The organism is Thioclava dalianensis (genome assembly GCF_000715505.1).
In the GTDB taxonomy this organism is placed as follows: Bacteria; Pseudomonadota; Alphaproteobacteria; order Rhodobacterales; family Rhodobacteraceae; genus Thioclava; species Thioclava dalianensis.
On record NZ_JHEH01000005.1, the window covers coordinates 57672 to 170245 of the forward strand.

Genomic DNA, 112574 nt, shown 5'->3' on the forward strand with positions numbered 1-112574 from the left:
ATTGCACAATGAACTGCCCATCACTCAACAAACCGATACCGATCCCGCGCCTGATCCAGCTTGTTCGCAGCGCGTGCAGGATCGGCTTTAATGACCTCGCGCAGGCGTCCGCCCATTCCGGCCATGTGATCGGCCAGCTTGGCCTCTGAGGTGCCTTCCAGCGCCGCGAGCGTGATCGCGTTGCCTGCGAGTTGGGCCATGATCAGGCGAATATGTTCGGTGCGGTGGACGTGCTTGATTTGGCTTGGCGGCAGGTAGCTGCGCATCTCGGTTAGATCGCCTTCGGCCTCCGTGCCGATCAGATCCCAAAGCGGATGATTGGACCAACGGGCGCGGTTGGTGTCTTGCGGGTCGGGGGTGCAGTAGCGGATTTTCTGCAAGGCTTCCGCCACCACGTCGCCGAACTGCGCGTCAAATTCAGCCCAACGGCGGATCTGCCAGCGGTCCTTTAGCAAGTCTTTGCCCGCGCGGATCTCGATGCGCCAGACGCGGCTTGTGTCGCGGTCTGTGGAGTCGAGCGGGGCAAGATCCTCCCGCCCTAGGTTCGCGTTCCAGATATCCCACCAGATCGGCTTGTGGCGGTCGATCACCTCGCGGCGTTTATCATAGATGATCACCTGTCGCCCCGGCATCTTGCCGACTGTAACAGAGGTGAACTGCCCCGACTTGCCATTGCTGCGCGTGTCATGCTCCTCGACCGTCAGGTGATCCGCCCTGTTGGTGTGGCTGTGTATGACAAAATTTTCGGGCATCAGCTCGAACTCAGGGGCGAGCACGTCCACGCAAAAGTCCGCCCGTGCAATGCTCACCTGATCGGCGGTGTAGCGAATGCCCAGCCGTGTCAGCGTTTTGTCTAGATAGGCGCGGGCATAACCCAAGCCTTGCGTTGCCAGAAGGGTTGAGCCGACCGAGACGCGCACGCCCCACGGGTCGCGCGCATTGGGCTTCTTGAAGAACCAAGTGACCTCAAGCGGCCCCCCTTGCAGGATAAAGCGATAGCCGTTGCCGCCGTAAGGTTTCAGGTCGAACTCGGCCCCGCCATAGCTCACGGGGACCGGGGCGCGGGCCTCCTCGGCTTTCTCGCGTTCGACGTCGAGATATTCGAAAAGTTCGGGCGGGATGTTGGCTTGGATGGATAGAACGAGCGTGTCAAAGCCACGATGAACGATGTGCATTGGATGTTTGCCTTCCTTGGCTGGCGGTATTTCTAGAGGGGGGTGCTACAATCACCCCCCTCAAACGGCGGGGCCGCGCTGATTTCCTGAGGTGAGAAGAAGGGGCGGGCGCTGGCGCGCCCTTAAAGGTGCCTCCGGCGGGGCAGCTTTTGTTTTGGGGCCGGGCAGTGCTGCCCGGCGCTCCGATCAGACCGGCATCGCGGTCTTGCGCGATATCCAGTTCTCCGCCCGCTCCGAGCATTTCGCGACGTTGAGCAGGTCGTTGTGACCAAACGAGTTGGTGGATTTCCAATCGCCCTCGTTGGTCTTGTAGGAGCGCGACATTTCCACCGAATAGAAATTGTCGTTCTCCCAGATCGTGGCGGTGATCAGGCCGATCCTGAACTTGTAAGCGGGTTGGTTGGACATGGGGTTTCCTTTCGTTGCCCTGAGCGGCAGACATAGAGAGGGCGCGAGACGGAAAGCCCCGCGCCCCTTTAGAGCCATCCGGCCCCAAAATCCCGCGCGGTGCTGCCAACCCCGGCGCGGGCAAAACTGGTGATTAGGCGGCGTCCTGACTGGTGCTGGAGCGACGGCGCGCCTCTGCCCAGTCGCGCAGATCGCGACGACGGTAGCGGACCGAACGGCCCGGTTTATAAAAGGATGGGCCGAAGCCGTTCACGCGCCACTTCTGAAGCGTGCGCACGCTTTGGCATAGGTAATCGGCGGCTTCGATTTCAGCGATGAAACCATCCCAATAGTCATGGGCCTCATCGGGAAATGCGGGGGCTTGTTGTCTGATCGACATATCTGGCTGTCTCCTACGTTGCTGTTCGCTGGAGACAGACTTGCTCAAAACGTCGCTTTACTGCGAGCCAATACGCTGGAAGATTTGTGCGCCGTTTTGAGTCACAAATCTTCCAGCGGTTTTTGTTGCGTAGCTTTAATTCGCGTTTTCATCGCGTTGAGCACGCGCGAGCTAGGCAGCGCCGCATCAATGGGCTTGAATGCTTCAACGCAGAACCGCGCCGCTTCGGAGATCGGGTCGCCCGCGTCCGTTACATCTCGTGAGAAGGGACGACCAAGAATGTCGATCCAGATCGTTTCAATATTGGTGATCCACAGACGCAGTGCGTCATCGCTCTTTTTGCCTGCCCGGCCTGTTTTCTGATCGTCTATGGCGGCCTCCGCAACGTCTCGAATGCCTGATATGATCTTTGACAAATCTTTGGCCTGAAGTGCGATTGCTACGGGACTAGGGTCGCCTTCAGTGATCGCGACAAACGGATATTGCAGATCGCCTTGTTCGAGATCCTTTGGCGCAGCCGCCTGCCCGATGCGCTCATGTGATTGCATCAGCGCGTGGTTTGCATCCAGTGAGAGGGCTTTTAAGCGGTCGTAAAGCTTTCCGGCTTGCTTTGAGACCTGCTGAAGCTCTTTCTTGATTTCGCCGGGGCGCAATGAGTCTGTCGTGCCACCGCCAAGCCGTTTCCAAACATCGCCAGCCCCTTCAAGGCGTGTCCGCACCTCAGCGTGAAATTCAGGATCAATTTTGAACTCTTGCGCGAGGTGTTCAAAAATCGCATCGCTGTAGATTGTCGGCGGCTGGCTGAACTCTCGCATTGGGCAGACCTTATTTGCAAAGAAAAGCTTCTTGGAAGGATTACGGTAGCCACGCATGAACTCAGTGATGTGACCGTCGAACCTCCTGCGCATTACTAGAAATATTTCCAAGGAAATACCCGTAACATTTCCAAGAGAATTCCCGCTCCGTCTCCGCGCTGAACCTTGCGAATTGCATGTAATTTTCGGATATGCCGCCATGAAACTTGGCGGCAATAGCATGCCAGAAGTTCAACGCACGACCCGCAATGTAGCGACACGCGGCGAGGTTTGTGTGCCAATGGCGGCACTGAGCCGCGCGGCATTCTCTTCGGCGGCGCGATTTACCGGATCGTCCGCAAGATGCGCATATCTCATTGTGGTTTGAAGCTGCGTGTGACCAAGCAACCTACCAACCATTTGGATCGGCATCCCCGAAGACACCGCGTTTGAGGCATAAGTATGCCGCAGATCGTGAATGCGAACTCCGGCCAAGCCAGCCCGTTCGCGAATGCGTCGCCACGGGTGCTGAAAGTCTGTGGCGTGTTGGTCTGCGATCTTGCCCGCAATCACATAAGGGTTGCTTGAGACACGCGGCAGCGCGGCTAGAACATCGCGGGCAGCTTCCGGCAGCGGAATACGCCTTGCTCCCGTCTTAGTGTCGGGCAGCTCCATGCCGCGCGGCGTGATGTATTCCCATTTCAGCGTCTGGATTTCACCAAGGCGGCAGCCCGTCAGTATCAACAGGCGAAAGGCCGCGACAATGTACGGGGTTTCCGATCCCTCGGCTTCCACCGCGCAAAGCGTTGTGCCGAGGCGCTGTAGTTCGGCGGTCGTCAGATAGCGCTCGCGCTTTTGTTCTCTGAACTTCGGCACATGGCGGCAAGGGTTTGAGCCGTCAGGGCGAAGCCCCCATATCTCCGCCAGATTGAACATCTTCGAGAGCACCCCAAGGGTTCGATTTGCTTGGTAAGGGATATGCCGAAACTTGTGATGCAGCTCCGCAATGTCTTTGCGTTCCACATCCACAACCTTGAAAGCCCCAAGCGCGGGCTTGATGAACTGCTCCAATGCGCGTCTGTATTCTTTCTGTGTGCGTGGTTTGCAGCGTTCGAGCACATGGTTCTCATAGAACCGGTCACACAAAGCACCCAAGGTCGGCGCGCGGCGATGCTGTGATATCTCTTCGGCGGGGTTGTCGCCCTTAGCAACCAGCCCCATCACTTCCCGAGCCTTTAGGCGCGCTTGGTCTGCGGTGATGTTTCCATGCCGTCCGAGCGACACTCGCCGCGTGCGCCCACCCTTCCGGTATTGAGCTTGATAGGTCTTCGCACCCGAACACATTACGCGCAGACCGAAGCCTATGATCTCGCTGTCCCAAACAAAGTAATCTTTCTCTTTCGGCTGGAGTGCATCAACGGCACGCTTGGTCAGTTTCGGCATGGTCATCCCCTAAATTTCGCCGTTTCCGTGGAAGCATAGTGGAAGCACTTGGACGCAAACCACGGAGTAAGGGGTAGAAGGCCAGCGCGCCGCAAATCAAGGAAAAACAAGTAGAGTCAATAAGATAGAGAAAACCAGAGCAACCGAGAGAAACCCGTGCGAAAGCGGCGCGACCAACTCATAACCTGAAGGTCGTAGGTTCAAATCCTACCCCCGCAACCAATAAAACCTCATCAAAATCGATAGTCTACATCGGGAATACGCGCCCGTGGTTTCCTCTGTGCGATCTCTTGCTCGCGGTTGATCCACGGCCCGCGCGGTCAGTCAGTCGACACCCCACACTCCCAATGAAAAAGGCCGCGCGGTCAGGGTGACTGCGCGGCCCGTCTTGGGTCTGGAGAGACGCCTTAGCCGATGATGGCGTTAAGCGTCTGCGAGGGGCGCATCACCGAAGCGGTCTTCGCGGCATCGGTGTGGTAATAGCCGCCAAGATCGGCAGGCTTGCCCTGAGCGGCGGCCAGCTCGGAGAGGATTTGCGCCTCACCATCGGCCAGCGCCTGAGCGATGGGCGCGAAATGCGCGGCCAGCTCGGGGCTGTCGCTTTGTGCGGCCAGCGCCTCGGCCCAGTAGCGGGCGAACCAGTAGTGGCTGTCGCGGTTGTCGGGCTCGCCGACCTTGCGCGAAGGCGACCGACCGTGGTCCAAGATGCCTTGGGTTGCGGCATCGACCGCCTGCCCCAGAATCCGCGCCTTCTCATTGCCCTTGCTGTCGGCGAGGAACTTGAGGCTCTCGCCAAGCGCGCAGAACTCACCAAGGCTGTCCCAGCGCAGGTGGTTTTGCTCGACGAGCTGCTGGACATGTTTGGGGGCCGAGCCGCCAGCGCCGGTCTCAAACAGGCCGCCGCCGTTCATCAGCTTCACGATCGAAAGCATCTTCGCCGAAGTGGCAAGCTCAAGGATCGGGAAAAGGTCGGTCAGGTAGTCGCGCAGCACGTTGCCGGTGATCGCGATCATCGTCTCGCCCTTGGTGATCGTCTCGAGCGAGGCACGGGTGGCCTCACGCGGAGCCATGATCTCGAACTTGTCGGCCACGCCGCGTGCCTCGAGGATCGGCTTCACATATTTGATCAGCTCGGCGTCATGAGCGCGCTCGGCATCCAGCCAGAAGATCGCGCGGCAGCCCTCGGCTTTCTGACGATCAATCGCAAGACCGACCCAATCCTCGATCGGTGCCTTGCGCGCAGAGGCCGACCGCCAGATATCCCCGGCCGCGACCTTATGCTCATGCAAGACAGTGCCATCGTCGAGGATCATCTTGACGGTGCCCGCTTGCGCGATCTCGAAGGTGGTCGGATGCGAGCCGTATTCCTCGGCCTTCTGGGCCATCAGACCGACGTTTTGCACCGTACCGGCGGTGGCCGGGTTCAACTTGCCGTTCTCTTTGAAGAACTTGATCGTCTCGTCATAGACCGGCGCGTAGGAGTTGTCGGGGATCACGCAATTGGTGTCGTGCTCTTTGCCATCGGGGCCCCAGCCCTTGCCGCCTGCGCGGATCAGTGCGGGCATCGAGGCGTCGATGATCACGTCCGACGAGACATGCAGGTTGGTGATGCCCTTGTCGCTATCGACCATATACATCGGCGGGCGCGCATCCATGCAGGCCTTGATATCGGCCTCGATCTCGGACTGCCCCTCAACGCGCGACAGCAGATCCTTCAGGCCCGCATTGGGGTTCACGCCCAGATCGGCCAGTGCTTTGCCGTGCTTTTCAAAGACCGGAGCGAGGAAGGCTTTGACCGCATGACCGAAGATGATCGGGTCCGAAACCTTCATCATCGTGGCTTTCATATGCAGCGAGAACAGCGTGCCCTCGGCCTTGGTTTTCTCGATCTCGTCGGCGAGGAAGCTCTCAAGGGCGGCGGCACTCATGAAGGTCGCATCGACCACGGTCCCGGCCGGGTAGGTAACCTTCTCCTTGAGAACCGTTTCCTCGCCTGCCTCGTTGACCAGAACGATCTTGGCGGTGGCTTCGTGCTCGAGCGTGCTCGAGACCTCGTTGGAGAAGAAATCGCCGCCCGACATCGCGGAGACATGCGTCTTGCTGTCGGCGGTCCAATCGCCCATCCGATGCGGGTTGCTTTGTGCAAAGCTCTTCACGGCATTGGCGGCGCGGCGGTCGGAATTGCCCTCGCGCAGAACCGGGTTCACGGCCGAACCCTTGATCCCGTCATATTTGGCCCGAACTGCCTTTTCAGCGTCGGTTTCGGGCGTTTCCGGATAGTCGGGCAGCGCGAAGCCCTGCGACTGCAACTCGCGGATCGCGGCCACAAGCTGGGGCACCGAGGCCGAGATGTTCGGCAGCTTGATGACGTTTGCCTCGGCGGTTTTCACCAGTTTGCCCAGAGCGGCCAGATCGTCGCTTTGCTGCTGCTCGGCGCTCAGATGCTCGGGGAAGGTGGCAAGGATCCGCCCTGCGAGGCTGATATCTTTGGTCCCCACGGACACGCCCGCGGCGGCCGCGAATTTCTGGATGATCGGGAGGAAGGACGCAGATGCCAGTTCGGGCGCTTCGTCCACCTTGGTGTAAATGATATCAGCCATCGAGAACTCCTTAAAACGGGATTTTGCCTTGTCATACCCGACCGCTGTGCAAAGGTCGACAGTGCACTATCGCATACCGTACGCGGAATGCCGCACCCGGGCCGCCCCATGATGGCACGCGCCATAGGCGGAAGGCGTCCAAGGCCCGGCGGAAGAATGCCGCCGGGCCTTGTGATCAGATCAGCGATTCCGGATGGATCGGGAACCGCGCCGGGCGGATGCCAGTCGCGTGCCAGACCGCATTGGCGATGGCTCCCACCGTGCCTGTCACCCCGATCTCGCCCACTCCCTTGATGCCAAGCGCATTCACGAAGGGATCGTCCTCATGCACCGTCATCGCCTCGATCATCGGCACATCGGCATTGACCGGCACGTGATAGCCCGCAAAATCGTTATTCACGAACCGGCCCGTGCGCGCATCGTGCAGCGCCTCTTCGTGCAAGGCGAACCCGATGCCCCAGATCATCCCGCCCAGAAGCTGGCTGCGGGCCAGACGTGGGTTGATGATCCGACCGGCGGCAAAGGCCCCGATCAGGCGGCTGACGCGGATCTGCCCCAGATCGGGATCGACCAGCACCTCGGCGAAGACGCCGCCATGCGAGAACATCGCGCGCTCAGGCGTGCCCTCACGCGAGGCTTTTCCCTCGCCGCGCAGCAGCTCAAGCCCGGCCCGCGCCAGAATGTCCTCGTAGGATTCCGAGCGGTCATCATCGTTGCGATGCAACCGTCCGCCCCGCGCCGTGACGCCCAAATTGCCCGCGCCAAAGAGCGGCGAGGCCGGATCATTGGTGGCCAGATCCACCATCTGGCGCACCGCATCCGCCCCGGCATTGAAGAGCGCATTGCCCGCCGTAGCAGTATGCCCCGATCCCCCGGCCACGCCCGCATCTGGCAGGTCCGAGCGCCCCGAGCGGAACTCGACCTTATCGACATCGATGCCCAAGCCATCGGCCGCGATCTGGGCCAGCGCGGTCCACGCCCCCTGCCCCATATCCGCCGCAGAGGTCTCGATCACAGCGCTGCCATCGGCGCGCAGCGTTGCATGGGCTGCGGCCTGAAACATCGGGCAGGGGAACTGCGCCGTGCCCATGCCCCAGCCTTTCAACAAACGGCCCTCGCGCATCTGCCGCGGCGCGAGCGGGCGGCCCTCCCAGCCGAAGGCCTCAGCCGCCTTGGCGTAGCATTCCTCCAAGGCCTTCGAGGAAAACGCCAGCCCGGTCGACGGATCGATCTTGGCGTAATTGAGCCGCCGGAACGCCAGCGGATCCATCCCGCGCGCCTCAGCCGCGACATCCATCGCGATCTCCAGCGCCGCAGAGCCCGACGCCTCACCCGGCGCGCGCATCGGCCCCGGCGTGCCGATATCGGCGCGGCGGGCATGGTGCTCGGTACGCAGGGCCGAGGTCGCATAGACGCTATGCGAGGCGTTCGATGCGCTCTCCAGGAACTGATCGAAGGTCGAGGTGGTCGTGATCGTGTCATGCTCGAGCGCGAGGATATGCCCCTCCGCGTCAAGATCCAGCTGCAGGGTCTGGCGGGTCGGCGCGCGGTGACCGACCGGGCCATACATCTGATCGCGCCGCAGCACCATCTTGACCGGCTGGCCCAGATCGCGCGCCGCAAGGATCGTCAGAAACTGAGCGCCAAACACGATCGCCTTGGCACCGAACCCACCGCCCAGGAATGGGCTGCGCAGCAAGATCTGCGATGGGTCGATCCCGAGAAAGGCCGCGATGGTCTGCTTGGCCAGCCCGATTGCCTGGTTCGGCGTGTCGATCTCAAGCTGATCACCATGCCATTGCGCGGTGATCGCATGTGGCTCAAGCGGGTTGTGATATTGCGACGGCGTCTCGACCGTCGTGGTGAGATGACTATCCGCCGCCGCACGCGCCGCCTCGATATCGCCCGAGCTGTGCCCCGAGGGACGGCCAAAGGCGGTGGTGTCGGTCTCATAGGGCTCGGCATCGTCCAGCGTGACCCGCGCGGGCTGGGCGTCATATTGCGGGGCCAGAAGCCGCGCGCCTTCGGTCGCCGCCTCAAGGCTATGGGCCACCACCAGCGCAATCGGCTGGCCCGCATAGCGCACCTCGTCGCTTTGCAGCGCATCCATCCGCCAGACGAAGGGGTGGATCTTGTTATCCGGGCTCAGCGCAAGCGGCAGCGCATTGGCATGGGTGTAGACCTTCACCACGCCGGGATGGGCCTCGGCGGCGGCCACATCGAGATGGGTGACCCGTCCGCGCGCGATCCCGGCCGAGGCCGTCACCGCATGCAACAGCCCCTCGGGGCGGCAATCGGCAGCATAGCCCGCGCCCCCTGTCACCTTGAGCACACCGTCGCGGCGCGTCAGCCCCTGACCGGCGTTCGATCCAAGGCGCACATGGCCCCCAGCTGTCATCATGTCAGCCATTGTCGTCTCCTGCGAAAAGGGATGCGGGAAGGGCGGGAAGCCGCTCGGGCGTCCCTGCAGCAGCGCGCTCAAGCGCGCGGATCGCGATTTTGCGTGCCAGTCGGATCTTGGCCTCGTTGGCGCCTGAGGGGCTTGCGCCCTCCAGCGCCAGTTCGGCGGCTCTGGTGAAAGTCTCGATGGTGGCGGGCTGGCCAAGCAAAGCCGCCTCGGCGGTACGGCACCGCCATGGCCGCGCAGCGACGCCGCCCAAAGCCAGACGGGCCTGCGTGATCCGCCCGTCTTCGACCGCAAGCGCGGCTGCCGCAGACACGATTGCAAAGGCAAAGGACGTCCGCTCGCGCAGCTTGACGTAGCGCGCATGGCGGGCCATCGCGCCGGGATCGGGCAGCCGGATATGGGTGATGATCTCGCCTGCAGCCAACGGAGCGTCCCCCGCCCCTTGAGCATCAGGCAACGGATGGAACTCTGCCATCGCGACGCTTCGTGCGCCCTCAGGACCAGAGATTTCGACCACCGCGTCATAGGCTGCGAGCGCCACGCACATATCGGAGGGATGCGTCGCGATGCAGCCCTCGGTCCAGCCCAGCACCGCGTGATTGCGGGTCTCGCCCCCCAGCGCGCCGCAGCCGCTGCCCGGATTGCGCCGGTTGCAGGGTGAGAGCGGGTCCTGATAATAGCTGCACCGCGTCGCCTGCATCACATTGCCGCCGGTGCTTGCAGCATTGCGCAATTGCGCCGACGCCCCCGACAGCAGCGCCTCGGCCAGCGCCGGATATTTCGCGAGCACCTGCGGATCGCGCGCCAAAGTGGAATTGCGCACCATCGCCCCGATCCGCAACCCGCCCTCGACCGGCTCGATCTCGGTGAGCGGCAGGCGCGAGATATCCACGAGCCGCGCGGGCGCTTGCACACCGATCTTCATCAGATCCAGCAGGTTCGTGCCCCCGGCCAGAAAAGCGCCCTCGGCCCCGATGGCCTCGGCCAGCGTCCCGGCGCGCTCATATTCGAAACGGTTCATGCCGATGTCCCTTCCTGCGCGCTCATCTCTCGGGTGGCTTCCAGCACGGCCTCGGTGATGCCCGCGTAAGCGGCACAGCGACACAGATTGCCGCTCATCCCCTCGCGCACGCGCTCGGGGTCCAGCCCCGCCTCGCCTTCGGCGATCAGCCCGACGGCGGACATGATCTGACCCGGTGTGCAATAGCCGCATTGGAACCCGTCATGCGCGACAAAGGCCGCCTGCACGGGATGCAGGGTCTCGCCCTTGGCCAGCCCTTCGATGGTGGTGATCTCGGCCCCGTCATAGGACAGCGCCAGCGCCAGACAGGCGTTCATCCGCTGGCCGTCGATCAGCACGGTACAGGCGCCGCATTGTCCGCGGTCGCAGCCCTTCTTAGTGCCGGTCAGCCCGACCCGTTCGCGCAGCACATCGAGCAGCGTCACCCGGGGATCGTCCAGCGCAATCTGTTGCGCTGTCCCGTTGATCGTGAGATTCAGGTTAAATGTCATCTTTCCCTCTTTGGCGATTAGCTGATGGGGATACCGGAGAGTCGGCATAAATACTAAAATACGGAGGTCGCCTCCGTTTTCAAGAAAAATGCCGCATGGAAGACGAAATGAGCGAACAAGCCCCCAAGTCAAGAAAGCCGCGCGCCGATCAGCTCCGCAATCGTGCACGCCTGCTTGAGGCGGCGCGTGAGGTGTTTCGCGGTGAGGGCGGCAATCTTGAAGCCGTGGCGCGCAAGGCCGGACTTGGCATCGGCACGCTCTATCGCAATTTCCCGACCCGCGAGGCGCTGTTTCAGGCGGTCTACGCCCATGAGGTCGAGACGCTTGAGCAACGTGCGCAGGTGGACGGGCTGGAAGACTGGATGCGCGAGGCCTTGCAGATGATGGCCACCAAGCGCGGCATGGTCGCAGCGCTCGCGCCCGTGATTGACCCGGAGTCGAGCTTCATCTCGGATCAGTCGCTGCGGATGCGCGGGGCGGTGGCGCAACTGCACGCCCGCGCCGTGGCCGATGGCACGGTGCGCCCCGATGTTACCCCTGATGATCTGATGCGCGTGCTGCTGGCGATCAATTACGGCCCCGGTGCCGATCCTGCGCGCTCCTCTGTCTTGCTTGATGTGTTCCTCGCGGGCCTGCGCTCCGCCTGACACGCCTCCGCCCATTGTGGTTTGATCGCCCGCGTGGGCAAACTAGCTCTGAAAAAAGGGGATCGCGCCCCCTCCCCCCGATCCGCCGCAGAGAGCCGCCTATACCATGCCAGACACGTCCCGCGCCATGCACGCCCCCTCTGCCGCACCGACCGGACAAACGCCGCCCACGAAAGTCTCGATCACGCTCGGCCTGTTGCTGGGTGCGATCATCTTGCTCAAACTGCTCAACGGGTTTGGCGTTTTGCCCCCTGTGACCTCGGGGTTGGCCGATGCAGCCTCAGTCCTCGTGCTCGCGCTGCTCGCGCCGCAGGTCCGGGGTTGGCGGCATCTGTTTCTGGCGATCTCAACGGTGATTGTGGTCTATTGCCTGATCGCGCGCGACGACCCGGCCCATATTCTCAAACCCGCATTCGATCAGGCGAGCTTCATCATCGCGTTTTTCTGCGCGTTGGCCAGCTTGCAGCATGTCGCGGCCCGCTCCAAGGCGATCAGCCGCGCCGCCGCCTTTCTGGCCAACCAGCCCTCAGGGCGGCGCTACCTTGCGCTGAGCTGTGGCGCGCAGGTCTTTGCATTGATGCTCAATTACGGAGCGCTCTCGCTGCTGGGCACGATGGCGCGGCGCTCGGCGGAGCGCGAAAGCGAACCGGCGGTGCGCGCCCTGCGGATCCGGCGGATGCTACAAGGCGCGCAATGCGGCTTTGCGGCCTCGCTGACATGGTCGCCACTGGCTTTTGCCACCGTAATCACCTCGACCCTGATCCCCGGCGTCACGGTTGGACAGGTGATCGCGCATGGTCTGGGGTCGGCGGCGATCCTCGTGCTGATCGGCTGGCTGGTGGACCGTCCGCTCAAGAACAGCCTGCCGCGCGGCACGGTCGTGGCCCCGCCCGATCCGGTGGCCGCCCATGACGTCCGCTCACTCTGGCCGCTGCTCTGGCTGTTGCTGGGCGTGGCGATCCCGGCGGCGCTGTTGGATTTCGGAGCCCATGTCGCGCCCTCGCGCGCGGTGCTGGGGCTGGTGCCGCTGGTGGCAGCGCTCTGGATCGCCATCGAAACCGATGTCGGGCGCAAGGCGCGCGAGCTGAGCGCCCGCAGCCGACATTTCTTCTTCGGCGATCTGCCCTCGTTCAAGAATGAACTGGTCTTGCTCAGCACCGCCGGATTCATCGGCAATGCGGCGGGCGCGCTTTTGGCAGGCTGGATCGCCGCCGCTGGCTTCGATCTGAGCGCTGTCCCCGCCCGGTTGCTGCTGGTGCTGCCGATTATACTGGTGCCGCTGGCCGGTCAGGTTGGGCTCAACCCGATTCTCTTCGTGTCGCTCTTTGCGCAGCTTTTGCCCGATCCGGTCTCGATTGGGGTCTCGCCAATCTCGATGGTGCTCGCGCTGACCTCGGGCTGGGCGCTGGCGGCCCCCACCTCGCCCTTCACCGCCTCCGTGATGATCATCTCGCGGATCGGCGAGGTCACCCCGCGCGACGTGGCCTTCAAATGGAACGGACTCTTTGTCCCCTGCGCCGCGGCTGCCCTTGCCCTTTGGGTACAGCTTCTGGCCTGAGCCGCGCCGCCCCCGCGAACCGCTACTCGATCGCGACCGTGGCCGTGCGCCCCAGCACCAAGCCCCGCGCCTGATCGCCATCCAGCTTGATGCGCACCGGCACCCGTTGCGCCAGCCGCACCCATGAGAAGGTGGCGGCGACATGGGCCAGCTCTCCCGCAGTGTCGGAGCGCTCACTATCGGCGATCCCCGCAGAGATGCTCTCGACATGCCCGCTCAACGCCCGGCGCGTCCCCATCAGCGTGACCTTCGCCTTTTCTCCCACTGAGATCCGGGGCAGCTTGGTCTCCTCGAAATAGCCCACGACATAGGTGGACGCTTCGTCGACCAGCGCCGCCACAGCCGCGCCCGCCGTGGCATAATCCCCCTGCTTGAGATGGAAATTCGTCACTCGCCCGTCCACCGTCGCACGTACCGCCGTGCGCTTGAGGTTGAGCTTGGCCAGATCCAGCGCGGCCTGCGCGGCGGATTCTGCCGCGATTGCAGATGTGAGGCTCGCCTCGTTCTCGTCCAAGACCTGCTGGGTCGCGAAATCCTGCCCCGCGAGGCGCTTCTTGCGATCAAGCGTCAATTGCGAGAGGCGGACCGACGCGCGCGCCTCATCAAGGGCCGCCTGCGCCTGTGACAGCGCCAGCTTGAAGCGCTCAGGATCGATGCGAAACAAGATGTCGCCCTTGTGGACCCGCTGCTCGTCATGGACCAGCACCGCCCCCACCGGACCCGACACATCCGGCGTCACCCGCACGACATCGGCGCGCACATGCCCATCGCGCGTCCAAGGCGCGGCCATGTAGTAATCCCACAGGCTATGCGCGAGCACGAGCGCACAGGCACAGATCGCCAGCGTAATCACGACACGCCCTGCCGATCCCATCGCGTTTTTCAGTAAAGCAGCCATTTCAACACATATCCGATCAGACCAAGGAGAACCCCGTAAAGGGCAACATCAAAGAGAGGGCGGTGCCAGATGAAGCGATAGGCTCCGATCCGGGCCAGCCCGTTGCGCAGCGCAAGAAACATCGCGTAAGCCATCAGCGCGGCAACCAGCAAAGTTGGCAGGAACACACCGTAGAGGTCGATTTGCTGCATCACGCATCCCCGTTTTGCAAAAGCGCGGGCTGCGCCAGATCCAGCGGGCGCGGCGGCTTCCCGGCAGGCGAGATCCCCAGCCGCATCCCCGTGAGCGCCGCATAGACCTGCGCACGCGGGCGGCCATGAAGCTGCGGATTGAGACGCTGCGCCACGGCATCCAACGCCTCAAGCAGCGCCTCGCCCCCGGCTGTGTCCTGACGCGCGCGCCCGGCGTAGTAGCGCGAGACCTGCGCCAGAAACTGCTCCAGCACCGCGCCCGCCTCAGAGCCAAGCTGGGGCGCGAAGTGTTTGAGACGGATCACGTTGAGACCGACGCGCAGGTCGCGCAGGATATCGACCGACAGCAGGTCATGGCCCGCGCTGAGCTGCGCCAGCCGCGGCCCCGCCTGCCCCAGCGCATCGACCAGCACCGGCCCCAGATCATCGGCAGACACCCGGCTTTCGGCGCGCGTGGCCTCGGCGATCCGGCGCCATGCCTCGCGCAGCACGCGATGGGCGGCCACATCCGCCCCGATCGCGCGCACATTCGAAACCACGACCATCGCGATAATCATTCCCATGACAGTGCCGATATTGCCGCTCAGAAAGAGGCTCAGGTTGGGGCTGTACTCGGCCTTGAGCAGCAGCATGTAGGGAAAGTTCACGCACAGCGTCAGCCCGATTACCGCCGTCGCCGGGCGCGCCATCAAAACCCCGAAAGGCAAAAGATAAAGGCCCAGCGCGGCCAGAAGTGGCACGATCCCGGTGATCTGCGGCAAGACCGCATATTCATAGACGAAGACCGCGACCATTGTGCAGAGCAGGTATTTCAGAAAGCCCCGCATCGCAGGCACCGGATTGTCGATGCCCGCAAGGATGCAACAAAAGACCGGGGCCAGCTCGGCCATCGCAAAGCCGCCATCGCGCCAGCCCAAGGCCCGCCAGAGCGAGGCGGCAATCAGCACGGCCAAAAATGCCGCAAGGCCCGCCATCGCGGCGCTGCGCCAGTCGCGCACAGGCCGCCCTGCAGGCAAGCTGCCCAACAGCGCACGCACGTCTGGCCCGGGCCTTGCATCGCTTGCGATTGCCGCGCGCAAAGCCGCACAGTCGCGCCACAGATGCAGCAGATCGCGCAGCCGCTCGGCCAGATTGACATGGACAAGATTGCTCCAGCCGCGCTGCTCGCGCGCCTCTTCGCTGATCCGGCGCGCCCGCTCGATCAAGGGCACGGCCGAGATGCCGCTTGTGGCCCCGTCCTCGATCCAGCGCGCGATATCCTCAAGCAGCGCACTGGTCTCGGGCGTCAGCGCATCAAGCGATTTGAGCACGCGGATCTGATCTTGCAGCGCCGAAAGCAGCGGCAGCAGGCGCGTCATCCGGGTTTGCAGCGCAAGGCTTATCTGCACGAGATCGCGGTGATGCGACGTGTCGTAAGAGATATGGGCCGTCAGCGCGCGCATATCCGTGGCATCGGCGGCCAGTTTGCGGATTTCGAGGCGCGCAGCCTCTCCGTCCAACGCGTCCCGCAAGGTCTGGCCCGCCAGCGCAGCCCCCGTATCCAACCAGCCCGAGGCGCGACCAAACACCACCGGCCCGATATGACGCGGAAAGATCAGCCGATTGACCAGCGCCGCGCAGATCACGCCGACGGCGATCTCTTCGACCCGTGCGACGACGGTCGGAAACACCGCCTGCGGGGTGTCGACCACGGTGAAGGCGACCAGCGCCACCGTGTAGCCGCCCAGCATAAAGACATAGCTGCGCGGCGTGCCGTCCAGCATCGACACGAACAGGCACCCGCCGATCCAGAGCCCGGTCACGAGAATGAACAGCGGCGGCGCGGCGACGAGATTGGGCAGAAAAGCGATTGTCATCACCCCGCCAAGGATCGTTCCCAACAGCCGGTAGACCGCCTTCGAGGTACTGGCCCCCGCCAACGGGTTCGACACGAGATAGACACAGCCCATCGCCCAATAGGGGTTTTCCAGATTGAACGCGCAGGCGATGAAAAACGCTACGCCCGCCGCGATGAAGGCCTTGATCGAGAACAGCGCATCGGCCACGAACAGCCCGGGGGGCGCCGAGGCTGGCGCGGGCCGTGATATGGCCCGTGCGGAGGCGGAAGCCTCACTCATTCCTTTTCGTCGAGATAAAGGGCGTTCGAGAGCCGCGCGAGCACACGCTCGGTCGCTGCCAGATCCTCGCGGCTGACATCCCCCAGCAAACGCATCCGCAGCGCGCGCAAAAGATCGGAGGCATTTTGCGCATGCGTACGGCCCATCTGCGTGAGATAGACCAGCTTCGCGCGGCGGTCGCTCGGATCGCCCTCCCGGCGCAGATAGCCATCGCGCTCCAGCACGTCGAGAATGCGCACAAGTGCTGTCCCCTCCACGCCGACCCTGCGGGCCAGTTCGGTCTGACGGATGCCATCGCCGTCGCGCAACAGATGCACCATCGGCAAGGCCATCGCATCCGACCAGCCTTCGCGGCTCAGCTCGCGCGCGATCTCACGCCGCCACGATTGCGCCACCGCAATCAACAGCGGCGCAAAGCTGGTATTGTCCTCAATGCGGTCGGTCATTTTCGGCCCTTCCCTCTCAGCGGCGGGCCGACAAATAGATGATATATCAACTATTGCAATATCATCTTAATGTGCATCTGCGCACGGAGCAGTCGCAGACGGAAAGAAGCCACAGGACCCAATCGGGAAAACGCGAAGGGGCTGGCCACATGGGCCAGCCCCGAACACATCGCTTCCGCGCAAGCTCACTCTGCCAATGAGCGCAGGAGATCTAGAGCGCGCACCAGATCCCGCCCGCATCCGACGAGCGCAGCGCGGCCTCGACAAAGCGCATCCCTTGCACGCCATCCGCCACGCCCGGCAATGAGCCCTCTGACGCAGGCGCACCGGAGGCATGCGCAAGGATCGCATCAGCGGCATCGGAATAGAGCGTCGCGAAGGCCTCCAGGAAGCCCTCGGGATGACCTGCCGGAACACGCCCGAGCGCCGCCACCTCCGGCGCAAGCCCCGGCCCACCCCGCGACAACAGGCGTGGCGGCTCGCCAAACGGAGTATGGCGCAACGTGTCGGGCGCGGTATGCGCCCATTCGAGCCCGCCCTGCGCGCCGTAGACACGCAGCTTCAGCGCGTTCTCATTGCCCGGCGCGACCTGACTGGCCCAGAGCATCCCCTTCGCGCCGCCATCATAGCGGATCATCATCTGCACATCGTCATCGACCTGCCGCCCCGGCACGAAACGGGTCAGCTCGGCGCAGATTTCGCGCGCCTCCAGCCCTGTCACAAAGCTTGCAAGGTTCATCGCATGCGTGCCGATATCGCCAAGCGCCCCGGCCGCACCCGCGCGTTCCGGGTCCACACGCCAGAGCGCCTGTTTCGTGCCATCCTCCGAGACCGGCTCGGTCAGCCAGTCCTGCGGATATTCGACCTGCACCACCCGGATCGGCCCCAGCGCACCGGCGGCCACCATCGCGCGGGCCTGCCGGATCATCGCGTATCCGGTATAGGTATGGGTGAGGACGAAAAGCGCACCGCTCTGCGCGACCTGCTCGGCCAAAGCCTCCGCCTCGGCCAGCGTGCGCGTGATCGGCTTGTCGCAGATCACATGGATGCCCGCTTGCAGAAAGGCCGTGGCGACCGGCGCGTGCAGGTGATTGGGCGTGACGATGGAAACCGCCTGAATGCCATCAGGTCGGGCGGCCTCGGCGCGCGCCATCTCCACGAAATCGCTGTAGCTGCGCGCCGGATCCAGCCCCAGCGCCGCGCCCGAGCGCCGCGCGCGCTCAGGGTCCGAGGACAAGGCCCCTGCGACCAGTTGATAGCGATCATCGAGCCGGGCGGCGATCCGATGCACCCCCCCGATAAACGCGCCTTCACCGCCGCCAACCATCCCAAGGCGAATACGCCGATCTGTTATCTGCTCGCTCATGTCTGGCCCCCTTATCCAATCCCGAGAATGCGTTTGTTGGCGGTCTCATCGGTGCCAGCGCCTGCGAAATCGTCAAAGGCGTGGTCGGTCACGCGGATGATGTGATCGGCAATGAATGCAGCCCCTTCGCGCGCGCCGTCCTCGGGATGTTTGAGCGCGCATTCCCATTCCAGCACCGCCCAGCCGTCGAAATCATGCGCGGCGAGCTGCGAGAAGATCCGTTTGAAATCGACCTGCCCATCGCCCAGAGACCGGAAGCGCCCGGCGCGATCCACCCAAGACTGATAGCCGCCATAAACCCCTTGCCGCCCCGAGGCGACGAACTCCGCATCTTTGACGTGAAAGGCCCGGATCCGTTCGTGATAGATCTCGAGGTGATCGAGATAATCGAGCTGCTGCAGCACGAAATGCGAGGGATCATACAGCAGGTTTGCGCGGGCATGGCCGCCGACCCGCTCGAGAAACATCTCATAGCTGATCCCGTCATGCAGATCCTCGCCGGGATGCAGCTCAAAGCACAGATCAACGCCGTTCTCTTCGCAGATATCCAGAAGCGGGTGCCAGCGGCGGGCCAGCTCGTCAAAAGCGGTCTCGATCAGCCCCGCAGGGCGCTGCGGGAACGGGTAGAGGAAGGGCCATGCCAGCGCGCCCGAGAAGCTGGGCAACGCGCTCAGCCCCATCCGGCGCGAGGCTTGCGCTGCAAAGCGGAGCTGCGCGCAAGCCCATTCTTGCCGCGCCTCCGGGCGGCCATGCAGCTCGGGCGGGGCGAAGCCGTCGAGCAAGGTGTCATAGACCGGATGGGCCGCGACAAGCTGGCCTTGCAAATGCGTCGCAAGCTCGGTCACCGCCAAGCCATGCGCGGCAACAGTGCCAAGGATTTCATCACAGTAATCCTGCGAGCCCGCCGCGCGCTCGATATCGATAAACCGACGATCCCACGCAGGGATTTGGACCCCCTTATAGCCGAGCCCGGCGGCCCAACCGCAGATCGCATCCAGCGAATTGAAAGGGGCGTCATCGCCCGCGAATTGCGCAAGGAAGAGGGCGGGCCCCTTGATCGTTTTCATGCGGTGTCTCCTATGGAAATGGCGCGGGGGAAGCCCTGAGGCGCGCCCCCGCCCGTGTGTCAGGCAACCCGGCGCAACAGCGCGCGAGCGGCATCGGGGTCCAGCGGTTCGGGCCGGGTGCAGGTGGTGCTCAGCTCAACGAACCCGCCCTCTTCGCCCGAGCGCAGGATCGCGCTCATGATGTCGATCCCATGCGGCGCCCGGTCGATCGAGCAGCGCGCCTCGCGCCCCTCAAGCAATGCCAGCGCCATATCGGCCAGACCGGCAGAGCGGTAATTGGCCAGCTTGCCTGCCTTATGCTCTTGGTTGGGCACGCCGAAGGGATGATCCCACGGCGCAACCGGTGCAATCGCCCCGTCGCGCCCCGCGATCTCGACCGGACCGCTGAAGAAGTTCGGATCGGGCAGAAAGAGCGAGCCCTCTGTGCCGTAAAGCTCCATATGGCCGTGGCGATGCGCCCAGACATCCCAGCTGGTCGAAAGAGTCACCGTAGCCCCTTGGGCAAACTCCAGCAGTGCGTGGATATTGGTTGGCGTGTTCACCTCGATCGTCTCGCCCGCGCGCGGCTCGGAGGTGATCGTGCGTGTGGGCGTCGCGCTGGAAGTCAGTGCGGCCACACGTTTGACCGGCCCGATCAGATTGATCAGATTGGCGAGGTAATAAGGCCCCAGATCCAGCATCGGACCGCCGCCCGGCTGGAAGAAGAAATCGGGATTGGGGTGCCAATGCTCCATCCCGTGGCTCATCACATACGCGGTGCCCGCGATGATCGTGCCAAGGTCTCCCGCATCCAGCACGGCGCGCGCCTGCTGATGCGCCCCGCCCAAATAGGTGTCGGGCGCGCTGCCCACCGAAAGCCCCTTGGACTGCGCCAGATCGCGCAGCTCCTTGCCCTCTTGCGTCGAGAGCACGAAGGGCTTTTCGCTATAGACATGCTTGCCCGCCTCCAGCGCCGCTTTCGCAACCGCGAAATGCGCGCCCGGAATGGTGAGGTTGATGATCAGATCGACTGACGGATTGTCCAGAAGCGCCGCGACGCTTTGCGCCTCCACGCCATATTGCGTCGCGCGCGCCTGAGCCGCCGCAAGATCGAGATCGGCGCAGGCGACGACTTTGATCCCGCGAAACAGTGGCGCAAAGTCGAAATAGGTGGTCGAGATATTGCCGCATCCGATGATGCCGATGCCAAGTTCAGTGCTCATGGAAAATCCTCACAGCTTGCGGGCGTTGTCGATGGAGACACGCGCAAAGCGCGCATCGTCGCTGGGATTGTCATGCTCCATCACGAAATGGGTCACATCGGCTTTGCGCAGAGCCGGGAGCAGCCGGTCCCATGGCAGGACGCCAAGACCCACATCGGACCAGCCATCCTCATCCGCCTTCTCGCCCTCGGGCGCGATATCTTTGACATGGGCGGCGTGCATCTGGGCGCCATAACGATCAATCCACTCGAAGGGATCAGCACCGCCGCGCGCGATCCACGCAATATCGGCCTCCCATGCAAGATCCGGCGCGGCCTCCAGGAGATGCGTCATCGGCACGCTGCCATCTGCCAGCGGCTTGAACTCGAAGTCGTGATTGTGCCAGCCAAACCCGAAACCGGCCTCGCGCAGCGGTGCCCCGGCACGGGCCAGACGGGCGCCAAACGCGGCCCAGCCCCCGGCATCGCTGGGGCGGTCATCGGGCATCAGGAAGGGCACGAAAAGCGAGGTCATACCAAGCGTCCGGGCGATCTCGATGGCGCGCTCGGGCGTGTCCTCGACAAGGGCGAGGCTGAAATGCCCGCTTGGCATGGTCAGACCCACCGCGTCGAGCTGCCTGCGAAAGGCGCTCAGCTCCGAGTCCGAAGAACTCTCGTAAAGCCCGCCAAAGCCCTCGACCCCGGTATATCCCGCGGCCGCCAGCATACCGAGCGTATCCTCGAGCGGTCCAAAATTGCGCGAACTGTAAAGCTGATAATTGAAATCGGTCATCTGGGGATCCTCCTGACGCATGTCTGTTTGGCCTCTGGCTCAGAGGCGGCGTTCTGTTTCGGCGTCGAAAATCGACGCGCGGGAAATATCGAAGGCAAGCGGCACCCGGTCGCCGGGCCGGTAGCGCCGCCCCGAGCCACAACGCACCGACAGGCGCGCCTCGCCAAGCGTGAGCCACACGAGACTGTCCGCGCCCATGGGCTCCTCCAGCTCGACCACCGCCTCGACCTGCCCGGGGCGGCCCACCGCGTCTTGATCGAACAGCAGATGCTCGGGCCGCATGCCGAAAATCACCTCGCGCCCGGGCAATAGCGCTGTATCGCCATCATAGCCCGCAAGCGGGGTCTCGATGCCTTGGCCGCGAAAGCGGACACCGTCTGCGCCCTCCTCCAGCCGCCCCCGGAAGAAATTCATCGCGGGCGAGCCGATAAAGCCCGCCACGAAAAGGTTGCAGGGCCGGTTGTAGATGGTGAGCGGATCGTCGAGCTGCTGAATTGCGCCGCCCTGCATCACCGCGATCCGGTCGGCCAGCGTCAAAGCCTCGATCTGATCGTGGGTGACATAGACCATGGTGGAGCGCAGCCGCTGGTGCAGACGCTTGATCTCGACCCGCAGATCGACGCGCAGCTTGGCATCAAGGTTCGAGAGCGGCTCGTCGAAGAGGAAAACATCGGCATCGCGCACCAGCGCCCGCCCAATCGCGACCCGCTGACGTTGCCCGCCCGACAGGTTCGAGGGGCGCCGCTTGAGCAAGGGCTCGATCTGCAAGATCTCGGCGGCCCGCGCGACCCGTTTATCGATATCCTCACGCGAATGCTTGGCCACGCGCAGACCGAAGCTGAGGTTCTTCTCAACCGTCATCTGCGGGTAGAGCGCATAGGACTGAAACACCATGCCGATCCCGCGATCCTTGGGCTCATCCCAGGTCACATTGCGCTCGTTGATCCAGACCTCGCCATCCGAGACATCAATCAAACCGGCGATTGCATTGAGCAGGGTCGACTTGCCACAGCCAGAGGGGCCAAGCAGCACGAGAAACTCCCCCGGCGCGATGTCGAGTTGCAGATCGCGGATGACATCCAAAGCCCCGTAGCTGATGCGCAGGTCGCGAACACTGACAGAAGAATCCATGGCTTATCCTTTCACGGCGCCTGCGGCGATGCCGCGGACGAACCAGCGTCCCGAGACGAAATAGACGATCAGCGGCACCATGGCCGTGAGGATCGTCGCGGCCATATTGACGTTATAGGCCTTCGTTCCGGTGGTGGTGTTGACGATGTTATTGAGCTCGACGGTCATCGGCAGATGATCGCGCCCGGCGAAGATCAGACCGAACAGGAAGTCGTTCCAGATCCCGGTGACCTGCAAGATCGCGGCCACCACAAGGATCGGCCCCGACATCGGCAGCATCACACGGGTGAAAATGGTCCAGAACCCACCGCCGTCGATCCGGGCCGCCTTGAACAGATCCACCGGCACCGCCGCGTAATAGTTGCGAAACAGCAAGGTCATCACCGGCATGCCAAAGATCACATGCACCACGATAATGCCCGGCAGGGTGTTATAGAGCGACACCATCGAGAGCATCCGCACCAGCGGGTAGAGATAGACCTGATAGGGAATGAACGCGCCCATCAGCAGGACCGCGAAGATCAGGTTGCCCCCGCGCGGACGCCAGAATGACAGCGCATAACCGTTGATCGCGCCCAGCAGGATCGACAGGAAGGTACTTGGGATCATGATCTTGAAGGAGTTGAGCACGCCGACCCGAATGCCCTCACAATTGACCCCGGTGCAGGCCTTGGCCCAAGCGGTGACCCAAGGGGCGAGCGTCAGCTTCGAGGGCAGCGAGAAGATATTGCCCTGCTGGATCTCGGGCATCGTTTTGAACGAGGTCACGACCATCACATAGAAGGGCAGCAGGAAGAAGGCCGCAGCAAAGACGAGAAAGGCATAAAGCCCGATCCGTCCGGGGGTCAAATGGCGCGGCTTGGCACCGCGCGGATGGATGGGATCGCTCATGCTGCCCTCCGTTCTTTGCGGAAATACTGGCGATAAAGCCACGGGCCCAACACCACGAGCACCGCCACGAACATCACCGAGGCTGCCGCCGTCGCAAGCGCGATATTCTGCCGGTTGAAGAGGTAATCGATGACGAATTTCGCGGGCACTTCGGTCGAGATCCCGGGGCCGCCGCCGGTCATCGCCACGACGATATCGTAGACTTTCACCACCGCAATCGCGAGCAGCACGATGGCGGTCACGAACATCCCCGACATCATCGGGATGACGATCGAGATATAGACCCGCCATGTCGGAATGCCGTCGACGCGCGCGGCCTTCCAGATATCCTCGTCGATGCCGCGCAGCCCGGCCAGCAGGATCGCCATCACGAGGCCCGCCGATTGCCAAATCCCGGCAAAGCCCACCATATAGATCGCCCGATCCCCCCGCGCGAGCCAGTCGAAGCTAAAGCTCGTCCAGCCCCAGTTGTGCATCGCGTGCTGGATACCCAGCGTCGGGTTGAGGATCCATGCCCAGACCAGACCGGTGACGATGAAGGACATGGCGTAGGGATAGAGAAAGATCGTGCGGAAGATCCCCTCGCCCTTGATCCGCTGATCGAGAAAGACCGCCATCAGAAAGCCAAGGACAAGGCATCCGACGATGAACATCACCCCAAAGATCGCGAGGTTCTGCACCGAGATAATCCAGCGCGCCGAGCGGAACAGTCGTTCATATTGCTCAAAGCCCACGAAGTCATATTTGGGCAGAATGCCCGAGCTGGTGAACGAGATACGGATCGTCCAGAGGATCGTTCCGAGATAGGCGAAGATCACGATCACCCAAGTCGGTATCAGGGCAGCCTGTGCACTCAGGCGGCGCAAGCGAAGCGGTTTCATGAAAGGGGTCTCCTGTCGGGGCGCGGGCATGACTGTCCAGTCCGATCAGAACCGGACAGCGCGGCTCGGGCGGCCCAAAGACCGCCCTCACCTTTTGGCGCTCAGCCGCCGATGATTGCGGCGAACTGATCCACGAATTGCTGCGGAGTTTGGCTCTTATCGGTGAAATAGGCCGAGACGAGATCCTGAATCGAGCCGCTCATATCGGGCGTGATCAGGATGTCCGAGCTGGGCACGTAATCGCCCGATTTCAGCAGGGCGAGCCCCTTCTGGGCGCATTGATCCATCCCTTCGGAAGAGACATCCTTGAGAACGGGCACCGCCCCTTTCTTCTCGTTGAACGCAAGCTGGACCTTGGGCTCAAGCAGCACCTTGGCCAGCAAAGCCTGCGAGGCTTGCTCGGCCTTGCTTTTCACCTTGGGGAAGACGAACACATCGCCGCCGACCCAATAGGTCTGATGTCCAAGACCCGGGATGCAGCCGACATCCTTGCCGGGCACTTTCTTGTTCACGTCGATCTCGCCCTTGGCCCAATCGCCCATGAAGTTGAAGCCGGCCTTGTTGTCGATCACAAGCGCGATCGCCTGATTCCACTGCCGCCCCTGCATGCCGGGATCGACATAGTCGCGCAGCTTGCCGAAGGTCTCGGCAACCTTCAGGAACTCCGGCGATTTGACCGCATCGACGTCATGATCCTTGATGATCTTCATATAAAGATCCTTGCCGCCCTGCGTGATCAGCACGTTGTAAAAGGTCAGAACCTGCGTCCAGGCATCGCCCGCTTGCGCCAGCGGGATCACCCCGTCCTTCTTGAGCGCTGCGAGATCGGTCAACAGGTCATCCCAAGTCTTCGGGGGCTCCAGCCCCGCCTTCTTGAGCACCTCGGGTGAGTACCAGAGCCACGTGTTGGAATGGATATCGACCGGCACTGCATACATGTGCCCATCCACCGAAACCGCGTTGAGCAGCACCGGGTTGATCTTGTCTTTCCAGCCATATTCCTTGGCCAGCGGATCGAGGTTGCGCAGCAACCCGTTCGAGACGAGCTCATCGAATTGCTTGCCGGTATTAAACTGCATCGCGGTGGGCGGATTGCCCCCGATGATCCGGTTGATGCCATCGGTCCGGGCCGCATCGCCACCGCCCCCCGCCACGGCCGCATCGACCCAGTCGCCGCCCTGCGCATCAAAGGCTTTCTCAAATTCCATCACCGCTGCATGCTCGCCACCCGAGGTCCACCAATGGATGACTTCTGCCTTGTCGGCGGCTTGCGCCTGCATACCCGCCAGACCGAACGCCGCGGATGCGACGACGGCGAGGGCACGGTTCTTCGTGACAGTATTCATTCTCTCCTCCCTGATTGCTCGCGACTCCTCAATCGCGCAATTGATTGCTCTCCACTGCAATCGATTACAGACACGGTAGATTCGAATGCAATCGATTGCAAGTTTCAAGTTTTAGGCTATGAATAATGTGACCAACGTCGTACCTGTTCTTTCCCTAGAGCGGGCAAAAGCGCCTGTCTGCACAGGCGACAATGAGGTTTCGGTGAACAAGACGACAGGCGAGATACCCCCTCGGCCAGAGCGGCGACGGACCACAGGTCAGCGACAGACGATGGCGGATGTCGCCCGGCGTGCGGGTGTGTCGACGGCAACTGTCTCGCGCGCGCTCACCCGCCCCGATCAGGTGAACGCAAAGACCCGCGACATGGTACGCAAGATCGCGCAAGAGCTTGGCTTTCGTCCCAATCTGATCGGGCGGCAGCTGCGCACACAGGCCGCCCACTCACTGCTGATCCTCGTGCAGGACCTTGAAAACCCGTTTTATTCCGAGCTGATCAAAGGGGCGGAATCGGTCTGTCGGGAGCGCCAGTTCTCGGTCATGGTCGGCGGCACCGATGGCTATGAGGATGTCGAGACGCTCTATGCCGAGCAATTTCTGGGAGGCCGCGTCGACGGGCTGATCCTGCTGACCGGACATCTGCCCGCGGGCCTCTCGGCCAGCCTTGCCACCCAAAGCCCCGTGGTTCTGGTCTCCGAGGACAATCCAGAGCTCGATCTCTGCGCGGTGTTGATTGACAATCCCGGCTGGGCCACGCGCGCCACCGCCCATCTTATCGCGCAGGGCCACCGTCGCATCGCGCATCTCTGTGGCCCGATGACCCGCATCATCAGCCCCGAGCGCCGCGAGGGGTATCGCCGGGCGCTGGCCACGGCCGGGATCGCGCATGATCCGCAGCTTGAGGTGCCCGGCGACTTCTCATTTGAGTCCGGACGAGAGGCGGTGCGCCAATTGCTCAGCCTGCCAGAGCCGCCAACCGCGATCTTCTGCGCCAATGACGAATCCGCCCTTGGCGCGATCCGCGCGGTTCAGCAAGCGGGGCTCTCGGTCCCCGGCGACATCTCGATCATCGGCTTTGACGACACCAAGCTCGCCCAGTTTTCCGACCCGCCGCTCACGACAGTGCGCCAGCCGCGCCAGCAAATGGGGGCCGCCGCCGCCGATCTGGTGATCGGCCTGATCGAGAACGGCCCCGCGCAACGAACGCGCCTGCTGCTGGACTGTCAGCTGATCGAGCGCGGAACCGTCGGCCCCTGCCCCGTCCCGCGTTAAAGCACGCGATCTCACAGATCCTTCATCAGCCGCAGCGCATCATAGATCGCCGCATGGGTGTTGCGCGCGCTCACCGCATCGCCGATTCTGAACAGCGCAAACTGCCCGTCGGGATTGCGCGCGCTCTCTTGCGGACGGCCTGAGATCAGCGCCTCATAATCCACCTCGCCCAGATTGGACGAGAGCGGCTTGAGCTCAAAATACAGCTCATCAAGCGGGCGCGTGCCGTGATTGATCACAACCTGATCGACCAGCCGCTCCTGCGTCGCTGCACCGTAATCGCTACCCAGCGTCGCGCGCAGCCGGTTTCCCTCGCGCGCCACCGAAAGCAGCCGCCATGTCACGGTAAACACCGTGTCGCGGGTTTGCAGGTTTCGCATATAGGGCACGAGGTTCATCGCCATCACCTCGGGCGCGAAGCTGCGATCGGGCGTCACGATCTCGACGCGCGCGCCCGTGGCCGAGATCTTATCCGCCGCCATCAGCCCCGGATTATCCCCCGCATCATCGAAGATCAGCACATCGCGCCCCGGCGCTGCATCACCCGACAGGATATCCCAAGCCGAGACCACAAGCGCATTTCCCTGCGCCAGCACCTCGGTATGCGGCAGCCCGCCCGTGGCCACGATCACCAGATCGGGCGCACTCTCAACCACGTCGGACGCTTCGGCATAGGTGTTGAAGCGGAACGTCACGCCGCGCTTGAGACATTGCTCATAGCGCCAGTCGGTGATCGAGATCATCTCGCGCCGCCGGGGATCCTGTGCGGTGAGCCGGATCTGGCCGCCTGGCTGATCGGCGGCCTCAAAGACTGTGACCGCATGGCCGCGCTCGGCGGCGACCCGCGCCGCCTCCAGCCCCGCAGGCCCCGCCCCGATCACGCTCACCCGCTTGGGCAGAGGCGCCGGGGCAATCGTGTGGCCCACTTCGCGCTCACGCCCCGTCGCCGGGTTGTGCAGACAGAGCGCCATACCGCCCTGATAGATCCGATCGAGGCAATAGTTCGCCCCGACGCAAGGCCGGATATCCGCCTCGCGCCCTTCGACGATTTTGCGCACGAGATGCGGATCGGCGATATGCGCCCGCGTCATCCCGACCATATCGAGCTTGCCGCTGGCGATGGCGTGACGCGCGGTCGCGACATCGGGGATCTTCGCGGCATGGAAGGTCGGGAACTGCGTCGCCGCCCGGATCTCTCCGGCGAAATCGAGGTGCGGTGCGTTGCGCATTCCCTGAATCGGGATCACATCGGTCAGCCCCGGATCGGAGTCGATATGCCCCTTCACGACATTAAGGAAATCGACCATCCCGCTGTCTTTCAGACGCTGCGATATCTCCAGCCCGTCGGCGCGCGTCAGCCCGCCCGGCAGATCCTCATCGCCGGTATAGCGCACGCCGACGATGAAGTCCGGCCCGACGCGCTCGCGAATGGCGCGCAGCGTGTCGAACGTAAAGCGCAGCCTGTTGTCGAGACTGCCGCCATAGGGTGCGTCGAGATCATTGGTCAGCGGCGACCAGAACTGATCCATCAGATGGCCATAGGCCTGCAATTCGATCCCGTCTAGCCCGGCGTCCTTCATCCGCTCAGCGGCATCGGCATAATCTTCAATGATGCGCGCGATATCCCAGTCTTCGAGCCGTTTGGGAAAGGCACGATGCGCAGGCTCTCGACTATGACTGGGTGACACAACAGGCAGCCAATCGGCCTTATCCCAACGCGTACGCCGTCCCAGATGCGTCAGCTGGATCATCACCGCCGCGCCATGATCGTGGCATTCGTCGGTGAGCGCGCGCATCCATCCGACGACCTCATCCTTCCAAGCCAGGATATTGTTGAACACCGGCGGGCTGTCGCGCGCAACGCTGGCAGAACCCGCCGTCATCGTCAGCGCCACCCCGGCCCGCGCGCGTTCGACGTGATAGGCGCGGTAGCGGTCTTTCGGCATCCCATCTTCGGGATAGGCCGGTTCATGACTGGTGATCATGATCCGGTTGCGCAGCGTGAGATGTTTGAGCTGATAGGGCTGAAGGAGTGGATCGTTGGACATGGGAGCCTCTGGGTTGCTCCGTTCAGCCTGCCACAATGTTCACATGTGTCAAGTTTAAGTTCACTAGTGAACATTTTCTTGTATGCCACCCGCGGGACCGCTAGCCTGCGCGCATGACACGACACGGCGACATGGACACAGGCTGGCGCGGCTCGCGGGAGGGCTGGCTTGATGCGGCGCGCGCGGCGCTGATCGAGGGCGGCGTGGATGCGGTCAAGATCCAGCCGCTCGCCAAACGGCTGAAACTGTCCCGCACGAGTTTCTACTGGTTCTTCAAGGATCGCGATGCGTTGCTCGCAGCGCTGTGCGAAGATTGGGAGGCGGGCACCACCGCGCCGCTTCTCGCCGCCACCCAAGCCTATGCCGCGACCGACACCGAGGCGATGCTCAATGTCATCGCCTGCTTCTTGTCAGGCGCCTTCGATGCGGGGCTGGAATATGCGCTTCGGGCTTGGGCGCTGAGCGACGATCAGATTGCCGAGACCCTGCGCGCAGCCGATGACCAGCGCCTCGCGGCGTTGCGCGAGATGCTCGCCGCGCATGGTCACGGCCCCGACGAGGCCGATGCGCGGGCGCGCGCGGTCTATCTTGTGCAGATCGGTTATATCTCGATGCGCACGGAAGAAACGCTGGAGATACGACTGTCGCGCATCGCGCATTACGTTGAGATTTTCACGGGCCGTAGCGCGACCGCAGAGGAGTTGGCCCGCTGCGAAGCCCAGCTCTATCAAGCGCAGGATGCGCACGCAGAGGGCGGCCCCTCTCGACCGCCCAATGACGGGGACGACACGGCCTGAGGGCCCGCACCCCCGCCGGGTGTCGACCACCTGTGGAAAATTCTGCGTCGCGGCGGGGCCTGTGTCGCTGTGATCCGCCCGCATGTCGCAATCTGGAGCGTCTCTCCTCTCGAATCGTTGCTCACTCACCGGAAAAGACGCGCTCCCCAATTCGACCCTTGCGTCTTGAAAATGATCCGCCCCCCTTCGCGCCACCGACCGGGGACACCCATCAGGAGAGACCCGATGCCACGCCCCAACGACGCCCTGTCCCTGATCATGCGCCGCAAGCCTGCCCATTCGCTCGATCAGGCGTTTTACTGCGATCCCGACATCTTCCAGACCGATCTGGAGATGATCTGGTACCGTTCGTGGCTGTTTGCGATTCCCTCATGCGAGATCCCAAAGGCCGGCGATTACGTGACCCATGAGCTCGGCACCTATGCGGTGGTGATCGTGCGCGGCAATGACGGGCAGATCCGCGCCTTTCACAACTCCTGCCGCCATCGTGGCTCGGTGCTGTGCCGGAGCCGCAAGGGCCGCAACCCCAAGCTGGTCTGCCCCTATCACCAATGGACCTACGAGCTTGACGGTCAGCTGCTCTGGGCGCGCGACATGGGCCCTGACTTCGACCCCAAGCAGCACGGGCTGAAACCGGTGCATTGCCGCAATGTCTCGGGCATGGTCTATATCTGCCTGGCCGACACCGCGCCCGATATCGAGCCCTTCGCCGCCGAGGCCGCGCGCTATCTCGCGCCGCATGATCTCGAAAATTCCAAAGTCGCCTATGAAAGCTCGATTATCGAGCAAGGCAACTGGAAGCTGGTCTGGGAGAACAACCGCGAATGCTATCACTGCGCGGGCAACCACCCCTCGCTCTGCCGCACCTTCCCCGAAGATCCCCGCGCAATCGGCAATGACGAAAGCGGCGAGATGTCCGGGCTGCTCGATCAGCATGTCGCGCGCTGCGAGGCTGTGGGCGCCCCCTCGGCCTACAAGATCGCCGAGCGCGGCGACTGGCGCTTCGTGCGCACCCCGCTTCTGGGCTCGGGCGAGAGCTACACGATGGATGGCAAGGTCGCGGTGAGCAAACCCAACTCTACCATCCCCTTCAAGGATGCAGGCAGCCTGCTCAAGTTCCACTACCCGTCGACGTGGAACCACTTCCTGTCCGATCATTCGCTGGTCTTCCGCGTCACGCCGATCAGCGCAACCGAGACCGAGGTCTGCACCAAGTGGCTCGTCCATAAGGATGCCGAGGAGGGCCGCGATTACGACCTCAAGCGGCTCACGCGGGTCTGGATCGAGACCAATGACGAAGACCGCGAGGTGGTCGAGAACAACCAGCGCGGAATCCGCTCGCCCGCCTACCGCCCCGGCCCCTATTCGCCCACCCATGAGGGCGGCAACATCCAGTTCGTGAACTGGTATGCCGACAGCCTCATCGACGCGATCACCGGCCCCGCCACGATGGCGGCGGAGTAAGGCGATGGGAGACTATGTCGATCTGAGCGCCTCAGAGGATGCCGGGATCTGGACCGATCGCGAGATGCTGGAATGCTGCTCGGTCGTGCCTGAGGCGCCCAACACCGTCACCTTCAGCTTCGTGGCCCCCTCCGGCGCGCTCTTTCGCTACGCGCCGGGCCAGTTCCTGACGCTTGAGCTGCCGGTGCCCGGCGGGCCGCTCTGGCGGACCTATACGATCTCGTCTTCGCCCTCGCGCCCGCTGGGCATCACGATCACCGTCAAGGCGCAGGACGGCAGTCTGGGAACCCGCTGGATGCTGGACACCTTGCGCCCGGGCATGAAGATCAAGGCCATCGGCCCGGCAGGCGTCTTCACGCTGCCGCCCAAAGAGCGCAAGAAATACCTCTTTATCTCGGCAGGTTCAGGGATCACGCCGTCGCTGTCGATGACCACTTATCTCTATGATCGCGGCACCGATATCGATGTGACGCTGATCGCCTGCGCACGCCGCCCCTCCGAGATCATCGGGCGCCACCGGCTGGAGCTGATGGCCGCACGGGTGCCCACGATCAAGCTGCATTTCATCGTCGCGCAAGATGACCCTTATCAAGTCTGGACCGGCTATCGCGGGCGGCTCAACCAGATCATGATCGGTCTGATCGCAGGCGACTACCTTGAGCGCGAAGTCTATTGCTGCGGCCCCGAACCGTTCATGGCCGCCGTGCGCGAGATGCTGATCGCGCTTGGATATGACATGGAGCGCTATCATCAGGAAAGCTTCACCGCCCCGGCAGAAGACGCAGCCGACGTGGATATTCCCGACGATCTGGTGCCTGATGAGACCAGCGCCGCCGAAGTCCGTTTTGCCGCCTCCGATGTGGCCGCGGAATGCAACGAGACCGACACGATCCTCGCCGTGGGCCGCGCCTCCGGCATCGTGATCCCCTCGGGCTGCACCTTTGGCGTCTGCGGCACCTGCAAGATCCGCAAGCTCTCGGGCAATGTGCACATGGTTCATAACGGCGGGATCTCGCAGGAGGATATCGACGCGGGCTATATCCTCGCCTGCTGCTCGAAACCCATCGGCACGGTCGAAATCGACGTCTAAAGCGCGACGCCCCCGACCGCCCGCAAGCTCTCGCGCAATTGGGACTGGCGAGGGCGGGCCTGACTCCTTATGTTTGGGCCAAATAACAAGGGCCCGCTTATACCGATGCTAAATCTTCGCCATTACGAGCTGCTCGTTGCCCTTGCCGAAGATCTGCATTTCGGGCGGGCGGCAGAGCGGCTCGGGATCTCGCAACCGCAGCTCACGGTCCTGCTCAAGCAGATGGAAGACCAGATCGGCACGCTGCTCTTTGAGCGCAACCGCCGCCGCGTCTCGCTTGCCCCGGCAGGAGAGCGCCTTTTGCCCGAGGCCCGCGCCGTTCTACGCCACGCCCGACGCGCCCAAGACGTGGCGCTGCGAGTCGGGCGGGGGATGATCGGCGAGCTGCGCTTGGGCTATATCGGGGCTGCGTCCTATAACGGCGTGCTCACGCGGCTTGTGCGCGCCTTTCGCCACAAGGCCCCCGACACACAGCTGCAATTGACGTTGATGGATCTCGACCGTCAGATCCCGGAAGTGTCCGCAGGCAATCTCGATGCCGGGATCATCCGCCTGCCCTATCCCGACATGCCCGACAATCTGGTGACCCGCACCCTATGCGACGAAGAGCTGTGGATCGCGCTGCCCTCGGACCACCGGTTGGCCGGCAGCGCCGGACCTATTGATCTGGCCGCGCTGCGCGACGAGCCGTTCATCGCCACGCATCTGCACTCCACCAGCGGGTTTTCCGCCGCGATGCATCTGGCCTGCGCACATGCGGGCATCACCCCGAACATCGTGCAGCGCTCGCCGCAATTCTCGTCCATAGCAAGCCTCGTGGCCGCACGACTGGGCGTGGCGATCGTGCCCGAGGCAATCCGCAATGTGCATATTCCCGACGTCTGTTACCTGCCTTTGGCCGATCAGCACGTCGCCGCAAATATCTCGCTGGTCCATCAGAGGGAGCGCGAAAACCCCGCGCTCGATCTGCTGCTGACCTGTCTGGATGAAATGAACTTCGAGGAGACATCATGAGAGTTGAGACCTTCACCGCGATTGACGGCATCCATCACGGCTACCGTGCCCCCGAGCCGGGCGCGCCCACGCTGGTCTTCGCCAATTCGCTGGGCACCGATCTGCGTGTCTGGGACCGGGTCGTGGCGCGGCTGCCCACCGAATGGGGTCTCTTGCGCCACGACAAGCGTGGCCATGGCCTAAGCCGGAGCGCGCAGACGCTAACAATCGAGACCATGGCGCAGGATGTCGAAGCGCTTCTCGATCACTATGAGATCACCGATTTCATCGGCGTCGGCCTCTCGGTCGGCGGGCTGATCATGCAATGCTTGGCGCTGCGCCAACCGCAGGCGATGCGCAAGCTGGTGCTCTCCGACACGGCAGCCAAGATCGGCTCGCCCGAGCTGTGGAACCCGCGCATGGAGGCCGTGCGGACCAATGGGATCGCCTCGATCTCCGAGGCGATCCTCGCGCGCTGGTTCGCCCCGAGCTATCTGGAGACCGAAGACTTCGCGATGTGGAAGGCGATGCTCGAACGCACCCCCGCCGAAGGCTATGCGCAGGTCTGTGGCGCGATCCGCGATGCCGATTTCACCGCCGATCTGCCCAACATCGCCCAGCCCACGCTGGCCATCGCCGGGGCGCAAGACGCCTCGACCCCGCCCGATCTGGTCCGCGCGACCGCCGAGAAAATCCCCGGCGCACGCTTCGAGACGATCGAAGTGGCAGGCCACCTGCCCTGCGTCGAGCAACCCGCGCGTTTCGTCGAGCTGCTGAGCGCCCACGTCACGGGCTAAGCGCCAACCAAAAGGGCCGCCCGTGATACGCGGGCGGCCCTTTTCTTTTCCACCGGATCGAGGCGCTCAGCCCACAGTGACACCGCCGCAGACAAACAGCGTCTGCCCGGTCACGAACCCCGCCTCAGGGGCGCAGAAAAACGACACCGCATTCGCGACATCCGCGCCTGTGCCCACGCGGCGCACCGGGATATTCCCGATGATCTCTTGCGTGGCGGGCGCCTCGGGCGGGTTGTTGCGCCAAAACGCCTCGGTGCCGATTGGACCGGGCGCCACGCAGTTGACCGTGATGCCCTCCGGCCCGAGTTCGAGCGCCCAAGTGCGCGCCATCGCCTGCGCCGCGCCCTTGGTGGCCGAATAGAGCGTGCGGCGCTCCTTGCCCCGGCTCACCCGGCTGGTATTCATCACGATCCGCCCGCCGCCTCGCGCCTTCATGCCGGGCAAGATCGCCTGCGCGCAGATCAGCGAGGCGCGCAGGTTGAGATGCATCATCGGATCGAAATCCTCCAATGCCACCTCTTCCAGCAAGGCCGGCGAGACGATCCCGACATTATTGACCAGACAGGTGATCTCTTCGTCGCGGGTCAGCTCTGCGCAGAGCGCCTTTGTCCGCGCGGCATCCGCCAGATCAATGACGCAGGAGCGATCTGCGATCTCTGGGTCGGCCGGATGCTGATCGAGCACGATGACGCGAAAGCCATCCGATTTCAGCCGCGCCGAAATCGCCGCGCCGATCCCGCCTGCTCCGCCGGTCACAAGTGCAGCGCGCCGACGGAACGGGCTCACTGATCGCCCTCACGCACGCTGGAAGGGTGACGGCAGAGCGGCATGATCTCCATCTCCATCCACGGATAAAGCGGCAGCCCCATCAGCACCTCGTGCAGATGCGCATGATCGCGGCAATCGAGGATCGAGATATTCTCGTAGAGCCCCGCAATCCGCCAGATATGCCGCCAGATCCCCTGTTTCTGAAGATCCTGCGAATAGGCCTTTTCGCGGGCCTTGATCTCGGCGGCGCGCTCGGGATCCATATCCGCGGGCAGGTTCACCTTCATTTTCACATGATATAGCATTCAGCCCTCCGTTAATGTGTTCTGGCCATTGAGATAGGCCTTGCGCCAGCGCGTAACGACAACGCGCTCAAACAGCGCACCCGTGTAGAACGGATCGGCCTCGATAAAGGCCTCCGCCTGCGCGCGGGTTTCGACATCGAGACAATAAAGCCCGCCGCTGGCCGCCGCGCCCGCATCGTCAAGCTTGGCCCCGCAGGCCAGCAGCCGGGCTTTGTGAGCCTCGAGATAGTCAAGATGCGCGGGCCGCAGACGCGCACGCAGCGCGCCGTGGCCCGGCTTGTCATAGGTCTCGATCATCCAGGGCATCAGGCCGCCACCATACCCCAGATCGCGACCGTCGCGAGAAACACGATGCCGAGATAGAGAGTGATCACAACCATATAGCCCATCAGATCCTTCAGCTTGAGGCCCGAAATCGCCATCGCGGGCAGCAACCAGAAGGGTTGCACCATATTGGTCCATTGATCCCCGATCTGCACCGCCAGCGCCGTCGCGGGCACCGAGGCGTGCAACTGGCGCGCGGCCTCCATCATCACCGGCCCTTGGATAACCCACTGCCCGCCGCCCGAGGGCACGAAGAGGTTGATCAGCCCCGCCGACAGGAACGAGAAGATCGGCAAGGTGCCTCCGCTCGAGATCGACACAAACCAATTGGCCAGCGTCACGATCAGCCCCGAGCCAGACAGGATCGCAAGGATACCCGCATAGAACGGATATTGGATGATGATCCCACTGACGACTTTGATGCCGTCTTGCAGCGCCGCCAGAAAGCGGTTCGGCGTGACAAACAGGGTGATGCCGAGAAACAGGAACAGCGTGTTGACGAAGTTCAGCGTCACGCTGCCGCCATTGACCAGATAAAGCACCACGTAAAGCAGCCCGAACAGCCCCATGCCGACGCCAAGGATGCGCGAATTGTTGAGCCGGTCTGCAAGCGTGGGCGCGGCGCTCTCGGTCGGGGTCAGCACCGTCTCCGGCTCCGGCTTGGCCTCGATCACATCTTCAGCCCGTTTCGGATGCAGCATCGCGTTGAAAAGCGGCAGCGTAACCAGCAAGATCAGGTTCATCGTGATCAGATAGGGCGAGAAGATCGTCTCGCTCAGCGGCACCAAACCGATCACGCTTTCCATGAAATGTCCGGGCGTGTTGATCAAGAGCGGCACCGATCCCGAAAGCCCCACGCCATAGACGGCAAAGCCCGAATAGGCCGCGGCGATGACCAGAGGGTAGTGCAGCCCCTTGACGCTCCGCCCGAGTTTCTGCGCGATCAAGGTGCCCAGAACCAGCCCGAAGCCCCAGTTCAGCCAACTCCCGACACCGCCGCATAGCGTGGCCACGATGATCGCGGCGCGCGGCGAATGGATGCCTCCAACCACCATATTCATCAGCCGGTCCACCAGCGGCGTGCGTGCCAGAATATAGCCCGCAAGCAAAATGATCGTCATCTGCATCGTGAAGGAGAGCAGGTTCCAGAACCCGTCTCCCCAATATTGCGTCACCTCCAGAAAGCCGCTGCCCTGGGCGAGCATCGCAAAGATCACCGTCAGCGCCGTGAGAAGAATCGCCACGACCAGCGGGTCGGGCATGTAGCGGCTCACGATCCGCGTAAAGAAATTGGCAAGCGCGTTCATTTGTCTCTCCCCTTTCGGACCCCTCCGCCCGATATTGATATGATTTACAAATCACCAGCATTAACTTATAACGTCAACATATATTTTTTGGAGGAGGCGTCGATGGAGACTGGGATCGTAATTGGCGCGGGCATCATGGGCACCGCACTGGCCCGGCATTTCCTGAAATGCGGCCATCGCATCGCGTTGATCGACCCGGACGAAGCGGCCCGTGCGGCAGCGGCGGCGCAGATCGGCCCCTCGGAGGAGTTCATCACCGCTCCGACGCCCGAGGCCCTGCCCGCCGCGTGGGGGCCGTGCCACTTCGTGATCGAGGCGGTTCCCGAGCGGCTCGAGCTCAAGCGGCAGGTTCTTGGGGCGCTGTCGCGGCAGTTCGGCCCGGATACGCTGATCGCATCGAACACATCAGGGCTGCGGGCCGCTGATCTCGCGCGGGATATGACCCATCCCGAGCGCTTTGCGATTGCGCATTTCTTCAACCCCGCCGATCTGATCCCGGCGGTCGAGCTGGTGCCCGCCCCGGCCACAAGCCCGCAGACCATGGATCTTTGGGAGGCGCTGCTCACCCGCTCGGGCAAGAAGGTCGCGCGGCTGCGCGCGGACCTGCCCGGATTCGTTGCAAACCGGCTGCAACATGCGATGGCGCGGGAGTGCTTTCACCTGCTCGAAGCCGGGGTGATCGATGCCGAAGGGCTCGACACGCTGACCCGCTATGCGCTTGGCGTGCGGCTGGCGCTGATCGGGCCGATCCTGCAGCGCGATCTCAACGGGATCGATACCCATCACGCCATCGCGCGCTATCTCTACCCCGACCTCGCGGCCAACACGACGCCCGCGCAGGTACTTGACGACAAATGTGCCGCGGGGATGCTGGGGCGCAAAACCGCACAGGGCTTCTACACATGGGACGCCAGACAGGAACGCCGCGCGCAACGGGTCGAAGCCCTGCTGCCTGCGGTGATCGCTCTGGCGCGCCAGATTGAGACAGAGGAGAATGACGATGCCGAGATGGGTGAACAGGCCAGAGGGCTCTAACTGGGGCGATTTTGGCGCCGACGATCAACTGGGCACGCTCAACCTGATCGGAGCCCCAGAGCGGCGCGCGGCGGCGCAGGAAATCCGCGACGGCGAGGCGTTTTGCCTCTCGCTGCCGCTTGATCTGCCCGGCGCCGTGACGCTCAATCCGCGCCGCAAGCCGCCGGTTCTTCAGCCAACCTTTCTGGAGGACACGCCCTATATCAATTACGCGCTTGCCAATGTGGACCCGATTCTGCGCGACGTGCTCAGCGACGATCAGGTGCTGCTCTCGACCCAATATTCGACCCAATGGGATTCGCTGGCCCATGTCGGCGCACTGTTCGATGCTGACGGCGATGGCACGCCCGAGCGCGTCTATTACAACGGTTATCGCGCCGGAGAGGATATTCTGGGCGCGGATGCCGAGGGCGATCACGGCTCTTACGCGCATCGCCTGTCGGTTTGCGAGATGGCCAAGACCCCGGTTCAGGGGCGCGGCGTGCTGATCGATTGCCTGCGCCATTTCGGGCCGGGCCGTACCCTTGTCGGGCATGAGGCGCTGCAAGACGTGATCGCCGCGCAAGGCATCACGCTGAAGCGCGGCGATATCGTGCTGCTGCGCACCGGCTATGCCGAGGCGCTCCGCGATATGCAGGACGCCCCCGATCCGGCGGCGCTTGATGCCACGGGCGCTGTGCTCGACGGAACGGATGAGGCGCTGAAAAACTGGCTGAGCACCAGCGGCATCGCGGCAATCGCATCGGACAATTACGCCGTGGAAAACCCGCATACCGACCCCTCTGCCTGCTGCCTCCGCCTGCCCCTGCATCACCACTGCTTGTTTAAGCTGGGCATGCCGCTGGCCGAGCTGTGGTATCTGCGCGAGCTGGCCGAAGCGCTCGAAGACCGCCAGCGCCACGCGGTCTTCCTGACCGCGCCGCCGCTCTATCTTCCCGGCGCAATCGGCTCGCCCGTGACCCCGGTCGCGACGATCTGAGCCCCGCGCAGGGCGCGGCAAGTGCAAAAAAGCACGTGTGGCGCAAGCGGAAGTTTCGCTTGCGCCACGCGCTCAATTGGGCAACACGTGGGGTGTCGCGCGCGACCGTTGTGTCCGGTCCGGCACAGCCGCAACCTAGGTGCGCCACGCCCTTCCCCAGCCTCTCCCAAAATTTCTGCCCGCGGCGGACAATCTACATATTGACAGCCGGGGGGCTAAAACATCAATATGCAGTTGCTTTGGGTCCTGCACCAACATGTGCAGGCTAGAGGGAAACCGGTGAAAAACCGGTACTGCCCCCGCAACTGTAAGCGGCAAGCCAAGCTCCGTTGCCACTGACGCATCCGCGTCGGGAAGGGGATCTTGGCGCTTGAGCCGCGAAGTCAGGAGACCTGCCTGAAGCGTGAGAAACGACGACCGCGGCGGAGGGCCCGGGCGCGTGGCAGAGCCGCCAAGGGTGCGCTCTTGCCCGCCCCTGTCCCCGCGCCAATGGCCATAGAAAAGGGACAGGACAGATGACCATCACCGTGTATTCCAAACCCGCCTGCGTGCAATGCACCGCCACCACCCGCGCGCTGGACGCCAAGGGGATCCATTACAACGTGATCGACCTGACCGAGGATGCGGGCGCGATGGAAATGGTTCAGGGACTTGGCTATCGTCAGGCACCCGTCGTGGTGGCAGGCGACGACCACTGGGCGGGCTTCCGGCCCGACATGATCGGTCGGCTGTCGTAAGCCGATGAGCGGGCTTGTCTATTTCTCCAGCGGTTCGGGCAATACCCAGCGCTTCGTGGAGAAGCTGGGCCTGCCCGCGACCCGGCTGCCGATCCGTGCCAGCGCAGCCCCGCTTACGCTTGAGGCGCCCTTCGTGCTGATCTGCCCGACCTATTCCGATGGCGAGGGGCGCGGCGCGGTCCCCAAACAGGTGATCGCGCTGCTCAATCGTCCCGAGGCCCGCAGCCTGCTGCGCGGCGTCATCGGCGCGGGCAACCGCAATTTCGGCGCGCAATTCGCCCTTGCGGGCAGCGTGATTGCCCGCAAATGCCGCGTCCCTCTGCTCTACAAATTCGAGCTGGCGGGCACTCAGACCGACATCATCCGCATCCGCGACGGGCTCGACTTGTTCTGGGGGCGCGCGAAAGCAACCGCCTGAGCCTCGCCCGAGCACGGCCCAGAGATCACTGAAACAGACCCGCGCCGCAAGCTTGAGCTTGTCATGCGCCCAGCCGAGGAGTTGTGGGACGATGCTTGACGCCCGCCAGACCAACGAACTTGACTACCACGCGCTCAACGCGATGCTGAATCTGTACGATGCGCAGGGCAACATCCAGCTGGACGCCGACCGGATGGCCGCGCGGCAGTATTTCTTGCAGCATGTGAACCAGAACACGGTGTTTTTCCACTCGCTCGATGAAAAGCTCGGCTATCTCGTGGAGAAGGGCTATTACGAGGGCGCGGTGCTCGATCAATATGATCGCGGCTTCCTGCACCGGATCTGGGAGGCCGCGTTTGCGCGCAAGTTCCGGTTCCCGACCTTCCTCGGTGCGTTCAAATACTACACCTCTTACACGCTCAAAACTTGGGACGGGCAGCGCTATCTTGAGCGCTATGAGGACCGGGTCGTCATGGTCGCGCTGGCCCTTGCGCGCGGCGATGAGGCGCTCGCAATGCAGATCATGGACGAGGTTCTCTCGGGCCGCTTCCAGCCTGCCACCCCCACCTTCCTCAATGCGGGCAAGAAGGCGCGCGGCGAGTTTGTGTCCTGCTTCTTGCTGCGGCTGGAAGACAACATGGAATCCATCGGGCGCGGCATCAACTCGGCACTGCAACTCTCCAAGCGCGGCGGCGGCGTGGCCCTGATGCTGAGCAATATCCGTGAGCACGGCGCCCCGATCAAAGGCATCGAGAACCAATCCTCGGGCGTGATCCCGGTGATGAAACTGCTGGAGGACAGCTTCAGCTACGCCAATCAGCTTGGCGCGCGTCAAGGCGCAGGTGCGGTCTATCTGCACGCCCATCACCCCGACATCCTGCGCTTCCTCGACACCAAGCGCGAGAATGCCGACGAAAAGATCCGCATCAAGACCCTGAGCCTTGGCGTGGTGATCCCCGACATCACCTTCGAGCTGGCCAAGAAAAACGCCGAGATGTATCTCTTCTCGCCCCATGACGTGGAGCGCGTCTATGGCTGCGCCTTCTCCGAGATTTCGATCACCGAGAAATATCACGAGATGGTCGCCGATCAGCGCATCCGCAAACGCAAGATCAAGGCGCGCGACTTCTTCCAGACGCTGGCCGAGATTCAGTTCGAAAGCGGCTATCCCTACATCATGTTCGAAGACACGGTGAACCGCGCCAACCCCATCGCGGGGCGCATCACCATGTCCAACCTGTGCTCGGAAATCCTGCAAGTGGCCGAGCCGTCGCGCTTCAATGACGATCTGAGCTATGCGCAGATGGGCACGGATATCTCGTGCAATCTCGGCTCGCTCAACATCGCGCGCACGATGGATGGCGGCGATCTGGGCGCGACCGTGGGGGCCGCGATCCGCGCGCTCTCGGCGGTGTCGGAGATGAGCGCGATCGACTCCGTCCCCTCGATCCGCAAGGGCAATGACGAGAGCCATGCGATCGGGCTGGGCCAGATGAACCTGCACGGCTTTCTCGCCCGCGAGCGCATCCATTATGCCAGCCCCGAGGGGGTCGATTTCACGAGCGCCTATTTCGCAGCCATCGCCTATCACGCGCTGCGGGCCTCCAATGAGCTGGCGCGCATCCATGGCCAAAGCTTCAAGGGGTTCGAGACCTCGAAATACGCCGATGGCAGCTTTTTCGACAAATATACAGAGCGCGACTGGCTGCCCGAAACCGAGACCGTCACGGCCCTCTTCGAGCGTTTCGGGATCACCCTGCCGACCCGCGCCGATTGGGCTGATCTGCGCGAGGCGGTGATGCAGGGCGGGCTTTATAACCGCAACCTGCAGGCCGTGCCGCCGACCGGCTCGATCAGCTACATCAACAACTCGACCTCTTCGATCCACCCGATCACCGCCAAGATCGAGATCCGCAAGGAAGGCAAGATCGGCCGCGTCTACTACCCCGCGCCCTACATGAGCAATGACAATCTGGACTATTACCGCGATGCCTATGAGATCGGCCCCGAGGCGATCATCGACATCTATGCGGCGGCCTCCGAGCATGTCGATCAGGGTCTGTCGCTGACGCTGTTCTTCCCCGCAGAGGCCACCACCCGCGACATCAACCGCGCCCAGATCTACGCCTGGAAGCGGGGCATCAAGACCATCTATTACATCCGCCTGCGCCAGTCCGCCCTTGAGGGGACCGAGGTCGAGGGCTGTGTTTCGTGCACGCTGTGAGGACCGATATGAAAGATCTCAACGCCCCCCGCCCCGGATTGCGCGCCGTGCCACGTGCGGTGAACTGGAACCGTCTTGAGGACGACAAGGATCTCGAGGTCTGGAACCGTCTGACCTCGAATTTCTGGCTGCCCGAGAAGGTGCCGCTGTCCAACGATATTCAAAGCTGGTCGCAACTCACCCAGCAAGAGCAGACGCTCACGATCCGGGTGTTCACCGGGCTCACGCTTCTGGACACGATCCAGAACGCAGTGGGCGCGCCCACTCTGATGGCCGATGCTGTGACCCCGCATGAAGAGGCGGTGCTGAGCAACGTGGCCTTTATGGAAGCCGTGCATGCGCGCAGCTATTCGTCGGTTTTCTCGACGCTTTGCAACACTGCCGATGTCGATGAGGCCTTCCGCTGGTCCAGCGAGAACGAGCATCTTCAGGCCAAGGCGCGGCTGATCCTTGATGAGTATGACGCGACGGGCTCGCCTTTGCGCAAAAAGGTCGCGAGCGTCTTTCTGGAGAGCTTCCTGTTCTATTCGGGCTTCTATCTGCCGATGCACTGGTCGAGCCGCGCGCGCCTGACCAACACCGCCGATCTGATCCGTCTGATCATTCGCGACGAGGCAATCCACGGCTATTACATCGGCTACAAGTTCCAGCGCGCGCTGGCCGGTCTGAGCGAGGCCGAGCGCACAGAGATCAAAGATTTCGCCTTTGCGCTGCTCTTCGATCTCTATGAGGTCGAGAGCCGCTATACCGAGCAGCTCTATGATCCGCTGGGTCTGACCGAGGATGTGAAGCATTTCCTGCATTACAATGCCAATAAGGCGCTGCAAAACCTCGGATATGAGGCGCTGTTCCCCGATGACGCGGTGCAGGTGAACCCTGCGATCATGGCCGCCCTCTCGCCCGGCTCGGATGAGAACCACGATTTCTTCTCGGGTTCCGGGTCGAGCTATGTGATCGGCAAGGCCGTGGCCACCGAGGATTCCGACTGGGATTTCTAAGCCCGCGGGGCGCTTATGCGCCCGTGCCCGGGTCATGGCGCGCGCGTTCCATCTCGTCGCGCGCGCTTTGGATCACCGCCTGCATCGCGGCACGGGCCGCCTCGGGCGAGCCCTGTTCGATGGCACGCACGATGGCGCGGTGCTTCTCGACGACCTCCGCGAAATCGGCAGGGCCTCGTTGTGGGGCGCCGCTATCCGTCTCGCTGGCCAGCAGCGAATAGAGCGCCGCCTGAACCAGATCGCCCAGCGATTGCAGGAACCGGTTGCCCGAGAGATGTAGCACCAGCTTGTGAAACTCCAGATCGGCAATCGCAAAAGCATCGCGGCGATTGGCATTGGCAAGTGCGGTGCATTTCGCCGCCAGCAGCGCGTGATCTTCGGGCTGCGCGCGGCTGGCGACCTGCGCGGCAGCAGCCGGCTCCACGATCAGGCGCACCTCGTATAGCTCTGCCAGAAACTGCTCGGGGCGGCGCTGCATCGTGTGCCAGCGCAGCAGATCGGGGTCGAACATGTTCCAGTCCGACGCCGGGCAGACCCGCGTGCCGACCTTCGCCTTCGAGACCAGCAGCCCCTTGGCAATCAGCGTCTTCTTCGCCTCGCGAATGACCGTGCGCGAGACCCCGAACATCTCTTCGAGATCGGGGTCCAACGGGATCATCGTGCGTTCGGGATATTCTCCGGCCACGATGGCAAGGCCAAGACGGTCGACGACATAGGCAGTGTTGTTGAAGGCACGATCCGTGAACCCGCCGCCTGCCGACAGGTTCATGATCGCGCGGCGGATACGTTCGCCCGCGGAATGCGTGCCGTCGTTGCCCAAGCCAACCCCTTCTGCAACATAATAAAGGTAAACAACAAACCGCCAATCACGATCTTCGTCCACCAGCTCGATAATGTCCCATCGAAAACGATGTAGGTCTGTATCAGCCCCATAATCATGATGCCAAAGAAGGTGCCAGCCACAAAACCACTACCGCCCGAGAGCAATGTGCCCCCGATCACCACTGCGGCAATTGCGTCCAGCTCGGTGCCGACGGTCGCCAGCGAATATCCCGCCGAGGTATAAAGCGAGTAAACGATCCCCGCCAGCCCGGCCAATCCGCCCGAGACCGCATAGATCGAGATCGTCGTGCGCGCACAGGGCACCCCCATGAGCTGCGCGGTCTGGGCCGAGCCGCCGAGTGCATAGACATTGCGGCCAAAGCGGGTGCGGTGCAGCGCGATCGCTGCAGCCACGAAGCTCAGCACCATCAACAGCCCGGTGATCCGGAAGCGCCCGCCCCCCGGGGCTTTCCAGTAAAGCGATTGCAGCCAACCATAGAATTCGTGCGTGATCGGCACCGATTCCGTCGAGAGCACATAGGCCAGCCCGCGCATCAAAAACATCCCCGCAAGCGTGACGATGAAGGGCGGCATCTCAAGATAGTAGATGATCGCCCCCATCGCCGCGCCGAAGACCGTGGTGATGACCAAAACAATGGCGAAAGCGGCCAGCGGATGGATCGAGGTATCGCGCAAGATCACCGCCAGAAAGACGCCGGTGAAGGCGATCACCGAGCCCACCGACAGATCGATGCCGCCCGAGAGGATCACAAAGGTCATGCCGACCGCCGTGATCCCCAGAAAAGCATTGTCGGTCAGCAGATTTGCCACCACACGCGACGAGAGCATATTGGGAAACTGGAAGATACAGGCCGCATAGGCCACGAAAAACGTGACGATCGTGATGTAAAGCGGCAGGCGCGTCGAATGTCTCATGGATGGTCCTCCCCGACCGCGCCTTTGGCCGCCACTGCGCGCCGCGCCAAGACCGGACCCGATGAGGCCCGCAGCAAATAGATGGAATGTTTCACCCGTGGCGACTGAATCACCAGGATTGCGATGATGATGATCGCCTTGATCACGAGGTTGAACTCGACCGGCATGCCCGAAAGCAGAATGGCCGAATTGACCGACTGGATGATCAGCGCCCCGAGCAGCGAGGCAGTGATGGAAAAGCGCCCGCCCAGCAGCGAGTTGCCCCCGATCACCACGGCAAGGATCGCGTCCAGCTCCATCCAGAGCCCCGCATTATTGGCATCCGCCCCGCGAATATCTCCCGTGACGACGATCCCCGCCAGCGCAGCGCAAAGACCGGTGACAAGATACACCGCGATCAGCAAAACCTTGGCATTGATCCCGGCGAGCCGCGCGGATCTTTCATTGATGCCCGTGGCCTCGATCAGCAGGCCAAGCGCCGTGCGCCGCACGACGAGCCCCACGACGACCGCAAGCGTGACCCAGATCCAGATCGGGGTCGGCACGCTCAGGATCGTGCCGCCGCCCAGACGGATCAGCCCCGGATCGTTGAAGGTCAGGATTGCGCCCTTGGTCAGCAGCTGCGCAATCCCCCGCCCTGCGACCATCAAGACCAGCGTGGCAACAATCGGCTGGATGCGCAGCACCGCAACTAGAAAGCCATTCCAGATCCCGCACAGCGCCCCTGCCCCAAGCGCGGCCAGCAGCGCCATGATCCACGATCCGCCCTCGGTCACGACCGAGGCGGCCACGGCCCCGGTAATTGCCATCACCGCGCCCACCGACAGATCGATGCCGCGCGTGGCAATCACCAGCGTCATGCCCACCGACAAAAGCGCCACCGGAGCGCCTCGGTTCAGCACGTCGATGATATTTCCAAACAGACGCCCGTTATGCATCTCCAGATGAAAGAAGCCCGGGAACATCGCGAAATTCAGCCCCAGCACCAGCGCCAAAATGACGAGCTGCGGCAAGATACGGCGGATGGTTGCACGGATCATGCGACGGCCTCCTCTTCGGCGGCAATGGCGCGGATGATGGATGTGGGCGAGATCGCCTCACCGCGCAGCTCGCCGACCTGACGCCGGTCGCGCATCACGACGATGCGGCTGGAATAGGCCACCAGCTCCTCCATCTCGGACGACGCCACCAGCAGCGCCATCCCCTGCGCCCGCAACCGCTCGATCAATGCGATGATCTCGGCATGCGCGCCCACATCGATGCCCCGCGTAGGCTCGTCGAGGATCAGGAAATCTGGCTCCGTGGCAAGCCAGCGCGCCAGCAGCGCCTTTTGTTGATTGCCCCCCGACAAAAGCCGGATCGGCGTGTCGAGATTGGCCAGCCGGATATCGAGCGCCTTGACATAGCCCTGCGCAATTTCCTCGATCCGGGCGCGGGGCAGCGGTCGGAACCAGCCCTGCCGCGCCTGCAAGGACAAGATGATATTCTCGCGCACCGACAGATCGCCCACGATTCCTTCGGTCTTGCGATCCTCCGGGCAGAGCGCAAAGCGATGCCGGATGGCCGCGCGGGGATTGGGGATCTGCAATGGCGCGCCGCGCAGCTCGGCTGTGCCCCGATCGGCGGCCTGAGCGCCAAAGATCGCGTTGCAGGTCTCGCTGCGTCCCGAGCCCAGAAGCCCGGCCAGCCCCACCACCTCGCCTTCATGAATGTCCAGATTGAAGGGCTCGATTGCGCCACGGCGGGCAAAGCCGCGCAAGGACAGCAACAGCTTGCCGGGCGGACCGGCATCGTGATGCTTGGTCGCCGCCTCAAGCTGACGGCCCAACATCATCGTCACAATTTCGGTCTGGCTGACGCTCTCAAGTCGCCGGGTCCCCACGACACAGCCATTGCGCAGGATCGTCGCGCGGTCACACAGCTCAAGCACCTGATCGAGGAAATGGGTGATGAACACCACGGCAAGCCCGCGCGCCTTGAGGCGGCGGATCACCGAAAACATCAGCTGCACCTCATCGCGATCAAGGCTCGCGGTCGGCTCGTCAAGGATCAGAACCTTGCCCGACAGCTCGACCGCGCGGGCGATGGCCACGATCTGCTGGATCGCGATGGAATAGCTCGACAGCAGGCGCGCCGGATCAAGATCGAGCCCGTATTCGGCCAGCACCGCGCGTGCATCGCGCACCATCCGGCGGTGGTCAATCATCCCAAAGCGGCGCGGCTGGCGACCCAGATACAGGTTTTCAGCGACGCTCAGATTGGGCAAAAGGTTGACCTCTTGATAGACCGTGCCGATCCCGGCTGCCTGACTGGAGAGCGGATCGCGCGGATCTATCGGCTTCCCGTCGAGCAAGATCGTGCCGCCGTCGCGCGAATAGGCCCCTGTGAGACATTTGATCAAGGTGGATTTGCCCGCGCCGTTCTCACCCAGAAGCGCGTGGACCTCGCCGGGATAGAGGGCAAGCTCGACATCATCGAGCGCGATCACCCCGGGAAAGAATTTGGAGATGCCCGTCGCATGCAGGACGGGCGGCGTATCAACAGCCATTGCGGCCCCTTTCAGCAAGAATGTCCTCGGACAAGCCAACCCCGAAATCACCGGGCGCGCGAGAGATCACGCACCCGGCGAGGGAGGATCAGTATCCAAGATCCTTCTTGCGCTCATAGGCCGCCATATTGTCGGAATCCTGCGTGTAGAGCGTGGACTTGGTCTGGATCCATTTCGGAGGCATCGTACCATCCTTCCAATACGCCTCAAGCGCAGTGAAGGCGGGCCCGGCCATGTCCGGCGTCAGCTCGACCGTCGCATTGGACTGCCCATGCGCAATCGCGAGGTGCATATCGGGCACGGAGTCGACTGACACGATCTTGATATCCTCACCCGGCTTGAGCCCGGCTTCCTTGATCGCCTGAATCGCGCCAAGCGCCATGTCGTCGTTATGGGCGTAGAGCGCGCAGATATCCTTGCCGCCATTCTCAGCCTTGAGGAAGCTCTCCATCACGATCTTGCCCTGCGAGCGCGTGAAATCGCCGGTCTGGCTGCGGATGATCTTGATATTGGGTGCATCCGCAATCGCGTCGGCAAAGCCCTTCTTGCGGTCGATGGTCACCGACGCGCCGGTCGTGCCTTGCAGCTCGACCACGTTGCACGGCTTGCCGTCCTCGGCCTTCTTGAGCCAGTCGCCCGCGACCTCGCCCTCATGCACGGTATCCGAGGTAACCGCCGTCAGATAGAGATCGTCGGGCGCATCGACCTTACGATCCATCAGCACGACCGGAATATCGGCATCCTTCGCCTCGCCCAGAACCTCGTCCCAGCCGGTCGCGACCACGGGGGCCAGCAAGATCGCATCGACGCCCTGCGCGATGAAGCCACGGATCGCCTTGATCTGGTTTTCCTGCTTTTGCTGGGCATCCGCGAATTTCAGCGTGATCCCGCGCTCTTTCGCGTCGGCCTTGGTCACCGAGGTCTCCGCCGCGCGCCAACCGGATTCCGATCCGATCTGCGAAAATCCGACCGTTTCATTCGCGGCAAAAGCGCTCGCAGGCATCAAGACAGCCGCGCTCAACAAAAGTGATTTCAGAATGTTCATGTGTTCCTCCCTTTGAATGGTCCTCCAACCGAGAGCTATTAAGTATTACTTTATTATTCTTGTAAACAGTTCTGATTGCTGGCGATCACAAGATTCCGCAAGACAATGATATTAAATGGTTATTTTACCCACGGAATCGGCAGTTACGGGCTCGCCGCCCCGGAAGCCACCCACGTCCTTCGTCTTTTTGAATCAAAACCAGCCCGCAGAGTCGCGCCCTGCACCAGACGGACGAGCCGCTGCAAACTTGGCCCCTAGACGAAATTTCCCCGCGCCCTGTCCGAGGGAGCGGGGAAGATCTGGATCTCAAACAACCGCGCGTCCAAGCCGCGCGCGCGTCACTTCGGCAAGGCGCCGCAGAACCCGCCAGAGGCCGCACTGCCCGACCCCAGCGCAAAGACCGCCGGGGCTTGATAAGGGTTGGGCGGCGCAACCACGAGATCAAAGACGACCAGCGCGGCAATCGAGACAATCGCAACAGTTGCGGTGAAAGCGCGGGTCATGTGCGCGCCTCCAGCCCCAGAATCGGGCGCAGGCGAATGCCGACGAAAGCCCCAGCGAAGGCCGCGACAAACCATGCCCAGCCATGCAGGCTGCCCGTGGAGATGCCCGAAAAGAACGCGCCCACATTGCAGCCAAACGCCAGCCGCGAGGAATAGCCCAGCAGGAAGCCGGTGATGATCGTGGCGACCCACGCCCGTGCACGGTAGTTCGGCAGCTTTGCGTCAAGCCCACCCCGGCGCCACGCCGCGACCCCGAAAGCGCCTGCGATCAGGCCGATATCGGAGAGCGAGGTGTAATCCGTCAACAGGCTCGCATGCAGGCGTGCGACAGAACCGGGCGCGCTCCAGAAAGCCGATCCCGAAAGATCGACGCCGAAGACATTCACCACCTTGGCCGCCCAAAGGCCCAGCCCATAGACCACGCCCCAAGGCTGGCCCGCAACGGCGAGATACAAGATCGCAAGCCCCGCCAGGATCACCGCGGCCAGCGCATGGCGACGGCTGAGCCAGACGGTGCCCGGAGCGGCACGCCACAGCGTGACCCCTGCAACCAAAGCCAGCAGAACGAGCGTGATCACAAGCCCCGTCACGCCGCGAAACTGCAAGATCGGCAGCGCGCCGAGATTGGTCCACCAGATCAGACCATAGGCGCCCGCAAAGCTGCCAATGGCGAAAAACGGCAGCGCCACAAGCGCCACCGGATTGCCACTGCCCGCGTTGACCAGCGTCCCCGAGCCACAGCCCAGCAGGATCTGCATGCAGGCGCCAAAGACGAAGGCTCCGCCGACCATCGCAAAGCCGATTGGAGCCTCTGCCCCGACCAGCTCACCCGCATGCGAGGTCAGAAGCGGGATCGCCACAATGGCCACAAGCGCAATCGAGAGAAGCTGCGCGACCAGTCCCGAGGGCTCACGGCGCAGGATCATCGCCCGCCACGGCCCGGCAAAGCCAAAGCGCATGCCCTCAAGCAAGACGCCCAGCCCAAGCCCGACCGCCAGCAAAAGGCCGTAGCGCGCGCCCACGAACAGCGCGACCAGTCCGATCATCACGAGGCCCGCTAGGATCAGCACGCCCCGGCGGAACCCGACCGAGGCCGGGCGCTCCGCCGGAACGTCAGAGACAGCCGCCTGCGTCATCCCTTATCGCTCCGGAACTGGTTGAGCAGGTTGTCGATCAGGCCGGGCGTGTGCTCCATCTTGCCGTCGCCATGCGAATATTCGACGACCGAACCGGGATAGAGTTTGACGTTTTCGATCCCGGCCAGCTCGCTCAGCGCGAACCAGTCGGTCGCAGCCCAATGCCCGGTATTGCAGAAGGAAATCACCTCTTGGCCATCCGAGATGCCGAGCGCCGATTTCAGCGCGCGTGCATCTGTCACGTTCGAGATCGCAGTCGCGCCGGATTGGAAGAACTTGGTGTAGGGATAGTTTTCGGCCCCCGGCAACGTGCCCGGACGAGAGGCTGCGGGATGTGCCTTCTTGCCCTCGAAGAACGCGGGCGGACGGGCATCCAGAAGCACGGCTTTTTGCTTGCCATCAACGACATTGGAGACGTCCGGCGTATCTGCCGTCCAGGCGTTGTTCCAGGTGATCGACAGCTCGGTCGGCACCGGTTTGACCGCATCGGTCGAGACCTGCTGACCGGCATTGACCCAAGCCTGCTCGCCGCCATTGAGCACGGAAAGCAACGTGAAGCCGCTGCTTTTGAGCGTCCAATAGACGCGGGCCGCGGCGCCGAAATCGGTGTCCGTATCGCCTTGCGAGACGATCACGACGGGCTTTTGCGGATCAAGGCCGAGCTTTTCATAGGTCGCTTCAAGCTGCTCCACGGGCAAAAGCTCGCCCGGATTGTCGGCCGGGCCGCGAAAGAGCCCGTAAGGGGCATGCACTGCGCCCGCAATATGGCCCTGCGCATAGGCATCAGAGCGGATATCGAGCACAACAGGCGCGCCCGACGGCGCTGCCAGCGCGGTCTGGAGCTCTTGCGGCGTGACGAGCGGGCCCAGATCGGCCGCCCAACTGGCGGTGGCGGAAACAGCGACGAGCGTCGCTGCGAGCGAAAGCGCTAAGCGTTTCATGTCAGGATCTCCCGATGGGGTGTGTTCACCCCTCATTTCGGCCGCGATCACGCGACTGTCAAGCTTCGCGGCGCACTACGTGAGACCCGCTTGCGAAAGACGACCCATAGGCGGGGGGCTCTTGCGAAACATTCGGCATCAGGGCGACGCCTTGCGGATTGCCATTCCACGCATCGCGGAGTGCATCGAACAAGATTTTTTAGCCCAGCCCTGCGGCCCGAGCGGGGCAAACGCGCCCTGCACGCCTCAGATCAGACCAGCACGACGCGCGGTACCGGCTGGCCGCTTACCCCTGCATCGGCGGTATAGACCAGACCCTCCCCAGCCACAGGTGCCTCGATCCCCTCGCGCGCCGTGGTGACGAAGAGATCGCGCATCTGCGGCCCGCCAAATGCCGGACAGGAACTGTGCTGACCGCCCACGGAGATCGCCCGATCAAATGTGCCGTCTGGCAGGTAGCGCGCGACACGCGCCGCCCCCCATTGCGCGTTCCAAACCCCACCGTCGCTGTCGCAGATCGCCCCGTCCGGGTTCAGGCCTTCGGGTTCAAGATCGACGAACAGCTCGGGCGCCCCCTCGGGCCAGCCGTCGGCATCCAGCGCAACCGTCTGAATGCGCCCGCTCGGCGTATCGGCGAAATAGGCGCGCCGCCCATCGGGCGAGAAACAGATCGCGTTGGGGATCGTAATCTTGGGAAAGAGCGGCTCCACCGATCCTTTGTAATAGCGATAGATCGTGCCCGCACCCGGCTCTGCGCCCTTGCCCATCGTCGAGACCCACATGCCGCCCATCGGATCGGCGCGACCGTCATTGCAGCGCGTCTCGGAACGCTCCGCCTCGACTTTGGCCACCGGCTCATGCGTGCCAGAGGCAATGTCGAACCGGCGCAGCCCCGTCTCGGTCGAGATCAGCAGCGTGTCGCGATCGACCCAGCCCGCAGCCGAGGCCATCTCGCCCAGTTGCCACTCCAGCGGGCCGCTCGCGTCGCGGCTCAGCAACCGGCCCGCGAGAATGTCGAACCAGAACAGCTGTGCGCGTTCGGGATGCCACATCACACCTTCCCCAAGGAAGCAGGCGCGGTCGTCGTAAACAGTCGTCCCAGTCATGCGCAGACCTCATCGAAGCGAGCGACGAGGGCACGGGCTTTGGCCGCCACGGTTGCCGCATCATCGCCGGGTTTGTAGATTGACGAGCCGATGCCGTAGCCTGCCGCCCCTGCCTTGTGCCACGCGGGCATATTTTCCACCGACACGCCGCCCACGGCAAACATCGGCATCTCGCTCGGGATCACCGCGCGCATCGCCTTGAGACCAGCAGGCCCGACCAGCTCACCGGGAAACAGCTTAAGCCCGTCCGCCCCCGCCGCGATCGCAGCAAAAGCCTCGCTGGGCGTCATCACCCCGGGGAAGCTCTGCAAGCCCGCCGCTTTGCTCGCCTTGATGACATCCGTGTCGCAATTGGGCGACACGATGAGCTGCGCGCCCGTTGCAGCCACAGCACTCACCTGCTCGGGGGTCAAAACGGTGCCCGCGCCGATCAGGGCCTGCGCGCCAAACTTGGCAACCATGGCCGCGATGCTCTCAAGCGGGTCGGGCGAATTCAGCGGCACTTCGATCCGCGTCACGCCCTCGGCGAGCAGGGCCTCGGTGATGGGCAAAGCCTCATGCGGGGAAATCCCGCGCAGAATGGCGATCAGGGGACGGCTCATGAAAAGGCTCCTAGGCTTTGGCGGGCCATGTTCAGCCCGGCGAGAGTAACGGGATCGATGGCATGGGTCTCGGCCTGCAGGCCCTGCCCGGCCAGCGCACGCGCGTAAAGCGGGCTCAGCGTGGCACTGCCAATCAGCGCGACCCGCGCACCGGTCCAGAAGCTCCGCGTCGCGGCAAGCTCCCAGCCGATCAGCAGGCCAGACAGGCGCGAAGCGGCCTCGCGCGGCGACAGATCGTGCAGCAAGCCACCTGCGCGCAGAGCAAACAGAGCTCCATAGGCGCCCGCCGGATCGTCCAGCGCCTCGGCGACGGCCGCGTCAAAGGCATCCATGTCATCGGCCTGCGCCGAAAGCGTGTGGCGCAGCACCGATTGATTGCTAAGCAGATCGAAGATCTCCCCCGTCATGCAGCTCCGAAAGCCCGTGATCTGCCCCTGCGCCACGCCAACCCATTTGGTATGCGTCCCCGGCAGACAGACGACGCCTGCAAAATCCGGCTCAAACGCCAGAAGGCCCGCAATCTGGGTCTCTTCGCCGCGCATCACGTCGGGCGGACTGTCTTGCCGGATGCCGCAGGCGATATAAACGGCGCGCGCGGCATGATCGGGCACGCGCACGAGCTGCGGCTTGGCTGCACAAGGTGCGGCGACATAGGGCGCCTCGGCCCAGCCCTGCCGCGAGCCCACCATGCCACAAGCCATGACCGGCGCCGGGCCCCAGCCCGCGATGGTCTCTTCGAGCACCGCGCCAAACTCCTCGGGACGCACCACCCCCATGCCCTTTCGGACGCTGCGATGATCGAGCACATCCGTGCCGCGCATCGCCCAGACCCGCAGATAGGTCGTCCCCCAATCGGCGGCGATCCAGTCCGGCTGTTGGGCTGGTTCGGTCATAAACGTTCTCCTTCAATGACCCACATGGTCTGCGGATAGCCGCAAGTCAGCAAAAGCCCCTGCCCCATCAAGGCCTGACCGCTCAACTCGAGATCTCCGCTCTTGAGCGCAGGCGCCCCGCGCGACAGGCCCACGACATCGTCGCGGTTGCGCAGGCTGACCCGGTAGCGCGCCTTCGGGTCGAGACCGGTCAGCCGCAGCGGGCGCGGCAAGACCTGCGCCGAGCTTTGCGCCTGTCCTGAAAACAGCACGAAGCGGTGACCATCCTCGGCCAGTTGCATCTCGGCGATCACCGCCGGATCGGCGCTTTCGAGCCGCAAGATATCGGCCCGTGCGCGCCAGCAGCGATTGTCTTTCCACCACTGCGTGACCTCGCGCAAGACCTGCGCCTCCTCGTCGGTCAGTTCGCGGGGATCCATCTCGAACCCCATATGCCGCTGCGCCGCGACCCAGGCGCGCATCCGTATGTCGATCACCCGTCCCGACGTGTGGCAGGTGCGCGGACCGACATGGCTGCCGGTCACATCGAGCGGCAAGAACAGTGCCGCGTCATGCTGGATGCGCAGCCGCTCGATGGCATCGTTGCTGTCAGACAGCCAGACCCGGGAGCTGCGCCCCAGAATGCCGAAGTCGATCCGCCCGCCGCCCGAGGAACAGCTCTCGAACTCGACCATCGGATGAGCCGCGCGCAAACGGTCAAGAAGCGCATAAAGCCCGCGCGCCTGATCGGCGTCAGGATAGGGCAGCACCCGGTTGTGATCCCATTTCACGTAGCTGATCGCATGGGCCGAGAGAATGGCATCAATCGCGCCGAACAGATAGTCACGCACATCGGCGCGCGCGACGTCCAGCACGCGCTGCTGGCGTCCCTCGATCTGATCATCGGGGCCCAAAATCCACTCGGGATGGGCGCGCGCCAGATCGCTGTCGCAATTGACCATCTCGGGCTCGAACCAAATGCCAAAGCCCATGCCGAGCCCGCGCACATGCTCCACCAGCGGCCCCAGACCCTCGGGATATTTACGCGGATCGACCTGCCAATCCCCCAAGCTCGATCTGTCGTCATCGCGCCGACCGAACCAGCCATCATCCAACACGAAGCGTTCGGCCCCAAGCGCCGCCGCGCGCGCCGCAATGTCCTTGAGCTCAGCCAGATCGTGGCGGAAATAGATCGCCTCCCAGCAATTGTAATGCACCGGGCGCGGCTGCGCGCCTTCGGGGAAGGTGACGATCTGATCGCGCAGATGGCGCTGGAAAGCCACCGCGCAGCCATTCGAGCCTGCGCTGGAATAGGCGGCGTAAAGGGGTGCGCTTTCAAAGCGGGTGCCGGGGCGCAGCTCTGTGCCGCTCGCATGGCCAAACTGGACCTGCCTGCGCCCGTCGGGCAATTCCTCGGCCACCATCCGATGCCCGCCGGACCAGCCGTAATGCAGCGCCCAAGTCTCGCCTTGGGTTTTTCCAGCGCCGCGCGCGGGCAGAATAAGTCCCGGGAAATGCGCGTGATCTGTGCGCCCCGTGGGATTGTCGCGCACCCGCTGCCCGGGGATCCAAGGCGTGCGGTTGATCTGAAACTCAGCGCACCACCGCCCCGAAATCTCCTGCATCTCATCGCAAAGCTGCGGCGCGGGAAAGACCGGCGCGGCCAGCCAGTTCAGAGCGACCGGCTGGTCTGCCTCAAGCGCGGAATGCGCGGTGATCAGCCCGGTGGTCGCCTCAATCGCGAACCGCGCCTCGTAGCGCAGACCTAGGCTTGCATCGTGAAATGACAGGATAAGCGTGCCTGCCTCCTCGCGCTCTGCCTCAAAGCGGAAAGCGGGCCGCAGAACCGTACCGCCTCTGCCGCGTAGGCTCAGCCCCGCCGCGCCTGGGAAGCTGCGCGAGATCTCGGGGCAGATCGAGATCTCGGGCGCCTCATCAAGCATGCCCCCCGTCGCATCGGGCCGCGCCGCCGCGACAAGCTGCGCGAGATCCTCGCCCTCAGGCAGTGCAGCCCCCCAATAGACCACCTGCGCCAGACGGTCCTCATGGCTTGCGAGCACGAGGCTCACCGAAGGGCCGTTCAAGTGCCATATTCTGTTCATTTGACCGCCCCGAGCGTGAGCCCTGCAATAAAGTGACGTTGCATCAGGAAGAACATCGCGACAGGCGGAAGCGCGGCCAAGATCGACCCTGCCGACACCAGTTGCCACGCCGCGACCCACTGGCCATTCAGCGATTGCAGACCGGCGGTGATCGGCTGGGTATCAGAGCCCGTGGTAAGCACGGTTGCCCAGAAATAGTCATTCCAGATGAAGGTGAAGACCAGCACCGAAAGCGCCGCAATCGCGGGCCGCACCAGCGGCATCACGATATGCCAGAAGATCTGCCATTCACCCACACCCTCGACACGGGCCGCCTCGATCAGCTCTTTGGGCAGCGCCTTGATGAAATTGCGCATGAACAGGGTGCAAAACCCGGTCTGAAACGCGACGTGGAACAGCGCCAGACCGGTGACTGTATCATACAGCCCCATCTTCACCGTCAGATCGCGCACCGGCACCATCAGGATCTGGAACGGCACGAAATTGCCCGCGACGAAAATGAAGAAGATGATCAGATTGCCGCGGAACTTGTAGATCGCAAGCGCATAGCCCGTCAGGCACGACAGCGCCACAGCGCCGATCACGGTCGGAATCGTGACCCGGAACGAGTTGAGCATGTAGCTGGCAAAAGGCGAGTTGTGGAAAATCTCGAGGTAATTGCCGAAGGCCAGCCGCGAGGGCACGCCGAAGTAATTGCCCTGCGCGAGATCGCTTGCGGGCCGCAGCGAGGTCACCGCCACACCCAGAAGCGGCAGCAGCCACAAGATCAACATCACCGGCAGCGCAACCTGATAGGTGACGCGTGCCGCCGGGCTCATGGTTTGGATTGGACGTGGAAACATCGCTCACAGCCCCCGTTCGTCGCGCCACATCTTCCAGATGAAGCCCGAGATGAAAATCATCATGATGGCAAACAGCACCACCGCGATCGCCGCGCCGTAGCCCATGCGATAGCCGTATTCCGAGAGCGCCTGCTCATACATGTAATAAGACAGCACCCGAGACGAACCGAACGGCCCGCCCGAGGTCATGATCGACACCAGATCGAAGCTCCGAAGCGCACCGATCACCGTCACCACCAGCGCGATGAAGGTCGCGGGCCGCAATTGCGGCAGCACGACATACCACAGCATCTTGATGCCCTTGGCGCCATCAAGCCGCGCCGCCTCGATCTGATCGGGGGCGACGGAATTGAGACCGGTGAGATAGAGGATCATGCAATAGGCGATCTGCGGCCAAAGCCCGGCTGCAATGATCCCGTAGGTCACCGTGTTGGGATTGGCCAGAAGCGCGATCCCGGTCCCGTCGAGCCATTTCGTCAGCTCGAAGAACAGCCCGAAGCCCGGCGCGTAGAACCATGAGAAGATCAGGCCGACGACGACCTGAGAGATCACGAAGGGAAAGAAGAACAGCGACTTGTAGAGCCGTATCCCGCGCACACTCTGGTTAAGAAACAGCGCGATCAGCAGCCCGAACGGGATCGCCAGCATATACAGCACCAGCCAGATGATGTTGTTCTTGAGGCTGGTATAGAACGCATCGTCATCGAGCAGTTCGAGATAGTTGGAGATGCCGACCCAGACCTTCGCGCTCATCCCGTCCCATTGGTAGAACGAGATCCACATCGATTCCACGATTGGGATGATTACATAGACCAGAAACATAAGCGCGCCGGGCGCCAGAAACAGCCAAGGCGCAAGCTTGCGGCCCAGACGGCGGCGGCGCGGTGCGGGCTGGCCCGGTGCGGTCTGCACCTTCGGATAGGCAGGGGAGACGGTCATCGCCACACTCCTCGATCAGGAAAGCTGGGGAAAAGGGCGGCGCTTGGTCGAGCGCCGCCCCCATGAGATCCGCGGCGAGATCAGTTTTTATAGACCCGCTTGCGGATCTTCTCGAGCCGGTCGAGGATCTGGTCGAGATGGTCGGGATAGGCCATGAATTCCTGGAAACCTTCCATCCCGGCCTTCGCCATCTGTGCGGGCGCATCGCGGTCGAAGAACTGCGAGATACCCCCCGGCGCGGTCGACAGGATCTTGAAGCCCGCTTGCAGGTAGGGATCGTCTGCGACGGTCGAGTTCTTGTTGACCGGAAGCTGACCGAGGATGTCGTTCATCTGCGTCTGCACCTCAGGCGAGGCGACATAGGCCATGAATTTCTTCGCATCCGCGACGTTCTTGGCCCCCGAGGGGATATGCATCGACTCGGTCGGCGCTTCTTCGGCGCGCGGGATGTCAGGATTGATCTCGGGGAAGTCCATGAAGCCGAGGGTCGCGTCGGTCATGCCACCTTCTTTGAAGGTCGCAACCGCGAAATTGCCCATCACGTAGTTTGCAGCCTTGCCCTGCACGAGATTGGACGCAGCATCCTGCCAGTCGATCGCAGCGGCGTTGGACGTGGTATAGGGCAGCACTTTTTTCCACTGCGCGAAGACATCCTTGACGCGTGGGTCCGTCCACGGGATCTCGCCATTGGTGAGCTTCATATGAAACTCATAGCCGTTCTGGCGCAGGTCGAGATAGTCGAAGATCCCGGCTGCGGGCCAAAGCGCCTTGGTCCCGGTCGTCAGGCATTCAACGCCGATTGCCTTGAATTTCTTGCAGTTCTCAATGAACTGATCCCAGGTCTTGGGCACCTCGACGCCCGCTTTCTTGTAGACGTCTTTGTTGTAGTAGATGCCCCACTGATAATAGCTATAGGGCACGCCATATTCCTTGCCGTCCGAGCTGACCGCTTTAAGGGCCGAGGCGAGCTGTTCCTTGAGATTGTTGTCCGCATAGACATCCGAGATGTCCATGAACTGCCCCGATTTCACGAAGGGCAGCATGCGGTTGCCCGAATACCACGTCATCACATCCGGCGGATCAGCGCTCAGGAAGTTGCGCATCGCGGTCTTGTAGCCCTCGTGGTCGAACGTGTTCACAACGACGTGCACGTCGGGATACTTCGCCTCGAACCCTTTCACCAGCGCCTCGAAGGCCGCCTTGGGCGCCGGGTCGGACGCGTCTGTGTTGAAGGTGAGCGTGCGTTGCTCGGCAAATGCCGGAAACGCCAAGGCGCCCATCAATGCGGCTAGCGCCGTGGTTTTCAAAATATTCATTCGGTTCTCCTCCCGATTTTCTGCGCAACAAGAGACTCATTAGTTCCAATAAATGAAACCTTGTTTTACATATTGAAATCCTGCCGCGAATCTTTCATCCTGTCAACAGCTCGAGGAGGAGCCCCCATGAACGAACAGACCCCCGCCCCCACCAAAGCGGATGGCACGGTCGGTCGCACGCTGGCCGTGCTCGATCTGGTGGCGGAGTTTGCCCGCCCGGTGCGTTTTGGAGAATTGCTGCCTCGCTCGGGCCTGCCCAAGGCGACGCTCTACCGCTTCCTGCAAACGCTCACCAATCAGGGCATGCTCGCCTATGACGAGGACCGGCAATGCTACAGCCCGGGCCTCCGGCTGGTGCGGCTGGCCCACGCAGCCTGGACGCAAAGCGCGCTCGCCCCTGTGGCAGCCCCTTTCCTTGATGCGCTGTCACAGGAAACCGGCGAGACGCTGCATCTGGCCCAATTGGATCAGGGCATGGTGCTCTATGTCGATAAGCGCAACGCCGCCCGCCCCGTCGAGATGTTCTCGCAATCGGGCAAGGTGGGCCCAGCCTATTGCACCGGGGTCGGCAAGGCGATGCTCGCCCATCTGCCCGAGCCGCTTCTCAAAGCCGCCCTCGCCCGCCAAAGCTTTCACCGCTTCACCGATGCCACACTGGCCGACGAGGCCAGCCTGCGCGCCGAGCTGAGCGCGATCCGTACCCGCGGCTACGCCTGGGACAATGAAGAACACGAGCCGGGGATTCGCTGCATCGCGGCCCCCATCTTGTCGCCACAAGGCCGCATCCTTGGGGCGCTGTCGATCACCACCGGGCACAGCGAAAGCCGCGAAATGCTGCAAGGCTACGCTCCGCTGATGCTGAAGACCGCAGCAAAGATTGCAAAGGCCGCCACAGATTGGCGCTTTCCAGAACAGAAAAAGGAGGACACCCCGTGAGCGGAGTCGCATTGCACAAGATCGTCAAACGCTTTGGCGAGGCAGAGGTTATCCATGGCGTCGATCTGGCGGTCGAACCCGGAGAATTCTGTGTCTTCGTCGGCCCCTCGGGCTGTGGCAAATCCACGCTCTTGCGGATGATCGCAGGGCTGGAGGTCACGACCTCGGGGCAGATCCGGATCGGCGACAATGACGTGACGAGCGCCGAGCCTGCCGAGCGCGGCATCGCGATGGTGTTTCAGACCTACGCGCTCTACCCGCATATGACAGTGGCCGAAAACATGGGCTTCGGGCTCAAGATGAACGGCCATCCCAAGGCCGAGATCACCCAGAAGGTCCAGCGCGCCGCCGAGATCCTCAAGCTCGAACCGCTGCTGGACCGCAAACCGGCGGCCCTCTCGGGCGGTCAGCGTCAGCGCGTGGCCATCGGGCGTGCGATCACACGCGGGCCAGAGGTGTTTCTCTTCGATGAGCCACTCTCGAACCTCGATGCGGAGCTGCGCGTCGAGATGCGTGCCGAGATCGCCCGCCTGCACCGCGAAATTGGCGCCACGATGATCTACGTGACCCATGATCAGGTCGAGGCGATGACGATGGCCGACAAGATCGTCGTGCTGCGCTCGGGCCATATCGAGCAGGTCGGCGCGCCGATGGATCTTTATGACGATCCCGACAACCGCTTCGTCGCAGGCTTCATCGGCTCGCCGGCGATGAACTTTCTCAAAGGCACGGTGCGCGGCGGCAAGATCGACGTGCCGGGTCTGGGCGGCGCGGTAAGCGCCCCGGTCTCGCTGCCCTCCGAAGGCGTCGAGGTCGAAATCGGTCTGCGCCCCAACGCGCTGACCATCGTGCCCGAGGGCAATCTACGTGTCGATATGGTCGAAAACCTCGGCGGGGTCAGCTACGCGCATCTGCGCACCGCCGACGACGAGCGCCTTGTGATCGAGACCGAGAAACGCGGTGTCGCCAGCGAGGGCGGCACGGTCGGCGTCACCTTCGACCCCTCCGATCTCTATGTCTTCCGCGCCGATACCGGTGCGCGGGTGCGCGCATGAGCCTTGCCATCGGTCTCGTCGGACTGGGCGCCATCGCGCGCGCCCAGCACCTTCCGGCCATTGACGCGGTCGACGGCGTGCATCTCGCAGCCATTGCCAGCCGCAACGCCACCCTGCCCGATCTGCCCGGCTATCCCGATATCGAGAGCCTTCTGGCCGAACAGCCCGGCATCAAGGCGATCTCGCTGTGCACGCCCCCTCAGGGCCGGTTCGAACAGGCGATGGCCGTGCTGCAAGCCGACCGCCACCTGATGCTGGAAAAGCCCCCCGGCACGACCGTATGCGAAGTCGAACGGCTGCGCGACGAGGCAGCTCGGCGCGGCTTGAGCCTCTTTACCACATGGCATTCGCGCGAGGCAGCGGCGGTCGATCTGGCGCGGGACTGGCTGGCCGGACGCGAGCTGCTGACCATTCGGATCGACTGGCGCGAAGATGTGCGCAAATGGCATCCCGGCCAGACTTGGATCTGGCAGGCGGGCGGGCTCGGCGTCTTCGATCCCGGCATCAATGCGCTGTCGATCCTCACCAAGCTGCTCTCGGATGTGCCGCGCGTGCTGTGCTCCGATTTCGAGACGCCCGCGAACAGCCAGACCCCGATTGCCGCGATCCTCGAGATGGAGGCCCAAGGCGTCCCGATCACCGCGCAATTCGACTGGCGCGAAACCGGCTGCGAGCTTTGGTCGATCCATATCGAGACCACCGACGGCGCGGCGACGCTGGATCAGGGCGGCGCGCGGCTGCGCATCGGCGGGACCGTTCAACCGGTCGAGACCGCCAGCGAGTATCAGCGCCTCTATGCCCGGTTTCGCAATCTCGTGGCGCAGGGGCAGAGCGAGGTCGATCTCTCACCGCTGCGCCTTGTCGCGGATGCGTTCCTGAACGCCAAGACCCGGCCCACCGCCGCGTTCCACGAGGATATCAATGCCTGAACCCACATGCGTCATCGCTCTGCCCTCCGGCATGAGCGCCACGATCCTGCCCTTCGGCGCGACCTTGCACAGCCTGCGGGTGCCCGACCGGGCGGGCGTTGCGGGCGAAGTGCTCGTGGGGCAACCCGAGCCCGCCCAGCGCCGCGCGGCCCGTAGCTTTCACGGCGCGACCATCGGGCGGTTTGCCAACCGCATCCGCGAGGCGCGCTTCACGCTGGACGGCACGACCTATGATCTGTCCGCCAACGAGCCGCCGAACCTGCTGCATGGCGGAGCCGACGGTTTCGACCAGCGCGACTGGGAGGTGATCGCGCAAAGCGACACCGCCGTGACCCTGCGCCTGCACAGCCCCGCGGGCGATCAGGGATTTCCGGGTGCGCTCGATCTGACGGCGGAGTTCGCGCTGCACGCGCCGGGCACGCTCAGCCTGACCTACCGCGCGCGCGTCAGCGAAGCCTGCCCGGTCTCGATCACCTCGCATGGCTATTTCAACCTGAACGGCGGTGGCGACATCGCGGGCCATGAGCTGGAGATCGCAGCGCCGCATTATTTGCCCATCGACGCCCAGACCCTGCCCGCAGGCGCCCCGCAGCCGGTCGCAGGCACCGCGTTCGATTTTCGCACCCCGCGCCCGGTTCTGCGCGAGGGTGAGCCGGGCTTTGACCATTGCTTCTGCTTTGCGCCCGAAGACACGCAAGGCGACCGCGCCGTGCTCTATGATCCCACCTCCGGGCGCGAAATGCGGCTGCGCAGCAATCATCCGGGCGTGCAATTCTACACGACGCCAAGCTCGCTCTGCCTTGAGCCGCAACATTGGCCGGACGCGCCCAACCGACCGGACTTTCCCGACGCGACCCTGCGTCCGGGCGAGGACTACACCCACCGCATCGAGATGATTTTTTCCACGAGGCCGCAATGAAGATAACCGCCATCGAAACATTCGTCGTGCCCCCGCGCTGGTGCTTTGTCAAAATCTCGACGGATGAAGGGATCTCCGGCTGGGGCGAGCCCGTGCTTGAAGGGCGCGCAGCGACAGTTGCGGCCTGCGTCGAGGAGCTGTCGGATTACCTGATCGGGCGCGATCCGGGCCATATTCAGGATCACTGGACGGTCATGTATCGCGGCGGTTTCTATCGCGGCGGCGGCATCCATATGTCGGCCATTGCCGGGCTCGATCAGGCCCTGTGGGACATCAAGGGCAAGGCGCTCGGTCAGCCGGTCCACGCGCTTCTGGGCGGCCAGCAACGCGACCGCATCCGCGTCTATAGCTGGATCGGCGGCGACCGCCCCGGCGATACGGCCCGGATGGCGCGCGACTGCGGAGATCGCGGTTTCACCGCGGTCAAGATGAACGCCACCGAAGAGCTGCAATTCATCGACAGCCACGCCAAGATCGATGCTGTGCTCGCGCGCGTGCAGGCGATCCGCGAGGAGATGGGCCCCGATTTCGGCATCGGCATCGACTTTCACGGGCGCGTGCATCGCCCGATGGCAAAACAACTCGCCAAAGAGCTTGAGCCCTTCAAGCTGATGTTCATCGAAGAACCGGTGCTCAGCGAACATGCCGAGGCACTGCGCGAGATCGCCAATCACTGCGCAACGCCAATTGCGCTCGGAGAGCGACTTTATACGCGCTGGGATTTCAAAGAGATCCTCGCCGGAGGCTATGTCGATATCATCCAGCCCGATCCAAGCCATTCGGGCGGCATCACCGAGACTTTCAAGATCGCCGCGATGGCCGAGGCCCATGACGTGGCTCTCGCGCTGCATTGCCCGCTCGGGCCAATCGCCTTGGCCGCGAACCTGCAACTGGATGCCGTTTGCTACAACGCTTTCATCCAAGAGCAATCGCTGGGCATTCACTACAACAAAGGCTCGGACCTGCTCGATTATCTGATCGATCCTTCGGTCTTTGCCTATGAGGACGGCTTCGTCGCAATCCCGCAAGGACCGGGGCTTGGGATCGAAGTCAATGAAACGAAAGTGCGTCAAGCCGCAGCCGAAGGGCATCGCTGGCGCAACCCCATCTGGCGGCACGCCGATGGCAGCTTTGCGGAGTGGTAAAATGAGAACCGTCACCAAACTGAACACAGACTGGCACTTCGCAGAGGGCTTCTCGCCCGACTGGATCAACGCCCCGCTCGACGGGACGCCGGTCTGCCTGCCGCATAATGCCGTCGATATGCCGATGAGCTATTTCGACGAAACCGGATTTCAGCGCGCCTTCACCTATCAGCGCGAGATCACATGGGCGCCGGAATGGGCGGGACAGCGCGTGCGCCTGCGCTTCGATGCCGCGATGGCCGATGCGGTCGTCTGGCTCAACGGGGTCGAGCTGGTGGCGCATCGCGACGGCTACACACCCTTCACCGCCGATCTGACCGACCATCTGGTTGAGGGGTCCAACCGGGTCACCGTGAAGATTGACGGATCGGAAAACCCGCAGATCCCGCCCTTTGGCGGCCGGATCGACTATCTCACCTATGCCGGGATCTACCGCGATGTCTGGCTTGAGATCCTGCCCGAACACCACATCACCTCGATCAAGATCGAGACCCCCGATGTGCTGGCGGCGCAAAAGCAGGTAAGCGCCCGGATCGAGACCGCAACGCCCGGCCCGGTGCGCGCCGTTCTGCGCGACCCAGAAGGCACAGAGATCGCGCGGGCCGAGGGAACGGAGACGCTCGCATTCTCAGACTTGTCCGACATCACGCTCTGGACGCCCGAGACGCCTGCGCTCTACAGCCTTGAGATCACCCTGCCCGAGAGCGGCGACAGCCGCACGGAGCGCTTCGGGTTTCGCCATGTTGAGTTCACCCCCGAGGGGTTCTTCCTCAATGGCAAACGCATCGTGCTGCGCGGGTTGAACCGGCATCAGAGCTTCCCCTATTCGGGCTATGCGCAGGGCAAGCGCGCACAAGAGCGCGACGCCGAAATCCTGCGCCATGATCTGGGCTGCAACGTGGTGCGCACCTCGCATTACCCGCAAAGCCCTTGGTTCCTTGATCGCTGCGACGAGATCGGCCTGATGGTTTTTGAGGAAATCCCCGGCTGGCAGCATATCGGTGAGGCCGGTTGGAAAGACGAAAGCGTCGCCAATGTCGAGCGGATGATCCGGCGCGACTGGAACCACCCCTCGATCATCATCTGGGGCGTTCGGATCAATGAAAGCCCCGATGACGACGCCTTCTACGAGCGCACCAATGCAACGGCCCGCGCGCTCGATACGACCCGCCCGACCGGTGGCGTGCGCTGCATCACCGACAGCACGCTGCTTGAGGATGTCTACACGATGAACGATTTCATCCTCGGCGATTTCGAGCTGCCCGGATCGAACCGCCCGCGCACCGCTCTGCGCGATCAGCAAGAGGTGACGGGGCTGCCCAAACGCGTGCCCTATCTGGTCACCGAATATAACGGGCATATGTACCCCACCAAGGCCAGCGACCCCGAGCACCGTCAGGTCGAACACGTGATCCGCCATCTCGACGTGCTCAACGCCGCCCATGATCCGGATGCGGGTATTTCGGGCTGCATCGGCTGGTGCATGTTCGACTATAACACGCATAAGGATTTCGGCGCGGGCGACCGGATCTGCCATCACGGCGTGATGTCGATCTTCCGCGAGCCGAAATATGCAGCCTTCGCCTATTCGAGCCAGAAAGACCCCGCCGAGGGGATCGTGCTGGAGCCGGTCACCGCCTGGTCGCGCGGCGAGCGCAATATCGGCGGCATCCTCCCTCTGATCGTGCTGACCAATTGCGACGCGGTGGAGCTGTCTTATGACGACGTGGTCAAGCGCGTCGAACCCGACCGCGAGCGCTATCCGCACCTGCCCCATCCGCCCGTGATCATCGACCACCGTCACTTCACCAAGGACGAGCTGGGGAGCTGGGGCGCAAGCTGGCGCGACGGCAAGATCACCGGCTATCGCGATGGCAAGAAGGTGGCCGAGCGGCACTTCCCGGCCAATCCCCTTCTCGCACGGCTGGAGGTTGTCGCCGATGACGCCTCCATGCCCGCAAGCCCGGATGAGGAGGTCCGCGTGATGATCCGGGCGCGCGATCAATCGGGCAACAAGCTGCCTTTCCTCAATGAGCCGGTGCAGCTGGACCTCGACGGCCCCGCCACCCTGATCGGCCCCGATTGCGTGCCGCTTACAGGCGGGGCGACGGGCTGCTGGCTGCGCCTGTCGGGCACGCCCGGCACCGTGCGCCTGACAGCCCGGCTGCGCGATCTGAGCGAGACGGCAGAGATTACGGTCGGCGGGGCTTAACCGCCCCGCTGCGTCGATGTCCGCGCAACCACCTCGAAGCCGAGATCCAAAACCGGCTCCGAGGCGGGGGCCTTTTCAGCCAGAGCATCGAGGATCATCTGAATCGCGCCCTCGCCCATCTCGCGGCGGAAGGTCCGCACCGAGGTGAGCGCGGGCTCGGCGGCCCCCATCATCTCCATGTCGTTGAACCCGCAGATCCCAAGGCTTTCCGGGACACGAAGGTTGCGCCGCTGCGCCTCGAACATCGCCCCCAGCGCAAGATCGTCATTGATGCAAAACACCGCATCGGTCTCGGGCGCGACGCTCAGCAGCTCGCCCAGAAGATAGCTGCCCAGCGTCACCGAGGAGGGGCGCGTCGTGGTATGCACGCGCCGCCCCTCCTCGAGCCCCTGCGCACGCAACTCGTCGCGAAACCCGTGCAACCGGCGCTGCGTGCGCGGATCCATCCGCGCGCCAAGGAAACCCGGCGCGCGGTACCCCTGCGCGATCAAATGCGCGGTGGCCACGCGCGCCGCATCATAATGCGAAAACCCGATCATCCGGTCATAGGGCTCGGGCCCGGTCTCCATGATCTGCACCACCGGGCAATTGGCCTGCCCCAGCAGCGTCTTCGTGGCATCGGTCTGATCAATGCCCGTGACGACGATCCCCGCCGGGCGCTGACGCAAAAACAGCTTTGTGAGGTTTTCCTCGGACAGGGGCGAATAGCGCGAATAGCCAAGCTGTACCGAATAGCGCGTGCCCTCGGCTGCCGCGTAGATCCCGTCCATCACATCGGCGAACACATTGTTGGAGACCGAGGGCAAAATCACCGCGATCAGATCCGAACGGGTCGAGGCAAGCGCGCGGGCCGCTGGGTCCGGCAGATAGCCCAGCGTGTCGATCGCTGCGGCGATTCGCGCCCGAACGGCGGGCGACACTTGCTCGGGATTGCGCAGCGCGCGCGACACTGTGGCAACGCTTACACCGACATGATCGGCCACGTCTCGCATCTTTATAGACTTGTTTTCATTATCATTAGCCATAGTCCCGCCCCCTAAACAGCCAACATTCGCACTTCGATCATTGACGAATGTAACCGCTTTCATTACTCACTCTTCGTCAGGAAACACGGCCAACCGCGAGAAGGCAAGATGACAGATCCGCTCCCTGCGCGCCCGACACCGATCCTCGTGATGGGTGTGTGCGGCACCGGCAAGACCACCGTCGCGCAGCGCGTGGCGCAGGGCATGGGCGGGTATTTCCTCGATGCCGATGATTTTCATCCGCGCGAGAATGTCGAGCGGATGGCTGCGGGGCAGCCGCTCAATGACGAGATGCGCCATGACTGGCTGGAGCATGTCGCGGCGGGCGTGATCCGGGCGCAGGCGGAATGTGAAGGGCCGGTGACGCTGGCCTGCTCGGCGCTCAAGCGGCGCTATCGCGACCGGCTGCGCCACGGCATCGGAGCGCTGCATCTCGCCTATCTCCGCGGGAACCGTGCGTTGATCGCCGAGCGCATGTCGGGCCGCATCGATCACTACATGCCGATTGAGCTGCTCGACAGCCAGTTGGCCGATCTCGAACCACCGGGGCCAGAGGAAACCCCGTTGATCTGCGACATAGTCCAGCCCCCCGAGGTGCTGGCCGCGCAGATCCAAGCCGCGTGGGGATCAACCCCGCAAGACTGACTTCGTCGACAATGGGAGGAACCAATGACGAAACCGATCCAACAACTCGCCTTCGTGACGCTGGCGACGCTGGCACTGGCCGGCACGGCTCAGGCGCAGACGCATAAATACAAATTCCAATCGTCCGATCCTGCGGGCAACCCGAACTTCATCTTGCAGCAGGACTGGGCCAAGGATCTCGCCAAGCGCACCGACAACCAGATCCAGATCGAAATGATGCCGGTGGGCTCGGTCGTCGAGCATAACGAGACGCTTGATGCAGCCGGTGCAGGTATCATCGACGGCATCGTGACGGATATCTCGTATTTCGCGGGCAAAGACCCGGCCTTCTCGCTGCTGGGCAACCCGGTGGGCGCATGGTCGAGCCCCGATCAGCTGCTCGATTTCATGAACAATGGCGGCGGTCAGAAAGTGGCCAATGACCTGTTCGAACCCTATGGCGTGCATTACGTCGGCTCGACCACGACGGGGCTTGAGGCGCTGGTCTCCAAGGTGCCGCTGGACGGTGTGGCCGATCTCAAGGGCCTCAAGATCCGCGCGCCCGAGGGGCTGGTGCAGGACGTGTTTGCCGCGGCAGGCGCGGCCCCCGTGAACCTGCCCGGTTCCGAGGTCTATACCGCGCTCGACAAGGGCGTGATCGATGCCGCCGATTACACGGTCTTCTCGACCAATCAGGCGCAGGGCCTCAACGATATCGCGCCCAACCCGGTCTATCCCGGCTTCCACTCGATGCCGCTGGTGGGTGTTGCGATGAACAAGAAGGAATGGGACAGCCTTTCGCCCGAGCTGCAAAAAGCCTTTGAAGACTCGGTGAAAAGCTTTGCCACAACCGAGGTGAACGATCTCGCCGCAGCCGATAAGAAAGCGGTCGCGGAGGCCGAGGCCGGTGGCAAGATCCATATCCACGACTGGTCCGCCGAAGAGCGCGCCAAGTTCCGCCGCATCGCGACCCCGCAGTGGAAGAAAGTGGCCGAGAAGTCGCAAAACGCCCAGCAGGTCTATGACGTTCTGACGACCTATCTCAAGCAGAACAACCTGCTCTGATCGCACCCGTAGGCCGGGACGCCGTTTCGCGCGCCCGGCCCGCCCTACCCTCATTTTTCCAAGTGGTGCCCCATGACCGAGCCCCATTCCGATCCCGATATGCCCGCCACCGCCACAGAGGCCACGCCCGAGCGGCGAGAGCATGGCGCGATTGCCGAGACCGGCCTTCTGGGCCGCGCAATCGACGCCGTGGGCGTAATCTTCGCGCTCGGGATCATTGCCTCGGCGCTGATCCTGCTCAACGAGGTGGTGCTGCGCTACGGTTTCGACAGCCCCACGATCTGGGCGCATGAAACCACGATCTTTCTTTGCGCAATGGCTTTCGTCTATGGCGGTCTCTATTGCGTTGTGCGCAACAGCCATATCCGGGTCGTGCTGATCTATGACATGGTCACCGGACGCGCCAAACGTATCCTCGACGCGGTAATCTCGCTGATCTGCCTGTTTGCAGCGGCCTTCTTTGCATGGGCGGCTTACGGCATGGTCATGAAGGCGGTGTTTCGTCCCGGCGGCGAGATCCACTTCGAGACCTCGGGCAGCGCGTGGGATCCGCCCTTCCCGGCCTGGCTCAAGATTTTCCTCTTCACCGTGCTCTGCCTGATGGTCGTGCAATTCATCATCATGGCCGTGAACTACCTGCGCGGCGCGTTCAAAGGGGATGCGCAATGATCGATCATCTGCTGCATTTCGATCTCTCTGCGCTCGGCATCGGCTATGGCACGATCTTGCTGTTCGCGCTGCTGATCGCGCTGTTGCTGACCGGGATTCCGCTGGCCTTCGTCACGCTTCTCGTGGCGCTGATCTTCGCGCTCGGCTGGTTCGGACCGATGGCGGTGCCACTGATCACGTCCCGCGTCTATTCCTTCGTTTCAAGCTTCGTCTTCGTCTCGGTCCCGATGTTCGTTATGATGGCGGCGCTACTCGACCGCTCCGGCATCGCGCGCGATCTCTTCGAGGCGATGAAACTTGTGGGTGGTCGGATGCGCGGCGCAGTCGCGGTGCAGACGATCTTCGTGTCGGTGATCCTTGCTGCGATGTCGGGCATCATCGGCGGTGAAATCGTACTTCTGGGTCTGCTCGCGCTGCCGCAGATGATCCGGCAGGGCTATGACCGCAAGCTCGCCATCGGCGTGATCTGTGCGGGCGGCTCGCTGGGCACGATGGTGCCCCCCTCGATCGTTCTGATCATCTACGGGCTGACCGCCAATGTTTCCATCGGCGATCTGTTCACCTCGGCCTTCATTCCGGGCTTCATGCTGGCCGCGTTCTACGTGCTCTACGTGATCATCCGGGTCAAGCTGAACCCCGAGCTCGCCCCCGTCCCCGAGCCCGATGACCGCCCGTGGTCGGAAAAGCTCAAGCTGCTCAAGGGGATCGTACTGCCGGTGCTGGTGATCGGCTTCGTGTTGGGCTCGATCTATGGCGGGATCGCATCGGTGACCGAGGCCTCGGCGCTGGGTGTGGCGGGCGTCATGCTCTCGACGCTGATCCGGGGCGAGCTGACGCTTTCGATGCTCAAAGGGGCGGCGCTGCAAACGCTGGGCACCTGCGGGATGATTGTGTGGATCGGCATCGGGGCCTCGGCGCTGGTGGGCGTGTTCAACCTGATGGGCGGCATCGATTTCGTCTCCGGCCTGCTCATGGGCGTGTCCGACACCCCGATCGTCGTGATCCTGACGATGATGGCGATCCTGTTCTTCCTCGGGATGTTTCTCGACTGGGTCGGCATCGCGCTGCTGACGATGCCGATCTTCGTGCCAATCGTGAAGGATCTCGGCTATGATCCGGTCTGGTTCGGCGTCGTCTTCGCGATGAACATGCAGGTGAGCTTTCTCTCGCCTCCCTTCGGACCGGCGGCCTTCTACCTCAAATCAGTGGCCCCAAAGGATATCTCGCTCGGAGAGATCTTCCGCTCGCTGCTGCCCTTCATCTGCATCCAGATCGTGGCGGTGGGCTTGCTGGTGGCGTTCCCAGCGATCACCGGGCACTGACCCAAACGCACCCCGCCCCCGTTTGAGATCGGGGGCGGGGCGAAATACTCAAAACGCCTGCCGGTACAGCTCAAGCGCATCGGCCTCGGTCACCTCGACCGGATTGTTGACCAAAAGCCGCGATTGCTTCATCGCATCGCGCGCGAGCATCGACAGGCTGTTATCCGTCACATCGACATCGCGCAGCCGACGCGGCGCACCGCTTTGATCCATCAGCTGTTCCATATGGGCGACAAAGGCCTCAGAGCGCGCCTCGGCATCGCCGGTGCCCGCCACGCCCATCACATCGGCCAGCTCGGCATAAAGCGGCGCTGCGACCTTGGCATTGTAGCGCAGCACCGGGCCCAACATCAGCGCATTGGTGAGCCCGTGCGGCAGGTGGTAATGCCCACCCAGCGGATAGGCCAGCGCATGCACGGCCGCCACCGGCGCATTGGCAAAGGCCTGCCCTGCGAGGGTCGCGCCCAGCAACATCTGCTCGCGCGCTTGGCGATCGCTGCCGTCCTTGCACGCGGCCAGCAGACTGCCGCCCAGAAGCCGCAGCGCCTCACGGGCCAATGCATCCGAGAGCGGGTTCTTCTTATGCTTGGAGGTATAGGCCTCAATGGCATGGACCATCGCATCAATGCCCGTGGCTGCCGTGTGGATCTGCGGCAGGCCAACGGTCAAAGCGGCATCAAGCAGCACGAAATCCGCGAAAAGCTGGGGCGAGACGACGCCCATTTTGGTGGTCTCGCCGGTCGTGATGATCGAGATATTGGTAACCTCGGAGCCGGTCCCCGCGGTCGTCGGGATCAGCGCCAGCGGCACGCGCGCGCCCGTCACATTGCCGATCCCGTACATCTCGCTCAGATCCTGATCCGAGCCGATTGTCACCGCCACCAGCTTGGCGATATCGAGTGACGAACCGCCCCCCAGACCGACCACGATGTCGACCTTCTTGGCGCGGGCCGCCTCGGTGCAGCCGCGCACGATGGACTCGGGAGGATCGGCCACCACCTCGTCAAAGAGCGTCACCGCAAAGCCCGCCTTAGCGAGTGCCGCCTCGACCGGGGCGATCAGCCCGGCCTCGATCAAGCCGCGATCCGTCACCAGCAGCAGATTGCGCGCGGCAAACCGACCGGCCAGCAACTCCCCCAACCTGCGCGCCCCGTCCCATTCCAGATGGATATCGGGCACCGTGGTAAAACTGAAAGGCGTAAGCGTCATAGGATCCTCCTCATCCAAAGAGCTGCGTCATCCGGGCGGCTGGCACCTCGGAGCAATTCAAGCCGGCGTCATTTGCCGCGCGCGGACCTTGCGGCTAGCGGCCGCCAGCATAAGCGAGGCCACGATACACCATACAGCCATTCCCAACATCTGTTGCGGCAACGGCACGCCCATATCGATCAGCACCCCCGTGAGGCCCGGCCCAATCGCGGTCGAGAGCACCATCGCGGCCACAATGATCGCGCGGATCCCGCCGAGATTCTTGGTGCCGTAAACCTCGGGCCAGAGCGCGCCCATCAGCGTGCCGGTAAAGCCGTTGCTGACACCCAGCAACAACATGAAAACATAGACGCCCCAGACCGGCGTCACCAGCGCCACACAGAGCGAGGCGAGCATCAGCGGCCCCAGAAAGAACGGCAACAGCCGCAGCGCGCCGAAGCGGTCAATCAGCCAGCCGCAGACAAAGCCAAACAGCACCGTCGCGGCCGACATCACCGGGAAGGCCCCAGCGAAGGCCAGCGGAGAATAGCCCCGCAGCTCTGTCAGATAGCCTTGGTGAAAGAAGATCACCGTGCCGATGAAGGGCGGCGCCAGAAGCCCGACCAGCAGCATGTAAAGCACCGGATCGCGCAGCACCTCGGCGCGGGTCCAGTCGCGCGTCGCATGATCCTCTTGCGACTTGACCTCAGTCGCATTGGGCACCCGCTCGACCCGCATCAAGGTTGCGATCAGCGGCAGCCCCACCAGCATGATCACCGCCGCCGACAGCCACCAGCCGACATGCCACGTGCCGCTCCAACCCGCGATAAGCACCACCAGAACCGGCAGCACCGCCGAGCCCGCAGGCTGGCCCGGTACGACCAGCGACATCGCAAGTCCGCGGCTGGCGACGAACCAGCGCCCGATCTCGGTGAAGGCGATTTCCGTCATCATCCCCTGCCCGAACAGCCGCAGCAGATAAAGCGCGATGGCCAGCGTCGCCACATTGGGCGCCAGCGTCATCGCAACGCAGGCCAGCGCCAGCATCGGCATGCTGAAACACACGACCTTCCAACCCGGCATCAGATCCAGCGTGCGCCCCAGAAACGGCAAGCTCGCCGCACTCGCAAGGGTCGCGGCCATGTAGAGCGCGCCGAACTCCCCGCCTGACAGATCGAAGGTCGCGCGCAGGTCATTTCCCGCAAGGCCAATGAAAAACGTCTGCCCGAACGAGGAAAACAACGTCAGTAGAAACCCGGCGGAAAGCCAGCGCGCATTGTCGCGGATAAAGACCAGCAAAGGCGTGAAAGGCAAAGGCATGCCGCAGGTTAGAGCCGATGGCCGGAAGCTTGGCAAGGGGGCGGTGGGCGAGGCCTCGCCCGGCCTGCGCAGCCGCCTCGCGCTTTGCCCTTGAAGCGGGGCGCGAAAATGCGTAGCTGCGCAGCCTTTCGACCCTGACGAGGCAGCCCCCATGACCGCCCCCACGCTCGCCCCCATACTCGCCATCGACTTTGGTACCTCGAATTCCGCAGCCGCCATCCTTGAGAATGGCGCAGTTCGCCACATCCCCATCGAGGCCGAGGCCCAGACCCTGCCCACGGCGGTCTTCTTTCCGACCGACGAGAGCTCGATGCTGATCGGCACAGCCGCAGCCGAAGCGCTGCTGGAAGGCGACGAGGGGCGCTATATGCGGGCGCTCAAAAGCGTGCTGGGCGCGCCCTTGCTGCATGAAAAGCGGCTGATCGGCGGCAAGCGGCGCACGCTCTCAGCAATCGTGACGGAATTCCTGACCGTCCTGCGCAAGCGCGCCGAGGCCCAGACCGACCACCGCTTTACCCGCGCGCTTTCGGGCCGCCCGGTGCATTTCCACAGCCACGACCCGGACCGCGACGCACAGGCCGAGGCCGATCTGCGCGCCTGCTATCTGGCCGCAGGGTTCGAGAGCGTGGAGTTCCTGTTCGAGCCCGAGGCCGCAGCCCTCAGCGCGCGCGCGCATGGGATGACCGGCGAGACCGGGCTGATCGTCGATATCGGCGGCGGCACCTCGGATTTCACGGTCTTTCGGCGCGGGCCGTCGCGGATCGAAGTGCTGGCCAGCCACGGGATCCGGCTGGGCGGGACCGATTTCGATCAGGCCGTCTCGATGGCGCATGTAATGCCGCATCTGGGCCATGGCGGCACGCTGACGCGCACACTGGGTGAGGGGCTGCTCCCGGTGCCCAACGCGATCTATGTCGAGCTGTCGACCTGGGCGAAGATCCCGTTTCTCTACAGCCGCGAGACCGAGCGAGCGGTGGAGGACATGCAAAAACACGCCACCGACCGGCCCGCGATGACGCGGCTGCGTAAGGTGATCGAGGCGCAGCTTGGCCACGAGCTGGCCTTTTCGGTCGAGCGCGGCAAGATCGCGGCCAATTCCGGCACCGGCGCTGCGATTGATATGGGATTCATCGCGCAAGACCTGAACGCCGCGATCACGCCCGAGAGCCTTGATGCCGCGCTGTCGGGTTATCGCGGCGATCTGCGGGGGGCAATGACCGAGACACTGCAGATGGCGGGGCTGGACGCGGCGCAGATCGACGCGGTGATCCTCGTTGGCGGCTCAAGCCTGATGGGGCTGGTCGCGCAGGAGGCGCAGGCGCTGTGTCCGCATGCAGCCCTTGAGCGCTCCGATGCCTTCACCGCCGTGGTCGACGGGCTGGCGCTGGCCACCGCGCCTCATTAGGTAGATTTGCGCGGCCCACCCCGCTACATCTGAGGTCCGAACCGCCCGGAGGACCGATGCGCGAAGCCGATCTTTACCCCGCCGTGAAAGCCTATCTCGAAGCGCAGGGCTACGAGGTGAAAGCCGAAATCGGTGCCTGTGACGTGATGGCCCAGCGCGGCGCAGAGCCGCCCCTCGTGGTCGAGCTAAAGACCAGCTTTTCGCTGGCACTAATCTTTCAGGGCATCGCGCGCCAGACCCTCAGCGATCACGTCTATCTTGCCGTGCCGGTCTCGTCCGAGCGGGGCTGGAAGCTGCGCTACCGCGACATCACCCGGCTCTGCCGCAGGCTCGGGCTGGGGCTGCTTGCCGTCGATGTGGACGCGGACAAGGTCGAGGCGCATCTCGATCCGGGCGATTACACCCCGCGCAAGAACACAAAGGCGGTCGGTCGTCTGCTGCGCGAATTCGAGCGCCGCGTGGGCGATCCCAATGTGGGCGGCACCACGGGCGTTTTGCGCATGACTGCCTATCGGCAGGATGCGCTGCGCTGCGCGGCCTATCTGCAGGCGCAAGGCCCCTCAAAACCCTCAGCTCTCGCCAAAGCCCTCGGGATTGCGCGGGCCGGTCCGCTGATGCGCGACGATCACTACGGCTGGTTCGATCATCCCGCACGCGGACTTTATGCGCTTTCTCCCAAGGGCCACGAGGCGCTGTGCGCCCATGCCGACGAAATCGCCACGCTCCAAGGCGCAGAGCCTAGTTCAGCTCCAGATCGCTGAGCGCGGCCTGCACGCGGCTATCGGTATCATCGCTATCCGAAGAGAGCGCGAGCCCGACCAGCGTGGTTTTGCGCTCGCCAAAGGCGCGCTGATAGTCGGCGGCCAGATCGACGCTCTCGCGATGCGCCCCTGTGCCCGCCTTGCGCAAGATCACCGTGCGCCCCCGCGCGCCCAGATAGGGCGTGGGCAGAACCGCTCCGCGCGCATGTTCGCCGCCCCAGACATACATCAAGACCCGCGCCTCCTTGATCCCAAGCAGCTTGCGGATGCTGGCGCCGCGATTGGCCTCTGCCACCGCCTGCGGCATGAACACGAAATAGACCGAGAGGTCGCGATCATCTCCGCCCTTGCGGGTCAGATCCGTGGCAGGCACCGATTGCGACACCCGCCAGTCCCAGCTTGCGCGCGTGGCCTGTCCTTGCGCGGGCGGCACGCGGGTCCAGATCAGCGACACCGCGCTTTGTGAGCGAACCTGCACACCGCGCGCAGATTGTGACCAGTCATTGCTGGAAAACAGCGAAAAGCGCTGCTCCTTCCAGTTTCCGAACGGCACGGCGGCGGCCAGCGTCGGCACCAGCACAAGCGCAAGAACTGCAAGACCCGTTTTCATGAAACTCTCCCTGATGGCCTGTGAGAGCTACGCAATCGCGCGGCGGATCGATCACTTTGGCCCGCCCCTCACTCCACGACAGGGGCCAGCAACAGGCAGCTTTCGCTATTGGTCACGCCCGGGATTTCGCGGATCTCACGCAGGGCCCGGTCGAAATTGGCCAGCGTATCGGTATGGATCTCGGCCACCAGATCCCAGTTGCCATTCGTCGCATAAACGGTCGAGACATCCGCGATCCGGTGCAGCGCCCGGATCACCGCGCGCGACATCCGGCCCTGCAACTGCACCAGAGTGATCGCGCGCACCTGCCCCTCGGCATCCACATCGGTCTCAATCGTAAAGCGCCGGATCCGCCCGGTATCCATCAGGCGCTGCAAATGCTGCCGCGCGGTCGTGCGCGACACACCAAGCCTGTGGGCAAGATCCGTCACGCTCAGCCGCGCATCTTGGCGCAGCGCCGCGATCAGGGCGCGATCTATCGGGTCGGGACGGTCTGTCATTGGCCACCTTGCGCAGAGAGCTATCCAAAGTGATCAAAGATTGATCCGGTTTGGGCAAATTGCCAAGAGCAAAGCGCGCACGCCTTCTGGCACTCTGGGCGCAACAAGGGAGACCCAATATGTCACGCACCTGTTCACTACTCGGCGCCGCGATCCAGACCGGGGCCTCGCAGCCGGGCTGTATCATGGGGCCTGCCGCCCTGCGCACCGCCGGGCTTGCCGCTGTGCTCTCCGAGCTGGATTGGGAGGTCACCGATCTGGGCGATGTGACAATCGCCCCGCAAGAGCCGATGCCCCATGCCAATCCCGCCATCCATGATCTGGCCGAGACCTGCGCCTGGATCAAAGCCTTGGCCCCGGCCGCACAAAAGGCCGCCGCAGAGCATGACCTGCCCGTCTTCATGGGCGGCGATCACGCGATGGCAGCCGGCACGGTCAGCGGGATCGCGGCGCATGCGGCAAGCTTGGGCCGTCCGCTCTTCGTGCTTTGGCTCGACGCCCATCCCGACCTGCACACACTGATGACGACCGAAAGCGGCAATCTGCACGGCACGCCGGTCGCCTATTTCACCGGCCAGCCGGATTTCGAAGCCTATCCGCCGCTCGCCCATGCGGTCGATCCGCGCCATGTCTGCATGATGGGCATCCGCTCGGTCGATCCGGCAGAACGCGCCCGTATCAAGGAGATCGGGGTCGAGGTGCATGACATGCGCGCGCTTGACGAGACAGGCGTGCTTGCGCCCCTGCGCGCCTTCCTTGCACGCGTGCGGGCGGCCAACGGGCTTTTGCATGTGAGCTTCGACGTGGATTTTCTCGACCCCCAGATTGCCCCCGCAGTTGGCACCACCGTTCCCGGCGGCGCGACCTTCCGCGAGGCGCATCTGATCATGGAGGAGCTCTGCGACAGCAACCTCGTCTCCTCGCTCGATCTGGTCGAGTTGAACCCCTTCCTCGATGAGCGCGGGCGCACCGCAAGGCTGCTCTGCGACTTTACAGCGAGCCTCTTTGGCCGCCGCGTTCTCGACCGCATGACCCGGAGCTATTGATGAGCCGCATTCCGACACCCCCCGCCCCCTCGAAGCTTGCCTTCGTGCCGTTCGTCTCGGTCGCAGACATGATGCGGCTTGTGAACACGCTCGGCGCCGAGCAGGTGATCACTGAGCTTGCGGGCTATATCGAACAGGATTTCCGCCGCTGGCCCGACTTCGACAAGACCCCGCGCGTGGCCAGCCATTCACAGGACGGCGTGATCGAGCTGATGCCCACAGCCGATAGCGACCATTACGCGTTCAAATATGTGAACGGGCATCCGGGCAATGGCAAAAGCGGGCATCAGACCGTGACGGCCTTCGGTGTGCTCTCCTCGGTCGCGACCGGCTATCCGATGCTTCTGTCTGAGATGACGGTGCTGACCGCGCTGCGTACGGCGGCGACCTCGGCGCTAGTCGGACGCTATCTCGCCCCCAAAGGGGCCGAGGTGATGGCGATGATCGGCAATGGCGCGCAATGCGAGTTCCAAGCGCTCGGCTTCCGCGCGCTCACGGGGATCAACCGCATCCGGCTTTATGACATCGACGCGAAGGCCACCGAGAAAGCCGCCCGCAATCTGCGCGGACAAGGCTTTGACGTGGTGAGTTGCAAGGCGGCTGCCGAGGCCGTCGAGGGCGCGCAGGTCATCACAACCTGCACCGCCGATAAGCAATATGCCACGATCCTGACCGATAACATGGTGGGCTCGGGCGTGCACATCAACGCGATCGGCGGCGATTGCCCCGGCAAGACCGAGCTGCACCCCGATATCCTCACCCGGGCCGAGATCTTCGTGGAATATCCCGAGCAGACGCGGATCGAGGGCGAGATCCAGCAACTCGCGCCCGATCATCCGGTCACCGAGCTGTGGCAGGTGATGCGCGGAGAAATCCCCGGACGCCGCGATGCGCGCCAGATCACGCTGTTCGATTCCGTGGGATTTGCGATCGAGGATTTCTCGGCGCTACGCTACATCCACGACAAGATCGCGGGGAGTGACTTCTTCCAGCCGCTCGATTTGCTGGCCGATCCCGACGACACGCGCGATCTGTTTGGCATGCTTACGCGGGCGGGTTGACCGGCGCGCGACCGGCCTCGCCTGCAAGATAGGCGCTGATCTGATCGAGAATTGCCGCCTCGGACTGCGCGGGATCGCAGTCCAGCACATCCTCTGGATGGGCTGCGGCCTGCATGTCCTTCGGCTGTGCGGCCCGCGTCTCGGGCGCATATGCGAGGCGGATGATCGACACGCCGGGCAACAGTCCACGCAGAACATCGCGCTCGGCACGGGTCAGCGTCTCAAAGCCGCAAATCACCGGCTTGCGGCCGATCAGCCCGACCCGAAGCACCTCTTGCGCCACACGAGAGATCCAGCGCGCCCGACTGAGCGCCTCAAGCGGCGCCCCCGCCCGCAGCGCCACGCGCCCCTCTTTCGGGCGGTACATCCCCGAATCGAGCGCCCGCGCGTGGTGGCGCGCAGCGACCGCCTCGACAATGGCCAAAGTGCGCGCGGGCACGTCGCCCAGAATAAGGACGTGATGTGTCGCGGGGGCTGCGCGCGCAGACATGGGGCACTCTCCGACAGGAACATAGGCTCTACGGTCTGCAAAACGCGCAGATCCCTAAGCCATATGTCTTTTAACACTGCGATCAAACTCTCCAGAAGAGAGCTATTTCGACATGTTTTAGCCTTGGGTCAGCGCGACAAGGTGATTGTCCCATGCCAGCGGCGCGTGGGTCAACACGCGCAGCGCCCCGCCTTCCAGACTGGCGACGACGCCTTGCCCGTCGGTCGCGACAAAGCCTGCCCGCCCCGGACCGAGCCCGCAAATATCGGCGCGCGCCACCGACCAAAGCGCCGTGCCATCGGGGCCAAAGCCCTGAACCCGCCCGCCGCGCGGCGAGGTGATCGCGACGTTCTGCCCGCCCGGCGCGAAGGCGACCGAGCCGGCATAGCCTTTCATCGCAAGCTCTTCTCCCGGCAAGGGCTGGGCCAGAACCGGGAGCGCACCGCGCCGATGCAGACCTAAAAGCGGCACCGGCTCGAACAGATCGCCCTGCCATTGCATCGCAAAGGCCACCTGCCCATCGGCCCGCACCGCAAGATGCCGGATCGAGTTTTGCCGCAGCTCGGGCAATTCGACCTGATCGAGAAGCTGACCCTCGGGCGAGACATAGGCCAAATTTGGCCGCATCCGATCCAGATTGAGCGGCGTGCGGTCCTGCGGGTCGGTCTCAATCCCGCCATTGGCCACGACCAGCACCTCGGAACCGGGCAAACGCCGGATCTCATGCGGGCCGATGCCGTGGCTCTCGATCTCGCCCAAGCGCCGATAGCCGCGCGCGGCGTCCCACAGCCCGATCATCCCCTTTGAGCCCTCGGCCACGACCTCGGACGTATAAAGCACGCGGCCATCGCCCGAATAGGCGCCATGCCCGTTGAATTGGCGGCCCTGCGGCGGGGTAAGACGGGCCAGCACCCGCCCATCGACGCAATCGAGCACCAGCGCAAACGTGCCCGGACGACGCGCGAAGGCCACGGCCTCGGGGCGCGCGGGATGGGCCGTCGCCGCATGACCACGCCCAGGCAAGGGCTGACGAAATCGTGGCTGACCGTCCGCCCCCAGACCATAAAGCGCATAGCTGCCATCGGGTTCTTTGGCGGCGGCAAGATAGGCCGGATTGCCTGCATCGGCCCAGCTCAGTGTCGGGACTGCTGAGGCCGCGAGTGCGGCCCCCAGAAATCTGCGTCTTTGCATCACCATCTCAATCTCCATCCGCCGAATTGAACCCGGTGCTGACGCCCAAAAGCGCCCCGATCTCGCCAGTGGCCTTCGCGCGGATGTCGCGCACCGCCTGCTGCAAGATCTCAATGCGCAAGCGCGACGCCGGTGTCTCCACCCCGGCAAATACCGGATCGTCCAGATCCCCGGCCAGTTGCAAGGCATGCGCAAAAGCCGCATCGGTTTGCGGCGTCGCCCCCAACCCCTGCGCAAGCGCGTCCGACAGCGTCTTCAGCGCGCGCAACGAGAGCGTGACATTGCGCAGGCTGCGCCCCTCGGCAATCGCCTCGGCCCGGTTGGGGCGCGGATGATCGAAGCTTCCCAAGGGACGCCCAAGCCGTTGATCTGCGTTGAACTCCAGCCCCGCGATGAGCTGAGTGAACAGCGCCTGCCGCGCCTCGTCTTGGGTGAGATAAAGCGTGTGACCATCGGCGCCGGGATCGAGCAGCTGCTCGGCAAAGCCACCGCGCCAGCCGTCCTCCATCGCCTGCGCCATTCGCACCAGATTGTCCGCCAGCGCCGCGCGCAGCTTGCAGGCGTAATCGCCCTGCGGCGCTTGCCAAATCAGGGTGGACAGCCCGTATAAGCCGCGCGCCGCAATCGAGAGGCGCGCAGCGCCCTCCGGTGTCACGAATTGCGGATCCTGCGCGGCCAGCAGCGCACGCATCTGCCGCGCACCGGTCGCTTTCGGATCAGGCCAAAAGGCAATGGCGAGCCCGCGCCCGCCCTCCTCAAACGGTCCCATACGAAAATGCTGGACCTTGAGCCAGGCATCAAACGCCGCATTCCACGGGGCCTTGAGCGCCTGCGCATCGCAGCCCTGCGACGCCGTCCGGGCCAAGCCTTCCGTCGCTTGGGTGAAGGCCGCAAGATCCGGCAAGATCACTTTATTGACCGCCTCGGGCACATCGGCACGCAGCGGCAAAGCCGCAAGTCCCGCAAGCGTCAGGCTCAGAAAGAAAGGAAGAAAACGCATCACAGGCTCTCCAGAAACTCTATCAATTCGGCACGCGCACCGGGCTCCATCGCGATGACGCGGTCGCGCGCCGCCCGTGCCTCGCCACCATGCCACAAGATCGCCTCAAGCGGCGAGCGCGCACGACCGTCATGCAAATAGCGGCCCGTGCTGTTGCGCCCCAAGCCCCAAAGCGGCGCGGTGCGCCATTCGCGCCCCGAGGCGCTGCCTTCGGGGCGATCATCTGCCAATCCGTCGCCCATGTCATGCAGCAGCAGGTCAGAATAAGGCCAGATCAGCTGGAACGAGAGAGCGGGATCACCCTTGAGCCGTTCGGTCACGAAGGCGGGCTGATGGCATGAGGCACAGCCTGCCGCATAAAACTGCGCCTTGCCGGGCAAGACGTCCCGCACCGTTTTGCGCGGCGGCAGCGCCAGATTCGCGACATAGTTCACAAGCGCATCGCGCGCGGCCCCCGACACCTCGCGCCCATCGCGCAGGCCCGCCTCCTCGCCATGCGGCGCGGCGCGGCAGGCTATCTGGGCCGCTGTGCAATCGCCCGCGGGATCGGCAAAGTCAGGCGATGAGAGGCCCATATCGGTGAGCATCGCCTGCCCCACCATGTCGCGCAGGCTGGGCTGGGCGGCTTTGGGGCCAAAGCGCCCGAGCCGCGTCCCGCCGAATGCCATCGAAGGCACTTCGGCCACGCGCCCCGAAATTCCGTCGCCATCGGCATCACGCGGATCGGCCAGCGCACGGATTGACGCCTCGGGGACAGCCTCGATCAGCCCCATGCCGATCAGCGGCGGGGCGACACGCGGCGACATCCGCAGATCCTTGGGCAGCGTCGCGCCAGTCAGAGTCACGCGGGGCTGGCGCAGCTCTGCGGGCCCCTCACCGTTGCGCGCGACGAGGTGGGTCTGCCAGCGCAGCGCGATCTGCCCCTCGGGCGCAAGTCCCGGCACCGAGCGGGTGTGCAATTGCCAGCCAAGCAGCGGCGCGGGGGCAGGCCCGTTTGGACCTTGCACCGAAAGCTGAACGACAAAGCCGCTCAGAGCGCCCGAGCCGTCGGGCGGCTGGCCGCGCCCGTTGCCCGGATGGCACCCGGCACAGGAACGCGCGTTGTAATGGGGCCCGAGCCCGTCAGAGCCCCGCGTCGAGCTGGGCGCGGCGACCCAGAGCTTTTCAAAGAGCGCCCGGCCCAACTCAAAAGCAAGACCGCTCTCCGGCGGCACTGCGGGCGAGATTTGCGCAAGCGGCTGCGCGCCCGCATCGCGCACCGTCGAGATCCCGCCGGGCTTGGCCTCAAAACGCTGCGGCGCGCTGAAGTCTTGCGGCCACGCGGTCACCTCCGCCACCCGCGCGGCCTCGGAGGCCGTGCGCGGCAGAACGGGCAAGAACGGCTCGGGGGGCCCGCGCCGCTCTGCCCCCGCCACAGAGGCAAGCGACAGCCCGAGGGCTGCCGCTCCGATCACCGTCCAAACCCTCATTTACTGAAAGACAGCATTCGGATCATCAAGGCTGTCAGAGCCTTCCACCGTCGCCTGCGCCCCGAGGGCTGCCACGGCCCGCTCGATGCTGCGGGTCTGGGTCACAAGCGCGCTCACAGCACCCTCGATCAGCTCCTTGCCCTGATCATTGCCCATCGCGAGCATCTGATCGTAGGCCATACCGCCTTCAGCCGCCTCTTTCATCGCGCCAAGTGCTGCAACCGAAGACTCCAAGTCCCCGCGCAGGGCCGTGTCGACTTCGGGATCGGCGGCGCGCACCAGGTCGGACAGTGACGGCCCCGAGACGGTCGAGCCATCAACGCGGGTATAGCGCCCGGTATAGACGTTGCGAATGCCGAGACCGTCATAATAATGGCTCAGATGGGTCATGTCGGAGAAGCAATCATGCTCTTCCTCGGGATCGTGTAGCAACAGGCCAAGCTTGATCCGCTCGCCCGCCAACTCGCCATACGACAACGAGCCCATGCCGGTCAGAATCGCGGATACGCCATCGGCAGGATCGGCCTCAAGCACGGTGCGCGCCTCGCCGTCATCGTCCCAATTGGCGACCATCTCTTCGAGATCGCGGACCAGAAGATCGGCCGCCGCCTGAAGATAGGCCGCACGGCGATCACAATTGCCGCCGGTGCAATCCGCGCCCTGAACATAGTCGGTATAGGGCCGCGCGCCCGCCCCCGGCCCGGTGCCGTTCAGATCCTGCCCCCAGAGCAGGAACTCGATCGCATGATAGCCGGTGGCGACATTGGCCTCGATCCCCTCGGCCTCGTGCAGCGTGCCCGATAGCAGCTCGGGCGTGATCTCGCTGGTATCGACGCTCTGCCCGCCAATTGTCACCGTCTTGTTGGCGATGATATTGAGCAAGGCGTAGTCATTCTCTTCGTTGATCGCAGCAGAATTCGGGTCGACATAATCAATCAGCCCCTCATCAAGCGGCCACGCATTCACGCGGCCCTCCCAGTCATCCACGATGGCATTGCCGAACCGGAACGCCTCGGTCTGCTGATAGGGCACACGCGCCGCGATCCAAGCCTGCTTGGCTGCCTCAAGGCTGTCCTCAGAGGGGTTGGCGATCAGTGTGGCGACGGCGGCTTGCAACGCTTTTGCAGTGCTCAGACTGTCGGCATATCCGGCCTGCGCGATATCGGCATAGGTGTCGATGACGGCCGCCGGGTCGATGGATTGTGTCTGCGCGGCCAGAGGCTGTGCCCCCAGCGCCGTGCCAGCCAGCAGGGCGAGAATGATCCGTTTCATAGTGGTCCCTTTGTTTTTCATACTCCCGAGCCTCTCTCCCGAGGCTTCGTGAATACCTGACCTGTTCACTAAGAATTGTAAAGACGATTATTTTAGTAGGCTTTCCCTTGGGCAAATTGGACGATGCGCCCTGTTGGTCATCCACCGAAACGCGCTATCTGTCCCGAAAATCGACCGACCCGAGACTGGACCCACACGCATGCCCCTGACCGCGCTGAAGCACCCCGCCCAATGGCCCGTCCCGCTGCGCTGGGGCGCGCTGATCGTGGGGTCGGCGCTTTTGGCGGCAGCGCTCAGCACCGCGCATCTTTCCGCGGCTTTGCTGCTTGGGCCGATGATTGTAGCGATTGCGCTGGCCGCCTCTGGGGGCGCGGTTGCAGCCCCTAGAATCGTCTTCGTCATGGCGCAGGGCGTGGTGGGCATGATGATGGCCTCCAAGCTCCCGCCTGCGATCTTTGCCGAGATCGCACAGGATTGGCCGATTTTTCTGCTCGGCGTGCTCTCGACCGTCCTCGGCGCGAGCGGCTTTGGCTGGCTGCTATCGCGCAGCGGATTGCTGCCGGGCACAACCGCGATCTGGGGCTCCTCACCGGGTGCTGCGACCGCGATGACCCTGATGTCAGAGAGCTACGGCGCCGATATGCGGCTGGTCGCGATGATGCAATATCTGCGCGTCGCCTGCTGCGCCATTGCCGCCACCGCCGTGGTCAAGATTTTCGGCGCCTCGGGCAGCACCCATGTGACGGTGAGCCACGCCTCCCAAAGCCTCGAGGCCCTCGACGTGATCAAGACCATCGCGATTGCGACCGGCGCGGCGGTGATAGGCTGGAAGCTGAAAATCCCCGGCGGCGGGCTGCTGACACCGCTTGTCGTGGGCATGATCTACAACCTCACGGGGCTCGGCACGATCGCCCTGCCCCAGCCCGTCCTCGCCCTGTGCTACGCGATTGTCGGCTGGGGGATCGGGATGCGCTTTACCCGCGAAGTGCTGAGCCATGCCGCTCGCGCGCTCCCGCTGGTGCTAGGCTCCATCATCGCGCTAATCGCGCTCTGCGCCTGCTTCTCACTGCTGCTGGTGCATTTTGCCGGGATCGACCCGGTCACCGCCTATCTCGCGACCAGCCCAGGGGGGGCCGATTCTGTCGCGATCATCGCGGCGGGCACTCAGGTCGACATCCCCTTCGTCATGGCGATGCAGATCGGGCGATTCCTGCTGGTGCTGCTTTTGGGTCCGGCACTCGCACGCTACCTGTCGCGGCCCCGCGCCCCGGCCTGAGCGGCCTCGGCCGAGCCGCCCCTTCCGCGCATGCAAAAGGCCGCACCCAAAGGTACGGCCCTGCATTCGGTCAAAGAGGCGATCTTACTTGATCTTGCCTTCTTTGTATTCGACATGCTTGCGCACGACCGGATCGTATTTGTTCACGGTCATTTTTTCCGTCATGGTGCGGGCATTCTTCTTGGTCACATAGAAGTGCCCGGTGCCCGCCGTCGAGTTCAGACGGATCTTGATCGTCGTCGGCTTCGCCATTTTAATTCTCCTAGCTCCGGGCAACAAACCGCGCCCGCGGAATCCTTGAAGCCCGCCTTTTAGCCATGTGCCCTGCGGAGTCAACAGCAAAACCCAGCGCGCCCCTCAGAAACCCATCGCGGGGCGCAGGAAAGTGAAATCGACGCCCGATTTCCGACGCAGCCCCCGCGCGCCGATGCTAGGATCGGGGCCATGTTGTTCACCTTACCAGATCACGCCACGCTCTACCGCGCGCTGCTTGAGCGCGATGCCCGCTTTGACGGACAGGCCTTCGTCTGCGTCGCGACGACCGGGATTTTTTGTCGTCTTACCTGCCCCGCGCGCAAGCCGCTGGCGCAGAACTGCACGTTTCACGACACGATCGGGGCCTGTATCGAGGCCGGGTTTCGCCCCTGCAAACGCTGCCACCCGATGCAGGCCGCCGCGCGCGCCGAGCCGGTGATCGCGAAACTGCTCGAAGCGCTTGAGGCCGATCCGGGGCGGCGCTGGTATGAAAGCGATATCGTGGCGCTTGGGCTCGACCCGTCCACCGCGCGGCGCGCCTTCAAGCGGCATTTCGGGATGACGTTTCTCGATATGGCCCGACAACGGCGCCTGCGCGAAGGCTTCACCGCGCTCTCCGAAGGGGCGAAGGTGATCACAGCCCAGCACGAGGCCAGCTTCGATTCGCCCAGTGCCTTCCGGCAGGCCTTCGCAAAGCTGATCGGCTGCGCCCCGGGCGCGCTGTCGCGCGACGCGGCCTTGCAGGCCAGCTGGATCGCCACGCCGCTTGGCGACATGATCGCGGTGAGCAGCGCGCGCCACCTGCATCTGCTGGAATTTCTCGACCGCAAGGCGCTGCCCGCCGAGCTGACCGCGTTGCGCAAATCGACACCGGGCGGCATCGGCGTGGGGCGTCTCGCGCCGACCGTTCAGGCCGAAACCGAGTTGAGCGCCTATTTCGAGGGGCGGAGTGCACGGTTTGAAACCCCGCTGGCGCAGGGCGGCTCGGCGTTCGCGCGCGCCGTCTGGCAGGCTTTGCGCGAGATCCCGGCGGGAGAGACTCGCAGCTACTCTCAGATTGCTGAAGCCATCGGACAGCCCAGCGCCAGCCGCGCTGTCGCGCGGGCCAACGGTGCCAACCAGATCGCGCTGATGGTGCCATGCCATCGCGTCATCGGGGCCGATGGCAGTCTGACGGGCTATGGCGGCGGGTTGTGGCGCAAGCAGCGCCTGATCGAGATCGAGCGCGCCTACGCCCCCCAACGCGGACCAAAAAACGCGGGCCTCGGGATTTCTCCCGGGCCCGCATGATGCAAAGGCAGGTCCAGCTCAGACGAGCGGCTTGCCCATCGCCTTGTGGATCTCGGCGACCTTCTGAGCCTCAAGACCCAATGCGGCAGCCAGATTGGCCAAGTATTGCTTCTCGGCCTCGGTATCGACGGTGATCGCCATCAACGCTGCGGAATAGACCTGCGCTTTCATATGCGCGGCGGTGTCATTGGCCAGCCCGCTCACATCGATCGGCGCATCCAGCTCGGCCTTCACGAAGGCGATCTCGTCATCAGAGGCATCCGACAGGTGATCGAGAATCGTCTGGCGCTCCTGATCGTCGATCTGACCGTCGGCTTTGGCGGCCTGAATCATCGCGCGGATCATCAGCTTGGCCTGATCCTCCATCGCGGGTTCGGCAGGCGTGCCGCCGGTCACTGCGCTGAGCATGCCGCCCAAGCCCCCGGCCCCGGCAGAGGCTGCCCCGGTGAACGCGCCCATCAACGAGCTCAGCCCAGCCTCAGTGGCGCCTGTGGCCGAGGCCGCCTGAGTGCCGAATTTCGAGAACAGATCGCGCACCGTGTCCCGGCCTCCCGGCACGCCCATCTTTTCGGCCATATCGCCCATTTGATCGGCCATACCGCAGGGCTTTCCGGCATTGCCCAAAGCCTCCTTCATGCCTTGCAGGCCGCCCATCTGGCTGAACTTCTGCGCGCCTTTTGCCGCGGCAAATCCAACGGCGAGCGTCGCCAAGGTTTTCACGAAACTCATGATTTCCCCCAATTGAAGCTGAAACTCAGATCAGAGTTGCGCGGATCAGCCTCAATTTCCAGTAGTTTCGCTCAATTTCGCCGAGACGCTCAGGCACTCGAGAGCGGCTGCCAACCTGCGACGCATCTCCTGTGCGAGCTTGTCGACATCAGGGTTTTTCACCACACCCAGCAGCACCACCGGATCGACCGCCGAGACCTCGACGCCCCCCTCGACCTCGCGCAGCGCGATGTTACAAGGCAGCAAGACCCCCACTTTCGCGACCAGACAGATCGCTTCATAGGATAGCTGAGAATTCCCGATCCCGAAAATCTTGAACCGCGAGATGTCCTTGTGGACGCTCGCCTTGATCTTGGCGGACACGTTGAACTCTGTCAGCACGACGAAACCTGCATCATTCAGACAGGAACGCACCTGAGTTTCGACCGTGTCGAAATCCGCATCCAGCACCGTATCGAGCGTAAATCCCATAATCGGGTCCTCCTCCGTTATTGTAGATTTTCGTTATAATACCAAGCTGACCCTGAGACCCGTGGAAATCAATTCACAAGGCGCAGACAAGGGCTGCCTGAGCGCACAGGTATCAAGGCATTCCTGCAGGGAACCTAATTTGCGCGGATGGCCTGTAAGCCGGATTTTGTCCAAGGGTTGCCCCTCTGGATGACCATTCCTCTCGCCCTGCGATTGCTCACAGGGTCCAGCCGCCAACCCGGATCGCTCGGGGCGAAGTTCCCCTGCCGTCACCCGTTGCCGGGGCGGCACACGATCCCTATTCGGCGTTGCTCCCGGTGGGGCTTGCCATGCCGGGCCTGTTACCAGCCCCGCGGTGGGCTCTTACCCCACCGTTTCACCCTTACCCGTGTGGCCCACCAAGGCAGATCACAGGGCGGTTTATTTTCTGTGGCGCTTTCCGTCGGGTTGCCCCGCCCGGGCGTTACCCGGCACCGTCACTTCATGGAGTCCGGACTTTCCTCGAGCGTTCAGCTATCCACTAAGGCAGAGCTATGAACACTCGCGGTCATCCGGCCATCCGCGCGACCGATGCCATAGGCAATCGCGGCGTCCCGGTCAATCGCGCAATCGCACCGGACAAGCATGCTGCGTCAGACCGTATCGAGATAAAGCTCGGTCTGCTCAAGCTCGGAGAGCTCGGCCATGTAATGCAGCTCCTGGCGCTTGGTCATCGCGAAATTGTCGATCAGCTCCTTCTCGAAGATCCGCTTAATCATCGGGCAGGTGGTGAAGGCTTCAATCGCGGCGCCCCATTCGGTGGGCATCTGCGGCAGATCGAGCGCATAAGCATTGCCCTTGATCGGCTCGGGCGGCTCGATCCCGTCCTCGATCCCCTCAAGGGCTGCCCCCAGCACGGCGGCAATCGTGAGATAGGGGTTCACATCCCCACCCGCCACGCGATGCTCGATCCGGCGCGCCTGAGGCCCCGAGGCCGGGATGCGCAGCGCCGAGGTGCGGTTCTCATAGGCCCAGGCGATCCCTGTGGGCGCATGGGCATCGGGCACCAGCCGGTCATAGCTATTCTCATGCGGCGCAAAGATCAGGGTCGAGCCCGGCATCGCCGACAGGCACCCCGCAACCGCATGGCGCAGCTTATCCGAGCCACGCGGCGAGCCATCGTTGAAGATGTTGTTGCCATCCGCATCGAGCACCGAGAAATGCATATGCATCCCGTTGCCCGACCATTCGTCATAGGGCTTGGCCATGAAGGAGGCGGCAAAACCGTGGCGGCGCGCATAGCCTTTGACGAGCATCTTGAACAGCCACGCATCATCGGCGGCTTTGAGCGCGTCGGATTGATGCGACATGTTGATCTCGAATTGGCCCGGCCCGGCCTCCGAGATCGCGGTGTCGGCGGGGATATCCATCGCCTCGCAGGCATCGTAGAGCTCGGTGAAGAAAATATCGAACGCATCTAGCGCACGCAGGCTCAGCACCTCGCCGCCGGAGCGCCGCTTACCCGAGCGCGGGCTGGGCGGCACGCGCAGGGTCTTGCCGCTGTCATCGATCAGGAAAAATTCCAGCTCCGTCGCCACGACCGGCGTGAGCCCCTTCGCCTTGTAGCGCTCACAGACCCGCGCCAGCGCCTGACGCGGATCGCCCGCATAGGGGCGGCCATCCATATGAAACATCCAGATCGGCAACAGCGCGGTGGGCGCCTCGAGCCACGGCATCGGCAAAAAGCCCCGCTCGGTCGGCATCAACAGCCCATCCTCGTCACCGGAATCGAAGACCAGCGGGCTGTCCTCGATATCCTCACCCCAGATGTCGAGATTCATCACCGAAAACGGAAAGCGCGTGCCTTCACTGAAGACTTTGGGCGCAAAGCGCGCGGGCAAGCGTTTGCCCCGCGCCACACCGTTGAGATCCGCCGCTGCCACACGGATCGTGCGTACATCGGGATGCTCATTCAGCCAGTCCATATGTCACCTGATTATTTGCGGCCTGAACCGCATCTTCATGCGCCGTTCGCGCGACAGATGACGGTTGAGACGGCGATTGATTAAGCCGAAAATCCCGATCACCGATAGCGTCAGAAGGATGAAATAGAAAGCCGCGATCGGATAGGGGATGAAAGGGTTGAAGGTCTTGTCGGCAAAATACTTCGCATAATAGAGCGCATCGCCCTCTTGTCGGAATGCCGGGAAGCCCGAGAAGAACACCAGCGTTGTGGCGTGAAACAGGAAGATCGCCTCATTGGTGTAAGACGGCCATGCGAGCCGTAGCATGGTGGGCCATGTCACCCGCCGGAACTTCGACCAGCCCGACAGGCCATAGGCATCGGCGGCCTCCAGATCCCCCTTGGGCACCGAGCGTAACGCGCCGTAGAAGATCTCGGCGGCATAGGCGGAAGTGTTGAGAAACAGCACGAACAGCGCACCCGCCCAAGCCCGCGTGATCCAGTTCGTATCCACCGTCAGCCCGAGGATCGGGATGCCCGCGCGGGGCAGCATCGCGAAGGCCTCATAGGCAAGGAAGAACTGGATAAAGAGCGGCGAGCCACGGAAGAGAAAGATGAACCATTCGGCGGGCTTGCGCACCCAGCGGCTCTCGACGCTTTTGGCAACCGCCAGAGTTGTCGCGAGGAAAAACCCGAACAGCAGCGCGAGAATGCCGAAATAGAGGTTCCACACCATGCCCGAGCCGATCAGCGTGAATTGCTGGCACATGGTGAAATCCGAGCGCGGCAGTAGCCGCTCGCCGATCCCGACAGAGCGCAGCCCGTAATCTGCAATGGTCTGAAGACAGCTCATGCTCCCGCCTTTCGCAGCGCTTCGCCGCCCGCCGTGGCCTGCCCCATCGACAGGCGCCGATTGATCCGTGCCAGCACGATCTCGGACAGCTTGGTCATCACCAGATAGAACACCAGCAAACCGAGGAAGTAATAGAGCCGCCAGTCGCCATGCGGATAGGCGTAGATGCTGGATTTCGTGGCCCCCAGCTCGCGCGCCCAATAGACGATATCCTCGATGCCCAGCAAGAACAGCAAAGGCGTCGCCTTGATCAGGATCATCCACAGATTGGACAGGCCGGGCACGGCATAGGACCACATCTGCGGGATCAGCACGCGCCGTGTCATCTGCCTGCGGGTCATCCCGTAAGCCTCTGCGGTCTCAAGCTGCGCATGCGGCACCGCCTGCATCGCACCGTAAAGCACCTGGGCAGCAAACGCGCCGTAGACCACCGCGAAAGCGATCACCGCCAGCCCGAACCCATAGGCCTCGTGATAGAACTGCGGCGCGGAATTGAGCGGCATCTTGGCGGCGGCGCAGACATGGAACTCATTTCCCGCCCAGACCGGCTGGTTCCAGTCCGGACATTTCCAGCGGTTGCGCAGGTACTCGATCCCCTGATCCATCGCGATCGGGACAAAGAGGAAAAAGATGATGTCGGGCACGCCCCGCACCATCGCAATATAAGCCCGCCCAATGATCCGCAGCGGCATGAAGTTCGAGCGGGCCGCCAGCGCCCCGCCAAACCCGAAGCACAGCGCGACAGGCGCGGTGATCGCAAGCAAAAGCAGCACGATTCCAAAGGAGCCGTAGAACATGATCTGCTTGCCCGTCGTCATGTAGCAAAGCATCCATGACAGGCCATGCAGCGCGGAAGGGTCTGAGCACATTGAAAACATATGTGAGGTTGGGGGCGGACCCGCGGCCCGCCCCCTGCCTGATCAGTTAGAGAAGGTCAGCGCATCGTCGCCGAAATACTTCTTGATCATTTTGTTGAGCGAACCGTCCGCCTTCATCTTGCTGATGCCGTCATTGAGCTTGGCTTTCAGCTCGGTGTCGGATTTGCGCAGACCGATGCCGATCCCTTCGCCCAGCGGGATGTCCTGCCCCACGAACTGGAAGCCATCGGTGCCCACGAAGGGCTTGAGCGCGTCCTTATCAGCAAACACCGCATCGGCTTCGCCGTTTTTCACAGCGGCAATCGTGTCATCGAGCGTCGCATATTCGGCCAGCGTCGCGCCGGTTTCCGAGATATGGGCGGCCTGAATCGTGCCGGTCTGAGCCGCGATCACGCCCCCCTTGATATCGGCATCAGGCGTCATCGCCAGATAGGCCGAGGGTGCCGGGGGATAATAGGCCTGGGTGAAGTCGATGGATTTCTTGCGCTCATCGGTGATCGACATGCCTGCCATGATCGTGTCGTAGTTGCCCGAGAGCAGGTTGGGGATGATCGAATCCCAGTCATTCGTGACCCAAGTGCAGGTCAGATCTTCCATCTCGCACAGCTTGTCGCCCAGCTCGCGCTCAAAGCCCGCAACCTGCCCGTTATCGTCGATGAAGTTGTAGGGAGGGTATGCGCCTTCGGTGCCCATGCGCACGGTCGTGCTTTGGGCCGCGGCAAACCCTGCGCTGAGGATCAGAGCGGCTGCGGTCAGAATAAGTTTCTTCATTGGTTTCCCCTGTTATCTTACTTGATTGTCTTCACGCCGGCACTGAGGCCGACAGGAATTGTTGCAGGCGCTCCGATTTCGGTGCGCCAAACAGGGCCTCTGGCGGGCCCTCTTCCTCGATTTTCCCCTGATGGAGAAAGACCACATGGTCCGACACGTCATGTGCCAGCCGCATGTCATGGGTCACCAGCATCATCGTGCGGCTCTCGCCCGCCAGATCCTTGATCACCCGCACCACCTCTTGTTGCAGCTCTGGATCGAGCGCCGAGGTGGGTTCGTCAAACAAAAGCGCCTTGGGCTCCATGCACAGCGCCCGCGCGATGGCCGCGCGCTGCTGCTGGCCACCTGAAAGCTGCGCCGGATAGGCATCGCATTTGTCGCCGATGCCGACCTTGGCCAGCAATTCGCGCGCCAAAGGCTCGACCTGAGCGCGATCACGCCCCAGCACCGTCACCGGCGCTTCCATCACATTTTGCAAGATCGTCATATGCGCCCAGAGATTGAACTGCTGGAACACCATCGACAGATTGGTGCGAAACCGCGTGACCTGCTTGCGATCCGCCGGGCGACGGGCAAGGCCTTGGCCCTTCCAATGCACGCCCTCGCCCTCGAACAGCACCTCGCCGGACTGGCTGTCCTCAAGCAGATTGCAACAGCGCAGCAGCGTGGATTTGCCAGAGCCGGAAGAGCCGATCAGCGAGACGACATGGCCGCGCGGTGCCTTGATCGAGACGCCCTTGAGCACCTCAAGCGAGCCGTAGCTCTTGTGTAGATCACGAATCTCGATGACGGGCGCTGTGTCTGTCGGGGTCACGCAGGGGGCTTCTCGTTGTCCATTTGGTCAATCTGGCGCGAAATCACGGCAGATTGCAACGGGCAGAGCACCGGTGACCTAGCGAAACAAGTCGATTTCGCGGGCAGAGGCCAAAAATTCAGGCGTTCAAGCCAGCGTGATCAGCCGCGCCGCGCCTCGACGCGCTGCCGGGCGAGCGCCGAATCGACATCGCTCACCCCCAAGAGCTTCGACGCGAGCCGGATCAGCGCATCTTCCTGCGCATCGCGCTCACCATCGGCCAGGGCCACGTCCCAAAGCGCCTCAATCACACCCGAGCGGTCCTCATAGGCCACACGATCTTTCAGCGCGCGTGTGAAGCGCACCGTGTCGGGCGCACCCGCCTCGACCTCTTCGGCCCGCAGGCGCAAATCCCGCGCCGCCGCCGGGTCCAGCCCGTTGCGCGCGCCCAGCACCCGGTCGATGCGGTCCTTCTCGGCGTCCTCATAGTTCTCGTCAGAGCGCGCAAGCCGCACCAGCAAAGCCGCCAAGGCCAGCTCGCGATCATCCCCTCCGAGCCGTGAATCGGCCGGGTCGGGATCGTGAAGAATATTGATCAGACGTCCAAACATAACATTACAAATAGGCATGCAGGGCCAAAGGGCAAGTCACGAGCCAGTCAAACCGCACCCGCCCCTGCCCGCGCCTCAGCCGACCTTCACGACCATCTTGCCGAAATTGCGCCCGGCCAGCAGGTCGCCAAAGGCCTCTGGTGCGGCCTCCAGCCCCTCGACCACTTGCTCCTTGTAGCGGACCTTGCCCTCTTTGAGCCAACCGGTCATCGCCTCCGAAAACTCTTGGTACAGCTCAATCGGGAAGCTGTCGAAGATGATGAAGCCCTGAACCTTCACCTTCATCCGCAAGATCGTGGACAGGATCTGCGGCCCGTGATCGGGCCCCTCCGGCGCGCCGGTGAGATTGTACCACGCCACCATCCCGCACACCGGCATCCGCGCAAACGGGTTTAGCAGCGGCAGCACGCCATACAGCACGCGCCCCCCGACATTCTCGAAATAGACGTCGATGCCGTCCGGGCAGGCGGCGGCCAGCTGCGCCTCGAAATCCTCGGCCTTGTGATCGATGCAGGCGTCAAAGCCCAGCGCCTCGACGACATGGGCGCATTTCTCCGCGCCCCCGGCCACGCCCACGACGCGGCAGCCCTTGATCTTTGCGATCTGGCCCACGGTCGCGCCCACCGGGCCCGAGGCCGCAGCCACCACCACTGTCTCTCCGGGCTTCGGCTCGCCCAGCTTCAAAAGCCCCGCATAGGCGGTGTAGCCCGGCATCCCGAGGATCCCCAGCGACCAGGACGGGTTCTCAGGCGCGCGCCCGAGATTGAGCACCTGGGCGCCATCGGAAATCGCGTAATCCTGCCAACCGCTTCCCGAAAGCACGTAATCGCCCTTGGCAAACCCGTCGAGCTGGCTTTCCACCACCTCCGCCACGACCTGCCCGGTCATCACACCGCCGATCTCGACCGGGGTTGCGTAGGATTTCGCATCCGACATACGCCCGCGCATATAAGGATCAAGCGAGAGATAGACCGTGCGCAACAGCATCTCGCCCGCGCCGGGCTTTGGGATATCCACCGTCTCAAGCCGCAACGTGTTCGCGTCCGGCGCGCCCTTGGGTCGCTCATTGAGCACGAATCTGCGGTTCGTCTGATTGGTCTGCGCCATCGGGGCCTCCTGTGGGTTTCCTCTCACCTAGGCTGTGGCCGGAAAAGGAAAAGGGCCCCAAAAACCGGCGGCCCTTCCTCTTGATCCAAATATCCCAGGGGGAGCTGACGCACCGCAAGGTGTCTCAGCCGGGGGGCAGCGCCCCCCGATCCGCCGCCACCCCTTAGCGCGCGGCTTTCTCGGCAATGCCGGAGGTGCCCTCGCGCCGTTCCAGCTCGGCCAGAACATCGGCCAGTTTCACATCACGGGCCGCCAGCATCACCAACAGGTGATAGAGCACATCCGCCGCTTCATAGGTCAGATTCTCGCGGTCATTCTTGGCAGCGGCGATGATCGCCTCAACCGCCTCTTCGCCGAATTTCTCAGCCGCCTTCTCAGGCCCTTTCGACAGCAGCTTGGCGGTCCATGAGGTCTCGGGATCGGCCCCTTTGCGGGCCTCGATCGTGGCTGCCAGTTGTTCCAGAACGCCCATTACATCCTCACCGCTATGCCCGCATCGGCCATATGCTGCTTGGCCTCGCGGATCGTGAATTCTCCGAAATGGAAGATCGAGGCGGCCAGCACAGCACTCGCGCCCCCCTCCGTGACCCCCTCGACCAGATGATCGAGCGTGCCGACCCCGCCAGAGGCGATCACCGGCACCTCGACCGCATCGGAAATCGCGCGTGTCAGCGGCAGGTTGAAGCCCGACCGCGTGCCATCGCGGTCCATCGAGGTCAGCAGGATTTCTCCCGCGCCCTTATCGGCCACCATGCGCGCGAACTCCACCGCATCGATGCCCGTGGGCTTGCGCCCGCCATGGGTGAAGATCTCCCAACGTCCGGGCTCCACGGTCTTGGCGTCAATGGCGCAGACGATGCATTGGCTTCCGAACCGGTCGGCGGCCTGCGCGATCACATCGGGATTGGCGACAGCGGCTGAGTTGAACGAGACCTTATCCGCGCCCGCAAGCAACAGCGCGCGCACATCTTCCAGCGTGCGCACGCCCCCGCCCACTGTCAGCGGCATGAAACATTGCTCGGCGGTGCGGGTGACCAGATCGAACATCGTGCCGCGATTCTCGTGGGTGGCGTGGATATCGAGGAAACACAGCTCATCCGCGCCCGCCGCATCATAGGCCTTTGCCGCCTCGACCGGGTCGCCCGCATCGATCAGATTGACGAAGTTCACGCCCTTCACCACGCGCCCATCGGCCACATCGAGACAGGGGATGATCCGGGTTTTCAGCATGATCGGCGCTCCTTTGGCGCCTTCTTAGCGTCAAGCGGCGGCAAGGCAAAGGGGCATCACGCGCCAACCGCCTTGCGCGCCATGTCCCAATAGATCGCAGCGATGCGCGCCTGACTGAGCCGCCCGCCTTCGCGAAACCATGTCGTGACGCCCGTGAGCATCGCGATCAGCGCCATCGTGGCAAGCTTGGTATCGGGGATCGCAAAGACCTTCGCTTGCTGACCTGCGATCAGGATCTCTTCCAGCTCGCGCTCATAGGCCTTGCGCAGATCCTCGATCATGACGAAATTCGCAGACCCCAAATTGCGCAGCTCCATATAGCTCAGAAACACCGCATCGGGCCTGCTGAGGTTGAAGCGGATGTGAAAGCGCACGAAGGCCTCGAGCGCCTCGACAGGCCCTGCCCCGCGCGGCTCGCCCGCCCAAGCCTCCAGCAACTCGTCCATATGGGTCTTGAGCAGATCGAACAGCAGCGCTTCCTTGTCGGGCGTGTAGAGATAAAGCGCGCCCGCCTGAACCCCGACCGCCGCCGCGATCTGGCGCATCGAGACGGCCGCAAAGCCGTGCCGCGCAAAGAGGCGCAGCGCCTCGCTGCGGATCTTCGGGCCTGTGATCTGAGCATGTGAACCGGTCTTGCGTGCCATGCTCAGGTTTTAACTGAACATCCGTTCAGCGGCAAACCCGAAAACCCCGGCAATCGGCTCTGGTACTGCCCGAATTTGCGCCATAGTCTGACGCGCAAGCCAAGGAGAGACCATGCTGCGCATCCCCGCCCTCTTGTTCGTGACTGCCCTGATTGCCGGATGCGCAGGGGGGGGCGGCGCGCCCTATCCCAAGCTGGTTCCGATGGACAGCCTGCTGAGCGATGAGCCGGTGCCCCCGAACCCCGCGCCCGAGCTTGCCGCCCGCGCCGACAGCCTGCGCGCCCGCGCAGCCCAGCTGCGCAAGACCTCGGTGAGTGATGCCAGCCCCCCGCAGGGCACGCAGCCTCAGTGACACACGGCGTTGCACGGCAGGCACTTCTCGGCTAACAGGTCGCAAATTCTCCTTTTCCACGAGGTTCGCCTATGTCCGCCGCCGCCCCTTCCGACCAGCCCTTGCGCCTCGGCATTGCTGGGCTTGGCACAGTGGGCATCGGTGTCGTCAAGATCGTGCAGCGCCATGCCGAAATGCTGGCCATGCGCGCCGGACGCCCCGTCGAGATCACCGCGATCTGCGCGCGCGACCGCAAGAAGAACCGCGACGCGGATCTGTCGGGCTTTGCGTGGGAAGACGATGCCGTGGCGCTTGCGACGCGCGAGGATGTCGATGTCTTCGTCGAGCTGATCGGCGGCGATCAAGGCCCCGCCAAAGATGCCACCGAAGCCGCGATCCGCGCGGGGAAAGACGTGGTTACCGCCAACAAAGCGCTGCTGGCCCATCACGGGCAGGCGCTGGCGGAACTGGCCGAGGCCGAGGGTCGCGTGATCCGCTACGAGGCCGCCGTCGCCGGGGGCATCCCCGTCATCAAGGCCCTGACCGAAGGTCTGGCTGGCAACGGCATTCGCCGCGTCATGGGCGTGATGAACGGCACCTGCAACTACATCCTGACGCGGATGGAAGATGCGGGGCTGCCCTATGACACCGTCTTCGAAGAGGCCCGCCAGCTTGGCTATCTCGAAGCCGATCCGCAGCTTGACGTCGGTGGAATCGATGCGGGCCACAAGCTCGCGATCCTCTCCGCCATCGCCTTTGGAACGCAGGTCAGCTTCAGCACCGTGACGCTTGAGGGGATCGGTCGGATTTCGATCGACGATATCCGCCGTGCCGGCGATATGGGCTACAAGATCAAGCTTTTAGGCGTGGCGCAGATGACGCGCCGGGGGCTGGAGCAGCGCATGACGCCCTGCCTCGTGCCCGCCTCCTCGCCTCTGGGCCAATTGACCGGCGGGACCAATATGGTCGTGCTCGAAGGTGATGCGGTGGGCCAGATCGTGCTGCGCGGCGCGGGCGCGGGCGAAGGCCCGACCGCAAGTGCTGTGATGGGCGACGTCATGGACATCGCGCGCGGGCTGCGCCTGCCGACCTTCGGTCAGCCCGCCACCTCACTGACGCAGGTCACGCCTGCGATGGCCCCGGCACCCGCGCCCTATTATCTGCGCCTGCAACTGGCCGATAAGCCGGGCGCGCTGGCCAAGGTCGCAACGGTGCTCGGCGAATCCGGCGTCTCGATCAGCCGGATGCGCCAATATGGCCATGCCGATACCGCAGCCCCGGTCTTGATCGTGACCCACAAGGCCACGCGCGAGGCAATCGACTTCGCCATCGCCCAACTGCCCGCCACCCGCGTGGTCGAGGGCGAGCCGGTCGCAATCCGCATCGAAGAGCTCTGAGCGCTCCCGAGGCGTCGCCATCTCTCGCTGGGCATCCCGAATTTCGCGCAGGGCCATCGGTGCGTCGCGTCGCGGATAGGCGACCCGAATGCGCGCCCCAGCGCCGTGGCGATTACTACGGCGCCTATTTTCGCGACCCAGATGGCAACAAGCTGTGCGTTGCGTGCCCTCATCGGCAGGGTTGAGCCCGCGCTCAGGCCGTTAGCGCTCTCAGGGTTGCCCTTGCCGGATCAAGCGGCTTTACCTGTCCGCGATGGCGCCTGACGCCCTAGACAGACAGGACAGAACATGACCCCTCCGAGTGATTTCAACGACCGTATGCTCAGCCTCGGCCTTGCCCGCGTCTCCGAGGCAGCAGCCCATGCCTCTGCCGACCTGATCGGGCGCGGCGATGAGAAAGCCGCCGATCAGGCGGCGGTGACCGCGATGCGCAACCAGCTCAACATGCTCGACATTCAGGGCACGGTCGTGATCGGTGAGGGCGAACGCGACGAGGCCCCGATGCTGTTCATCGGCGAGGAAGTGGGCGCAGGCTCGGGCCCGGCGGTGGATATCGCGCTCGACCCCCTCGAAGGCACGACGCTGACTGCCAAGGATATGCCCAACGCGCTGACGGTGATTGCCATGGCACCGCGCGGCTCGCTGCTGCATGCGCCCGATGTCTATATGGACAAGCTCGCCGTGGGTCCGGGCTATGAGAAAGACGTGGTCAGCCTTGAGATGAGCCCGACCGAGCGCGTGGTCGCGCTGGCCCGCGCACAAGGCGTCGCGCCCAAGGATATCGCGGTGTGCATCCTCGATCGTCCGCGCCATGAGGACATGATCGCGGAAGTGCGCGAGACCGGTGCGAAGATCCGGCTGATCACCGATGGCGACGTGGCGGGTGTCATTCACTGCGCCGAGCCCGATTTCACCGGCATCGACATGTATATGGGGGCTGGTGGCGCGCCCGAAGGCGTGCTTGCAGCCTCCGCGCTCAAATGCATGGGCGGCCAGATGTGGGGCAAGCTTTTGTTCCGCAACGACGACGAGCGAGGCCGCGCGACGAAGGCCGGGATCACTGATTTCGACAAGATCTACACCCGCGATGAAATGGTGCGCGAGGATGTGATCTTTGCCGCGACCGGCGTCACCGACGGCTCCATCGTGAAAGGCGTGCGGCGCGAGCCGACCTTCATCGAGAGCGAGACGATCCTGATGCGCTCCAAGACCGGATCGGTCCGGCGCATGGTCTATCGCAACCCGGTGCGCTGAGCACGCGAGACTGAGACACCGGGGGCTTCGCGCCCCCGGACCCCCGCGGGATATTTTTACGAAATCGAAGACGAAAGCCCGGTCGCGCGGCGCTCAGGCGGCAGCGGCCTCGGCGGCGAGTTTGCGAATCCGCTCGACCATGGCGCGCAGACCGTTTGAGCGCTGTGCGGAGAGATGATCATTCAGGCCCAGACGCGCCAGCTCTGCAGGCGCATCAACGGCTGTGACCTGCGCCACGCTCAGACCCGAATAGAGCGCATGCAGGATCGCGATCAGCCCCTGCACGATCATCGCATCGCTTTCCCCATCGAAATCGAATCTGGCCTCGGGGCCGCTGCCCTCGATCCGGGGCAGAAGCCAGACCTGACTGGCACAGCCCTCGACCTTGGTGGCAGGCACCTTCACGGCATCGTCAAGCGCGGGCAATTCGCGCCCAAGCTCGATGACATGGCGGTAGCGGTCCTCCCAGTCATCGAGGAATTCGAATGTCTCGGCAATTTCTTCAAAGGCTTCGCTGGCCATCAAGCGTATCCTTGCAACGGTCTGGGGCTCTTGGGTAACCTGCGCAGGCCCCAGCGTCCAGACGCGGCTTTTCAAAAGCCCCGTGATCGGCTACCAGAGGGCTGACAGTTTCGGAGCGACCATGAAAAAAGCCCTGATCGCGGCACTTGCCCTGACCCTCGCCACTGCTGGCTGCAGTGCGATACGCGGAAGCAAGCTCAATCCCTTCACCTGGTTTAGCCCCAGCCGGGGAGAGCCCAGCGTAACGCTGGCCCCGCGCGGCGGCTACCCGACCAAGGTTGGCAAAGTTGGCCAGATCCCCGCGCAGGTGGTCTCGAGCCTGACGGTCGAGAAGATCCCCTCGGGGGCGATCATCACCGCGATGGCGCTGCCTCCGACGCAAGGGTTCTGGGATACTGATCTCGTGCCGCTGAACGGTGGCAAGCCCGATGATGCAGGCACGCTCACCTATCGCTTCATGCTGCATCCGCCGAGCGCCGACAGCGCAGATGCGCGCCGGGTCTCGACGCCGCAGTCGCGCGCCGTCTCGGCTGCCGCCTTTGTGAACAATTACAATCTGCAAAACGTGCGCACGATCGTCGTGCAGGGCGCCACCACCTCGCGCAGCGCGCGGCGCTAAGCCCCCTGCCCCTTGCGGGGCCGCGGGGGGCCGTTTTCAGAGGGTGACCAGCTCGACTGCGCCATCGCGCGCGGTCAGCCCGACCTCGCCTTTTGCCAGACGCAGCGCATCGGCGCCAAACACCTCGGCGCGCCATCCACGCAGCGCGTCGACATCGCGTTTCCCCGCAGCGATTCGATCCAGATCGGCGGCATTGGCGATCAGCTTGGCGGCGACGCCCGCATCTTGCGATTTGGCCTTGAGCAACACCCGCAGCAAATCGGCCAGCGCCGTGTCGACCTGCAACTGCTGCCCCTGATCGGCCGGGCGCGGCAGCTTGTCGGCCGGGAGCTCGAGCCCCTCGCGCACCGCTGTCAGGATGCCCTCTGCGATCTCCCCGCGCCGTGCCTCGCGCAGCAGCAGCCGCGAGCGGCCCAGATCTTCGAGCGAGCCGGGTTTGGTCGAGGCCAGCTCCAGCAGCGCGTCATCCTTGAAGATGCGCGAGCGCGGGATATTTCGGTTTTGCGCATAGCCCTCGCGGAACTGCGCAAGCGCGCGCACGATCGCCAGAAAGCGGCCGGAATTGGTCCGGGTCTTCACCCGCAGCCAGGCCTCTTCGGGGCGGTTGATATAGGTTTCGGGGTTCAGAAGAACGGCTTCTTCCTCTTCGACCCAAGCCTCACGCCCGGTGCGCTTGAGCTGCGCGGAAAGGAATTCGTAGATCACACGCAGATGGGTGACATCGGCAATCGCGTATTTCTTCTGCGCCTCGGTCAGCGGGCGGCGCGACCAGTCAGTGAAGCGCGACGACTTGTCGAGCGATTGCTTGGCGATCTTGCGCACCAGCGTCTCATAGCCGACCTGTTCGCCAAAGCCACACACCATCGCCGCGATCTGGGTGTCAAAGAGCGGATCGGGAAAGACATTGCCCTCGGTAAAGAAGATCTCAAGATCCTGCCGCGCGGCGTGAAAGACCTTCACGGTCGCCTTGTGGCGAAACAGGTCATAGAGCGGCTCAAGCGAAAGCGCCTCTGAGAGCGGATCGACCAGCACCGCCTCCCCGTCGCTCCCATCCCGCACAGGAAGCGCCATCTGCACCAGACAGAGCTTGGACCAATAGGTCCGCTCGCGCAAAAATTCGGTATCGAGGGTGACGTAGGGCTCCAACTTCGCCTTTTCGCAAAATGCGGCGAGGGCGTCGGTCGTGGTGATGGTCTGCATGTCGTGCTTTCGCGAAAGGTCGCGGGGGCATCCCGCCAAGGTTCTTTTCCAATAGCGCTTGCCGCAAGGAAAGAAAAGTCATCCGCAAAACGACGCCAAAACCCCATGGCAAAGAGGCCCCAGCGCCTCCGGCACGCGGGATCACACCTGCCGGAGGCCAAATCGCGCCTTAGCGCCAGCCCAGCGCGGGGGCGACATGGGTCAGGATCGCGTCCAGCGCATGGGTGTTATAGGCGACCCCCAGCGAGTTCGGGATCGTGAGCAAAAGCGTGTCGGCCTCGGCAATCGCCTCGTCGCCGCGCAGCTGCTCGACCAGCCGGTCGGGCTCATCGGCATAGGAACGCCCGAAGATCGAGCGGGTCTCGGCAATGAAGCCCACCTGATCGCTCTCCTTGCCGCCGCGCCCGAAATACATCCGGTCCGTGTCATTCATCAGCGCAAAGATCGAGCGGCTCACCGAGACCCGCGGCGTGCCCGGATGGCCAGCCGCTTTCCACGCCGCGCGATAGGCCCGGATCTGATCGGCTTGCTGGACGTGGAACGGCTCGCCGGTCTCGTCATCCTTGAGCGTCGAGCTTTGCAGATGCATGCCCTGCTCCGCCGCCCAGACCGCCGTCGCATTGGAGCCAGCGCCCCACCAGATCCGCGACCGCAGGCCGTCCGAATGGGGCTCCAGCCGCAGCTTGCCCGGTGGATTGGGAAACATCGGGCGCGGATTGGGCTCGGCAAACCCCTCGCCCTCAAGCATCTTAAGAAAGACCTGCGCATGACGGCGGCCCATATCGGCATCGCTCTCGCCCTCGGCAGGCTGGTAGCCAAAGTGGCGCCAGCCGTCGATCACCTGCTCGGGGCTGCCGCGCGAGAGACCGAGCTGCAGCCGTCCCTGCGAGATCAGGTCCGCAGCGCCCGCATCCTCGACCATGTAGAGCGGGTTCTCATAACGCATATCGATCACGCCGGTGCCGATCTCGATCTTGCGGGTGCGCGCGCCGATCGCGGCCAGAAGCGGAAAGGGCGAGGCATGTTGGCGGGCATAGTGATGGACGCGGAAATAGGCGCCATCCATCCCCAGTTCCTCGGCTGCGACCGACAGATCAATCGCTTGCAACAGCGCATCGCCCGCGCTGCGCGTGGCCGAGCCCTGCTGGGTCGACCAATGACCAAAGGACAGAAATCCGAGCGTTTTCATCTTCAGGGCTCCTCGCGGGGCAGCGATGCGCCCGCTTTGTTGCTGTGTCACGGTCCAAGCTAGTCACTTGCCCCCCGGCACAACAATGCCCTGCCCTGTTTGCCACGGCGCAAGACCTGTGCCGCGCCGCACCTTTGTCGAAGCTTGGCGGCCCAGTCTGCCAGATTTAGAGCGTGATCAACCCGCGCTCGCCCTGCGCAAAGGCCCGCAGCACCGCCGGATAGAGCCGATGTTCCTGCACCAGAACCCGGGCCGCCAGCGTCTCGGGCGTGTCTCCCGTCTCGACCGGCACACGGGCCTGACCCAAAATCGGGCCGTCATCGAGCACCGGGGTCACCTCATGCACCGTGCAGCCCGCCTCGGTGTCGCCCGCCTCAAGTGCACGTTTATGCGTGTGCAGACCGGGATATTTCGGCAAAAGCGAGGGGTGGATATTGAGCATCCGCCCGGAAAACCGCTCGACAAAGCCGGGGGTGAGCACGCGCATGAAGCCCGCCAGACACAGGATATCGGGTTCGGCTGCGAGGATAGGCTTGAGCAGTTCCGCCTCAAATGCCGCGCGATCCTTAGCGTAGGGGCGATGATCGATGGCCGCCGTCGGCACGCCCATCCGGGCGGCCTTCTCCAGACCGCCAGCTGCGGCATCATTGGAGGCGACCAGCACCGCGCGGGCCGGATGATCGCCCACCATGCTCTCGACCAGCTTGATCATATTCGACCCGCCGCCCGAGATCAGGATGGCGACGCGCTTCACAGCAGGCGGCCCGCGTAAGAGACGCCGTCGCCCGCGCTGAGCGTCCCGATCCGGGTAACGCTTTCACCTTCGGCTTCAAGCAATTGGGTGATCGCCTCGGCCCGGTCCGCCGCCACGACGACGATCATCCCGATACCGCAATTGAACGTCTTGAGCAGCTCGCCCTCTTCCATCCCGGCGGTCTCGGCCAGCCAGCGGAACACGCCCGGCAGCTCCCACGCAGAGAGATCGATCCGCGCGCCCATGCCTTCGGGCAGCACGCGCGGCAGGTTCTCGGTCAGGCCACCGCCGGTGATATGCGCCAGCGCATGCACGCCGCCTGCGCGCACCGCGGCCAAGGTTTGGCGGACATAGAGCCGGGTCGGTGCCAGCAAGGCCTCGCCCAGAGTGCCCTCGGCAAAGGGGCAATCCGCATCCCAGCCAAGGCCCGACAGCTCCACCACCTTGCGCACGAAGGAATAGCCGTTCGAATGCACCCCGTTAGAGCCCAGCCCCAGCAGCACATCGCCCTCAACCACGCCCGCCGGCAGATCGCCCCCGCGCTCCATCGCGCCCACGGCAAAGCCTGCGAGATCGAAATCACCCTTGTGATACATCCCCGGCATCTCCGCCGTCTCGCCACCGATCAGCGCACAGCCCGATTGCGCACAGCCCTCGGCAATGCCCTCGATGATGGTCGCGGCCTGATCCAGCTCCAGCTTGCCGGTCGCGAAATAGTCGAGGAAAAACAGCGGCTCTGCGCCCTGACACACCAGATCGTTGACGCACATCGCGACCAGATCGATCCCGATCGTTGCGACATTGCCCGTGTCAATCGCGATGCGCAGCTTGGTGCCCACACCATCGGTGGCCGCCACAAGGATCGGATCATTGAACCCGGCCGCTTTCAGATCAAACAGCGCGCCGAAGCCGCCAAGCCCCGACATCGTGCCCGAGCGCTGCGTGCGCTTGGCTGCGGGCTTGATCCGTTCGACCAAAGCATTGCCCGCGTCGATATCGACACCAGCATCGGCATAGGTAAGACCGTTCTTCTTGGTCATGGCGGCGCTCTCCCATCGAGGATTCTTTGCGCGCAAAGCCCTAGCGTAATGAGTTGCGCCCCGCAACGCTCCTGACCACCCCGCACGGGCTTTCTTGACGCCCGCGCGCGGCGCGACTAGAGGAAAGAGCAATGGTGGGCCTGTAGCTCAACTGGTTAGAGCAGGGCGCTCATAACGCCTTGGTTGCGGGTTCAAGTCCTGCCGGGCCTACCAATAGAAAACTAAGTGTCAGTCACACCATGTTTTTTCCGGGAGTCACACCATCCGTTTTCCGCGGTCGTCGCTGCCTAGCCCGCACGAACCGCTAAGGCATTGGAAAAAATGCACTTCCTTTATGCGCGACAAAGCTGGCACATAGCAGCAGCTACACCTTGCAACGCAAGCCCAGCTCCACCTCTTCGCGCAGATAGATATGACCATAGCTCACGCCCTCAGGCGCAAAGGGTCGCAGTCGGGCCTTCCTGAGTCGCGCAAGAATGCTGTTTCGATGTTCGCCAAAGCGTTCGATCAGCATGGGCAAGGTCACGAAGCGCTCTCGAAATACTTGGATATCGGAGGCACGCAGGTAAAAAACGCACGCCCCATCTTTCGGTGCGGTCATGCGGACCGAGGGCGAGTGCCCTGCCTCAAGAAGCGCAATGAACCTGTCCCTGCCGCGCCGGCTGATCGTGCGGCTGAACTCGGTGGCGGGGATCAGCCCTTGCGCTGTGGCGGGGCTCCGTTGACGTGCGAGATGATTGATGTCCTCCATATAGACAACCAGCCCGTGATACCCTTCAACTCCCATCTGGACCCTAAGACGAAGCATGCCTTTTCGGATCGCTCCGATAATAGCACAGACCCGGAGACCGGAGCGCGCGCTGGCCATCTGCAGCGTTTCCCATTCATTGCCTGAGATCGGGCCCGCTTGGGCCAATACCATGAGCTCTGTCACAAGCGTTTGCCCATCCTCCCGCCGCCACCGACGTCTGACGGTCGGGACGGCTGTCGCTGGAAAAAGGACGCCATCCGCGACGAGCGCGTCCAGTTCGTTGCGAGTTGCGCCCATTGCATTGCAAAGCTCGCGCACTCCGATCCAGTACGGCATTTCCGCGAGGAGAGGTGAATACCGCTCGGCATCGAAGGTTTTCCTATTTGCGGGGCGCGTATCTGTTGGAGATAGTCCGCCTGCCTCAATCAGAACTGCCTCAAGTCTTGTCGCCCAAATGCCTGTTTCATGCTCTGCAGAAGCGATCGAATGCAGTCGACGGCGCGGGAGCTCTTTACCAAGCACGACCTCGCCAGCGGCAAAGGGCCACGTATTTAGAATGCGCTCGCGAAGAAGGTCTCGAAATGGTGCGAGACCTGCCTCGTGAAGATAGTCTACCGAGAGCTTCGCGTAGAGATCGCCAAAGGCTCCGCGTGGCTCGACCTTTGCTCCGGTCGCGCGTTCGGCGAGTTCCCTGAGTGCCGTGCGGACTGTCTCTTCGCCTCGGCAGGCGACCTCGAAGCCTGCAGCTTGCGCGGCTCGCAGGTTTCCGACGTTCGAAGGATCTGCATGCCGGACCAGTTCGGCCCCTAAGAGGCGGCAAATCGTCGTTCCAGCGTAGAGCGAGTGGCGTGCCAGCCACGTTTCATCCCTCCCCGTCGCCATTCGGGCATCAAGCCAGATATCATAAGGAGATGGCTTCACGCGGGTCTGCTAAAATTCGCCGCCGCTGATCTTCTCGCGAATATCGGCTAGCCGGGGACCAGTGTCGTAGCGCTTTTCCTGGGTTTGCTCTCTCCAAAAGTCGACCAGAGGATGCCGGTGGCGCACGCAGAGGTTCACTTCGCGGAATTGCCAGTCGCCGCGCATCGCTTGGTCTGCCGCAGCTCCAACCGGATGCGTTTCAGCATCTTCGCGCAAACAGACCGGGCAGCCGCGCATTTGAGGGTTGCGTAACGCCCGTGAGACAAACACCTCGTTGCGAAATTCCATTCGGACATCGCCGATTGGCTTGCCTGTCCAAGAGATCATTTCGATCAGGTCTTCGGCTTCAAGACCGGCCCTGACGGCCATGCGCGCCAGAAATGATGGAAGGGTCTCGCGCGAAACAGGATTTACGCGGAGTGGAAGAGCGGTCACCGTTGCTCGCTACGCAACTGATGGAAGGTTGTGGGGCGGTTCATTTAGATCCTTTTTCGGCCAAGTTTCGTTCTGTTTATGGGAGCGGAGCGCTGTTCTAAAGGCGGTGAGTGCAGATTTGTTCGCTGGTGGTTTCAATCCATGCGGACAAGGTAAGAGCATTCAGCTCATCGCGGATATTTCTCCAGCGCGGCAGCACACCATCAAGAACCGCACGGCATTTATGGATTCGCAGAGGAGGCAGCTACAAGCAATCGAATTTCGGAAGCGTGATGACCCCGATCGTATGCGCCACGGGCATCAATTAGTCAGCCCGCGAAACGAATTGGCCAGTCACGTCGCCGGATAGCGACACTCACCAGACACACCCCCGCCGTGAGGCACCCAGCCGGGGCGCGTCCGCCCAGTCATGTGGGCAAACAGCCTCGGCCCAGACCGGTCATTCAGTCAATGACCCAATGCTGCGCGGCAGAGCGTCGAAGCGATCGTGCGTGCGAACCTTGGCGGGGGCGTAAGGTCAGCTGAGCGAGACAAGGCGGGCTTTCGCTGCGACTGCGCCAACGGCTGCTTGTGCATTCTGCACGAAAGCGGGTTCTTTGAAGAAGCGGTCAAAGGTCATGCGTTGTCTTTACGCGGCAATCCAGTTCCGCCCACAAGGCAAGACTAGACCAGTCCTTCGCGTTCAAGCACAGCCCTTATCTCTTCAAAGGCTGCAGAGATATTATTTTTGGGGAAGCGAATTTGACCTAGACCTTGGATGTTCGAAAACTCTTCGCACCCCTCTTCCAATACGACAATAGCCTTGGTGAACCCAAGCCGTCCCTGAAACAGTCCAACTTCGTGAACGACATTCATCCGCGCTTGCAGTGAACCGTCAGCTTGCTCATCTTCTGCCGTCAAAAGAATAAGTGCGCAGCCTGCCCCATCCAGCATTTCGGATAACCGAGCTATATTTGTAACGCCCGCAACTGGCACGCGGTTGAACTCCTCATGAGGAAGCTTCAGCCGGTCAACGACAAAATCCTTCAGTTCGCGCCACAACGGTGACCGACCATGCCCAATAAAAACATTCGTGCCGATCCGTTCCAAACGTTGGTCGCTTCTTTGTTTCCGTGACATGTGAGAACCGGCCTTTCTGATGATTTCAGCCAGATCAGATGCCACGTCGCAAGGAATCTGAAGCGCAGCTGATTCTGCGATTACTTCTTGATGTGGGGCAATCTGAACGCCAGCCATCACAGCGTTGCTATCCCTCGATATCATCTGGCCTCTTGGAAGCATTGCTCGACACATATCAGAGTAAGTTAGGATCTTGATGCCTTCAGCATCCTTTTTGAGACGTTCGAGAAACGTGTCACTACGGTCGTCAAGCGCGACCGATAGAACTGACAAGAGCTCATCACGTGCTCGATTCACAAGCGTTACCATCTCCGAGCTTGCTTTTTTAATATCACTCAAATTGGGGTGGTTTGCTTGCTCATAGATTGCGTTTTTCACTGCCTCGGAAGGATACTCGCACCAAGAACCTACTGTACCCATGCTCGTGTAGCTCATGTCTTGTAGTCCCCACTCGGCGCTAAACTGAGCTCCGGGTGGGCGTGGAACCAAGTTCTCGTAATAGACAAGCGCGTGATATCCTAGGTTGGAACCGCTCCAAGACTTGTGCATTTCAGTAGCGGCGTCAGTCAACGCTTTCAACGTTTCCTTATGCTTTGTTTGAAAGTCTTCGACTGCCGTCTCTAACTGATCGGCCAACTCTAAAAGCTCGTTTGACAATTTTTCACTTCCTTACAGATTTGGCCCTTACGTATGTGGAGCTCTAAACATGTGGATTTCTCCGTCGATCCTTATAGCAGACGTTGGCCGAACTCGCAGCATTGGTCGAAGAGGCCTCTGAGCGGGCTTGCGGCTGCGCTGCGGCATTTCATGATATGATGACCCGTCAACGTCGGGTTGTCGATGTGGAGGGCGTGGCGGATCGGAGGATCAGTTATGCAAACACCGAACTTACCTGCCATTCGCGCGCTTCGCCCAGCTTGGAACAAGGGACGCATCGTGGGCCAGAAGCGGCCCCTGAAACCCAAACATGTTTGGGCGATCAGGGTTCGGCTTGAACTGGCCGAGAACCATCGCGACTTGGCGCTCTTCAACTTGGCGATCGACAGCAAGCTGCGCGGGTGTGATCTGGTCAAACTGAAGGTCGTAGATGTCATGGCGTCCGGCCAGGTCAAGGAACGTGCCTCGGTCTTGCAGAGCAAGACGCAAAAGCCAGTGCGGTTCGAAATCTCGGATGGCACGCGGGCGTCATTGGACAAGTGGATGCAAGACCCTTTGATGGTCGGATCAGAATTTTTATGGCCTGGGCGTTTCCACGAGCGACTTCATATCTCGACCCGGCAATATGCACGCATCGTCAGGGATTGGGTGATCTCAATCGGGCTGGAGGCGAGCGCATACGGCACGCATTCTATGCGCCGGACCAAGGTCACCCAGATCTACAAGAAGACCGGCAACCTGCGCGCGGTTCAACTCCTGTTGGGCCATACCAAGATGGACAGCACGGTCAGATATTTGGGCGTCGAACTTGAAGACGCACTTGCTATCGCAGAAGCCATTGAGATCTGAGACTACGGGCCGTCTTCATGGACGGCCCATCGCCGACCTTGGGACTGGACGACTACACCGCAGCGCAGCTTCTCAGAAGCAATCGTGCGTGCGTCGCGCAGAATTCTTCGAAGGCTAAGATCCGCTGTGCGGGCTTTATTGCCCATGCTGCCGTTATGCCCGGGACGAGACTTCCGCCCGGAAATCCGTTGGTGTCTGGCCAAAACGTTTGCGGAACACGCGAGAGAAGCTCTGAAAGTTCACGATCCCCCAGTGATAGGCGATCTCGCTGACCGAGCGATGGGACAGCTTGCTGTTGGCCAGATCTGCCGCGATCCGGTTCAGCCGGGCCGTGGCGATCTCGCGGGAAATAGAACTGCCCTCGCGTTGGAGCAACTCGTTGAGCCGGCGCACCGACAGCCCCGTTTCCTCGGCGACCGCCGTCCGGTCCAGATCTGGGTTGCCGAGGTGCCGAGAGATGAAGGCGCGCGCCCGCAGCAGGGTCAGCTGATCGTGGGAATGTAGCTGCGCGCCTGACGGCTGCATCGCGGCAAAGACCGCCACGAGCATATCCATGATCGCGTTCTGGCTTTGCGCCTGCGCAAGGTCCGGCGTGTCGTCCAGCGAGGCCACCAACCTGGGAAGGATCTCGGCGGCCAGCTTGCCGAACCCGCTGTGCGTCGGGGCCGTGATCGCCGTCAGCGCTTCGGCACAGGGCAGCCGGGCAATGAATTCCGCCTTGGGGAATTGCAGCACGACCTGCGCGAAATCGTCGGGCAGCGTCAGTCGGTAGCTGCTTGAGCTGCAATAGAGTGCGAAATTGCCCGGCTCGAGCCGGGCCAGCCGTCCGGCCTGTTCCACGAACCCCGTCTTCTGCAATTGCAGGCTGACAAGAAAGGTCTCTTCGCCGCTTCGCGACACATGCGACTGGCTCCGGGTCACGGTCTGGTTGCTGCCCTTCACATAGGATGTGGAGAGAAGCGCGCGGCGCTTCAGGTCGATCTGACCGTGAAAGGTCCTGGGCGTGGCGGTGGCACAATCGAGCTCGACATAGCTGTCACAGACCGCCTCGCGCCAATAGGCGAACCGATCCGCGGGGCGTGCATCCTGCGTTGTGAATCGCTGTTCCATGGACAAATCTTAACAGAGGGCCGGCAAAAGCCCAAAACGACCTCTCTCCTCCGCCCAAAAGTACACCACCTTCCGCCCAGGCGGGCAAGCGCTGCGATACGGGACGTGTCTATCCTCTCTCCATAACAACAAGACACCAACAGAGAGATACCACCATGACCGGACCCACCAAGGTCGCTGCCGTTCAGGCCGCCCCCATCTTCATGAACCTCGATGCCAGTATCGACAAAGCCATCGGGCTGATCGAAGAGGCTGCCGCGCAGGGCGTCAATTTGATCGCCTTTCCGGAAACTTATCTGCCGGGCTATCCGTGGTATATCTGGCTCGACGCTCCGGCGATGACGATGCACAATGTGCCGGTATATGCGGCGAACTCCATCACCGAGGGCAGCCCGCAGGACAAACGGCTGGCCGAGGCCGCCAGGGCGAACAAGATCCACGTGGTCATGGGCCTGTCGTGGAACCGCAACGGCACGCTCTACATCGCGCAGTGGCACTATGGCCCCGACGGCAAGGTCCTGTCGCGCCGTCGCAAGCTCAAGGCGACCCATGTCGAGCGCACCGTCTATGGCGAAGGCGATGGCAGCGACATGAAGGTCTATGACACCGACATCGGCCGCGTCGGCGCGCTGTGTTGCTGGGAACACCTGCACCCGCTGAACAAATACGCCATGTTCGCGCAGAACGAGCAGATCCATATCGGCGCCTGGCCCAGCTTTTCGGTCTACGAGGGCGGCGCCTATGCACTTGGGCCCGAGGTGAACACGTCTGCAAGTCGCATGTATGCGGTCGAGGGTCAGTGCTTTGTCATCGCCCCCTGCGCCACCGTCTCGGACGAGATGATCGAGGTGCTCTGCGACACGCCGGTGAAGCAGCAGCTGCTGAAAAAGGGTGGCGGCTATGCCCGCATCTTTGCCCCCGATGGCTCGCCCATGGGCGAAAACCTCGCCCCGGACGAAGAGGGTCTGGTGATCGCCGACATCGACCTCAACATGATCGCCATCGGCAAGGCCGCCGCCGATCCGTGCGGGCACTATTCCCGCCCTGACGTGTTCCGGCTGATGGTTAACAACAAGCCCGCTCCTGTCGTCATGGCCTTTGACAACGAATACGCCCAGCCGGTCGAGGCGTTCGACGCCGAGGCCGAGGACGCCCCGGTTGAGTAGCCGCTATGGCGCCCGGCTTTTGGTCGGGCGCCCGTTGCAAGAGGAGGTTTACCCATGCTGACACCTGATCAATTCTACACCGAAGAGCAACGCAGCCTGCAGGCCCGCCACGACAGTCTGAAACTGGCCGACGCGGTGGTCCACGCCATCGTGCGCGATGAGATCGAAGAACCGCATATCCCCTTCATCGAAAGCCGGGATTTCTTTTTCCTCTCGACGGTCAGCGCCGATGGCGAGCCGACCGTCAGCTACAAGGGCGGCCCGGTGGGCGCGGTCAAGGTTCTGGATGGCAAGACGCTCGTGTTCCCGAATTACGACGGGAACGGGATGTTCAAGTCGATGGGCAATATCGCGGCCTCCCCCAAGGTCGGACTGCTCTTCATCGACATGGAAACCCCAAACCGCATCCGCGTGCAGGGCAGCGCGAGCCTGAGCGAAGACCCGGATCTTCTGGCCGCCTTTCCCGGGGCCAACCTCATGGTGCGGGTCGATGTGACCGCCTGTTTTCTCAACTGCGCGCGCTACATCCACAAACATGTCCGCGTCTCCGACAGCCCCTATGTGCCGGATGCCGAGGGCCAGCAACCTTTCCCCTCGTGGAAACGTATCGATATGTTGCAGGAGGTTCTGCCCGCCAAAGACATGGGCCGGACCGAGGCTGAGGGCGGCGAGATCACTTTCGAAGACTATGTGGGCAAGGTC

General features: G+C 63.2%; 110 protein-coding genes, 1 tRNA gene, 1 other RNA gene and 1 riboswitch (1 of these 113 only partly in view). Of the genes, 38 read left to right on the top strand and 74 right to left on the bottom strand.

Annotation, left to right across the window (positions count from 1 at the left end; genetic code table 11):
* Positions 1-20: 20 nt before the first annotated feature.
* From DL1_RS05735 to DL1_RS05775, 9 genes are all read right to left on the bottom strand, one after another.
* Entirely contained in the window at positions 21-1175 is a 1155-nt protein-coding gene (locus tag DL1_RS05735; RefSeq protein WP_038063742.1) for a hypothetical protein, read from the bottom strand.
* 186 nt (positions 1176-1361) lie between these two features.
* On the bottom strand, positions 1362-1583 hold the full coding sequence (locus DL1_RS05740; protein WP_038063744.1) for a hypothetical protein: 222 nt from the start codon (positions 1581-1583) through the stop codon (positions 1362-1364).
* A gap of 133 nt (positions 1584-1716) precedes the next feature.
* A complete protein-coding gene (locus tag DL1_RS05745; RefSeq protein WP_081856261.1) occupies positions 1717-1962 on the bottom strand; it encodes a helix-turn-helix domain-containing protein in 246 nt (81 codons plus the stop codon).
* Between the two features lie 101 nt (positions 1963-2063).
* Positions 2064-2834 carry a hypothetical protein gene (locus DL1_RS05750; RefSeq protein ID WP_038063747.1) on the bottom strand — a complete coding sequence of 257 codons (771 nt, stop codon included), beginning with the start codon at positions 2832-2834 and terminating at the stop codon, positions 2064-2066.
* A 174-nt stretch (positions 2835-3008) separates the two neighbouring features.
* On the bottom strand, positions 3009-4199 hold the full coding sequence (locus DL1_RS05755) for a site-specific integrase (protein WP_038064072.1): 1191 nt from the start codon (positions 4197-4199) through the stop codon (positions 3009-3011).
* A 407-nt stretch (positions 4200-4606) separates the two neighbouring features.
* Complete coding sequence (locus tag DL1_RS05760; RefSeq protein ID WP_038063749.1) at positions 4607-6799, bottom strand: NADP-dependent isocitrate dehydrogenase; 2193 nt, start codon at positions 6797-6799, stop codon at positions 4607-4609.
* A 175-nt stretch (positions 6800-6974) separates the two neighbouring features.
* A complete protein-coding gene (locus DL1_RS05765) occupies positions 6975-9209 on the bottom strand; it encodes a xanthine dehydrogenase family protein molybdopterin-binding subunit (RefSeq protein WP_143081646.1) in 2235 nt (744 codons plus the stop codon).
* Positions 9202-10227 carry an FAD binding domain-containing protein gene (locus DL1_RS05770; RefSeq protein WP_038063751.1) on the bottom strand — a complete coding sequence of 342 codons (1026 nt, stop codon included), beginning with the start codon at positions 10225-10227 and terminating at the stop codon, positions 9202-9204. Before DL1_RS05770 ends, DL1_RS05765 begins: the two co-directional genes overlap by 8 nt.
* Positions 10224-10718, bottom strand: a complete 495-nt coding sequence (locus tag DL1_RS05775; RefSeq protein WP_038063754.1) for a (2Fe-2S)-binding protein — start codon at positions 10716-10718, stop codon at positions 10224-10226. The genes DL1_RS05770 and DL1_RS05775 overlap by 4 nt, the downstream gene beginning before the upstream one ends.
* Before the next feature lie 107 nt (positions 10719-10825).
* On the opposite strand from DL1_RS05775, the gene DL1_RS05780 reads away from it, so the two are divergent.
* On the top strand, positions 10826-11365 hold the full coding sequence (locus DL1_RS05780; RefSeq protein ID WP_038064076.1) for a TetR/AcrR family transcriptional regulator: 540 nt from the start codon (positions 10826-10828) through the stop codon (positions 11363-11365).
* A gap of 106 nt (positions 11366-11471) precedes the next feature.
* A complete protein-coding gene (locus DL1_RS05785) occupies positions 11472-12923 on the top strand; it encodes a hypothetical protein (RefSeq protein WP_143081645.1) in 1452 nt (483 codons plus the stop codon).
* Positions 12924-12945: 22 nt separating this feature from the next.
* Here DL1_RS05785 and DL1_RS05790 read toward each other — a convergent pair whose 3' ends face one another.
* The 12 genes from DL1_RS05790 to DL1_RS05845 all read right to left on the bottom strand — a co-directional run bounded on the left by DL1_RS05790 (position 12946) and on the right by DL1_RS05845 (position 25230).
* Positions 12946-13821: an efflux RND transporter periplasmic adaptor subunit gene (locus DL1_RS05790; protein WP_177195325.1), complete on the bottom strand. Its 876-nt coding sequence runs from the start codon at positions 13819-13821 to the stop codon at positions 12946-12948.
* The gene (locus DL1_RS05795) at positions 13806-14012 is read right to left on the bottom strand and encodes a DUF1656 domain-containing protein (RefSeq protein WP_038063757.1); all 207 of its coding nucleotides are present in this window, start codon (positions 14010-14012) and stop codon (positions 13806-13808) included. Before DL1_RS05795 ends, DL1_RS05790 begins: the two co-directional genes overlap by 16 nt.
* Positions 14012-16129, bottom strand: a complete 2118-nt coding sequence (locus DL1_RS05800; protein ID WP_051693356.1) for an FUSC family protein — start codon at positions 16127-16129, stop codon at positions 14012-14014. The genes DL1_RS05795 and DL1_RS05800 overlap by 1 nt, the downstream gene beginning before the upstream one ends.
* Entirely contained in the window at positions 16126-16575 is a 450-nt protein-coding gene (locus DL1_RS05805; RefSeq protein ID WP_051693357.1) for a MarR family winged helix-turn-helix transcriptional regulator, read from the bottom strand. Before DL1_RS05805 ends, DL1_RS05800 begins: the two co-directional genes overlap by 4 nt.
* 211 nt (positions 16576-16786) lie before the next feature.
* Entirely contained in the window at positions 16787-17941 is a 1155-nt protein-coding gene (locus tag DL1_RS05810) for a Gfo/Idh/MocA family protein (protein ID WP_038063759.1), read from the bottom strand.
* A gap of 11 nt (positions 17942-17952) precedes the next feature.
* On the bottom strand, positions 17953-19008 hold the full coding sequence (locus DL1_RS05815) for a sugar phosphate isomerase/epimerase family protein (RefSeq protein WP_038063763.1): 1056 nt from the start codon (positions 19006-19008) through the stop codon (positions 17953-17955).
* Positions 19009-19067: 59 nt separating this feature from the next.
* The gene (locus DL1_RS05820) at positions 19068-20210 is read right to left on the bottom strand and encodes a Gfo/Idh/MocA family protein (RefSeq protein WP_038063765.1); all 1143 of its coding nucleotides are present in this window, start codon (positions 20208-20210) and stop codon (positions 19068-19070) included.
* 9 nt (positions 20211-20219) lie between these two features.
* On the bottom strand, positions 20220-20981 hold the full coding sequence (locus DL1_RS05825; protein WP_038063767.1) for a sugar phosphate isomerase/epimerase family protein: 762 nt from the start codon (positions 20979-20981) through the stop codon (positions 20220-20222).
* A 39-nt stretch (positions 20982-21020) separates the two neighbouring features.
* A complete protein-coding gene (locus DL1_RS05830; RefSeq protein WP_038063769.1) occupies positions 21021-22112 on the bottom strand; it encodes an ABC transporter ATP-binding protein in 1092 nt (363 codons plus the stop codon).
* A 3-nt stretch (positions 22113-22115) separates the two neighbouring features.
* The gene (locus DL1_RS05835) at positions 22116-23003 is read right to left on the bottom strand and encodes a carbohydrate ABC transporter permease (protein ID WP_038063770.1); all 888 of its coding nucleotides are present in this window, start codon (positions 23001-23003) and stop codon (positions 22116-22118) included.
* Positions 23000-23884: a carbohydrate ABC transporter permease gene (locus DL1_RS05840; protein WP_038063771.1), complete on the bottom strand. Its 885-nt coding sequence runs from the start codon at positions 23882-23884 to the stop codon at positions 23000-23002. Before DL1_RS05840 ends, DL1_RS05835 begins: the two co-directional genes overlap by 4 nt.
* A 101-nt stretch (positions 23885-23985) precedes the next feature.
* Positions 23986-25230 carry an ABC transporter substrate-binding protein gene (locus DL1_RS05845; protein WP_074854855.1) on the bottom strand — a complete coding sequence of 415 codons (1245 nt, stop codon included), beginning with the start codon at positions 25228-25230 and terminating at the stop codon, positions 23986-23988.
* Between the two features lie 202 nt (positions 25231-25432).
* Here DL1_RS05845 and DL1_RS05850 point away from each other — a divergent pair, with 202 nt between their 5' ends.
* The gene (locus DL1_RS05850; RefSeq protein ID WP_162178736.1) at positions 25433-26500 is read left to right on the top strand and encodes a LacI family DNA-binding transcriptional regulator; all 1068 of its coding nucleotides are present in this window, start codon (positions 25433-25435) and stop codon (positions 26498-26500) included.
* Between the two features lie 11 nt (positions 26501-26511).
* Here DL1_RS05850 and hpbA read toward each other — a convergent pair whose 3' ends face one another.
* The gene (gene hpbA, locus DL1_RS05855) at positions 26512-28548 is read right to left on the bottom strand and encodes an N-methyl-L-proline N-demethylase HpbA (RefSeq protein WP_038063775.1); all 2037 of its coding nucleotides are present in this window, start codon (positions 28546-28548) and stop codon (positions 26512-26514) included.
* 131 nt (positions 28549-28679) lie between these two features.
* Between hpbA and DL1_RS05860 the strand changes: the two genes are divergently transcribed.
* The 5 genes from DL1_RS05860 (at position 28680) to pcaD (ending at position 33689) form a co-directional block, all read left to right on the top strand.
* A complete protein-coding gene (locus DL1_RS05860; protein WP_074854853.1) occupies positions 28680-29345 on the top strand; it encodes a TetR/AcrR family transcriptional regulator in 666 nt (221 codons plus the stop codon).
* Between the two features lie 225 nt (positions 29346-29570).
* Positions 29571-30809, top strand: a complete 1239-nt coding sequence (locus tag DL1_RS05865) for an aromatic ring-hydroxylating oxygenase subunit alpha (RefSeq protein ID WP_038063777.1) — start codon at positions 29571-29573, stop codon at positions 30807-30809.
* Between the two features lie 4 nt (positions 30810-30813).
* Positions 30814-31899 carry an FAD-binding oxidoreductase gene (locus DL1_RS05870; RefSeq protein ID WP_038063780.1) on the top strand — a complete coding sequence of 362 codons (1086 nt, stop codon included), beginning with the start codon at positions 30814-30816 and terminating at the stop codon, positions 31897-31899.
* 105 nt (positions 31900-32004) lie between these two features.
* A complete protein-coding gene (locus DL1_RS05875) occupies positions 32005-32913 on the top strand; it encodes a LysR family transcriptional regulator (RefSeq protein ID WP_074854901.1) in 909 nt (302 codons plus the stop codon).
* Positions 32910-33689: a 3-oxoadipate enol-lactonase gene (gene pcaD, locus DL1_RS05880; protein ID WP_038063781.1), complete on the top strand. Its 780-nt coding sequence runs from the start codon at positions 32910-32912 to the stop codon at positions 33687-33689. Before DL1_RS05875 ends, pcaD begins: the two co-directional genes overlap by 4 nt.
* 66 nt (positions 33690-33755) lie before the next feature.
* Here pcaD and DL1_RS05885 read toward each other — a convergent pair whose 3' ends face one another.
* From DL1_RS05885 to DL1_RS05900, 4 genes are read right to left on the bottom strand one after another with little or no spacing between them, the layout of a single operon-like run.
* Complete coding sequence (locus tag DL1_RS05885) at positions 33756-34475, bottom strand: SDR family oxidoreductase (RefSeq protein WP_038063782.1); 720 nt, start codon at positions 34473-34475, stop codon at positions 33756-33758.
* Positions 34472-34762, bottom strand: a complete 291-nt coding sequence (catC, locus tag DL1_RS05890; RefSeq protein ID WP_038063783.1) for a muconolactone Delta-isomerase — start codon at positions 34760-34762, stop codon at positions 34472-34474. The genes DL1_RS05885 and catC overlap by 4 nt, the downstream gene beginning before the upstream one ends.
* The gene (locus DL1_RS05895) at positions 34763-35068 is read right to left on the bottom strand and encodes a YciI family protein (RefSeq protein ID WP_038063784.1); all 306 of its coding nucleotides are present in this window, start codon (positions 35066-35068) and stop codon (positions 34763-34765) included. It abuts the gene before it with no gap.
* Positions 35068-36393 (bottom strand): short-chain fatty acid transporter, encoded by a 1326-nt coding sequence (locus DL1_RS05900; protein WP_038063786.1) that lies wholly within the window; start codon positions 36391-36393, stop codon positions 35068-35070. Before DL1_RS05900 ends, DL1_RS05895 begins: the two co-directional genes overlap by 1 nt.
* Positions 36394-36495: 102 nt before the next feature.
* Here DL1_RS05900 and DL1_RS05905 point away from each other — a divergent pair, with 102 nt between their 5' ends.
* The 6 genes from DL1_RS05905 to nrdF all read left to right on the top strand — a co-directional run bounded on the left by DL1_RS05905 (position 36496) and on the right by nrdF (position 42784).
* Positions 36496-37428 (top strand): 3-hydroxyacyl-CoA dehydrogenase NAD-binding domain-containing protein, encoded by a 933-nt coding sequence (locus tag DL1_RS05905; RefSeq protein ID WP_051693361.1) that lies wholly within the window; start codon positions 36496-36498, stop codon positions 37426-37428.
* Positions 37394-38407, top strand: a complete 1014-nt coding sequence (locus DL1_RS05910; protein ID WP_038063788.1) for a cyclase family protein — start codon at positions 37394-37396, stop codon at positions 38405-38407. Before DL1_RS05905 ends, DL1_RS05910 begins: the two co-directional genes overlap by 35 nt.
* 224 nt (positions 38408-38631) lie before the next feature.
* A riboswitch (cobalamin riboswitch) is annotated at positions 38632-38821 on the top strand.
* A gap of 101 nt (positions 38822-38922) precedes the next feature.
* On the top strand, positions 38923-39144 hold the full coding sequence (nrdH, locus tag DL1_RS05915; protein ID WP_038063789.1) for a glutaredoxin-like protein NrdH: 222 nt from the start codon (positions 38923-38925) through the stop codon (positions 39142-39144).
* 4 nt (positions 39145-39148) lie between these two features.
* Positions 39149-39562: a class Ib ribonucleoside-diphosphate reductase assembly flavoprotein NrdI gene (gene nrdI, locus DL1_RS05920; protein WP_038063790.1), complete on the top strand. Its 414-nt coding sequence runs from the start codon at positions 39149-39151 to the stop codon at positions 39560-39562.
* 91 nt (positions 39563-39653) lie between these two features.
* Complete coding sequence (nrdE, locus tag DL1_RS05925) at positions 39654-41786, top strand: class 1b ribonucleoside-diphosphate reductase subunit alpha (RefSeq protein WP_038063792.1); 2133 nt, start codon at positions 39654-39656, stop codon at positions 41784-41786.
* A gap of 8 nt (positions 41787-41794) precedes the next feature.
* The gene (gene nrdF, locus DL1_RS05930) at positions 41795-42784 is read left to right on the top strand and encodes a class 1b ribonucleoside-diphosphate reductase subunit beta (RefSeq protein WP_038063793.1); all 990 of its coding nucleotides are present in this window, start codon (positions 41795-41797) and stop codon (positions 42782-42784) included.
* Positions 42785-42797: 13 nt separating this feature from the next.
* On the opposite strand, the gene DL1_RS05935 is transcribed toward nrdF, so the two are convergent.
* From DL1_RS05935 to DL1_RS06000, 15 genes are all read right to left on the bottom strand, one after another.
* Positions 42798-43604 carry a FadR/GntR family transcriptional regulator gene (locus DL1_RS05935; RefSeq protein WP_248642586.1) on the bottom strand — a complete coding sequence of 269 codons (807 nt, stop codon included), beginning with the start codon at positions 43602-43604 and terminating at the stop codon, positions 42798-42800.
* Positions 43550-44542, bottom strand: coding sequence for a galactofuranose ABC transporter, permease protein YjfF (yjfF, locus tag DL1_RS05940; protein WP_038063796.1), 993 nt, complete (start codon positions 44540-44542; stop codon positions 43550-43552). The genes DL1_RS05935 and yjfF overlap by 55 nt, the downstream gene beginning before the upstream one ends.
* Positions 44539-45582, bottom strand: a complete 1044-nt coding sequence (locus DL1_RS05945) for an ABC transporter permease (protein WP_038063798.1) — start codon at positions 45580-45582, stop codon at positions 44539-44541. The genes yjfF and DL1_RS05945 overlap by 4 nt, the downstream gene beginning before the upstream one ends.
* Entirely contained in the window at positions 45579-47090 is a 1512-nt protein-coding gene (locus DL1_RS05950; RefSeq protein ID WP_038063800.1) for a sugar ABC transporter ATP-binding protein, read from the bottom strand. Before DL1_RS05950 ends, DL1_RS05945 begins: the two co-directional genes overlap by 4 nt.
* Positions 47091-47178: 88 nt before the next feature.
* A complete protein-coding gene (ytfQ, locus tag DL1_RS05955) occupies positions 47179-48135 on the bottom strand; it encodes a galactofuranose ABC transporter, galactofuranose-binding protein YtfQ (RefSeq protein WP_038063802.1) in 957 nt (318 codons plus the stop codon).
* A gap of 338 nt (positions 48136-48473) precedes the next feature.
* Positions 48474-48638 (bottom strand): hypothetical protein, encoded by a 165-nt coding sequence (locus DL1_RS21875; protein ID WP_169740907.1) that lies wholly within the window; start codon positions 48636-48638, stop codon positions 48474-48476.
* A complete protein-coding gene (locus tag DL1_RS05960; protein WP_038063804.1) occupies positions 48635-49774 on the bottom strand; it encodes a YeeE/YedE family protein in 1140 nt (379 codons plus the stop codon). Before DL1_RS05960 ends, DL1_RS21875 begins: the two co-directional genes overlap by 4 nt.
* Positions 49771-50715: a sulfurtransferase gene (locus tag DL1_RS05965; protein WP_038063808.1), complete on the bottom strand. Its 945-nt coding sequence runs from the start codon at positions 50713-50715 to the stop codon at positions 49771-49773. The genes DL1_RS05960 and DL1_RS05965 overlap by 4 nt, the downstream gene beginning before the upstream one ends.
* Positions 50716-50966: 251 nt before the next feature.
* Positions 50967-51821: an SMP-30/gluconolactonase/LRE family protein gene (locus tag DL1_RS05970; RefSeq protein WP_038063810.1), complete on the bottom strand. Its 855-nt coding sequence runs from the start codon at positions 51819-51821 to the stop codon at positions 50967-50969.
* Entirely contained in the window at positions 51818-52423 is a 606-nt protein-coding gene (locus DL1_RS05975) for a 2-dehydro-3-deoxy-6-phosphogalactonate aldolase (protein WP_038063812.1), read from the bottom strand. The genes DL1_RS05970 and DL1_RS05975 overlap by 4 nt, the downstream gene beginning before the upstream one ends.
* Complete coding sequence (locus tag DL1_RS05980; protein WP_038063813.1) at positions 52420-53316, bottom strand: 2-dehydro-3-deoxygalactonokinase; 897 nt, start codon at positions 53314-53316, stop codon at positions 52420-52422. Before DL1_RS05980 ends, DL1_RS05975 begins: the two co-directional genes overlap by 4 nt.
* The gene (locus DL1_RS05985; RefSeq protein ID WP_038063814.1) at positions 53313-55397 is read right to left on the bottom strand and encodes an alpha-galactosidase; all 2085 of its coding nucleotides are present in this window, start codon (positions 55395-55397) and stop codon (positions 53313-53315) included. The genes DL1_RS05980 and DL1_RS05985 overlap by 4 nt, the downstream gene beginning before the upstream one ends.
* Positions 55394-56239, bottom strand: a complete 846-nt coding sequence (locus DL1_RS05990; RefSeq protein ID WP_038063815.1) for a carbohydrate ABC transporter permease — start codon at positions 56237-56239, stop codon at positions 55394-55396. Before DL1_RS05990 ends, DL1_RS05985 begins: the two co-directional genes overlap by 4 nt.
* Before the next feature lie 3 nt (positions 56240-56242).
* A complete protein-coding gene (locus DL1_RS05995; RefSeq protein ID WP_081856265.1) occupies positions 56243-57178 on the bottom strand; it encodes a carbohydrate ABC transporter permease in 936 nt (311 codons plus the stop codon).
* Positions 57179-57258: 80 nt separating this feature from the next.
* The gene (locus DL1_RS06000) at positions 57259-58494 is read right to left on the bottom strand and encodes an ABC transporter substrate-binding protein (RefSeq protein ID WP_038063816.1); all 1236 of its coding nucleotides are present in this window, start codon (positions 58492-58494) and stop codon (positions 57259-57261) included.
* A 126-nt stretch (positions 58495-58620) separates the two neighbouring features.
* On the opposite strand from DL1_RS06000, the gene DL1_RS06005 reads away from it, so the two are divergent.
* Genes DL1_RS06005 through DL1_RS06030 form a run of 6 tightly spaced genes read left to right on the top strand, consistent with a single transcriptional unit; the run spans position 58621 to position 65690 of the window.
* Entirely contained in the window at positions 58621-59430 is an 810-nt protein-coding gene (locus tag DL1_RS06005; protein ID WP_038063817.1) for an IclR family transcriptional regulator, read from the top strand.
* Positions 59427-60485 (top strand): ABC transporter ATP-binding protein, encoded by a 1059-nt coding sequence (locus DL1_RS06010; RefSeq protein WP_038063820.1) that lies wholly within the window; start codon positions 59427-59429, stop codon positions 60483-60485. Before DL1_RS06005 ends, DL1_RS06010 begins: the two co-directional genes overlap by 4 nt.
* A complete protein-coding gene (locus DL1_RS06015; RefSeq protein WP_038063822.1) occupies positions 60482-61414 on the top strand; it encodes a Gfo/Idh/MocA family protein in 933 nt (310 codons plus the stop codon). Before DL1_RS06010 ends, DL1_RS06015 begins: the two co-directional genes overlap by 4 nt.
* Positions 61407-62333 (top strand): aldose epimerase family protein, encoded by a 927-nt coding sequence (locus DL1_RS06020; protein WP_051693362.1) that lies wholly within the window; start codon positions 61407-61409, stop codon positions 62331-62333. Before DL1_RS06015 ends, DL1_RS06020 begins: the two co-directional genes overlap by 8 nt.
* Entirely contained in the window at positions 62330-63478 is a 1149-nt protein-coding gene (dgoD, locus tag DL1_RS06025) for a galactonate dehydratase (protein ID WP_038063824.1), read from the top strand. The genes DL1_RS06020 and dgoD overlap by 4 nt, the downstream gene beginning before the upstream one ends.
* Position 63479: 1 nt before the next feature.
* Positions 63480-65690: a glycoside hydrolase family 2 protein gene (locus tag DL1_RS06030; RefSeq protein ID WP_038063825.1), complete on the top strand. Its 2211-nt coding sequence runs from the start codon at positions 63480-63482 to the stop codon at positions 65688-65690.
* On the opposite strand, the gene DL1_RS06035 is transcribed toward DL1_RS06030, so the two are convergent.
* The gene (locus DL1_RS06035) at positions 65687-66715 is read right to left on the bottom strand and encodes a LacI family DNA-binding transcriptional regulator (protein WP_038063826.1); all 1029 of its coding nucleotides are present in this window, start codon (positions 66713-66715) and stop codon (positions 65687-65689) included. The genes DL1_RS06030 and DL1_RS06035 overlap by 4 nt on opposite strands.
* A 108-nt stretch (positions 66716-66823) precedes the next feature.
* Between DL1_RS06035 and DL1_RS06040 the strand changes: the two genes are divergently transcribed.
* The 4 genes from DL1_RS06040 to DL1_RS06055 all read left to right on the top strand — a co-directional run bounded on the left by DL1_RS06040 (position 66824) and on the right by DL1_RS06055 (position 70395).
* Entirely contained in the window at positions 66824-67360 is a 537-nt protein-coding gene (locus DL1_RS06040; RefSeq protein WP_038063827.1) for a gluconokinase, read from the top strand.
* A gap of 24 nt (positions 67361-67384) precedes the next feature.
* Positions 67385-68404, top strand: a complete 1020-nt coding sequence (locus tag DL1_RS06045; protein WP_038063830.1) for a TRAP transporter substrate-binding protein — start codon at positions 67385-67387, stop codon at positions 68402-68404.
* A 72-nt stretch (positions 68405-68476) separates the two neighbouring features.
* Positions 68477-69073 (top strand): TRAP transporter small permease subunit, encoded by a 597-nt coding sequence (locus DL1_RS06050; protein ID WP_038063832.1) that lies wholly within the window; start codon positions 68477-68479, stop codon positions 69071-69073.
* Positions 69070-70395, top strand: coding sequence for a TRAP transporter large permease (locus DL1_RS06055; protein WP_038063833.1), 1326 nt, complete (start codon positions 69070-69072; stop codon positions 70393-70395). The genes DL1_RS06050 and DL1_RS06055 overlap by 4 nt, the downstream gene beginning before the upstream one ends.
* 48 nt (positions 70396-70443) lie before the next feature.
* Here the strand turns inward: DL1_RS06055 and DL1_RS06060 are convergent, their stop codons facing one another.
* Complete coding sequence (locus DL1_RS06060) at positions 70444-71604, bottom strand: iron-containing alcohol dehydrogenase (RefSeq protein ID WP_038063835.1); 1161 nt, start codon at positions 71602-71604, stop codon at positions 70444-70446.
* Between the two features lie 57 nt (positions 71605-71661).
* Entirely contained in the window at positions 71662-72903 is a 1242-nt protein-coding gene (locus DL1_RS06065) for an MFS transporter (RefSeq protein ID WP_038063839.1), read from the bottom strand.
* A 151-nt stretch (positions 72904-73054) separates the two neighbouring features.
* Between DL1_RS06065 and DL1_RS06070 the strand changes: the two genes are divergently transcribed.
* Complete coding sequence (locus tag DL1_RS06070) at positions 73055-74308, top strand: Hsp70 family protein (protein WP_038063840.1); 1254 nt, start codon at positions 73055-73057, stop codon at positions 74306-74308.
* A 56-nt stretch (positions 74309-74364) separates the two neighbouring features.
* On the top strand, positions 74365-75069 hold the full coding sequence (locus DL1_RS06075; RefSeq protein WP_038063842.1) for a DUF2161 domain-containing phosphodiesterase: 705 nt from the start codon (positions 74365-74367) through the stop codon (positions 75067-75069).
* Here DL1_RS06075 and DL1_RS06080 read toward each other — a convergent pair.
* Positions 75047-75679, bottom strand: coding sequence for a DUF3047 domain-containing protein (locus tag DL1_RS06080; protein WP_038063844.1), 633 nt, complete (start codon positions 75677-75679; stop codon positions 75047-75049). The two genes, DL1_RS06075 and DL1_RS06080, sit on opposite strands and share 23 nt — an antisense overlap.
* 68 nt (positions 75680-75747) lie before the next feature.
* The gene (locus DL1_RS06085; RefSeq protein WP_038063846.1) at positions 75748-76179 is read right to left on the bottom strand and encodes an Lrp/AsnC family transcriptional regulator; all 432 of its coding nucleotides are present in this window, start codon (positions 76177-76179) and stop codon (positions 75748-75750) included.
* A 119-nt stretch (positions 76180-76298) separates the two neighbouring features.
* On the opposite strand from DL1_RS06085, the gene rocF reads away from it, so the two are divergent.
* Positions 76299-77225, top strand: a complete 927-nt coding sequence (rocF, locus tag DL1_RS06090) for an arginase (protein ID WP_038063848.1) — start codon at positions 76299-76301, stop codon at positions 77223-77225.
* Positions 77225-78286 carry an ornithine cyclodeaminase gene (locus DL1_RS06095; protein ID WP_038063852.1) on the top strand — a complete coding sequence of 354 codons (1062 nt, stop codon included), beginning with the start codon at positions 77225-77227 and terminating at the stop codon, positions 78284-78286. Before rocF ends, DL1_RS06095 begins: the two co-directional genes overlap by 1 nt.
* Here the strand turns inward: DL1_RS06095 and DL1_RS06100 are convergent.
* The 5 genes from DL1_RS06100 to DL1_RS06120 form a co-directional block, all read right to left on the bottom strand.
* A complete protein-coding gene (locus DL1_RS06100) occupies positions 78270-78776 on the bottom strand; it encodes a hypothetical protein (RefSeq protein ID WP_038063853.1) in 507 nt (168 codons plus the stop codon). The two genes, DL1_RS06095 and DL1_RS06100, sit on opposite strands and share 17 nt — an antisense overlap.
* 117 nt (positions 78777-78893) lie before the next feature.
* Positions 78894-79967: a DUF1513 domain-containing protein gene (locus DL1_RS06105; RefSeq protein ID WP_038064096.1), complete on the bottom strand. Its 1074-nt coding sequence runs from the start codon at positions 79965-79967 to the stop codon at positions 78894-78896.
* Between the two features lie 7 nt (positions 79968-79974).
* Complete coding sequence (locus DL1_RS06110) at positions 79975-80967, bottom strand: imelysin family protein (RefSeq protein WP_038063855.1); 993 nt, start codon at positions 80965-80967, stop codon at positions 79975-79977.
* Complete coding sequence (locus tag DL1_RS06115) at positions 80967-82436, bottom strand: di-heme oxidoreductase family protein (RefSeq protein ID WP_038063858.1); 1470 nt, start codon at positions 82434-82436, stop codon at positions 80967-80969. The genes DL1_RS06110 and DL1_RS06115 overlap by 1 nt, the downstream gene beginning before the upstream one ends.
* Positions 82437-83708, bottom strand: coding sequence for an imelysin family protein (locus DL1_RS06120; RefSeq protein ID WP_038064098.1), 1272 nt, complete (start codon positions 83706-83708; stop codon positions 82437-82439).
* 199 nt (positions 83709-83907) lie between these two features.
* On the opposite strand from DL1_RS06120, the gene DL1_RS06125 reads away from it, so the two are divergent.
* A complete protein-coding gene (locus DL1_RS06125; RefSeq protein ID WP_038063861.1) occupies positions 83908-84984 on the top strand; it encodes an AbrB family transcriptional regulator in 1077 nt (358 codons plus the stop codon).
* Positions 84985-85068: 84 nt separating this feature from the next.
* On the opposite strand, the gene rpmG is transcribed toward DL1_RS06125, so the two are convergent.
* Positions 85069-85236, bottom strand: coding sequence for a 50S ribosomal protein L33 (rpmG, locus tag DL1_RS06130; protein ID WP_011750518.1), 168 nt, complete (start codon positions 85234-85236; stop codon positions 85069-85071).
* A gap of 192 nt (positions 85237-85428) precedes the next feature.
* Between rpmG and DL1_RS06135 the strand changes: the two genes are divergently transcribed.
* A complete protein-coding gene (locus DL1_RS06135; protein WP_051693364.1) occupies positions 85429-86529 on the top strand; it encodes a bifunctional transcriptional activator/DNA repair enzyme AdaA in 1101 nt (366 codons plus the stop codon).
* Positions 86530-86547: 18 nt separating this feature from the next.
* Here DL1_RS06135 and DL1_RS06140 read toward each other — a convergent pair whose 3' ends face one another.
* From DL1_RS06140 to DL1_RS06195, 13 genes are all read right to left on the bottom strand, one after another.
* Positions 86548-87258 (bottom strand): DUF533 domain-containing protein, encoded by a 711-nt coding sequence (locus tag DL1_RS06140; protein WP_038063863.1) that lies wholly within the window; start codon positions 87256-87258, stop codon positions 86548-86550.
* Positions 87259-87309: 51 nt separating this feature from the next.
* Positions 87310-87729 (bottom strand): DUF302 domain-containing protein, encoded by a 420-nt coding sequence (locus DL1_RS06145; protein ID WP_051693365.1) that lies wholly within the window; start codon positions 87727-87729, stop codon positions 87310-87312.
* A gap of 139 nt (positions 87730-87868) precedes the next feature.
* Positions 87869-88292, bottom strand: an RNA gene (gene rnpB, locus DL1_RS20795) — RNase P RNA component class A.
* A 69-nt stretch (positions 88293-88361) separates the two neighbouring features.
* Positions 88362-89693, bottom strand: a complete 1332-nt coding sequence (locus tag DL1_RS06150; protein WP_038063866.1) for a glutamine synthetase family protein — start codon at positions 89691-89693, stop codon at positions 88362-88364.
* A gap of 3 nt (positions 89694-89696) precedes the next feature.
* On the bottom strand, positions 89697-90524 hold the full coding sequence (locus DL1_RS06155; protein ID WP_038063867.1) for an ABC transporter permease: 828 nt from the start codon (positions 90522-90524) through the stop codon (positions 89697-89699).
* The gene (locus tag DL1_RS06160; protein WP_038063868.1) at positions 90521-91402 is read right to left on the bottom strand and encodes an ABC transporter permease; all 882 of its coding nucleotides are present in this window, start codon (positions 91400-91402) and stop codon (positions 90521-90523) included. The genes DL1_RS06155 and DL1_RS06160 overlap by 4 nt, the downstream gene beginning before the upstream one ends.
* Positions 91403-91444: 42 nt before the next feature.
* Complete coding sequence (locus tag DL1_RS06165) at positions 91445-92173, bottom strand: transporter substrate-binding domain-containing protein (protein ID WP_038063871.1); 729 nt, start codon at positions 92171-92173, stop codon at positions 91445-91447.
* Positions 92174-92204: 31 nt separating this feature from the next.
* Positions 92205-92987, bottom strand: a complete 783-nt coding sequence (locus tag DL1_RS06170) for an ABC transporter ATP-binding protein (protein ID WP_038063872.1) — start codon at positions 92985-92987, stop codon at positions 92205-92207.
* Between the two features lie 140 nt (positions 92988-93127).
* Positions 93128-93577 carry a tellurite resistance TerB family protein gene (locus tag DL1_RS06175; RefSeq protein ID WP_038063874.1) on the bottom strand — a complete coding sequence of 150 codons (450 nt, stop codon included), beginning with the start codon at positions 93575-93577 and terminating at the stop codon, positions 93128-93130.
* 75 nt (positions 93578-93652) lie between these two features.
* Positions 93653-94684 carry an NADP-dependent oxidoreductase gene (locus DL1_RS06180; protein ID WP_038063876.1) on the bottom strand — a complete coding sequence of 344 codons (1032 nt, stop codon included), beginning with the start codon at positions 94682-94684 and terminating at the stop codon, positions 93653-93655.
* A gap of 163 nt (positions 94685-94847) precedes the next feature.
* Complete coding sequence (locus DL1_RS06185; RefSeq protein ID WP_038063878.1) at positions 94848-95156, bottom strand: phosphoribosyl-ATP diphosphatase; 309 nt, start codon at positions 95154-95156, stop codon at positions 94848-94850.
* Positions 95156-95914 (bottom strand): imidazole glycerol phosphate synthase subunit HisF, encoded by a 759-nt coding sequence (hisF, locus tag DL1_RS06190; protein WP_038063880.1) that lies wholly within the window; start codon positions 95912-95914, stop codon positions 95156-95158. Before hisF ends, DL1_RS06185 begins: the two co-directional genes overlap by 1 nt.
* A 56-nt stretch (positions 95915-95970) precedes the next feature.
* Entirely contained in the window at positions 95971-96558 is a 588-nt protein-coding gene (locus DL1_RS06195) for a TetR-type transcription factor C-terminal domain-containing protein (protein WP_038063881.1), read from the bottom strand.
* A 112-nt stretch (positions 96559-96670) separates the two neighbouring features.
* Between DL1_RS06195 and DL1_RS06200 the strand changes: the two genes are divergently transcribed.
* From DL1_RS06200 to glpX, 3 genes are all read left to right on the top strand, one after another.
* Positions 96671-96910, top strand: a complete 240-nt coding sequence (locus tag DL1_RS06200; protein WP_038063883.1) for a hypothetical protein — start codon at positions 96671-96673, stop codon at positions 96908-96910.
* 71 nt (positions 96911-96981) lie between these two features.
* Positions 96982-98286: a homoserine dehydrogenase gene (locus DL1_RS06205; protein WP_038063884.1), complete on the top strand. Its 1305-nt coding sequence runs from the start codon at positions 96982-96984 to the stop codon at positions 98284-98286.
* A 288-nt stretch (positions 98287-98574) separates the two neighbouring features.
* The gene (gene glpX / locus DL1_RS06210) at positions 98575-99540 is read left to right on the top strand and encodes a class II fructose-bisphosphatase (RefSeq protein WP_038063886.1); all 966 of its coding nucleotides are present in this window, start codon (positions 98575-98577) and stop codon (positions 99538-99540) included.
* A gap of 93 nt (positions 99541-99633) precedes the next feature.
* Here glpX and DL1_RS06215 read toward each other — a convergent pair whose 3' ends face one another.
* Positions 99634-100062, bottom strand: a complete 429-nt coding sequence (locus DL1_RS06215) for a SufE family protein (protein ID WP_038063887.1) — start codon at positions 100060-100062, stop codon at positions 99634-99636.
* A gap of 121 nt (positions 100063-100183) precedes the next feature.
* Between DL1_RS06215 and DL1_RS06220 the strand changes: the two genes are divergently transcribed.
* Complete coding sequence (locus DL1_RS06220; RefSeq protein WP_038063888.1) at positions 100184-100681, top strand: hypothetical protein; 498 nt, start codon at positions 100184-100186, stop codon at positions 100679-100681.
* Between the two features lie 36 nt (positions 100682-100717).
* On the opposite strand, the gene rnd is transcribed toward DL1_RS06220, so the two are convergent.
* The 4 genes from rnd to purM form a co-directional block, all read right to left on the bottom strand.
* On the bottom strand, positions 100718-101881 hold the full coding sequence (rnd, locus tag DL1_RS06225) for a ribonuclease D (protein ID WP_038063890.1): 1164 nt from the start codon (positions 101879-101881) through the stop codon (positions 100718-100720).
* A 169-nt stretch (positions 101882-102050) separates the two neighbouring features.
* Positions 102051-103070, bottom strand: a complete 1020-nt coding sequence (locus tag DL1_RS06230; protein ID WP_038063893.1) for an LLM class flavin-dependent oxidoreductase — start codon at positions 103068-103070, stop codon at positions 102051-102053.
* 166 nt (positions 103071-103236) lie between these two features.
* Entirely contained in the window at positions 103237-103824 is a 588-nt protein-coding gene (gene purN, locus DL1_RS06235; RefSeq protein WP_038063895.1) for a phosphoribosylglycinamide formyltransferase, read from the bottom strand.
* Positions 103821-104864, bottom strand: coding sequence for a phosphoribosylformylglycinamidine cyclo-ligase (gene purM, locus DL1_RS06240; RefSeq protein ID WP_038063896.1), 1044 nt, complete (start codon positions 104862-104864; stop codon positions 103821-103823). Before purM ends, purN begins: the two co-directional genes overlap by 4 nt.
* A gap of 136 nt (positions 104865-105000) precedes the next feature.
* On the opposite strand from purM, the gene DL1_RS06245 reads away from it, so the two are divergent.
* Positions 105001-105077, top strand: a tRNA-Ile gene (locus DL1_RS06245).
* A gap of 151 nt (positions 105078-105228) precedes the next feature.
* Here the strand turns inward: DL1_RS06245 and DL1_RS06250 are convergent.
* The 3 genes from DL1_RS06250 to DL1_RS06260 all read right to left on the bottom strand — a co-directional run bounded on the left by DL1_RS06250 (position 105229) and on the right by DL1_RS06260 (position 108747).
* Positions 105229-106536 (bottom strand): hypothetical protein, encoded by a 1308-nt coding sequence (locus tag DL1_RS06250; RefSeq protein WP_143081644.1) that lies wholly within the window; start codon positions 106534-106536, stop codon positions 105229-105231.
* A 9-nt stretch (positions 106537-106545) separates the two neighbouring features.
* Positions 106546-106971, bottom strand: a complete 426-nt coding sequence (locus DL1_RS06255) for a TniQ family protein (RefSeq protein WP_162178737.1) — start codon at positions 106969-106971, stop codon at positions 106546-106548.
* Between the two features lie 663 nt (positions 106972-107634).
* Positions 107635-108747 (bottom strand): TIR domain-containing protein, encoded by a 1113-nt coding sequence (locus DL1_RS06260; protein WP_038063902.1) that lies wholly within the window; start codon positions 108745-108747, stop codon positions 107635-107637.
* A gap of 216 nt (positions 108748-108963) precedes the next feature.
* Between DL1_RS06260 and DL1_RS06265 the strand changes: the two genes are divergently transcribed.
* Positions 108964-109596, top strand: a complete 633-nt coding sequence (locus tag DL1_RS06265; RefSeq protein ID WP_038063905.1) for a tyrosine-type recombinase/integrase — start codon at positions 108964-108966, stop codon at positions 109594-109596.
* 153 nt (positions 109597-109749) lie between these two features.
* On the opposite strand, the gene DL1_RS06270 is transcribed toward DL1_RS06265, so the two are convergent.
* Positions 109750-110706, bottom strand: coding sequence for an AraC-like ligand-binding domain-containing protein (locus DL1_RS06270; protein WP_038063908.1), 957 nt, complete (start codon positions 110704-110706; stop codon positions 109750-109752).
* A gap of 155 nt (positions 110707-110861) precedes the next feature.
* Between DL1_RS06270 and DL1_RS06275 the strand changes: the two genes are divergently transcribed.
* Both DL1_RS06275 and DL1_RS06280 read left to right on the top strand, forming a co-directional pair.
* Complete coding sequence (locus tag DL1_RS06275) at positions 110862-111872, top strand: carbon-nitrogen hydrolase family protein (protein ID WP_038063909.1); 1011 nt, start codon at positions 110862-110864, stop codon at positions 111870-111872.
* Between the two features lie 54 nt (positions 111873-111926).
* Positions 111927-112574: the 5' portion of a pyridoxamine 5'-phosphate oxidase family protein gene (locus DL1_RS06280; protein ID WP_038063911.1), read on the top strand. It continues 18 nt past the right edge of the window; the window shows 648 of its 666 coding nt (coding positions 1-648); the start codon lies at positions 111927-111929; the stop codon falls past the right edge of the window.

What these genes read in the sequence shown, in the direction of transcription:
- DL1_RS05825 (WP_038063767.1), bottom strand. Translation starts at nt 20,981, where the DNA reads ATGACCGATTTCAATTATCAGCTTTACAGTTCGCGCAATTTTGGACCG.
- purM (WP_038063896.1), bottom strand. Translation starts at nt 104,864, where the DNA reads ATGACCAAGAAGAACGGTCTTACCTATGCCGATGCTGGTGTCGATATC.
- DL1_RS05860 (WP_074854853.1), top strand. Translation starts at nt 28,680, where the DNA reads ATGGACACAGGCTGGCGCGGCTCGCGGGAGGGCTGGCTTGATGCGGCG.
- DL1_RS06095 (WP_038063852.1), top strand. Translation starts at nt 77,225, where the DNA reads ATGAGCCGCATTCCGACACCCCCCGCCCCCTCGAAGCTTGCCTTCGTG.
- DL1_RS06000 (WP_038063816.1), bottom strand. Translation starts at nt 58,494, where the DNA reads ATGAATATTTTGAAAACCACGGCGCTAGCCGCATTGATGGGCGCCTTG.
- DL1_RS06270 (WP_038063908.1), bottom strand. Translation starts at nt 110,706, where the DNA reads ATGGAACAGCGATTCACAACGCAGGATGCACGCCCCGCGGATCGGTTC.
- DL1_RS05865 (WP_038063777.1), top strand. Translation starts at nt 29,571, where the DNA reads ATGCCACGCCCCAACGACGCCCTGTCCCTGATCATGCGCCGCAAGCCT.
- DL1_RS06075 (WP_038063842.1), top strand. Translation starts at nt 74,365, where the DNA reads ATGCGCGAAGCCGATCTTTACCCCGCCGTGAAAGCCTATCTCGAAGCG.
- DL1_RS06120 (WP_038064098.1), bottom strand. Translation starts at nt 83,708, where the DNA reads ATGAAACGGATCATTCTCGCCCTGCTGGCTGGCACGGCGCTGGGGGCA.
- DL1_RS06275 (WP_038063909.1), top strand. Translation starts at nt 110,862, where the DNA reads ATGACCGGACCCACCAAGGTCGCTGCCGTTCAGGCCGCCCCCATCTTC.
- DL1_RS05900 (WP_038063786.1), bottom strand. Translation starts at nt 36,393, where the DNA reads ATGAACGCGCTTGCCAATTTCTTTACGCGGATCGTGAGCCGCTACATG.
- DL1_RS06215 (WP_038063887.1), bottom strand. Translation starts at nt 100,062, where the DNA reads ATGGCCAGCGAAGCCTTTGAAGAAATTGCCGAGACATTCGAATTCCTC.
- DL1_RS05795 (WP_038063757.1), bottom strand. Translation starts at nt 14,012, where the DNA reads ATGCAGCAAATCGACCTCTACGGTGTGTTCCTGCCAACTTTGCTGGTT.
- DL1_RS05960 (WP_038063804.1), bottom strand. Translation starts at nt 49,774, where the DNA reads ATGACGCAGGCGGCTGTCTCTGACGTTCCGGCGGAGCGCCCGGCCTCG.
- DL1_RS05740 (WP_038063744.1), bottom strand. Translation starts at nt 1,583, where the DNA reads ATGTCCAACCAACCCGCTTACAAGTTCAGGATCGGCCTGATCACCGCC.
- DL1_RS06175 (WP_038063874.1), bottom strand. Translation starts at nt 93,577, where the DNA reads ATGTTTGGACGTCTGATCAATATTCTTCACGATCCCGACCCGGCCGAT.
- DL1_RS06015 (WP_038063822.1), top strand. Translation starts at nt 60,482, where the DNA reads ATGAGCCTTGCCATCGGTCTCGTCGGACTGGGCGCCATCGCGCGCGCC.
- DL1_RS05810 (WP_038063759.1), bottom strand. Translation starts at nt 17,941, where the DNA reads ATGAGCGAGCAGATAACAGATCGGCGTATTCGCCTTGGGATGGTTGGC.
- DL1_RS05785 (WP_143081645.1), top strand. Translation starts at nt 11,472, where the DNA reads ATGCCAGACACGTCCCGCGCCATGCACGCCCCCTCTGCCGCACCGACC.
- DL1_RS06045 (WP_038063830.1), top strand. Translation starts at nt 67,385, where the DNA reads ATGACGAAACCGATCCAACAACTCGCCTTCGTGACGCTGGCGACGCTG.
- DL1_RS05805 (WP_051693357.1), bottom strand. Translation starts at nt 16,575, where the DNA reads ATGACCGACCGCATTGAGGACAATACCAGCTTTGCGCCGCTGTTGATT.
- DL1_RS05775 (WP_038063754.1), bottom strand. Translation starts at nt 10,718, where the DNA reads ATGACATTTAACCTGAATCTCACGATCAACGGGACAGCGCAACAGATT.
- catC (WP_038063783.1), bottom strand. Translation starts at nt 34,762, where the DNA reads ATGCTATATCATGTGAAAATGAAGGTGAACCTGCCCGCGGATATGGAT.
- DL1_RS05980 (WP_038063813.1), bottom strand. Translation starts at nt 53,316, where the DNA reads ATGACCGAACCAGCCCAACAGCCGGACTGGATCGCCGCCGATTGGGGG.
- DL1_RS05990 (WP_038063815.1), bottom strand. Translation starts at nt 56,239, where the DNA reads ATGTTTCCACGTCCAATCCAAACCATGAGCCCGGCGGCACGCGTCACC.
- DL1_RS05945 (WP_038063798.1), bottom strand. Translation starts at nt 45,582, where the DNA reads ATGATCCGTGCAACCATCCGCCGTATCTTGCCGCAGCTCGTCATTTTG.
- DL1_RS05760 (WP_038063749.1), bottom strand. Translation starts at nt 6,799, where the DNA reads ATGGCTGATATCATTTACACCAAGGTGGACGAAGCGCCCGAACTGGCA.
- DL1_RS05765 (WP_143081646.1), bottom strand. Translation starts at nt 9,209, where the DNA reads ATGGCTGACATGATGACAGCTGGGGGCCATGTGCGCCTTGGATCGAAC.
- DL1_RS05790 (WP_177195325.1), bottom strand. Translation starts at nt 13,821, where the DNA reads ATGGCTGCTTTACTGAAAAACGCGATGGGATCGGCAGGGCGTGTCGTG.
- DL1_RS05985 (WP_038063814.1), bottom strand. Translation starts at nt 55,397, where the DNA reads ATGAACAGAATATGGCACTTGAACGGCCCTTCGGTGAGCCTCGTGCTC.
- DL1_RS06105 (WP_038064096.1), bottom strand. Translation starts at nt 79,967, where the DNA reads ATGCAAAGACGCAGATTTCTGGGGGCCGCACTCGCGGCCTCAGCAGTC.
- DL1_RS05745 (WP_081856261.1), bottom strand. Translation starts at nt 1,962, where the DNA reads ATGTCGATCAGACAACAAGCCCCCGCATTTCCCGATGAGGCCCATGAC.
- DL1_RS05870 (WP_038063780.1), top strand. Translation starts at nt 30,814, where the DNA reads ATGGGAGACTATGTCGATCTGAGCGCCTCAGAGGATGCCGGGATCTGG.
- DL1_RS06065 (WP_038063839.1), bottom strand. Translation starts at nt 72,903, where the DNA reads ATGCCTTTGCCTTTCACGCCTTTGCTGGTCTTTATCCGCGACAATGCG.
- hisF (WP_038063880.1), bottom strand. Translation starts at nt 95,914, where the DNA reads ATGCTGAAAACCCGGATCATCCCCTGTCTCGATGTGGCCGATGGGCGC.
- DL1_RS06180 (WP_038063876.1), bottom strand. Translation starts at nt 94,684, where the DNA reads ATGGCGCAGACCAATCAGACGAACCGCAGATTCGTGCTCAATGAGCGA.
- DL1_RS06230 (WP_038063893.1), bottom strand. Translation starts at nt 103,070, where the DNA reads ATGAAAACGCTCGGATTTCTGTCCTTTGGTCATTGGTCGACCCAGCAG.
- DL1_RS06110 (WP_038063855.1), bottom strand. Translation starts at nt 80,967, where the DNA reads ATGCGTTTTCTTCCTTTCTTTCTGAGCCTGACGCTTGCGGGACTTGCG.
- nrdF (WP_038063793.1), top strand. Translation starts at nt 41,795, where the DNA reads ATGAAAGATCTCAACGCCCCCCGCCCCGGATTGCGCGCCGTGCCACGT.
- DL1_RS05770 (WP_038063751.1), bottom strand. Translation starts at nt 10,227, where the DNA reads ATGAACCGTTTCGAATATGAGCGCGCCGGGACGCTGGCCGAGGCCATC.
- DL1_RS06115 (WP_038063858.1), bottom strand. Translation starts at nt 82,436, where the DNA reads ATGAGGGTTTGGACGGTGATCGGAGCGGCAGCCCTCGGGCTGTCGCTT.
- nrdE (WP_038063792.1), top strand. Translation starts at nt 39,654, where the DNA reads ATGCTTGACGCCCGCCAGACCAACGAACTTGACTACCACGCGCTCAAC.
- DL1_RS05995 (WP_081856265.1), bottom strand. Translation starts at nt 57,178, where the DNA reads ATGACCGTCTCCCCTGCCTATCCGAAGGTGCAGACCGCACCGGGCCAG.
- nrdH (WP_038063789.1), top strand. Translation starts at nt 38,923, where the DNA reads ATGACCATCACCGTGTATTCCAAACCCGCCTGCGTGCAATGCACCGCC.
- DL1_RS06005 (WP_038063817.1), top strand. Translation starts at nt 58,621, where the DNA reads ATGAACGAACAGACCCCCGCCCCCACCAAAGCGGATGGCACGGTCGGT.
- DL1_RS05750 (WP_038063747.1), bottom strand. Translation starts at nt 2,834, where the DNA reads ATGCGTGGCTACCGTAATCCTTCCAAGAAGCTTTTCTTTGCAAATAAG.
- DL1_RS05970 (WP_038063810.1), bottom strand. Translation starts at nt 51,821, where the DNA reads ATGACTGGGACGACTGTTTACGACGACCGCGCCTGCTTCCTTGGGGAA.
- DL1_RS06085 (WP_038063846.1), bottom strand. Translation starts at nt 76,179, where the DNA reads ATGACAGACCGTCCCGACCCGATAGATCGCGCCCTGATCGCGGCGCTG.
- DL1_RS05800 (WP_051693356.1), bottom strand. Translation starts at nt 16,129, where the DNA reads ATGAGTGAGGCTTCCGCCTCCGCACGGGCCATATCACGGCCCGCGCCA.
- DL1_RS06145 (WP_051693365.1), bottom strand. Translation starts at nt 87,729, where the DNA reads ATGGGATTTACGCTCGATACGGTGCTGGATGCGGATTTCGACACGGTC.
- DL1_RS05835 (WP_038063770.1), bottom strand. Translation starts at nt 23,003, where the DNA reads ATGAGCGATCCCATCCATCCGCGCGGTGCCAAGCCGCGCCATTTGACC.
- DL1_RS06205 (WP_038063884.1), top strand. Translation starts at nt 96,982, where the DNA reads ATGTCCGCCGCCGCCCCTTCCGACCAGCCCTTGCGCCTCGGCATTGCT.
- DL1_RS06140 (WP_038063863.1), bottom strand. Translation starts at nt 87,258, where the DNA reads ATGAGTTTCGTGAAAACCTTGGCGACGCTCGCCGTTGGATTTGCCGCG.
- DL1_RS06125 (WP_038063861.1), top strand. Translation starts at nt 83,908, where the DNA reads ATGCCCCTGACCGCGCTGAAGCACCCCGCCCAATGGCCCGTCCCGCTG.
- DL1_RS06040 (WP_038063827.1), top strand. Translation starts at nt 66,824, where the DNA reads ATGACAGATCCGCTCCCTGCGCGCCCGACACCGATCCTCGTGATGGGT.
- DL1_RS05830 (WP_038063769.1), bottom strand. Translation starts at nt 22,112, where the DNA reads ATGGATTCTTCTGTCAGTGTTCGCGACCTGCGCATCAGCTACGGGGCT.
- DL1_RS06050 (WP_038063832.1), top strand. Translation starts at nt 68,477, where the DNA reads ATGACCGAGCCCCATTCCGATCCCGATATGCCCGCCACCGCCACAGAG.
- DL1_RS06160 (WP_038063868.1), bottom strand. Translation starts at nt 91,402, where the DNA reads ATGTTTTCAATGTGCTCAGACCCTTCCGCGCTGCATGGCCTGTCATGG.
- DL1_RS05910 (WP_038063788.1), top strand. Translation starts at nt 37,394, where the DNA reads ATGCCGAGATGGGTGAACAGGCCAGAGGGCTCTAACTGGGGCGATTTT.
- DL1_RS06055 (WP_038063833.1), top strand. Translation starts at nt 69,070, where the DNA reads ATGATCGATCATCTGCTGCATTTCGATCTCTCTGCGCTCGGCATCGGC.
- DL1_RS06150 (WP_038063866.1), bottom strand. Translation starts at nt 89,693, where the DNA reads ATGGACTGGCTGAATGAGCATCCCGATGTACGCACGATCCGTGTGGCA.
- DL1_RS05965 (WP_038063808.1), bottom strand. Translation starts at nt 50,715, where the DNA reads ATGAAACGCTTAGCGCTTTCGCTCGCAGCGACGCTCGTCGCTGTTTCC.
- DL1_RS06060 (WP_038063835.1), bottom strand. Translation starts at nt 71,604, where the DNA reads ATGACGCTTACGCCTTTCAGTTTTACCACGGTGCCCGATATCCATCTG.
- yjfF (WP_038063796.1), bottom strand. Translation starts at nt 44,542, where the DNA reads ATGAGACATTCGACGCGCCTGCCGCTTTACATCACGATCGTCACGTTT.
- pcaD (WP_038063781.1), top strand. Translation starts at nt 32,910, where the DNA reads ATGAGAGTTGAGACCTTCACCGCGATTGACGGCATCCATCACGGCTAC.
- dgoD (WP_038063824.1), top strand. Translation starts at nt 62,330, where the DNA reads ATGAAGATAACCGCCATCGAAACATTCGTCGTGCCCCCGCGCTGGTGC.
- DL1_RS06030 (WP_038063825.1), top strand. Translation starts at nt 63,480, where the DNA reads ATGAGAACCGTCACCAAACTGAACACAGACTGGCACTTCGCAGAGGGC.
- DL1_RS06035 (WP_038063826.1), bottom strand. Translation starts at nt 66,715, where the DNA reads ATGGCTAATGATAATGAAAACAAGTCTATAAAGATGCGAGACGTGGCC.
- DL1_RS05735 (WP_038063742.1), bottom strand. Translation starts at nt 1,175, where the DNA reads ATGCACATCGTTCATCGTGGCTTTGACACGCTCGTTCTATCCATCCAA.
- DL1_RS05755 (WP_038064072.1), bottom strand. Translation starts at nt 4,199, where the DNA reads ATGCCGAAACTGACCAAGCGTGCCGTTGATGCACTCCAGCCGAAAGAG.
- DL1_RS05840 (WP_038063771.1), bottom strand. Translation starts at nt 23,884, where the DNA reads ATGAAACCGCTTCGCTTGCGCCGCCTGAGTGCACAGGCTGCCCTGATA.
- hpbA (WP_038063775.1), bottom strand. Translation starts at nt 28,548, where the DNA reads ATGTCCAACGATCCACTCCTTCAGCCCTATCAGCTCAAACATCTCACG.
- DL1_RS05950 (WP_038063800.1), bottom strand. Translation starts at nt 47,090, where the DNA reads ATGGCTGTTGATACGCCGCCCGTCCTGCATGCGACGGGCATCTCCAAA.
- DL1_RS05815 (WP_038063763.1), bottom strand. Translation starts at nt 19,008, where the DNA reads ATGAAAACGATCAAGGGGCCCGCCCTCTTCCTTGCGCAATTCGCGGGC.
- DL1_RS05845 (WP_074854855.1), bottom strand. Translation starts at nt 25,230, where the DNA reads ATGAATACTGTCACGAAGAACCGTGCCCTCGCCGTCGTCGCATCCGCG.
- DL1_RS06080 (WP_038063844.1), bottom strand. Translation starts at nt 75,679, where the DNA reads ATGAAAACGGGTCTTGCAGTTCTTGCGCTTGTGCTGGTGCCGACGCTG.
- DL1_RS05820 (WP_038063765.1), bottom strand. Translation starts at nt 20,210, where the DNA reads ATGAGCACTGAACTTGGCATCGGCATCATCGGATGCGGCAATATCTCG.
- DL1_RS06265 (WP_038063905.1), top strand. Translation starts at nt 108,964, where the DNA reads ATGCAAACACCGAACTTACCTGCCATTCGCGCGCTTCGCCCAGCTTGG.
- rocF (WP_038063848.1), top strand. Translation starts at nt 76,299, where the DNA reads ATGTCACGCACCTGTTCACTACTCGGCGCCGCGATCCAGACCGGGGCC.
- DL1_RS06070 (WP_038063840.1), top strand. Translation starts at nt 73,055, where the DNA reads ATGACCGCCCCCACGCTCGCCCCCATACTCGCCATCGACTTTGGTACC.
- DL1_RS05975 (WP_038063812.1), bottom strand. Translation starts at nt 52,423, where the DNA reads ATGAGCCGTCCCCTGATCGCCATTCTGCGCGGGATTTCCCCGCATGAG.
- DL1_RS06220 (WP_038063888.1), top strand. Translation starts at nt 100,184, where the DNA reads ATGAAAAAAGCCCTGATCGCGGCACTTGCCCTGACCCTCGCCACTGCT.
- ytfQ (WP_038063802.1), bottom strand. Translation starts at nt 48,135, where the DNA reads ATGAACATTCTGAAATCACTTTTGTTGAGCGCGGCTGTCTTGATGCCT.
- DL1_RS05780 (WP_038064076.1), top strand. Translation starts at nt 10,826, where the DNA reads ATGAGCGAACAAGCCCCCAAGTCAAGAAAGCCGCGCGCCGATCAGCTC.
- rpmG (WP_011750518.1), bottom strand. Translation starts at nt 85,236, where the DNA reads ATGGCGAAGCCGACGACGATCAAGATCCGTCTGAACTCGACGGCGGGC.
- DL1_RS06155 (WP_038063867.1), bottom strand. Translation starts at nt 90,524, where the DNA reads ATGAGCTGTCTTCAGACCATTGCAGATTACGGGCTGCGCTCTGTCGGG.
- DL1_RS05875 (WP_074854901.1), top strand. Translation starts at nt 32,005, where the DNA reads ATGCTAAATCTTCGCCATTACGAGCTGCTCGTTGCCCTTGCCGAAGAT.
- DL1_RS06020 (WP_051693362.1), top strand. Translation starts at nt 61,407, where the DNA reads ATGCCTGAACCCACATGCGTCATCGCTCTGCCCTCCGGCATGAGCGCC.
- DL1_RS21875 (WP_169740907.1), bottom strand. Translation starts at nt 48,638, where the DNA reads ATGACCCGCGCTTTCACCGCAACTGTTGCGATTGTCTCGATTGCCGCG.
- DL1_RS05895 (WP_038063784.1), bottom strand. Translation starts at nt 35,068, where the DNA reads ATGCCCTGGATGATCGAGACCTATGACAAGCCGGGCCACGGCGCGCTG.
- DL1_RS06200 (WP_038063883.1), top strand. Translation starts at nt 96,671, where the DNA reads ATGCTGCGCATCCCCGCCCTCTTGTTCGTGACTGCCCTGATTGCCGGA.
- rnd (WP_038063890.1), bottom strand. Translation starts at nt 101,881, where the DNA reads ATGCAGACCATCACCACGACCGACGCCCTCGCCGCATTTTGCGAAAAG.
- DL1_RS06185 (WP_038063878.1), bottom strand. Translation starts at nt 95,156, where the DNA reads ATGGGCGTTCTGGAACAACTGGCAGCCACGATCGAGGCCCGCAAAGGG.
- nrdI (WP_038063790.1), top strand. Translation starts at nt 39,149, where the DNA reads ATGAGCGGGCTTGTCTATTTCTCCAGCGGTTCGGGCAATACCCAGCGC.
- DL1_RS06195 (WP_038063881.1), bottom strand. Translation starts at nt 96,558, where the DNA reads ATGGCACGCAAGACCGGTTCACATGCTCAGATCACAGGCCCGAAGATC.
- DL1_RS06100 (WP_038063853.1), bottom strand. Translation starts at nt 78,776, where the DNA reads ATGTCTGCGCGCGCAGCCCCCGCGACACATCACGTCCTTATTCTGGGC.
- DL1_RS06135 (WP_051693364.1), top strand. Translation starts at nt 85,429, where the DNA reads ATGTTGTTCACCTTACCAGATCACGCCACGCTCTACCGCGCGCTGCTT.
- DL1_RS05905 (WP_051693361.1), top strand. Translation starts at nt 36,496, where the DNA reads ATGGAGACTGGGATCGTAATTGGCGCGGGCATCATGGGCACCGCACTG.
- DL1_RS06165 (WP_038063871.1), bottom strand. Translation starts at nt 92,173, where the DNA reads ATGAAGAAACTTATTCTGACCGCAGCCGCTCTGATCCTCAGCGCAGGG.
- glpX (WP_038063886.1), top strand. Translation starts at nt 98,575, where the DNA reads ATGACCCCTCCGAGTGATTTCAACGACCGTATGCTCAGCCTCGGCCTT.